Source organism: Paracoccus sanguinis (assembly GCF_012689545.1).
Taxonomy (GTDB): domain Bacteria; phylum Pseudomonadota; class Alphaproteobacteria; order Rhodobacterales; family Rhodobacteraceae; genus Paracoccus; species Paracoccus panacisoli.
This window is the reverse complement of the sequence record NZ_CP051542.1, coordinates 511,204-622,161: the sequence shown is the minus strand read 5'-3', so window position 1 is coordinate 622,161 and position 110,958 is coordinate 511,204. Positions and strand designations below refer to the sequence as shown.

Annotated in this window: 111 protein-coding genes and 1 tRNA gene (2 of these 112 cut by a window edge); 69 read left to right on the top strand and 43 right to left on the bottom strand. The window is 70.9% G+C overall.

Features of this window, described 5'->3' with window-relative positions:
* From nuoI to HGN31_RS02910, 12 genes are all read left to right on the top strand, one after another.
* Positions 1-351: the 3' portion of an NADH-quinone oxidoreductase subunit NuoI gene (nuoI, locus tag HGN31_RS02965; RefSeq protein ID WP_036699605.1), read on the top strand. Its footprint begins 141 nt before the window's first position; the window shows 351 of its 492 coding nt (coding positions 142-492); its start codon lies off the left edge, out of view; its stop codon occupies positions 349-351.
* A complete protein-coding gene (locus tag HGN31_RS02960) occupies positions 348-755 on the top strand; it encodes a carboxymuconolactone decarboxylase family protein (RefSeq protein ID WP_036707132.1) in 408 nt (135 codons plus the stop codon). Before nuoI ends, HGN31_RS02960 begins: the two co-directional genes overlap by 4 nt.
* Positions 752-1,354 carry an NADH-quinone oxidoreductase subunit J gene (locus HGN31_RS02955; protein ID WP_036707134.1) on the top strand — a complete coding sequence of 201 codons (603 nt, stop codon included), beginning with the start codon at positions 752-754 and terminating at the stop codon, positions 1,352-1,354. The genes HGN31_RS02960 and HGN31_RS02955 overlap by 4 nt, the downstream gene beginning before the upstream one ends.
* On the top strand, positions 1,354-1,893 hold the full coding sequence (locus HGN31_RS02950; RefSeq protein ID WP_168782285.1) for a hypothetical protein: 540 nt from the start codon (positions 1,354-1,356) through the stop codon (positions 1,891-1,893). Before HGN31_RS02955 ends, HGN31_RS02950 begins: the two co-directional genes overlap by 1 nt.
* Before the next feature lie 87 nt (positions 1,894-1,980).
* A complete protein-coding gene (gene nuoK, locus HGN31_RS02945) occupies positions 1,981-2,286 on the top strand; it encodes an NADH-quinone oxidoreductase subunit NuoK (protein WP_168782284.1) in 306 nt (101 codons plus the stop codon).
* Positions 2,287-2,291: 5 nt separating this feature from the next.
* Positions 2,292-4,613 carry an NADH-quinone oxidoreductase subunit L gene (nuoL, locus tag HGN31_RS02940; protein ID WP_168782283.1) on the top strand — a complete coding sequence of 774 codons (2,322 nt, stop codon included), beginning with the start codon at positions 2,292-2,294 and terminating at the stop codon, positions 4,611-4,613.
* 1 nt (position 4,614) lies between these two features.
* Positions 4,615-6,177, top strand: coding sequence for an NADH-quinone oxidoreductase subunit M (locus HGN31_RS02935; protein ID WP_168782282.1), 1,563 nt, complete (start codon positions 4,615-4,617; stop codon positions 6,175-6,177).
* A 10-nt stretch (positions 6,178-6,187) separates the two neighbouring features.
* Positions 6,188-7,687, top strand: coding sequence for an NADH-quinone oxidoreductase subunit NuoN (gene nuoN, locus HGN31_RS02930; protein WP_168782281.1), 1,500 nt, complete (start codon positions 6,188-6,190; stop codon positions 7,685-7,687).
* Complete coding sequence (locus HGN31_RS02925) at positions 7,680-8,483, top strand: biotin--[acetyl-CoA-carboxylase] ligase (protein WP_052174777.1); 804 nt, start codon at positions 7,680-7,682, stop codon at positions 8,481-8,483. Before nuoN ends, HGN31_RS02925 begins: the two co-directional genes overlap by 8 nt.
* The gene (locus HGN31_RS02920; protein WP_036699624.1) at positions 8,483-9,262 is read left to right on the top strand and encodes a type III pantothenate kinase; all 780 of its coding nucleotides are present in this window, start codon (positions 8,483-8,485) and stop codon (positions 9,260-9,262) included. The genes HGN31_RS02925 and HGN31_RS02920 overlap by 1 nt, the downstream gene beginning before the upstream one ends.
* On the top strand, positions 9,255-10,928 hold the full coding sequence (locus HGN31_RS02915; RefSeq protein WP_036707144.1) for a ribonuclease J: 1,674 nt from the start codon (positions 9,255-9,257) through the stop codon (positions 10,926-10,928). Before HGN31_RS02920 ends, HGN31_RS02915 begins: the two co-directional genes overlap by 8 nt.
* On the top strand, positions 10,928-11,746 hold the full coding sequence (locus HGN31_RS02910) for a hypothetical protein (protein WP_168782280.1): 819 nt from the start codon (positions 10,928-10,930) through the stop codon (positions 11,744-11,746). Before HGN31_RS02915 ends, HGN31_RS02910 begins: the two co-directional genes overlap by 1 nt.
* A 10-nt stretch (positions 11,747-11,756) precedes the next feature.
* Here HGN31_RS02910 and HGN31_RS02905 read toward each other — a convergent pair whose 3' ends face one another.
* Complete coding sequence (locus HGN31_RS02905; RefSeq protein ID WP_081972776.1) at positions 11,757-11,999, bottom strand: zinc-finger domain-containing protein; 243 nt, start codon at positions 11,997-11,999, stop codon at positions 11,757-11,759.
* A 129-nt stretch (positions 12,000-12,128) separates the two neighbouring features.
* Between HGN31_RS02905 and HGN31_RS02900 the strand changes: the two genes are divergently transcribed.
* The gene (locus HGN31_RS02900) at positions 12,129-13,079 is read left to right on the top strand and encodes an ABC transporter ATP-binding protein (protein ID WP_168782279.1); all 951 of its coding nucleotides are present in this window, start codon (positions 12,129-12,131) and stop codon (positions 13,077-13,079) included.
* Here the strand turns inward: HGN31_RS02900 and HGN31_RS02895 are convergent.
* Genes HGN31_RS02895 through HGN31_RS02885 form a run of 3 tightly spaced genes read right to left on the bottom strand, consistent with a single transcriptional unit; the run spans position 13,076 to position 16,071 of the window.
* Entirely contained in the window at positions 13,076-14,035 is a 960-nt protein-coding gene (locus HGN31_RS02895) for a magnesium transporter CorA family protein (protein ID WP_168782278.1), read from the bottom strand. The genes HGN31_RS02900 and HGN31_RS02895 overlap by 4 nt on opposite strands.
* Before the next feature lie 34 nt (positions 14,036-14,069).
* Complete coding sequence (locus HGN31_RS02890; protein ID WP_168782277.1) at positions 14,070-14,444, bottom strand: HIT domain-containing protein; 375 nt, start codon at positions 14,442-14,444, stop codon at positions 14,070-14,072.
* Between the two features lie 49 nt (positions 14,445-14,493).
* Positions 14,494-16,071, bottom strand: coding sequence for a DUF5928 domain-containing protein (locus HGN31_RS02885; protein WP_168782276.1), 1,578 nt, complete (start codon positions 16,069-16,071; stop codon positions 14,494-14,496).
* Between the two features lie 154 nt (positions 16,072-16,225).
* Between HGN31_RS02885 and HGN31_RS02880 the strand changes: the two genes are divergently transcribed.
* Positions 16,226-17,044, top strand: a complete 819-nt coding sequence (locus HGN31_RS02880; protein WP_036699638.1) for a sulfotransferase family protein — start codon at positions 16,226-16,228, stop codon at positions 17,042-17,044.
* Positions 17,045-17,179: 135 nt separating this feature from the next.
* Here HGN31_RS02880 and hemN read toward each other — a convergent pair whose 3' ends face one another.
* Positions 17,180-18,535, bottom strand: a complete 1,356-nt coding sequence (hemN, locus tag HGN31_RS02875; RefSeq protein WP_036699640.1) for an oxygen-independent coproporphyrinogen III oxidase — start codon at positions 18,533-18,535, stop codon at positions 17,180-17,182.
* Positions 18,536-18,589: 54 nt separating this feature from the next.
* On the opposite strand from hemN, the gene fnrL reads away from it, so the two are divergent.
* On the top strand, positions 18,590-19,336 hold the full coding sequence (fnrL, locus tag HGN31_RS02870) for a transcriptional regulator FnrL (RefSeq protein WP_052171611.1): 747 nt from the start codon (positions 18,590-18,592) through the stop codon (positions 19,334-19,336).
* Between the two features lie 74 nt (positions 19,337-19,410).
* Here the strand turns inward: fnrL and HGN31_RS02865 are convergent, their stop codons facing one another.
* Positions 19,411-20,250: a universal stress protein gene (locus tag HGN31_RS02865; RefSeq protein WP_168782274.1), complete on the bottom strand. Its 840-nt coding sequence runs from the start codon at positions 20,248-20,250 to the stop codon at positions 19,411-19,413.
* A 178-nt stretch (positions 20,251-20,428) separates the two neighbouring features.
* Here HGN31_RS02865 and ccoN point away from each other — a divergent pair, with 178 nt between their 5' ends.
* The 8 genes from ccoN (at position 20,429) to ccoS (ending at position 28,899) form a co-directional block, all read left to right on the top strand.
* Complete coding sequence (gene ccoN / locus HGN31_RS02860) at positions 20,429-22,045, top strand: cytochrome-c oxidase, cbb3-type subunit I (protein ID WP_168782273.1); 1,617 nt, start codon at positions 20,429-20,431, stop codon at positions 22,043-22,045.
* Positions 22,046-22,056: 11 nt separating this feature from the next.
* Positions 22,057-22,782, top strand: coding sequence for a cytochrome-c oxidase, cbb3-type subunit II (ccoO, locus tag HGN31_RS02855; RefSeq protein WP_036699648.1), 726 nt, complete (start codon positions 22,057-22,059; stop codon positions 22,780-22,782).
* 13 nt (positions 22,783-22,795) lie between these two features.
* Positions 22,796-22,993, top strand: a complete 198-nt coding sequence (locus tag HGN31_RS02850; protein ID WP_036699651.1) for a CcoQ/FixQ family Cbb3-type cytochrome c oxidase assembly chaperone — start codon at positions 22,796-22,798, stop codon at positions 22,991-22,993.
* 254 nt (positions 22,994-23,247) lie between these two features.
* Positions 23,248-24,105, top strand: coding sequence for a cytochrome-c oxidase, cbb3-type subunit III (gene ccoP, locus HGN31_RS02845; protein ID WP_036731054.1), 858 nt, complete (start codon positions 23,248-23,250; stop codon positions 24,103-24,105).
* Between the two features lie 441 nt (positions 24,106-24,546).
* Positions 24,547-26,007: a cytochrome c oxidase accessory protein CcoG gene (gene ccoG / locus HGN31_RS02840; RefSeq protein WP_168782271.1), complete on the top strand. Its 1,461-nt coding sequence runs from the start codon at positions 24,547-24,549 to the stop codon at positions 26,005-26,007.
* Positions 26,007-26,558: a FixH family protein gene (locus tag HGN31_RS02835; RefSeq protein ID WP_168782270.1), complete on the top strand. Its 552-nt coding sequence runs from the start codon at positions 26,007-26,009 to the stop codon at positions 26,556-26,558. The genes ccoG and HGN31_RS02835 overlap by 1 nt, the downstream gene beginning before the upstream one ends.
* The gene (locus tag HGN31_RS02830) at positions 26,558-28,741 is read left to right on the top strand and encodes a heavy metal translocating P-type ATPase (protein ID WP_168782269.1); all 2,184 of its coding nucleotides are present in this window, start codon (positions 26,558-26,560) and stop codon (positions 28,739-28,741) included. Before HGN31_RS02835 ends, HGN31_RS02830 begins: the two co-directional genes overlap by 1 nt.
* Positions 28,741-28,899, top strand: coding sequence for a cbb3-type cytochrome oxidase assembly protein CcoS (ccoS, locus tag HGN31_RS02825; RefSeq protein ID WP_036699659.1), 159 nt, complete (start codon positions 28,741-28,743; stop codon positions 28,897-28,899). Before HGN31_RS02830 ends, ccoS begins: the two co-directional genes overlap by 1 nt.
* An 826-nt stretch (positions 28,900-29,725) precedes the next feature.
* Here the strand turns inward: ccoS and HGN31_RS02820 are convergent.
* Complete coding sequence (locus HGN31_RS02820) at positions 29,726-31,429, bottom strand: D-alanyl-D-alanine carboxypeptidase family protein (protein ID WP_425325326.1); 1,704 nt, start codon at positions 31,427-31,429, stop codon at positions 29,726-29,728.
* A gap of 215 nt (positions 31,430-31,644) precedes the next feature.
* Between HGN31_RS02820 and clpS the strand changes: the two genes are divergently transcribed.
* Together clpS and HGN31_RS02810 are read left to right on the top strand one after the other, a co-directional pair.
* Entirely contained in the window at positions 31,645-31,992 is a 348-nt protein-coding gene (gene clpS, locus HGN31_RS02815) for an ATP-dependent Clp protease adapter ClpS (RefSeq protein ID WP_425325325.1), read from the top strand.
* A 1-nt stretch (position 31,993) separates the two neighbouring features.
* Positions 31,994-33,010 carry a class I SAM-dependent methyltransferase gene (locus HGN31_RS02810; protein WP_168782268.1) on the top strand — a complete coding sequence of 339 codons (1,017 nt, stop codon included), beginning with the start codon at positions 31,994-31,996 and terminating at the stop codon, positions 33,008-33,010.
* Positions 33,011-33,013: 3 nt separating this feature from the next.
* Here the strand turns inward: HGN31_RS02810 and HGN31_RS02805 are convergent, their stop codons facing one another.
* Entirely contained in the window at positions 33,014-33,436 is a 423-nt protein-coding gene (locus HGN31_RS02805; RefSeq protein WP_168782267.1) for a hypothetical protein, read from the bottom strand.
* A 116-nt stretch (positions 33,437-33,552) separates the two neighbouring features.
* On the opposite strand from HGN31_RS02805, the gene hemF reads away from it, so the two are divergent.
* On the top strand, positions 33,553-34,407 hold the full coding sequence (gene hemF / locus HGN31_RS02800) for an oxygen-dependent coproporphyrinogen oxidase (RefSeq protein WP_211096363.1): 855 nt from the start codon (positions 33,553-33,555) through the stop codon (positions 34,405-34,407).
* 14 nt (positions 34,408-34,421) lie between these two features.
* Here the strand turns inward: hemF and HGN31_RS02795 are convergent, their stop codons facing one another.
* The 3 genes from HGN31_RS02795 to HGN31_RS02785 form a co-directional block, all read right to left on the bottom strand.
* On the bottom strand, positions 34,422-35,288 hold the full coding sequence (locus tag HGN31_RS02795; RefSeq protein ID WP_168782265.1) for an EamA family transporter: 867 nt from the start codon (positions 35,286-35,288) through the stop codon (positions 34,422-34,424).
* 3 nt (positions 35,289-35,291) lie between these two features.
* Positions 35,292-36,356 (bottom strand): uroporphyrinogen decarboxylase, encoded by a 1,065-nt coding sequence (gene hemE, locus HGN31_RS02790; RefSeq protein ID WP_168782264.1) that lies wholly within the window; start codon positions 36,354-36,356, stop codon positions 35,292-35,294.
* Between the two features lie 159 nt (positions 36,357-36,515).
* Complete coding sequence (locus tag HGN31_RS02785) at positions 36,516-36,821, bottom strand: DUF6476 family protein (RefSeq protein WP_168782263.1); 306 nt, start codon at positions 36,819-36,821, stop codon at positions 36,516-36,518.
* On the opposite strand from HGN31_RS02785, the gene HGN31_RS02780 reads away from it, so the two are divergent.
* Both HGN31_RS02780 and rpoH read left to right on the top strand, forming a co-directional pair.
* On the top strand, positions 36,820-37,887 hold the full coding sequence (locus HGN31_RS02780; protein WP_168782262.1) for an RluA family pseudouridine synthase: 1,068 nt from the start codon (positions 36,820-36,822) through the stop codon (positions 37,885-37,887). The two genes, HGN31_RS02785 and HGN31_RS02780, sit on opposite strands and share 2 nt — an antisense overlap.
* Positions 37,888-37,993: 106 nt before the next feature.
* A complete protein-coding gene (gene rpoH / locus HGN31_RS02775; RefSeq protein ID WP_168782261.1) occupies positions 37,994-38,896 on the top strand; it encodes an RNA polymerase sigma factor RpoH in 903 nt (300 codons plus the stop codon).
* A gap of 823 nt (positions 38,897-39,719) precedes the next feature.
* Here rpoH and HGN31_RS02770 read toward each other — a convergent pair.
* Complete coding sequence (locus HGN31_RS02770; RefSeq protein WP_168782260.1) at positions 39,720-40,046, bottom strand: accessory factor UbiK family protein; 327 nt, start codon at positions 40,044-40,046, stop codon at positions 39,720-39,722.
* Positions 40,047-40,233: 187 nt separating this feature from the next.
* Between HGN31_RS02770 and lgt the strand changes: the two genes are divergently transcribed.
* The 3 genes from lgt to pgeF all read left to right on the top strand — a co-directional run bounded on the left by lgt (position 40,234) and on the right by pgeF (position 43,065).
* Positions 40,234-41,121 (top strand): prolipoprotein diacylglyceryl transferase, encoded by an 888-nt coding sequence (lgt, locus tag HGN31_RS02765; RefSeq protein WP_036731036.1) that lies wholly within the window; start codon positions 40,234-40,236, stop codon positions 41,119-41,121.
* Between the two features lie 8 nt (positions 41,122-41,129).
* Positions 41,130-42,212: a class I SAM-dependent methyltransferase gene (locus tag HGN31_RS02760; RefSeq protein ID WP_168783781.1), complete on the top strand. Its 1,083-nt coding sequence runs from the start codon at positions 41,130-41,132 to the stop codon at positions 42,210-42,212.
* Positions 42,213-42,306: 94 nt separating this feature from the next.
* Entirely contained in the window at positions 42,307-43,065 is a 759-nt protein-coding gene (pgeF, locus tag HGN31_RS02755) for a peptidoglycan editing factor PgeF (RefSeq protein ID WP_168782259.1), read from the top strand.
* A gap of 6 nt (positions 43,066-43,071) precedes the next feature.
* Here pgeF and HGN31_RS02750 read toward each other — a convergent pair whose 3' ends face one another.
* Positions 43,072-43,563, bottom strand: coding sequence for an Lrp/AsnC family transcriptional regulator (locus HGN31_RS02750; RefSeq protein WP_036703383.1), 492 nt, complete (start codon positions 43,561-43,563; stop codon positions 43,072-43,074).
* A 172-nt stretch (positions 43,564-43,735) separates the two neighbouring features.
* On the opposite strand from HGN31_RS02750, the gene trxB reads away from it, so the two are divergent.
* From trxB to HGN31_RS02730, 4 genes are all read left to right on the top strand, one after another.
* A complete protein-coding gene (gene trxB, locus HGN31_RS02745; protein WP_168782258.1) occupies positions 43,736-44,767 on the top strand; it encodes a thioredoxin-disulfide reductase in 1,032 nt (343 codons plus the stop codon).
* 168 nt (positions 44,768-44,935) lie between these two features.
* Positions 44,936-46,654, top strand: a complete 1,719-nt coding sequence (locus HGN31_RS02740; protein ID WP_036735178.1) for a bifunctional sulfate adenylyltransferase/adenylylsulfate kinase — start codon at positions 44,936-44,938, stop codon at positions 46,652-46,654.
* 136 nt (positions 46,655-46,790) lie between these two features.
* Positions 46,791-47,591: a hypothetical protein gene (locus HGN31_RS02735; RefSeq protein ID WP_168782257.1), complete on the top strand. Its 801-nt coding sequence runs from the start codon at positions 46,791-46,793 to the stop codon at positions 47,589-47,591.
* The gene (locus tag HGN31_RS02730; protein ID WP_168782256.1) at positions 47,588-48,544 is read left to right on the top strand and encodes a glycosyltransferase family 8 protein; all 957 of its coding nucleotides are present in this window, start codon (positions 47,588-47,590) and stop codon (positions 48,542-48,544) included. Before HGN31_RS02735 ends, HGN31_RS02730 begins: the two co-directional genes overlap by 4 nt.
* On the opposite strand, the gene HGN31_RS02725 is transcribed toward HGN31_RS02730, so the two are convergent.
* Together HGN31_RS02725 and HGN31_RS02720 are read right to left on the bottom strand one after the other, a co-directional pair.
* Positions 48,531-48,758 (bottom strand): DUF1150 family protein, encoded by a 228-nt coding sequence (locus tag HGN31_RS02725; RefSeq protein ID WP_036703387.1) that lies wholly within the window; start codon positions 48,756-48,758, stop codon positions 48,531-48,533. The genes HGN31_RS02730 and HGN31_RS02725 overlap by 14 nt on opposite strands.
* A gap of 15 nt (positions 48,759-48,773) precedes the next feature.
* Entirely contained in the window at positions 48,774-49,184 is a 411-nt protein-coding gene (locus HGN31_RS02720) for an Hsp20 family protein (RefSeq protein ID WP_036703389.1), read from the bottom strand.
* Positions 49,185-49,369: 185 nt separating this feature from the next.
* Here HGN31_RS02720 and HGN31_RS02715 point away from each other — a divergent pair, with 185 nt between their 5' ends.
* From HGN31_RS02715 to HGN31_RS02705, 3 genes are all read left to right on the top strand, one after another.
* The gene (locus HGN31_RS02715) at positions 49,370-49,588 is read left to right on the top strand and encodes a YdcH family protein (protein ID WP_036703390.1); all 219 of its coding nucleotides are present in this window, start codon (positions 49,370-49,372) and stop codon (positions 49,586-49,588) included.
* 93 nt (positions 49,589-49,681) lie between these two features.
* A complete protein-coding gene (gene purE / locus HGN31_RS02710; protein ID WP_036711395.1) occupies positions 49,682-50,167 on the top strand; it encodes a 5-(carboxyamino)imidazole ribonucleotide mutase in 486 nt (161 codons plus the stop codon).
* Positions 50,160-51,221: a 5-(carboxyamino)imidazole ribonucleotide synthase gene (locus HGN31_RS02705; protein WP_168782255.1), complete on the top strand. Its 1,062-nt coding sequence runs from the start codon at positions 50,160-50,162 to the stop codon at positions 51,219-51,221. The genes purE and HGN31_RS02705 overlap by 8 nt, the downstream gene beginning before the upstream one ends.
* Positions 51,222-51,277: 56 nt before the next feature.
* Here the strand turns inward: HGN31_RS02705 and HGN31_RS02700 are convergent, their stop codons facing one another.
* The 3 genes from HGN31_RS02700 to HGN31_RS02690 all read right to left on the bottom strand — a co-directional run bounded on the left by HGN31_RS02700 (position 51,278) and on the right by HGN31_RS02690 (position 55,475).
* Positions 51,278-52,483: a dipeptidase gene (locus HGN31_RS02700; RefSeq protein ID WP_244961111.1), complete on the bottom strand. Its 1,206-nt coding sequence runs from the start codon at positions 52,481-52,483 to the stop codon at positions 51,278-51,280.
* Between the two features lie 4 nt (positions 52,484-52,487).
* Positions 52,488-54,308, bottom strand: coding sequence for a M3 family oligoendopeptidase (locus HGN31_RS02695; protein WP_168782254.1), 1,821 nt, complete (start codon positions 54,306-54,308; stop codon positions 52,488-52,490).
* A 102-nt stretch (positions 54,309-54,410) separates the two neighbouring features.
* Entirely contained in the window at positions 54,411-55,475 is a 1,065-nt protein-coding gene (locus HGN31_RS02690; RefSeq protein WP_168782253.1) for an alkane 1-monooxygenase, read from the bottom strand.
* 336 nt (positions 55,476-55,811) lie between these two features.
* On the opposite strand from HGN31_RS02690, the gene HGN31_RS02685 reads away from it, so the two are divergent.
* Entirely contained in the window at positions 55,812-57,116 is a 1,305-nt protein-coding gene (locus HGN31_RS02685; RefSeq protein ID WP_168782252.1) for an O-acetylhomoserine aminocarboxypropyltransferase/cysteine synthase family protein, read from the top strand.
* 72 nt (positions 57,117-57,188) lie between these two features.
* Here the strand turns inward: HGN31_RS02685 and HGN31_RS02680 are convergent, their stop codons facing one another.
* Positions 57,189-57,992, bottom strand: coding sequence for an SIMPL domain-containing protein (locus tag HGN31_RS02680; RefSeq protein WP_168782251.1), 804 nt, complete (start codon positions 57,990-57,992; stop codon positions 57,189-57,191).
* 224 nt (positions 57,993-58,216) lie between these two features.
* Between HGN31_RS02680 and HGN31_RS02675 the strand changes: the two genes are divergently transcribed.
* Positions 58,217-61,717, top strand: coding sequence for a hypothetical protein (locus HGN31_RS02675; RefSeq protein WP_168781929.1), 3,501 nt, complete (start codon positions 58,217-58,219; stop codon positions 61,715-61,717).
* Between the two features lie 53 nt (positions 61,718-61,770).
* Positions 61,771-63,693, top strand: coding sequence for a cation:proton antiporter domain-containing protein (locus HGN31_RS02670; RefSeq protein WP_168782250.1), 1,923 nt, complete (start codon positions 61,771-61,773; stop codon positions 63,691-63,693).
* A gap of 19 nt (positions 63,694-63,712) precedes the next feature.
* Here HGN31_RS02670 and HGN31_RS02665 read toward each other — a convergent pair whose 3' ends face one another.
* Together HGN31_RS02665 and HGN31_RS02660 are read right to left on the bottom strand one after the other, a co-directional pair.
* On the bottom strand, positions 63,713-64,369 hold the full coding sequence (locus HGN31_RS02665; protein ID WP_168782249.1) for a lytic transglycosylase: 657 nt from the start codon (positions 64,367-64,369) through the stop codon (positions 63,713-63,715).
* 99 nt (positions 64,370-64,468) lie between these two features.
* On the bottom strand, positions 64,469-65,158 hold the full coding sequence (locus tag HGN31_RS02660; RefSeq protein ID WP_168782248.1) for a M48 family metallopeptidase: 690 nt from the start codon (positions 65,156-65,158) through the stop codon (positions 64,469-64,471).
* Positions 65,159-65,296: 138 nt separating this feature from the next.
* On the opposite strand from HGN31_RS02660, the gene HGN31_RS16635 reads away from it, so the two are divergent.
* The gene (locus HGN31_RS16635; RefSeq protein ID WP_168782247.1) at positions 65,297-67,051 is read left to right on the top strand and encodes a calcium-binding protein; all 1,755 of its coding nucleotides are present in this window, start codon (positions 65,297-65,299) and stop codon (positions 67,049-67,051) included.
* Between the two features lie 27 nt (positions 67,052-67,078).
* On the opposite strand, the gene HGN31_RS02650 is transcribed toward HGN31_RS16635, so the two are convergent.
* Positions 67,079-68,260, bottom strand: coding sequence for a vWA domain-containing protein (locus HGN31_RS02650; protein ID WP_168782246.1), 1,182 nt, complete (start codon positions 68,258-68,260; stop codon positions 67,079-67,081).
* Positions 68,261-68,265: 5 nt separating this feature from the next.
* Positions 68,266-68,436, bottom strand: a complete 171-nt coding sequence (locus HGN31_RS02645) for a hypothetical protein (protein ID WP_168782245.1) — start codon at positions 68,434-68,436, stop codon at positions 68,266-68,268.
* A 179-nt stretch (positions 68,437-68,615) separates the two neighbouring features.
* Here HGN31_RS02645 and HGN31_RS02640 point away from each other — a divergent pair, with 179 nt between their 5' ends.
* Positions 68,616-69,740, top strand: coding sequence for a Ppx/GppA phosphatase family protein (locus tag HGN31_RS02640; protein ID WP_036704552.1), 1,125 nt, complete (start codon positions 68,616-68,618; stop codon positions 69,738-69,740).
* Positions 69,741-69,754: 14 nt separating this feature from the next.
* Positions 69,755-70,570 (top strand): RlmE family RNA methyltransferase, encoded by an 816-nt coding sequence (locus HGN31_RS02635; RefSeq protein WP_168782244.1) that lies wholly within the window; start codon positions 69,755-69,757, stop codon positions 70,568-70,570.
* Between the two features lie 742 nt (positions 70,571-71,312).
* Here HGN31_RS02635 and HGN31_RS02630 read toward each other — a convergent pair.
* Both HGN31_RS02630 and miaA read right to left on the bottom strand, forming a co-directional pair.
* Positions 71,313-72,185 carry an AraC family transcriptional regulator gene (locus HGN31_RS02630; RefSeq protein ID WP_168782243.1) on the bottom strand — a complete coding sequence of 291 codons (873 nt, stop codon included), beginning with the start codon at positions 72,183-72,185 and terminating at the stop codon, positions 71,313-71,315.
* A 212-nt stretch (positions 72,186-72,397) separates the two neighbouring features.
* Positions 72,398-73,312, bottom strand: a complete 915-nt coding sequence (miaA, locus tag HGN31_RS02625; protein WP_168782242.1) for a tRNA (adenosine(37)-N6)-dimethylallyltransferase MiaA — start codon at positions 73,310-73,312, stop codon at positions 72,398-72,400.
* 150 nt (positions 73,313-73,462) lie between these two features.
* Between miaA and pyrH the strand changes: the two genes are divergently transcribed.
* The 14 genes from pyrH (at position 73,463) to lpxB (ending at position 87,471) form a co-directional block, all read left to right on the top strand.
* Positions 73,463-74,158 carry a UMP kinase gene (gene pyrH, locus HGN31_RS02620; RefSeq protein ID WP_052176541.1) on the top strand — a complete coding sequence of 232 codons (696 nt, stop codon included), beginning with the start codon at positions 73,463-73,465 and terminating at the stop codon, positions 74,156-74,158.
* A 63-nt stretch (positions 74,159-74,221) separates the two neighbouring features.
* Entirely contained in the window at positions 74,222-75,049 is an 828-nt protein-coding gene (locus tag HGN31_RS02615) for an ion transporter (RefSeq protein WP_052176538.1), read from the top strand.
* Between the two features lie 110 nt (positions 75,050-75,159).
* Positions 75,160-75,723 (top strand): ribosome recycling factor, encoded by a 564-nt coding sequence (frr, locus tag HGN31_RS02610; protein ID WP_036704072.1) that lies wholly within the window; start codon positions 75,160-75,162, stop codon positions 75,721-75,723.
* 4 nt (positions 75,724-75,727) lie between these two features.
* Positions 75,728-76,462, top strand: coding sequence for a polyprenyl diphosphate synthase (gene uppS / locus HGN31_RS02605; RefSeq protein WP_036704070.1), 735 nt, complete (start codon positions 75,728-75,730; stop codon positions 76,460-76,462).
* The gene (locus HGN31_RS16270) at positions 76,459-77,322 is read left to right on the top strand and encodes a phosphatidate cytidylyltransferase (protein WP_036735360.1); all 864 of its coding nucleotides are present in this window, start codon (positions 76,459-76,461) and stop codon (positions 77,320-77,322) included. Before uppS ends, HGN31_RS16270 begins: the two co-directional genes overlap by 4 nt.
* A gap of 3 nt (positions 77,323-77,325) precedes the next feature.
* A complete protein-coding gene (gene dxr, locus HGN31_RS16265) occupies positions 77,326-78,498 on the top strand; it encodes a 1-deoxy-D-xylulose-5-phosphate reductoisomerase (protein WP_036735359.1) in 1,173 nt (390 codons plus the stop codon).
* Positions 78,495-79,826 (top strand): RIP metalloprotease RseP, encoded by a 1,332-nt coding sequence (rseP, locus tag HGN31_RS02595; RefSeq protein ID WP_168782241.1) that lies wholly within the window; start codon positions 78,495-78,497, stop codon positions 79,824-79,826. The genes dxr and rseP overlap by 4 nt, the downstream gene beginning before the upstream one ends.
* Before the next feature lie 114 nt (positions 79,827-79,940).
* Complete coding sequence (gene bamA / locus HGN31_RS02590; RefSeq protein ID WP_168782240.1) at positions 79,941-82,334, top strand: outer membrane protein assembly factor BamA; 2,394 nt, start codon at positions 79,941-79,943, stop codon at positions 82,332-82,334.
* A gap of 352 nt (positions 82,335-82,686) precedes the next feature.
* The gene (locus HGN31_RS02585; RefSeq protein WP_168782239.1) at positions 82,687-83,355 is read left to right on the top strand and encodes an OmpH/Skp family outer membrane protein; all 669 of its coding nucleotides are present in this window, start codon (positions 82,687-82,689) and stop codon (positions 83,353-83,355) included.
* Positions 83,356-83,390: 35 nt separating this feature from the next.
* Positions 83,391-84,026 carry a nicotinate-nucleotide adenylyltransferase gene (locus HGN31_RS02580; RefSeq protein ID WP_168783779.1) on the top strand — a complete coding sequence of 212 codons (636 nt, stop codon included), beginning with the start codon at positions 83,391-83,393 and terminating at the stop codon, positions 84,024-84,026.
* A 133-nt stretch (positions 84,027-84,159) separates the two neighbouring features.
* Positions 84,160-84,651 carry a 3-hydroxyacyl-ACP dehydratase FabZ gene (fabZ, locus tag HGN31_RS02575; protein WP_036703280.1) on the top strand — a complete coding sequence of 164 codons (492 nt, stop codon included), beginning with the start codon at positions 84,160-84,162 and terminating at the stop codon, positions 84,649-84,651.
* The gene (gene lpxA / locus HGN31_RS02570; RefSeq protein WP_168782238.1) at positions 84,644-85,429 is read left to right on the top strand and encodes an acyl-ACP--UDP-N-acetylglucosamine O-acyltransferase; all 786 of its coding nucleotides are present in this window, start codon (positions 84,644-84,646) and stop codon (positions 85,427-85,429) included. The genes fabZ and lpxA overlap by 8 nt, the downstream gene beginning before the upstream one ends.
* Positions 85,430-85,442: 13 nt before the next feature.
* Positions 85,443-86,237 carry an LpxI family protein gene (locus HGN31_RS02565; RefSeq protein ID WP_168782237.1) on the top strand — a complete coding sequence of 265 codons (795 nt, stop codon included), beginning with the start codon at positions 85,443-85,445 and terminating at the stop codon, positions 86,235-86,237.
* A gap of 76 nt (positions 86,238-86,313) precedes the next feature.
* Entirely contained in the window at positions 86,314-87,471 is a 1,158-nt protein-coding gene (gene lpxB / locus HGN31_RS02560) for a lipid-A-disaccharide synthase (RefSeq protein ID WP_168782236.1), read from the top strand.
* A gap of 99 nt (positions 87,472-87,570) precedes the next feature.
* Here the strand turns inward: lpxB and HGN31_RS02555 are convergent, their stop codons facing one another.
* Entirely contained in the window at positions 87,571-87,918 is a 348-nt protein-coding gene (locus HGN31_RS02555; RefSeq protein WP_036734071.1) for a RidA family protein, read from the bottom strand.
* A gap of 2 nt (positions 87,919-87,920) precedes the next feature.
* The gene (locus tag HGN31_RS02550; RefSeq protein ID WP_036703271.1) at positions 87,921-88,676 is read right to left on the bottom strand and encodes a sulfite exporter TauE/SafE family protein; all 756 of its coding nucleotides are present in this window, start codon (positions 88,674-88,676) and stop codon (positions 87,921-87,923) included.
* 268 nt (positions 88,677-88,944) lie between these two features.
* Here HGN31_RS02550 and HGN31_RS02545 point away from each other — a divergent pair, with 268 nt between their 5' ends.
* From HGN31_RS02545 to HGN31_RS02535, 3 genes are all read left to right on the top strand, one after another.
* Positions 88,945-90,225: a cation:proton antiporter gene (locus HGN31_RS02545; RefSeq protein ID WP_168782235.1), complete on the top strand. Its 1,281-nt coding sequence runs from the start codon at positions 88,945-88,947 to the stop codon at positions 90,223-90,225.
* A gap of 47 nt (positions 90,226-90,272) precedes the next feature.
* A complete protein-coding gene (locus tag HGN31_RS02540) occupies positions 90,273-90,695 on the top strand; it encodes a DUF1489 family protein (RefSeq protein WP_168782234.1) in 423 nt (140 codons plus the stop codon).
* 64 nt (positions 90,696-90,759) lie between these two features.
* Positions 90,760-90,833, top strand: a tRNA-Gly gene (locus HGN31_RS02535).
* Positions 90,834-91,012: 179 nt separating this feature from the next.
* Here the strand turns inward: HGN31_RS02535 and HGN31_RS02530 are convergent.
* From HGN31_RS02530 to HGN31_RS02520, 3 genes are read right to left on the bottom strand one after another with little or no spacing between them, the layout of a single operon-like run.
* The gene (locus HGN31_RS02530; RefSeq protein ID WP_168782233.1) at positions 91,013-91,630 is read right to left on the bottom strand and encodes a class I SAM-dependent methyltransferase; all 618 of its coding nucleotides are present in this window, start codon (positions 91,628-91,630) and stop codon (positions 91,013-91,015) included.
* Complete coding sequence (locus HGN31_RS02525; protein WP_244961109.1) at positions 91,631-92,353, bottom strand: CDP-alcohol phosphatidyltransferase family protein; 723 nt, start codon at positions 92,351-92,353, stop codon at positions 91,631-91,633. It lies immediately after the preceding gene.
* A 32-nt stretch (positions 92,354-92,385) separates the two neighbouring features.
* Complete coding sequence (locus HGN31_RS02520; protein ID WP_168782231.1) at positions 92,386-93,078, bottom strand: phosphatidylserine decarboxylase; 693 nt, start codon at positions 93,076-93,078, stop codon at positions 92,386-92,388.
* Between the two features lie 283 nt (positions 93,079-93,361).
* On the opposite strand from HGN31_RS02520, the gene HGN31_RS02515 reads away from it, so the two are divergent.
* Positions 93,362-94,411 (top strand): AI-2E family transporter, encoded by a 1,050-nt coding sequence (locus tag HGN31_RS02515; RefSeq protein ID WP_168782230.1) that lies wholly within the window; start codon positions 93,362-93,364, stop codon positions 94,409-94,411.
* Between the two features lie 9 nt (positions 94,412-94,420).
* On the opposite strand, the gene HGN31_RS02510 is transcribed toward HGN31_RS02515, so the two are convergent.
* Positions 94,421-95,320, bottom strand: a complete 900-nt coding sequence (locus HGN31_RS02510; RefSeq protein ID WP_168782229.1) for an alpha/beta hydrolase — start codon at positions 95,318-95,320, stop codon at positions 94,421-94,423.
* Positions 95,321-95,442: 122 nt separating this feature from the next.
* Positions 95,443-96,135, bottom strand: coding sequence for a ZinT family metal-binding protein (locus tag HGN31_RS02505; RefSeq protein ID WP_168782228.1), 693 nt, complete (start codon positions 96,133-96,135; stop codon positions 95,443-95,445).
* Positions 96,136-96,277: 142 nt separating this feature from the next.
* Here HGN31_RS02505 and HGN31_RS02500 point away from each other — a divergent pair, with 142 nt between their 5' ends.
* From HGN31_RS02500 to HGN31_RS02490, 3 genes are all read left to right on the top strand, one after another.
* Positions 96,278-96,475, top strand: coding sequence for a DUF4169 family protein (locus tag HGN31_RS02500; protein WP_168782227.1), 198 nt, complete (start codon positions 96,278-96,280; stop codon positions 96,473-96,475).
* Positions 96,465-96,761, top strand: coding sequence for a ribbon-helix-helix domain-containing protein (locus HGN31_RS02495; RefSeq protein ID WP_074826372.1), 297 nt, complete (start codon positions 96,465-96,467; stop codon positions 96,759-96,761). The genes HGN31_RS02500 and HGN31_RS02495 overlap by 11 nt, the downstream gene beginning before the upstream one ends.
* Positions 96,762-96,888: 127 nt before the next feature.
* Positions 96,889-97,635: a YebC/PmpR family DNA-binding transcriptional regulator gene (locus tag HGN31_RS02490; protein WP_168782226.1), complete on the top strand. Its 747-nt coding sequence runs from the start codon at positions 96,889-96,891 to the stop codon at positions 97,633-97,635.
* A gap of 46 nt (positions 97,636-97,681) precedes the next feature.
* Here HGN31_RS02490 and HGN31_RS02485 read toward each other — a convergent pair whose 3' ends face one another.
* Positions 97,682-98,941 carry a SulP family inorganic anion transporter gene (locus HGN31_RS02485; protein ID WP_168782225.1) on the bottom strand — a complete coding sequence of 420 codons (1,260 nt, stop codon included), beginning with the start codon at positions 98,939-98,941 and terminating at the stop codon, positions 97,682-97,684.
* A gap of 49 nt (positions 98,942-98,990) precedes the next feature.
* On the opposite strand from HGN31_RS02485, the gene HGN31_RS02480 reads away from it, so the two are divergent.
* Complete coding sequence (locus HGN31_RS02480) at positions 98,991-99,611, top strand: LysE/ArgO family amino acid transporter (RefSeq protein WP_168782224.1); 621 nt, start codon at positions 98,991-98,993, stop codon at positions 99,609-99,611.
* A 6-nt stretch (positions 99,612-99,617) separates the two neighbouring features.
* Here HGN31_RS02480 and HGN31_RS02475 read toward each other — a convergent pair whose 3' ends face one another.
* The 3 genes from HGN31_RS02475 to choX form a co-directional block, all read right to left on the bottom strand.
* Positions 99,618-100,601, bottom strand: coding sequence for a quaternary amine ABC transporter ATP-binding protein (locus tag HGN31_RS02475; RefSeq protein WP_244961189.1), 984 nt, complete (start codon positions 100,599-100,601; stop codon positions 99,618-99,620).
* A gap of 152 nt (positions 100,602-100,753) precedes the next feature.
* Complete coding sequence (choW, locus tag HGN31_RS02470) at positions 100,754-101,608, bottom strand: choline ABC transporter permease subunit (RefSeq protein ID WP_036703254.1); 855 nt, start codon at positions 101,606-101,608, stop codon at positions 100,754-100,756.
* 3 nt (positions 101,609-101,611) lie between these two features.
* A complete protein-coding gene (gene choX / locus HGN31_RS02465; RefSeq protein ID WP_168782222.1) occupies positions 101,612-102,592 on the bottom strand; it encodes a choline ABC transporter substrate-binding protein in 981 nt (326 codons plus the stop codon).
* A gap of 113 nt (positions 102,593-102,705) precedes the next feature.
* On the opposite strand from choX, the gene betI reads away from it, so the two are divergent.
* Positions 102,706-103,275, top strand: a complete 570-nt coding sequence (gene betI / locus HGN31_RS02460; protein WP_168782221.1) for a transcriptional regulator BetI — start codon at positions 102,706-102,708, stop codon at positions 103,273-103,275.
* 244 nt (positions 103,276-103,519) lie between these two features.
* Here the strand turns inward: betI and HGN31_RS02455 are convergent, their stop codons facing one another.
* A complete protein-coding gene (locus HGN31_RS02455; RefSeq protein WP_168782220.1) occupies positions 103,520-104,548 on the bottom strand; it encodes a PD-(D/E)XK nuclease family protein in 1,029 nt (342 codons plus the stop codon).
* 511 nt (positions 104,549-105,059) lie between these two features.
* Here HGN31_RS02455 and HGN31_RS16260 point away from each other — a divergent pair.
* Entirely contained in the window at positions 105,060-105,260 is a 201-nt protein-coding gene (locus HGN31_RS16260; protein ID WP_211096324.1) for an ABC transporter C-terminal domain-containing protein, read from the top strand.
* Between the two features lie 103 nt (positions 105,261-105,363).
* Here HGN31_RS16260 and tnpC read toward each other — a convergent pair whose 3' ends face one another.
* The 3 genes from tnpC to tnpA are packed head-to-tail and all read right to left on the bottom strand — an operon-like array spanning position 105,364 to position 107,661.
* Complete coding sequence (gene tnpC / locus HGN31_RS02445) at positions 105,364-106,863, bottom strand: IS66 family transposase (RefSeq protein WP_168781947.1); 1,500 nt, start codon at positions 106,861-106,863, stop codon at positions 105,364-105,366.
* Positions 106,864-106,921: 58 nt separating this feature from the next.
* Entirely contained in the window at positions 106,922-107,269 is a 348-nt protein-coding gene (gene tnpB, locus HGN31_RS02440) for an IS66 family insertion sequence element accessory protein TnpB (protein WP_168782219.1), read from the bottom strand.
* Positions 107,266-107,661 carry an IS66-like element accessory protein TnpA gene (tnpA, locus tag HGN31_RS02435; protein WP_036712921.1) on the bottom strand — a complete coding sequence of 132 codons (396 nt, stop codon included), beginning with the start codon at positions 107,659-107,661 and terminating at the stop codon, positions 107,266-107,268. The genes tnpB and tnpA overlap by 4 nt, the downstream gene beginning before the upstream one ends.
* Positions 107,662-107,721: 60 nt before the next feature.
* On the opposite strand from tnpA, the gene HGN31_RS02430 reads away from it, so the two are divergent.
* Complete coding sequence (locus HGN31_RS02430) at positions 107,722-108,207, top strand: restriction endonuclease subunit S (RefSeq protein WP_168782218.1); 486 nt, start codon at positions 107,722-107,724, stop codon at positions 108,205-108,207.
* 181 nt (positions 108,208-108,388) lie between these two features.
* Here the strand turns inward: HGN31_RS02430 and HGN31_RS02425 are convergent.
* The 3 genes from HGN31_RS02425 to HGN31_RS02415 form a co-directional block, all read right to left on the bottom strand.
* Positions 108,389-109,578, bottom strand: a protein-coding gene (locus tag HGN31_RS02425; protein ID WP_168781936.1) for an IS3 family transposase whose coding sequence is annotated in 2 segments (ribosomal slippage) — positions 108,389-109,326 and positions 109,326-109,578 — 1,191 coding nt in all. Because the reading frame shifts where the segments join, the coding sequence is not laid out codon by codon here.
* A 218-nt stretch (positions 109,579-109,796) separates the two neighbouring features.
* Positions 109,797-110,294, bottom strand: a complete 498-nt coding sequence (locus tag HGN31_RS02420; RefSeq protein WP_168782217.1) for a hypothetical protein — start codon at positions 110,292-110,294, stop codon at positions 109,797-109,799.
* 80 nt (positions 110,295-110,374) lie between these two features.
* Positions 110,375-110,958: the 3' portion of a DUF6538 domain-containing protein gene (locus tag HGN31_RS02415; protein ID WP_168782216.1), read on the bottom strand. The gene runs 124 nt beyond the window's last position; 584 of the gene's 708 nt are visible here — the last part of the coding sequence; its start codon lies off the right edge, out of view; the stop codon is at positions 110,375-110,377.

Below are 110,958 nucleotides of genomic sequence, written 5' to 3'. Positions count from 1 at the left end.
TTCCGCGGCGAGCACGCGCTGCGCCGCTATCCGAACGGCGAAGAGCGCTGCATCGCCTGCAAGCTGTGCGAGGCGATCTGCCCGGCGCAGGCGATCACCATCGACGCCGAACCGCGCGAGGATGGCTCGCGCCGCACCACGCGCTACGACATCGACATGACCAAGTGCATCTACTGCGGCTTCTGCCAGGAGGCCTGCCCGGTCGATGCCATCGTCGAGGGGCCGAACTTCGAGTTCGCCACCGAAACCCGCGAGGAGCTGTTCTACGACAAGGCCCGCCTGCTCGCCAACGGCGAGCGGTGGGAGGCCGAGATCGCCCGCAACCTCCAGCTCGACGCGCCCTATCGATGAGCGACGGTTTCGCCAGGCTGTTCCAGCAGATGCTCCAGTCCGGGCAGGAGATGGCGCGCGCCTTCAACCCGGGGCTCGAGAATTTCGACACCCGCGCGTTCGAGAAGATGCTGCCCGTCATGCCCGCCGACATGATGGAGATGTGGTTCGGCCGCACCTTCAACCGCGAGGGGCTGGATGCCAAGACGCGGCTGCTCTTGACCATCGGGGCGCTGACGGTGCAGGGCGCTGTCGCCGAGCCGCAGCTGCGGCTGGCGGTGCGCCACGCGCTGAAGGCCGGGGCGACGCAGCGCGAGATCGCCGAGACGATCTGGCAGATGTCGATGTTCGGCGGGCTGCCCGCCATGCAGAAGGCGCTGGAACTGGCGCAGGCGGTATTCGCCGAGGAGGATGACGCAGCATGATGGTCTTTGCTTTCTACCTCTTCGCCATCTCCGTGCTGGTCGCCGGCTTCATGGTGGTGATCTCGCGCAACCCGGTGCACTCGGTGCTGTGGCTGATCCTGGCCTTCCTCTCGGCGGCGGGGCTGTTTGTCCTGCAAGGCGCCGAGTTCGTCGCCATGCTGCTGATCATCGTCTATGTCGGCGCGGTCGCGGTGCTGTTCCTGTTCGTCGTGATGATGCTCGACGTCGATTTCGCCGCGCTCAAGGGCGAGCTGGCGCGCTACCTGCCGCTCGGCCTCCTGATCGCGGTGGTGATGATGGCGCAGCTCGGCATCGCCTTCGGCGCGTGGGAGTCCGCCCCGGGCGCCGCGGCCGCCCGCAGCGTGCCGATCGTCGAGAACACGCTGAACACCCACGCTTTGGGCGGGGTGCTCTATGACCGCTACTTTCTCGCCTTCCAGCTCGCCGGTCTGATCCTGCTGGTGGCGATGATCGGGGCGATCCTGCTGACGCTGCGCCACCGCAAGGACATCAAGCGCCAGGACGTGCTGCAGCAGATGTGGCGCGACCCGAAGAAGGCGATGCGGATGACCAACCCGAAGCCGGGGCAGGGGCTGTGATGACGGCGCGTCCCGTTTTCCTGACAGCGGGTGTCACGGCATTTGCAGCCCTGACCGGATGCGGCGCGCCTGGGCCGGTTCCCGACGCCGGGAAGCTCAACGAACTCGCCAACGGCGCCTGCGGTCGGGTTGTGACCACCGCCGAGGGGGTTGTGACAGAGTTTCCTGCCGTCGACTTCGGCCCCGGTCTGGTCGGGATGCGGACCGAGACCGTCAGCCGCACGGGCGAGCGGCGGCAGCGGTTTGCGCTTTACGACGTTAAATCCAGTCGGCTGGTGCGCGTTGAAGCGCCGGCCGGCACCGCGCTTTTCGCCGCTGTCGAGCGCATCTCGGCTGATGAGCCTGTGCGCCAGTCGCTGTCGCGCTTTACTGCGGCGGCTCGGGCGCGTGGATTTGCGGTGACGGAAGGCCGGGCGGATTCGGCCGGCAATGCCCGTCTGGCGTGCGCATCGCGCGCCTTTTACGGCGACGGAAAGCCCGTATCGACGGCCCCGGTGCCCACCGGGGCGCCGGTGGACGGGCGGCTGTTGCTTCCGTAAAGCCGGGGCGACGACGACTCATCCCGCGCAACCGAAGGCGCGAACCAAGACGACAACCGGGCCACGAACCGGAGAGGGACGAAGCGAATGATCGGTTTGACACATTACCTTGTCGTGGGGGCGACCCTGTTCGTCACCGGCGTCTTCGGCATCTTCGTCAACCGCAAGAACGTCATCGTCATCCTGATGTCGATCGAGCTGATCCTGCTGGCCGTGAACATCAACTTCGTCGCCTTCTCGACCCATCTGGGCGATCTCGGCGGGCAGGTGTTCACCATGTTCGTGCTGACGGTCGCGGCGGCCGAGGCGGCGATCGGCCTGGCCATCCTCGTGGTGTTCTTCCGCAACCGCGGCACCATCGAGGTCGAAGACGTCAACGTGATGAAGGGCTGAGACAATTGGAAAAGTTCATCGTCTTCGGCCCGCTCGCAGCCTCGATCATCGCCGGCTTCGGCTGGCGCGTGATGTCGGAAAAGGGCGCGCAGGTCCTGACCACTGCGGTGCTCTTCGTTGCCTGCGCGCTGTCCTGGATCGTCTTCCTCGGCTTCGACGGCACGCCGCGCCACATCCCGGTCATGGACTGGATCGTCTCGGGTGACTTCCACGCCGAATGGGCGCTGCGGATCGACCGGCTGACGGCGATCATGCTGATCGTCGTGACGACGGTCTCGGCGCTCGTCCACCTCTATTCGATGGGCTACATGGCCCATGACGACAACTGGACCGAGGATGAGCCCTACAAGGCGCGCTTCTTCGCCTATCTGTCATTCTTCACCTTCGCCATGCTGATGCTGGTGACTGCCGACAACCTCCTGCAGATGTTCTTCGGGTGGGAAGGCGTGGGCGTCGCCTCGTATCTGCTGATCGGCTTCTACTACAAGAAACCCAGCGCCAACGCCGCGGCGATGAAGGCGTTCATCGTCAACCGCGTCGGCGACTTCGGCTTCCTGCTCGGCATCTTCGCCATCTACTGGCTGACCGGCACGATCCGCTTCGACGAGATCTTCGCCCAGGTCCCGCAGATCGCGCAGACGCAGGTGCCGTTCCTGTGGACCGAGTGGAACGCGGCCAACCTGATCGGGGTGTTGCTGTTCATCGGCGCGATGGGCAAGTCGGCGCAGCTTGGCCTGCACACCTGGCTGCCGGACGCGATGGAGGGCCCGACCCCGGTCTCGGCGCTGATCCACGCCGCGACCATGGTGACGGCGGGCGTGTTCCTCGTCTGCCGGATGTCGCCGCTCTATGAATTCGCGCCGGACGCCAAGAACTTCATCGTGCTGATCGGCGCGGCGACGGCGTTCTTTGCGGCGACCGTGGGCCTCGTGCAGAACGACATCAAGCGGGTGATCGCCTATTCGACCTGCTCGCAGCTCGGCTACATGTTCGTGGCGGCGGGCGTCGGCGTCTATTCGGTCGCCATGTTCCACCTGCTGACCCACGCCTTCTTCAAGGCGATGCTGTTCCTCGGTGCGGGCTCGGTGATCCAAGCGATGCACCATGAGCAGGACCTGCGGAACTACGGCGGGCTGCGCAAGAAGATCCCCTATACGTTCTGGGCGATGCTGATCGGCACGCTGGCGATCACCGGGGTCGGAATCCCGCTGACCACCATCGGCTTCGCCGGCTACCTGTCCAAGGACGCGGTGATCGAGAGCGCCTTTGCCTCGGGCCACTCCTATGCCTTCTGGCTGCTGGTCATCGCGGCGCTGTTCACCAGCTTCTATTCCTGGCGGCTGATGTTCCTGACCTTTTGGGGCGCGCCGCGTCCGCAGCAGGTATGGGACGCCGAGATCAAGGCCGAGGAGGAGGTGCAGCCGCAGGGCCTCGCAGCCGGTCACGGCCATGTGGCTCACGCCGCGCATGACGCGCATGGCGCCCACGACGCGCATGGCGCCCATGACGATCACGGCCACCACGGCGGCCTGCACGCCTATGAGCACGCGCATGAAAGCCCGCCGGTGATGCTGATCCCGCTGGCGGCGCTGGCGGTGGGCGCGATCTTCTCGGGGATGGTCTGGTACGCGCCGTTCTTCGGCAGTCACGAGCGGGTGGCCGAGTTTTTCCACATGGGCCATGGCGGGCACGAGATCGCCGCGGCCGATCACGCCGCCCCGGTCGCCACCGACCCGGCCGACCACGCGATGGCACCGGCCGAGACGGCCCACGCCGCCCCGGTCCACGCCGCCCCGGCCGAGGGCGCCGCGGCTGCCCCCGAGGGCGCGGCGGCCGACCAGCCCGCGGGCACGGTCAACACCGCCGTTCCGGCGCCGGTGGGCGGGGCGATCTACATGCACCCCGACAACCACGTCCTCGACGAGGCCCACCATTCGCCGGTTTGGGTCAAGGTGGCGCCGTTCTTCGCCATGCTGGCGGGCCTTGCGCTGGCGTGGATGATGTACATCCGCCACCCCGGCTCGGCGGCGCAGCTGGGCGCGATGCAGCGGCCGCTGTACCGCTTCCTGCTCAACAAGTGGTATTTCGACGAGATCTACGACTTCCTCTTCGTCCGGCCGGCGCGCTGGCTTGGCCGCGCGCTCTGGACGGGCGGGGACGGGCGGACCATCGACGGGGCGATCAACGGGCTCGCCATGGGGCTGATTCCGCGGCTGACCCGCTTTGCCGGCCGGGTGCAGTCCGGCTACCTGTTCCACTATGCCTTCGGCATGGTCCTGGGCCTCGTCGGCCTGCTGATCTGGGTGATGGCGCGGAGCGTGAACTGAGATGACGACCTATCCGCTGCTTTCCATCATCACCTTCCTGCCCATCGTCGCGGCGCTGATCATGGCCGTGTTCCTGCGCGGCAACGACGCGGCCGCGGCCAGCAACGCCCGCTGGCTGGCGCTGGTCGCCACCGTGGCGACCTTTGCGGTCAGCTGCCTCGTGCTCGCCGGTTTCGATCCGCAGAACACCGGCTTTCAGTTCGTCGAGGACCAGCCCTGGATCATGGGGCTGCGCTACAAGCTGGGCGTCGACGGCATCTCGATCCTGTTCGTCATGCTGACGACGTTCCTGATGCCGCTCGTCATCCTCTCGACGTGGGAGGTGACGGACCGCACCAAGGACTACATGATCGCCTTCCTCGTGCTCGAGGGGCTGATGATCGGCGTGTTCGTCGCGCTGGACCTGGTGCTGTTCTACCTGTTCTTCGAGGCCGGGCTGATCCCGATGTTCCTGATCATCGGGATCTGGGGCGGCAAGGACCGCATCTACGCGGCCTTCAAGTTCTTCCTCTATACCTTCCTCGGCTCGGTGCTGATGCTGGTGGCGATGGTGTCGATGTACAACATGGCCGGCACCACCGACATTCCGACGCTGATGGGCTTCGACTTCCCGTCGACGCCGATCCCGGTGTTCGGCACGACGCTGCTGGGCGGGACGCAGATGCTGCTGTTCCTCGCGTTCTTCGCCAGCTTCGCGGTCAAGATGCCGATGTGGCCGGTCCACACCTGGCTGCCCGACGCCCACGTGCAGGCGCCGACCGCGGCCTCGGTCCTGCTGGCGGCGGTGCTTCTGAAGATGGGCGGCTACGGCTTCCTGCGCTTCTCGCTGCCGATGTTCCCCGAGGCGTCCGCCATCGCCCAGCCCGCGGTGTTCTGGCTCTCGGCCATCGCCATCGTCTACACCAGCCTCGTGGCGCTGGCGCAGTCCGACATGAAGAAGCTGATCGCCTATTCGTCGGTCGCGCACATGGGCTATGTCACGCTCGGCACCTTCGCGGCCAACCAGGTGGGCGTCGAGGGCGCCATCTTCCAGATGCTGTCGCACGGCTTCGTCTCGGGCGCGCTGTTCCTGCTGGTCGGCGTGATCTACGACCGGATGCACACGCGTGAGATCGACGCCTACGGCGGACTCGTGAACCGGATGCCGATCTACGCGCTGATCTTCATGTTCTTCACCATGGCGAACGTGGGCCTGCCGGGCACCTCGGGCTTCGTGGGCGAGTTCCTGACCCTGCTCGGCGTGTTCCAGGTCAACACTTGGGTCGCGCTGGTCGCCACCACCGGGGTGATCCTGTCGGCGGCCTATGCGCTCTGGCTCTACCGCCGGGTGACGCTGGGCGCGCTGGTCAAGGAGAGCCTGCGCACGATCACCGACATGACCCCGCGCGAGCGCTGGATCTTCGTCCCGCTGATCGCCATGACGCTGCTGCTCGGGGTCTATCCGCGCGCCGTCACCGACATCACCGGCCCGGCCGTCGCCGCGCTCGTGCATGATTACCACGCCAGCCTGCCCGCAGCCCCCGCGACCACCGAGGTCGCCGCTGCGCCCGCGGCAAGCCACTGAGGGGGCCGCGATGACCGCAATCGACATGAACTTCTCGCTCATCCTGCCCGAGATCGCGCTGGCGCTCTTCGCCATGGCCGCGCTGATGCTGGGGGCGTTCTTCGGCAAGGACCGGCTGGCCGGGACGGTGCTGTGGCTCTCGGTCACGGCGCTGCTGCTGGCGGCGCTATTCGTGGGCTGGGGCGACCGCGTGGACGGCCAGTCCTTCTGGGGCATGTTCATCGACGACGCCTTCGCGCGCTTCGCCAAGGTCACGGCGCTCGCCGCCGCGGCCGCGGTGCTGGCGATGAGCGCGGGTTATCTCGACCGGCAGGGCCTGCTCAGGTTCGAGCTGCCGATCCTGATCGTGCTCGCCGTCGTCGGCATGATGGTCATGGTTTCGGCCGGCGACCTGCTGACCCTCTACATGGGGCTCGAGCTGCAGTCGCTGGCGCTCTATGTCGTGGCCGCCATGCGGCGCGACAGCGTGCGCTCGTCCGAGGCCGGGCTGAAGTATTTCGTCCTCGGCTCGCTCAGCTCGGGGATGCTGCTCTACGGGATCTCGCTGGTCTATGGCTTCGCCGGGACCACCAACCTCGCCGGGGTGATGCAGGCGGTCACCGCCGAGCAGCTGCCGATGGGGCTGCTGTTCGGGATGGTGTTCCTGCTCGTCGGGCTGGCCTTCAAGGTCTCGGCGGTGCCGTTCCACATGTGGACGCCTGACGTCTACGAGGGCTCGCCGACGCCGATCACCGCCTTCTTCGCCACCGCGCCCAAGGTCGCCGCGATGGCGCTGATCGCGCGGCTGATGTGGGGCGCGTTCGGGCAGGTGCCGGGCGACTGGGGGCAGATCATCGCGGTGCTGGCGCTGCTGTCTATGTTCCTCGGCTCGATCGCCGGCATCGGCCAGCGCGACATCAAGCGGCTGATGGCCTATTCCTCGATCGCGCACATGGGCTTTGCGCTCATCGGCCTGGCCGCCGGGACCGTCTACGGGGTGCAGGCGATGCTGATGTACATGGCGATCTATGTCGTGATGAACGTCGGCACCTTCGCCTTCATCCTGTCGATGGAGCGGGGGGGGCGTCCGGTCACCGCGCTGGACGACCTGAACCTGCTGGCGCGGACCGAGCCGCTGAGGGCGCTGGCGATGCTGGTGCTGCTCTTCAGCCTCGCCGGAGTGCCGCCGATGCTGGGCTTCTTTGCCAAGTTCGGGGTGCTCAAGGCGGCGGTGGACGCGGGCATGGGCTGGCTTGCCGTGCTGGGCGTGATCGCCTCGGTGATTGGGGCCTTCTACTACCTGCGCATGGCCTATTACCTCTACTTCGGCGCTGAGCGCGACGAGCCGGTGCAGATGCACGGCGGCGCGGCCACCTGGGTGGCGCTGGTCGGTGCGGCGGCGGCGATGGTGATCGGGGCCTTCACGATGTTCGGCGCCGACCGGGCCGCCGAGCGGGCGGCGGCGTCGCTGGTCGTGGCGCAGGCCGCGGTGGCGGAGCCTGTGGCGGTGGCCACCCGCCCCGTTGACTGACCCCGCACGGTCCGCGGCGGAGCCCTCCGCCGTCGCTGACGGCTGGCCCGAGGGCGTCGGCCGCCACATCCTGCCGCGCTGCGCCAGCACCAACGCCGAGGCGCTGCGCCTGGCCCCCGCACTCTCGGGCCCGGCCTGGGTGCTGACGCTGGACCAGTTCGCCGGGCGGGGACGACGCGGGCGGGTCTGGCAGATGCCCGCCGGCAACTTCGCCGCTACGCTGGTGCTGCGCCCGGCGGGCGGGCCGGCCGAGGCCTCGCTCTACAGCTTCGTCGCCGTGCTCGCTTTGCACGAGGCGCTGGCGCTGGTCTGCGGTCCCACGGCGCGGCTGGCGATCAAATGGCCGAACGACGTGCTGCTGAACGGCGGCAAGGTCGCGGGCATCCTGCTGGAAAGCGCGGGGCAGGGCGGGCAGGTCAGCGCGCTCGCCGTCGGGATCGGCGTCAACCTCGCCGCCGCCCCCCCGGCCGACACGCTCGAGCCCGAGGCCACCCCCGCCGTCTCGGTGTGCGAGGCGACCGGCCACGCCCTCGCCCCGACCGAGTTCCTCGACCTTCTCGCCCCGGCCTTCGCCCGCTGGCAGGCCCAGCTCACCACCTGGGGTTTCGCCCCGATCCGCACGGCCTGGCTCGCCCGGGCCGCGCGGCTGGGCCAGACCATCACCGCCCGCACCGGCAGCCACAGCCGCACCGGCACCTTCGAGGGGATCGACGCCACCGGCGCGCTGATCCTCATCACCGCGCAGGGCCGCGAGGTGATCCCCGCCGCCGACATCTATTTCCACGAGGCCCCCTGATGCTGCTCTGCATCGACACCGGCAACACCAACACCGTCTTCGCCATCTGGGACGGCGCGCGGTTCCTGAGCCAGTGGCGCATCGCCACCGACCACCGTCGCACCGCGGACGAGTATTTCGTCTGGCTGCGCTCGCTCATCTCGCTGCACGGGCTCGAGGTGACGATCGACCACTGCATCATTTCTTCGACCGTGCCGCGGGTGGTGTTCAACCTGCGGGTGCTCTGCAACCGATACTTCGACACCCGCCCGCTGGTGGTGGGCAAGCCCGACACGCTGCTGCCGGCGCCGCCGCGGGTGGACCCGGGGGCTGTGGTCGGCCCTGACCGGATCGTGAACACCTGGGCCGCGTTCGACCGCTACGGCCCCGATCTGACGGTGGTGGACTTCGGCACCGCCACGACCTTCGACGTGGTGGACACGGACGGGGCCTATGTGGGCGGGGTGATCGCGCCGGGCGTGAACCTGTCGCTCGAGGCGCTGCACATGGGCGCGGCCTCGCTGCCGCACGTCGATATCACCAAGCCCGCGCAGGTCATCGGCACGAATACGGTTGCCTGCATCCAGTCGGGTGTGTTCTGGGGCTATGTCGGACTCGTCCGCGAGATCTGCCAGCGCATCGCTGCCGAGCGCGGCCGGAAGATGAAGATCATCGCAACCGGAGGCTTGGCTGCGTTGTTCGACCAGACCCAGGACCTGTTCGACAGCTGGGACGACGATCTGACCATGCACGGGCTGCGGCTCATCCACGATTACAACAGGGAGGCGGGCAATGTCTGAGCGCCTGATCTATCTGCCGCTGGGCGGCGCGGGCGAAATCGGCATGAACGCCTATGTCTACGGCTACGGCCCGGCGGGGCGCGAGCGGCTGATCCTCGTCGACCTCGGCGTGACCTTCGGCGACATGGACAGCGCGCCGGGCATCGACCTCATCATGCCGGACCTGCGCTGGCTCGAGGACAACCGCGACCGGCTGGAGGGGGTGTTCATCACCCACGCGCACGAGGATCACGTGGGCGCGCTGGGGCTGCTCTACAGCCGCCTGCGGGTGCCGGTCTATGCGCGCAAGTTCACCGGCACGCTGGCCCGGATGAAGCTGGAAGAGGCCGGCCAGCCGACCGACCGGCTGCGCATCGTGGCCCCGCGCCCCGAGGTGGTCGAGGTCGGACCCTTCAAGGTCCAGTTCGTGCCGGTCAGCCACTCGATCCCGGAAAGCGCCGCGCTGATCATCGACACGCCCGCCGGGCGGGTGGCGCACACCGGCGACTTCAAGCTCGACGGGACGCCCGTGGTGGGCGAGGCGTTCGACCCGATCCTCTGGCACGACATCGCGCAGGAACAGCCGATCAAGGCGCTCGCCTGCGATTCCACCAATGTGTTCAGCCCCAACCCCGGCCGGTCCGAGGCACTGCTGGCGAACCCGCTGCTCGACTTCGTCATGGCGCAGAAGCAGATGGTGGTGGCCACGACCTTCGCCTCGAACGTCGCGCGGCTGAAGACGCTGGCCGAGGCCGGCGTCGCCTCGGGACGCAAGGTCTGCCTGCTGGGCCGGGCCATGCGCAAGATGGTGACGGCGGCGATCGAGACCGGGGTGCTCAAGGACTTCCCCAAGGTCATCGGCCCGGACGAGGCCGCCGACCTGCCGCGCAACAAGGTGATGCTGATCGTCACCGGCAGCCAGGGTGAGCGGCGCGCAGCCTCGATGCAGCTCTCGATGGGCAAGTATCTCGGCATCCAGCTCAAGGAAGGGGACAGCTTCCTGTTCTCGAGCCGCACGATCCCCGGCAACGAGCGCCCGGTGATCCGCATCATGAACAACCTCAGCCGGCTGGGGGTCGATGTCTATGACCCCGACGACGGGATGTATCACGTCTCGGGCCACGCCAACCGCCCCGACCTCGAGGCGATCCATGACCTATTGAAGCCGCAGATGCTGATCCCGATGCACGGCGAGCACATGCATCTGCGCGAGCACATGAACCTCGGCCGGGCCAAGGGCATGGCGTCCGAGATCGTCACCAACGGGATGATGATGGACCTGTCGGGCGACACGCTGCGGCAGGTGGATGATGTGCCGACGGGCCGCATCTACCTCGACGGGACGGTGCTGATCGGGGCGATGGACGGCGTCGTGCGCGACCGCATCCGCATGGCGCTGAACGGCCACGCGACGGTCTCGGTCATCATCGACGAGAACGACGAGCCGCTGCCCGATGCCTGGGTCGAGACGATGGGTTTGGCCGCGCAGGGCCGCGCGGGCGTGCCGCTTGCCCGCCATGTGGAGAGCGAGCTCGGCGAGTATCTCGAGCGGGTCGACCAGACCACCGCCACCGACGACAAGAAGCTGGACGAGGGGCTGCGCCGCATCGTCCGCCAGGCGACGATGGAGGAGATCGGCAAGAAGCCCGAGGTCAAGATCGTCATCTCGCGGCTGGCCGCCGAGTGATGCTGCTGGCGGCCGCCCTCGGCTGCGCGATCGTCTGCCTGGCCGCGGGACTGGCGACGGTGCCGGCGCGCGCGGGGGCGGGCGGTACTGCGCCGGGCGCGCTGGCGCTGGCGGGGGTGCAGGTCGTCGGCGGGGCGCTGCTTGGCTGGGCGATCGGCTGGCTGCTGGCGATGACCCCCGCCGAGACGGCGGCGCTCGCGCTGCTCGGCGCCTCGCCGGGGACGGTGGCGGTCAATCCGCTGGTGGCGCTGGCGGGCGGGCGGATCGTACTCGCGAACGGCGTCATGGCGCTGAGTGGCCTGGCCGCCGTCGCTGCGGTTGCGGTGGTGGCGGTGCTGTTCGGGGCGGCGGGGTCGGTGGTGCTGCCGCTGATGCTGGCCGCCGCTCTGCCGATGTGGCTGGGGCGGGCGCTGCGGCTTCGCGTCTCGCCCCGTGTTCAGCGGTTGGCGCCGATCGTGGCGGGGCTGGCGCTGGCGGCGATGGTGCTGGCCGGGCTGATCCTCGGCCGTGCCGGGGCGACGGTCTGGCCGCTGGCCGGGGCGGTGCTGCTGCTGGCCGGCGCGCTGACCGTACTGGGCCATGCCGTCGGCCGGGGCCTTGCCCCCGTCGCCGGTGGCGACGGCGTGCCGGTGACCGCGGCGCTGCTGCTGCCGATGCGGAACGTGGCCGTGCCGATGCGGAACGTGGCCGTGCCGATGCTTGCCGGCCTCGCCGGGGGCCTGAGCGCCGCGCCGCTGGCGGCGGCGCTCTATGGGGTGCTGATGTACGTCCCGGCGGTGGCGCTGGTCATGGCGCGTCAGGCGCGGGCCCGGCGCTAGGCGTCGCGTCTCAGTGGCCGGCCTGCGCGTGGGTGCGGTCGATCACGAAGCGCTTGTCGCAATAGGGGCAGTCCACCCAGCCGGTCGGCTCGGCGATCGACAGCCACACCCGCGGATGCCCCAGTCCCAGTGCCTCGTCACCCGAGCAGGCGACCTTCCACGCCGCCACCACCTCGGTCACGGGCGCCGGATGCAGCGGCTGGGCGGTGTCCTGATCGGTGGAGAGCGGGTTTTCGGTCTGGGGCGCGCGCATCGAGGCTCTCTTGTGCTGGCGGTGAAACGCCGGTTTAACGGCCCGGCCATTCTAGCCGCCCCATCCCCGGCCGCAACCCGTCGCGGTGCGCGGGGCAGGGGTGTCGCCCAGCCACAGGCGGACCGCCCGATGCCCGATCCCGACCCCTCTGCCGCCCCCGCGATCCGCCTGACCGGCCTGCGCAAGACCTATGCCGCGGTCGGCCGCGTCCCCGCGAAAGAGGCGCTGAAGGGCGTCGACCTGACCATCCCACGCGGCTCGATCTTCGGGCTTCTGGGGCCGAACGGGGCGGGGAAATCGACGCTGATCAACATCCTCGCCGGGGTGGTGAACAAATCCGCAGGGCAGGTCGAGATCTGGGGCTTCGACCAAGACGTGAACCCGCGCCAGTCGCGCGCCGCCATCGGGGTGATGCCGCAGGAACTCAACATCGACCCGTTCTTCACACCGCGCGCCAGCCTCGAGGTGCAGGCGGGGCTCTACGGTGTGCCGAAGGCCGACCGCTGGACCGACGAGATCCTCGCGCTGGTCGGGCTGACCGCGCAGGCCGAAAGCTACACCCGCCAGCTTTCCGGCGGGATGAAGCGGCGGCTGCTTCTGGCCAAGGCGCTGGTCCACCGCCCGCGCATCCTCGTCCTCGACGAGCCGACGGCGGGCGTGGACATCGCGCTGCGCGAGATGCTGTGGGAAAACGTCCGCCGCCTCAATGCGCAGGGGATGACGGTGATCCTGACCACGCATTACCTCGAAGAGGCGCAGGCGATGTGCGACGAAATCGCCATCATCGACCGCGGGCAGAAGATCATCCAGGACCGCACCGAGCGCCTGCTCGCCCGGGCCGAGACCAAGACGCTGGTGGTGGACCCCGGGCCGTGGGCCGGCGCCCTCCCGCCGCTGCCCGAGGGGGTCGCGGCCGAGCGCCGCGCCGACGGGCGGCTGGCGCTCAGCTACGCGCCCGAGCGGGTCCCGGCCGAGCGGATCGTCGATGCGCTGCGTGCGGGCGGGGTGCCGATGGCGGACCTCTCGACCGAGCAGCCGGACCTGCAGGACGTGTTCCTGTCGCTCACCGGCGGCCGCTAGAGCCAGCGCTTCCAGCGCGCGAGCAGATAGATCAGCAGCGCCGACAGCACCATCGCCGCCAGCGCCATCGGGTAGCCGTAGCGCCAGTGCAGCTCGGGCATCGCGTCGAAGTTCATCCCGTAGATCGAGGCGATCATCGTCGGCGGCAGGAACAGCGCCGCGACCACCGACAGCACCCGGACGGTGTTGTTCTGCTGCAGGTTGATGAGGCCCAGCGTCGCGTCCACCGTCATCCCCAGCCGGGTGCCGAGGAAATCGGCGTGCACCTCGAGCGCCTGGACGTCGCGGTTGATCGACTTCGCCAGCGCCCGCAGCCGGTCGGCGTCCGGGTGCGCCTCGGTCCAGCTCGTGTAGAAGCTCAGCACCCGCTCGACCGACAGAAGCCCGAGCCGCACCCGCGCCATCAGCTCGGACTGGCCGCCGATCCTGAGCAGGGCAGCGCGCAGCTCGGCGTCGCGGGCGTTGGCGTTGCTGTCGAAGACCAGTGCCCCGGTCTGGTCGAGCACCCGTCCCACCCCCTCGAGGATGTCGGCGAGGCGGGCGACGATCTCCTCCATCAGGCCAAGGAAGATGCGGTCGGGGCTGCCGACGCCCGAGGCGGAACGCTCGGCCCGGGTCGGGAAGGTGGTGAACGGCCGCGGCGCGTGGTGGCGGACGGTCACCAGCCGGTCGGGCGACAGGATGAAGGTCACCGGCATCGCCACGGGCTTGCCGTCCGGCAACTCGCCCGGCAGCACGGCGGTCATGTAGATCGCGTCCCCCTCGCGGTAGAGGCGGTTCGAGATCTCGATCTCCTCCATGTCCTCGAGGGTGGGCACGTCGATGCCGAGCGCCTTGACCTGCCGCACCTGAGCGTCGAGCGGGCGGTAGAGATCGACCCAGCGGGCGCGGGCGATCTGCTCGCCCGGGGGCAGGGGGGCGAGGCCGCCCAGATGCGGTGCGAAGGCGTGGAGCATGGGGCGACCTGCCGGGGACCGTGACGCTCAGCGCTCAGTCGCGCGACACCATCCGGCCCATCGGCCGGCCGCCGAGCAGGTGCAGGTGGAAATGCGGCACCTCCTGCACGCCATGCGCGCCGGCGTTGGTGATGGCGCGGAAGCCGTCGCCGCCGTTCGCGAGGCTCAGCCCCTCGGCCCGCGCCACCTCGGCCACCAGCCGGTTGAAGCCGACGATCTCGTCGTCCGAGGCGTTGGCGGCGAAGTCGTCGTAGCTGACGTAGCGGCCGCGCGGGATGACGAGGATGTGCACCGGCGCCTGCGGCCGGATGTCGCGGAAGGCGAGCGCGTGGGCGTTCTCGGCCACGGTGTCGTTCGGGATCTCGCCGCGCAGCATGCGGGCGAAGATGTTGCTGTCGTCATAGGTCATCGGGCGGTCCTTCCTGGGCGTCGTGTCGGGGCCCTCGGCGGGCATCGTCTCAGTCGTCGAACAGATGATCCGTGCGGGCCAGCGTCAAGGCAAGCTCGGGCTCGACGCCGAGGAACCGCGCGAGGGCCGCGGCATTGCGGTCCGGGTCATGGCGGGCCGCGATCACCTCGAACCCCTCGAGGTCGAGGTCGCGCAGCCGCTCGGTCTCGTGCTCGAGATCGCTGCGCACCGCCCCGATCAGGTGGCCGACGAACCCCGGCGGGCTGTTCGGCCCGGCCAGCCCCACGCGCGCGATGTGGCCGCGCACATAGTCGTCGTCAAAGTCCGAATCGATCAGCAGGACGCGGGTGTCGGCCTTGTCCTCGACGAAATCCTGGATCAGCCCCAGCGCCGACGGGTCAAGGCAGATGGCGAGCTTCTTCGCCTCGAACTGGTCGAAGAGCATCCGCACCAGGGCGCGGCGGTGGCGCTGGCGCTTGTCCACGGTCGTCTCGATCCCGCCCATGTCGGGCAGGGCGGCGTCGGTTTCGTTGAAGAGATAGTTGACGGCGGGGATCTCGGTGTGGGCGCGGATGGCGTCGGTCAGACGCTTGGCGACGTGCCATTTCTTGCAGACGATCAGCAGCAGCGTGCGGCCGCGGCCGAGGCTGCCCTCGGCCTCCCAGAAGCGCTGGCCCATGCGGCGTCCGACCCGGCCGCGCTGGGTGAGGAAGCGGTAGAGGCCGGCCGCCTCGTTCGAGATCGGGAAGTCGAGGTCAGGCGCCTGCCACAGCGCGCCCAGCCGCTCGCGCAGGTCGATGGCCTCGGGGCTGATCTTGCGGGCGAAGAGGAAGTCCTGCCCGAGCAGCAGGTCGTAGTGGTCGTTGTAGAAGGTGACCGGCATCCCGTAGTCGGTGAACATCAGGAAGGTGAGCGTCCGCGACCGGATCTCGCGCCGGGCGACCACGTGCGGCACCACGGTCTGGAAGAACGTCTCGTCCGGGATCCAGGTCGTGGCGAAGAACCGCATCACGTCGCGGCGTTCGTCGCAGAAGGCGAGCACCTTCTCGATCGTCTGCCGCCTGAGGCACCACCATTGCGAGCCGATCATCACCTGCAGGTCGGCGGGCACCGGCCGGGTCAGGCCAAGCCGGCGCTGCAGCTCGTAGCTGCCGTAGAACAGCCGCGCCTGCGTGCGCTCGTTGAAGAAATGCCGATAGATCAGCCGCTCTTCCTTGAAGCCGGTCTTGATCCAGTCGCTGGCGAAGAAGTCGAAACTCTCGATGTAGTCGAGGTCGTGGGCGTCGAGGTAGTCGTGGGCATAGGCCGCCGACTTGACCGGCATGCAGTCGCCCGAGAGCATGTAGAAATGCGTGGCGGCGGGGAACGCCGCGACCGCGGCGCGCACCGCCTCGAGCGTGGCTGCGACCAGCGACCACTCGCCCCAGCCGCATTTCAGCCGCCGTGCCGCGAAGGTCACGCCGGGGTTGTCGGCCAGCGCCGTGCGGATCAGGTCGAAATCCGCGGCGCTGGCGCGGGCGTCGAAATGGATCGAGACATAGTCGCCCGAGCCGGTCAGCCGCCGGGCCTGCGCAATGACCCCCTTGGGGTCCTTGTGGCAGAGCAGGATAAAGGCGATGCGGGCCATGGAACTCGACTCAAACCGACGCCGCGCCGCCCTTTCGGACCCGGCGCGGCGGCTCGGACAGGAAATTGCCAACGGGCGCGTTGCTTTGCGTCCATAACGATTTTATGGGCTTGGGCAACCCGGCCGAAAGCCGCGGCGGAAAGGAACATGCGTCATGGGTTTCCCCGGAACGTGGATGACCGAAAGCGAGAGCATCGCCTATCGCGTGGTGCCGAAATGCGCCTGCTCGACCATCGGGCAGATCATGTTCTACTCGGACCACGGCCGCTACTTCGACGGTGACATCCACGATTCCACCACCGGCCTGCACAAGTGGAACCAGGAGCACAGCCACGAGCCGATCGAGCGCGCGGTCACGGCGCGCAAGCCGGTCAGCTTCACCTGTGTCCGCAACCCCTATGCGCGGGTGCTGTCGTCGTTCTTCGACAAGATCGCCGGCATCCAGCGCAACGGCAAGCGCTACCGCGGCAACCTGATCCCGCAGCTCATGCAGCGCTACGGCGTCGACGTGGGCTCGCCCGAGAACGACTTCGCCTTCGACCAGATCGCCAGCTTCCGCCGCTTCCTGCTCTTCGCCCGCGACACCATCCGCTGGCGCCGCCCGATGGAGCCGGACATCCACTGGTCGGCCATGTCCGGCCATATCGCCACCTTCATCGTGAACGGCGGGCGTTACGACCAGATCTTCTTCACCGAGAAGTTCAACGAGGGGATGCAGCGGGTGCTCGACGCCGCCGAGACGCCGGTGAAGCTCGACGTGACCACGGTGCCGCGCTTCAACGAGAGCGAGGGGCACGGGCCGAAGCGGCTGCACAAGGTCAGCGACTACTTCGACGACCTGTCGCGGCACCTCGTGTGGGAGATCTACAAGAAGGACTTCCAGCTCTTCCGTTACGACTTCGACGACCCCGACAACAAGCTGCCGAAGGGCGAGGTCGATCTGGACGAAGTGCACGCCAAGCTCGGCCGCTGAGCGGGCACCTCCGGCGGAGGTATCTGGACCAGAACGAAGCCAGAGGGCGCGCGTCGACCGGCCCACCCCACCTCGGGCTGGACCCAAATATCCCGGGGTCCGGGGCAGCGCCCCGGTCCGGCACCGCCAATCCGCTCAGATCGCCGGGCTGTGGCCCTTGGCCTCCATCTCGTAGCCGTCGAGCATCCGGGCGATCATCCGGGTCAGCGGGCGCCCCTCGAAGGGGATCGACAGCCCGGCGGCATTCACCGTCACCATCTCGCCGAACTGCGCCTTGATCGGGGCGAACAGCGCCGCGAGGCGGGGGGCCGTGAAGCCGTGGTCGCGGATGAACTCGTCGGCGCGGATCTCGAAGTCGCACATCAGCGCCTCGATCATCCGGGCGCGCCAGATGTCCTCGGGGGTGAACGCGTGGCCGCGGGTGGTCGAGAAGCGTCCCTCGCGGATGGCCTTGACGTGGGCGCCGGTCGCGGGCGCATTCTGCGCGTAGCCCTGCGGGAAGCGCGAGATGGACGAGGCGCCCATCCCCACCAGCGCCGTCGCCTGGTCGTCGGTGTAGCCCTGGAAGTTCCGCCTGAGCAGCCCCGCCCGCTGCGCCACCGCCAGACCGTCGCCGGGGCGGGCGAAGTGGTCGATCCCGATCTCGTCATAGCCGTCGGCGACCAGCAGCCGCCGCGCGACCTCGAACAGCGCCAGCCGCGCCTGCGGGTCAGGCAGCGCCGCGTCCGGGATCATTACCTGCCGCTTGGCCATCCACGGGACGTGCGCGTAGCCGTAAAGTGCGATCCGGTCCGGCGACAGCGCCATCAGCTTCTGGATCGAATCCGCGATCCGCTGCGGGGTCTGGTGCGGCAGGCCGTAGAGGATGTCGGCGTTCAGGCTTTCGATGCCGCGGGCGCGGATCATGCGGACCGCCTCGGCGGTCACCTCGAAACTCTGGTCGCGGCCGATGGTGGCCTGGATCGCCGGGTCGAAGTCCTGGATGCCGATCGAGGCGCGGGTCAGCCCCGCCTCGGCCAGCGCGTCCATGCGCGCCTCGTCGATCTCGTTGGGGTCGATCTCGACCGAGAACTCGGCCCCCGGCGCCAGCGGGAAGGCGTCGAACACCGCGCCCGCCACGCGCCGCATCATGTCCGGCGGCATCAGCGTCGGCGTACCGCCGCCCCAGTGCAGCCGCGACAGCGTCACGCCGGGCGCGAGATGTGCCTTGAGCAGCGCCAGCTCCTGGATCAGCACGTCGGCATAGGCGCGCACCGGGGCGTCCGATTGCGTGCCCTGCGTCCGGCAGGCGCAGAACCAGCACAGCCGGCGGCAGAACGGGACGTGCATGTAAAGCGAGATCGCCGCGCCGGGCGGGATCGCCTCGACCCAGCGGGTGAAATCCCCGGCCCCGATCGTGGGCTTGAAATGCGGCGCGGTGGGATAGGACGTGTAGCGCGGCACTCGCGCGTCAAACAGTCCCAGCCGGGTGAGTTGCGATTCCTGTTCCATGCGCCTAGTCAGATACAAGCATCACACAGGCCAGCATTGACACAGGTCAAGTCCATATCACCCGCGGGCTGCCACCCGCTGCAGGTTCCCTGCGAGGATTGCCCGATCCGCTATCGGGCCGTCTGCGCGACCTGCGAGCCGTCGGAACTGACCGCGCTCGAGGGCAGCAAGTACTATCGCCGCTATGAGGCGGGGCAGGTGATCGGGCTGGCCGGTGAGCGGATGGACTTCGTGGCCTCGGTCGTCTCGGGCGTGGCCGGCCTCAGCCAGACGATGGAGGACGGGCGCACCCAGATGGTGGGCCTGCTGCTGCCGTCGGATTTCCTCGGCCGGCCCGGCCGCGACCGCTCGCCCTATGACGTCACGGCACTCTCCGAACTGCTGCTCTGCTGCTTCCGGCGCCGCCCGTTCGAGGGGCTGCTGCACTCGAGCCCGCGGGTGGCGGCGCGACTGCTCGACATGACGCTCGACGAACTCGACGCGGCGCGGGACTGGCTGCTCCTGCTGGGGCGCAAGTCGGCGCGCGAGAAGATCGCCTCGTTCCTCACCATCCTCGCCCGGCGCGAGGCAGTGCTGCGTCAGAGCCTGCCCACCGGCGGCACGGTGGTCGACCTGCCGCTCGGGCGCGAGGCGATGGCCGACTATCTCGGGCTGACGCTCGAGACGGTGAGCCGGCAGATCTCGGCCCTGCGGCGCGAGGGGGTCATCGCGCTCGAGGGCAGCCGCCGGGTGGTGATCCCCGATTTCCACCGCCTCGCGGCCGAAAGCGGCGACGATTCGGACGGCGGACTGCCCTGCTGACCCGCCCGCGTGAGCGCGGCGGGGCAGGGGGGCGAGCCGGTCCCCCGGCCCGCCTGTAACCGCCGACTGACCCCTCAGCGCGCCATCAGGATCGGCAGCGGCGCCCGCTCGAGCATGTGCCGGGTGGCCCCGCCGAGGATCGCCTCGCGCAGCCGCGAGTGGCTGTAGGCGCCCATCACCACGAGGTCGGCGCCGGTTTCGGCGGCGCGGCGGTTCAGCACCTCGCTGACCGTGGGCAGCGTCTTGGCCAGCACCGCGATGTCGGCTTTGACCCCGTGCCGGGTCAGCTTCTGGCAGAGCGCGCCGCCCGGGTCCGAGCCCTCGGGCGAGTGCGGCGAGGGGTCCACGACCGCGATCTCGACGGCTTCGGCCGCGCGCAGGATCGGCATGGCGCGGCGCACCGCGACCAGCGCCTCGTCGGACTGGTTCCAGGCGATCAGCACCCGCCGGCCCAGCCCCGCCACGTCGGTGAACCCATGCGGCAGCACCAGCACCGGGCAGCTGCCCTCGAAGAGCGCCGCCTCGAGCACCGCCTCGGCGTCGGGCGCCGCGCCCTCGCCATAGGGCTGGCTCAGCACCACGAGGTCCGAGAACCGCGCCCGCTGCGCGATCAGCGCCGAGACGCCGCCCATCTGCGCCACGGCGCTTTCGGTGGACCAGCGGATGTCCTCGGGGGCGAGCTGCGCCTTGACCTCGGTCTCGAGCGCCTCGGCCGAGGCCATGGCCCGGTCGATCGCCTCCTGGAACACATAGGCCGAGGCGCCGGCGTAATAGTAGCCGGTCTGGGTGTGATCGACGCCCAGGCAGAATACGTCGAGATGGGCGTCCTCGCGCCGCGCCAGCGTCACGGCGGCCTCGAGCTGTGCGGTCTGACCCTGGCGGGTGACGACGGTGAGAATGGTCTTGTAACCCATGCCTGTGCTCCTGAGGTCATCCGCAGCGACCATACGCCGCGGAACGCCCGCGATTTGTTGACCCAGATCAATGTTTGGTCAACCTATGGCCCATAGACACGGTGCCACGGCGGGAAAGACCGATCGCGAAGTTGCGCGATTCGGTCAAAACCGCACAGGGACAAGGGACAAGACGACAATGTGGGATGTCATCAAGCTGATCGTGCTTGGCGTCATCGCGGTGTTCGCCGCGATAGGCGCCAACTACGCGCATGATCTGGCCTATATGGTGAACGCGCTGACGGTGATGCTGGCTGCAGGCCTCACCTTCCTGTGGCAGCTGCGCAGCATGGACGATCCGCGCCGCGCGGCCAGCCGCGTGGGGATCGAATCCGAATATATGGATGGCGTGATCCGGGCCGGCGTGATCGCCACCGCCTTCTGGGGGGTCATCGGCTTCCTGGTCGGCGTGGTGATCGCCGCCCAGCAGGCGTGGCCGTCGCTGAACCTTTCGGATCTGGCCCACGGCTACCTGAACTTCGGCAAGCTCCGCCCGCTGCACACCAGCGCGGTGATCTTTGCCTTCGGTGGCAACGCGCTGATCTGCACGTCGTTCTACGTCGTCCAGCGGTCCTGCGCGACGCGGCTGTGGGGCGGAAACGCGGCCTGGTTCGTGTTCTGGGGCTACCAGCTGATGATCGTGCTCGCCGCGACCGGCTATATCCTCGGCGCCACCCAGTCCAAGGAATACGCCGAGCCCGAGTGGTACGTGGACTGGTGGCTGACCACCGTCTGGGTCGTCTACCTCGCCGTCTATCTCGGCACGATCATGAAGCGGCGCGAGCCGCACATCTACGTCGCCAACTGGTTCTATCTGTCCTTCATCGTGACCATTGCGATGCTGCACGTGGTCAATAACCTGTCGCTGCCGGTCTCGGTCTTCGGATCGAAGTCGGTGCAGCTCTTCTCGGGCGTGCAGGACGCGATGACGCAGTGGTGGTACGGCCACAACGCGGTGGGCTTCTTCCTGACCGCGGGCTTCCTCGGGATGATGTACTACTTCATTCCGAAGCAGGCCGAGCGTCCGGTCTACAGCTATAAGCTGTCGATCATCCACTTTTGGGCGCTGATCTTCATGTACATCTGGGCCGGTCCGCACCACCTGCATTACACCGCGCTGCCGCAGTGGGCCTCGACCCTCGGGATGGTGTTCTCGGTGATGCTGTGGATGCCCTCGTGGGGCGGCATGATCAACGGTCTGATGACCCTCTCGGGCGCCTGGGACAAGCTGCGCACCGACCCCATCATCCGCATGATGGTCGTGGCCGTGGGCTTCTACGGGATGGCGACCTTCGAAGGGCCGATGATGTCGATCAAGGCCGTGAACTCGCTGTCGCACTACACGGACTGGACCATCGGTCACGTCCACTCGGGTGCGCTCGGCTGGAACGGGATGATCACCTTCGGGGCGCTCTACTACCTGACCCCGCGGCTCTGGGGGCGTGAGCGGCTCTATTCCAACACGCTGGTCTCGTGGCACTTCTGGCTCGCGACCATCGGCCTGGTGCTCTACGCGTCCTCGATGTGGGTCTCGGGCATCATGGAGGGCCTGATGTGGCGCGAGGTCGACAGCCAGGGCTTCCTGGTCAACGCCTTCGCCGACACCGTGGTCGCCAAGTACCCGATGCTGGTGGTGCGGACGCTGGGCGGGGTGTTCTTCCTCAGCGGTGCGATCATCATGTGCTACAACCTGTGGGCCACCGTGGCCCGCCAGCCCCGCGTCGCGGACACCCGCGTCGCCGTGCCGGCCGAATGAGGATCTGACCGATGGCAATCCTTGACCACCACAAGATCCTCGAGAAGAACGCGACGCTGCTTCTGGTGTTCTCGTTCCTGATCGTCACCATCGGCGGGATCGTCCAGCTCACGCCGCTGTTCTACCTCGAGAACACAATCGAGAAGGTCGAGGGGGTGCGTCCCTACACCCCGCTCGAGCTGACCGGGCGCGACATCTACGTCCGCGAGGGCTGCTACGTCTGCCACAGCCAGATGATCCGCCCGATGCGCGACGAGGTCGAGCGCTACGGCCACTACAGCCTCGCGGCCGAGTCGATGTACGACCACCCCTTCCAGTGGGGCTCCAAGCGGACCGGGCCGGACCTGGCCCGGGTGGGCGGGCGCTATTCGGACGAATGGCACATCGACCACCTGACCCACCCGCAGGCGGTGGTGCCGGAATCGATCATGCCGTCCTACGGCTTCCTGCGGCAGCGGCTGATCGAGCCGACCCACATCGACGCCCGGATCACCGCCGACCGCCGCGTGGGCGTGCCCTACAGCGACGAGATGCTGGCCGAGGCGCGCGCCGACTGGCTGGCGCAGGCGGACCCGAACGCGGACGCCTCGGGGCTGCAGGCGCGCTACCCCGGCGCCCAGCAGCGGAACTTCGACCGCCAGGCGGGGGTGTCCGAGATGGACGCGCTGATCGCCTATCTGCAGGTGCTGGGCACGATGGTCGACTTCTCGACCTTCCAGCCCGAGCGGCATCGCTGACGGGGCGCACGGGATGGAGCGCTATTCCTTCCTGCGCCACCTCGCCGACAGCTGGGTCCTGCTGGTCCTGACCCTGATCTTCCTGGGGGTGATCCTGTTCGCCTTCAGGCCCGGGTCGCGCAAGGTCCAGCAGGACGCCGCCGAGAGCATCTTTCGAAACGAGACGAGACCCGCGACGGACCCCGAACCGGGCAGCAAGGAGGTCAAGTGATGGCCGATCCGACTGACGACACCCCCAAGCCGACCCCGCGCGACGAGCAGGTGGCCCGCAACGTCGGCGCCGATCCGTCCGACGCGCACGAGAGCCCGGCCAACCCCGACAACCGCATCTCGGTGGACCGCCGTGCGGCCGACGCCGAGAACGCCCAGCAGATCCTCGAGAACGCCCCCGAGACGATCGTGGGCGCAAAGCCCGGGGCGCGGCCGCAGGCCCGCAACACCCAGCGCCGCCGCGTCGGCAAGAACGTGGTCGAGGTCCAGTCCACAGGCCACAGCTGGGACGGGATCGAGGAATACGACAACCCGCTGCCGCGCTGGTGGCTGTGGACCTTCTACGCCACGATCATCTGGGCGGTGGGCTATGTGCTGGCCTATCCGGCGATCCCGCTGATCAACGGGTCCACCCAGGGCTTCATCGGCACCACCCCGCGCGACGAGGTGGCGGTGGACATCCAGCGCTTCGCCGACGCCAACGCGCCGATCCAGCAGAAGCTGGCGTCGGTCGATCTGGCCGAGATCCGCAACGACCCCGAGCTGGTGAACTACACCAACAATGCTGGTCGCGCTGTCTTCAGCACCTGGTGCGTCCAGTGCCACCAGGCCGGGGGCGCCGGGGCGAACGGCTATCCCTCGCTGGTGGACGACGACTGGCTGTGGGGCGGCACGATCGACGACATCCACACGACGATCCTGCACGGCATCCGCAGCCCGGACGACCCGGACACCCGCTACTCGGAAATGCCGCGCTTCGGTGTGGACGGGCTGCTCGACGCGACCCAGATCGACGACGTGACCAACTACGTCATGTCGATGAGCGGGCTGCCGCATGACGCCGCCAAGGCGACCGCGGGCCAGCCGGTCTTCGCCGAGAACTGCGTCGCCTGCCACGGCGAGGACGGCACCGGCGACCGGGCCCAGGGTGCGCCGAACCTCACCAACGCGGTATGGCTCTACAACAAGGGTGGCGCCCCGGACGAGGCGACCATCCGGCGGATCATCCACGACGGTCCGTTCGGCGTGATGCCGGCCTGGTCCAAGCGCCTGAGCGAGGCGGACATCCGGGCGGTTGCCGCCTATGTCCACGGCCTCGGCGGCGGCGAGTGATCCTTGGGGGGACCGGTCCCGCCGGTCCCCCTTCGCTTCCGGCGGCGCGTAGCCGCCGTCTTTTTCTTTGCACGAGGTTGCTTTCGCCGCCTTGAGATGGCGTGCCAACGTCACCCGGGGTCGGCCTTCACCGTTTTTCAGCCAAGGCCCTGATGTCACGGCGCCGTGGCCAGGGGCGCGTGACGCTGACCCTCCCGCCATCACCCACCCCGGAAACGCCGCGTTAACGCTTTCCCCACCACCGCCCGCATGGCAGACTTGCCCCGACCCGCGCCACCCACGCGCGGCCGCGCAAGCAGACCGGGCCTCCCATGTGCGACAAACCGTCCCTCTCAGACGCATCGCGGATGGCTTATATGAACGCCGGGCCTGCTCTGGCCCGTTCGCTGGCGGGTCCGTCCGCGCCACCCAGGATCGGCCCACGCCGGGCAGGAGAAGTCCATGTCGAGTGTCGAAAATGAACCCCCGCGGCTCTACGCCGCGCGCGAGCCGATCTTTCCGCGTCGCGTCCCGGGGACGTTCCGCAACCTGAAATGGGTGCTGATGGCACTCACCCTCGGCATCTACTACATCACGCCCTGGATCAGGTGGGACCGTGGCCCGGGCCTGCCCGACCAGGCGGTGCTCGTGGACCTCGCCAACCGCCGCTTCTTCTTCTTCTGGATCGAGATCTGGCCGCACGAGTTCTACTTCGTGGCGGGCCTCTTGATCATGGCCGGGCTCGGGCTCTTCCTCTTCACCTCGGCGCTGGGTCGGGTCTGGTGCGGCTACGCCTGCCCGCAGACCGTTTGGACCGACCTCTTCATCCTCGTCGAGCGCTGGGTCGAGGGTGACCGCAACGCCCGCATCCGGCTTTACAACCAGCCGTGGGACGCACGGAAGGCGCGGCTCAGGGTGACCAAATGGACGCTCTGGCTGCTGATCGGACTGCTGACCGGCGGGGCGTGGGTGTTCTACTTCGCCGACGCGCCGACGCTGCTGCGCGACCTCGTGACCGGCCACGCGCACCCGGTCGCCTACACCACCATCGCCATCATGACCGCCACCACCTTCTTCTTCGGGGGCTTCGCGCGCGAGCAGATCTGCATCTACGCCTGCCCGTGGCCGCGCATCCAGGGCGCGATGATGGACGAGGACACGCTGACCGTCGCCTACCGCGAGTGGCGGGGCGAGCCGCGCGGCAAGATCCGCAAGGACGAGCGCACCAAGTCCGACGTGCCGCCCGGCGAAAAGGGCGACTGCATCGATTGCTATGCCTGCGTGAACGTCTGCCCGATGGGCATCGACATCCGCGACGGCCAGCAGCTCGAGTGCATCACCTGCGCGCTCTGCATCGACGCCTGCGACGACATCATGGCCAGGATCGGGAAGCCGCGCGGGCTGATCGACTACATGGCGCTCAAGGACGAGCGCGCCGAGAAGACCGGGCACGAGGGCGCCTCGCTCTGGCGCCACGTGCTGCGACCGCGGACGCTGCTCTACTTCACGCTCTGGGGGGCGATCGGGGTGGGGCTGATCGTGGCGCTGTTCATGCGCTCGCCCTATGACCTCAACGTCTCGCCGGTGCGCAGCCCGCTCTTCGTCACAATGTCGGACGGCTCGATCCGCAACACCTACGAGATGCGGCTGCGCAACAAGCAGGGCGAGGTCAAGAACTTCGCCATCGGGGCGGGCGACGCCAACGGTGCGCCGATCCCGGGGCTTGCGGTGACGCTCGAGGGCGAGCCGGGGACCGTGACGGTCAACCAGGACGCCACCTTCGAGCAGCGCGTCTACCTGACCGCCGAGCCCGCCTCGGCGCTGGCGACGGGCGGACAGACGGCGGTGACCATGTGGATCGAGGACACCACCTCGCACCGCCGGGCCACCGTCGGCACCGTCTTCCACGGGACCGACCGCTGATGGGTGCCGTGCTCTCCACCGTCGGCCCCTACGGCCTCATCCTCGGGGTCGCGGCGATCTTCGGTCTGCCGTTCCTGCTGTTCTCGCTCAGCCGGAACTTCACCGGCCGGCACATGCTCGGCTTTGCCGTGGGCATGTTCGGGGTCATCATCGGCATCAACATCTGGCTCGCTACGCAGGCGGTCCAGACCTTCCCGGGGCTCGAGACGACGAACTCCTATGTCGCCTCGCAGCGCTTCGACCGCGAGCGGGCGGCGCAGGACAAGCTCGGCTGGACGGTGACGCCGGATTATGACGGGCACGAGCTGACGCTGGCCATCCGCGACCGCGAGGGCCACCCGGCGCGGGTGCGGACGCTCAGCGCGACGGTGGGCCGCCCCACCCATGTCCGTGAGGACCAGACCCCGGTATTCACCTACGACGGCGGCGTGTTCCGGGCGCCGCTGACGCTGGCGCCGGGGCTGTGGAACATCCATATCACCGCCGAAGCCGGGGACGGGACCGTGTTCCGGCAGCGGATCGACCATTATGCCGGCGCCGAGGTGAAGTGATGACGGATGCCGCCGCTCAAGGGTACGAGGCGCGGCTGAGCGCTTGCCCCGCCTGCGACGTGGCCCCGCTGGCGGGCCGGATCGGGCGACCCGACCCGGTGCGCGGCGACATCATGCTGTCGGTGCCCGCCGTCCATTGCGCGACCTGCATCACCGATGTCGAGCGGGTGCTGACGGCGCAGCCCGGCGTCCACGCCGCGCGGGTGAACCTGTCGCTGCGCCGGGTGGTGGTGGATGCGGAAGCGGGGGTGACGGCCGCCGACCTGATCCCGGCGCTCGACCGGATCGGCTATGAGGCCTTCGAGCTCGATCCCGCCGCCCTGACCGCGACCGCCGCCGACCGGCAGGGGCGCGACATCCTGATGCGGATCGGGGTGTCGGGCTTTGCCATGATGAACATCATGATCCTGTCCGTCGCCGTCTGGTCCGGGGCCGACGACGCGACGCGGGACATGTTCCACTTCATTTCCGGCGCCATCGCGCTGCCGACCGTGGCCTTTGCCGGGCAGCCGTTCTTCTCGAGCGCCTGGCGGGCGCTACGGGCCGGGCGGCTCGGGATGGACGTGCCGATCTCGCTGGCGCTGATCCTCGCCAGCGCGATTTCGGTCTTCGAGACGCTGCACTCTGGGCATCACGCCTATTTCGATGCGGCGGTGATGCTGTGCTTCTTCCTGCTCGTCGGACGTTATCTCGACTATCGCACGCGGGCCGTCGCGCGCTCGGCCGCCGAAGAGCTGACCGCGCTCGAGGTGCCGCGTGCGCTGCGGCTCGAGGATGGCACGCCGGTCGAGGTGCGGGTGGCCGACCTCGTGCCGGGCGACCTGATCCTCGTGCGCCCCGGGGCGCGGGTGGCGGCCGACGGGGTGGTGACCGAGGGCGCCTCCGAGATCGACCGCTCTCTGCTGACCGGCGAGTCGGCCCCCGTGGCCGCGCGGCCCGGGGCCGAGCTCTCGGCGGGCGAGGTCAACCTGACCGGGCCGCTCACCCTGCGCGTCACGGCGGCGGGGCGCGACAGTTCGCTCGCCCGGCTCACGGCGCTGGTCGCGGCGGCGGAGTCGGCGCGGGGGCGCTATACCTCGGTCGCCGACCGGGCGAGCCGCGCCTATGCGCCGGTCGTCCATCTCATGGCGCTGTCGAGCTTCCTCGGCTGGCTCTGGATCACCCGCGACGCGCGGGTGGCCTTGAACGTGGCGGCGGCGGTGCTGATCATCACCTGCCCCTGCGCGCTCGGGCTCGCGGTGCCGGCGGTGGTGACGGCGGCCTCGGGGCGACTGTTCCGGCGCGGGCTGCTGATCAAGGACGGTACCGCGCTCGAGCGGTTGGCCGAGGTCGATACGGTCGTCTTCGACAAGACCGGCACCCTCACGATGGGCACGCCGCGGGTCGTGGCGGCGGCGCTGCCGCCCGAGGCGCAGGCGGTGGCGGCGGCGCTCGCGGGCGGTTCGGCGCATCCGTTGTCGCGCGCGCTGGCCGGGGCGCTCGAGGTCGCGCCGGCGCGGCTGGACGAGTTGCGCGAACGGCCCGGCTACGGCGTCGAGGCGCGCTGGAACGGCGAAACGGTGCGGCTGGGCCGCGCCGACTGGGCCGGAACCGGCGAGGACGCGCAGGGCGCGGCAAGCTGGCTGCGGATCGGCGATCGGGTGTGGCGGATCGACTTCGCCGACAGCCTGCGGCCGGGCGCCGCGGCCACCATCGCTTCGCTGCGCAAGCAGGGGCTGCGGGTGATGATGCTCTCGGGCGATGCCGCCGGCGCGGCGGGCGCCATCGCGGCGGAGCTCGGGATCGACGACTGGCGCGCCGGGATGACGCCGCAGGACAAGGCGGCGGCGGTCGGGGCGCTCGCGGCCGAGGGGCACAAGGTGCTGATGGTCGGCGACGGGCTGAACGACACCGCCGCGCTGGCCGGGGCGCACGCGTCGATCTCGCCGGCGAGCGCGCTCGATGCGGCGCGGGTGGCCTCGGACATGGTGCTGATGGGCAGCGCGCTGGGGCCTGTGGCCGAGGCGGTGCACGTCGCCCGCTCGGCGGCGCTGCGGATCCGAGAGAACTTCGCCCTGTCGATCCTCTACAACATCGTCGCGGTGCCGGTGGCCGTTGCCGGGCTGGCGACCCCGCTGCTGGCGGCGCTGGCGATGTCGCTGAGCTCGATCAGCGTGACGCTGAATGCCTTGAGGGTGCGCTGATGGACGTGCTGATCTTCCTCATCCCCGCGTCGCTGGGCCTCGGCGCGCTCGGCCTCGCGGCGTTCCTGTGGTCCCTGCGGAACCGCCAGTATGAGGACCCCAAGGGCGACGCGGCGCGCATCCTGAGCAGCGAGTGGGACGACAAGCCGAAGCCGTGAGGGCAGGGGGACGGTGTGGGATGGCGGACGGTAGGGTGCGCCCTGCACCCGCTCGCCGTGCATAAGGCAGGTCGGCGAAGCCGCCGACGGCCTTGCTTGCTTTGATAGACACGGGTCAGGCGACCGGTAGTGTGCGGAGTAGGGGACGGGCAAAAGGTTGATGGTCCGGCGCCGTTTGGTTCATCCTGTCCCGTAATAAGCGCCCTAGCATTTTTAGGGCTGGGGTTGCGCGATGGCGTACCGAGACCTCTGCGGCTTTGCCTTTCTCTGACCGCGTCATCCCCGCATCCCTGCCGTTGTTGGGAAAGGTAACGCTCTGGTGGACGCGGTTCTTCGCGAGAACCGGTACGCCTTCCTGCCGGATCCTCGCGCGGCCCAATGGTCAGAACTCGCTGGTCAGGCGGTGAACCGATCCGAGCGCGGCCTGCGCTTTTCTGCCGGGTTGCCACCGGATTGCTACAATAAACTGGCAAGCGCGGTTCAGCCCGGCGCTCCCTCGGCTTGGCCAGCGCCATGAAGCAGGTTCCTTCGGCACGAACGTCACGTGCCGTCCGCCTCAAGTAAGCGACACCTACCGGACCCAACCCGTCACGGCTCACCGCCAGCCGCGACGTCGGCGCTCCTCTGCGCGTGATTCACAGGTCGTCCGGCCCAACCGATGCCATCTCCACGACTCAGCAGACCTAATTTCAGGTCACGCTCCAGCGGCCCGCATCCCGCAAGAGCGGGACTTTCCTTAACCCAGCCTCCCCGCGCCTCTCACACCAAAAAGCAAAAGGCCCGGACTACACGTCCGGGCCTCACGCTCGTCACCTTGGCGGGGCGGTCAGTTCCCCAGCACCCGGCACCGCTGCGAGCGGGCCGCGAGCTTGTCGCAGGCCAGCCGGGCGCTGTCGCGCGAGAGGCCGGTGAAGGTCGCCTCCCACCCTTTCGGGGTGTTGCCGACCCGCCGCGTGGCGCTGTCGAGCACCGCGCTCTCCTGCAGGGCCAGGCGCAGCAGAAGCTGCTCGGCCTCGGCCTTGGTCTTGAAGCGCCCGACATTGATCGCGAACTTGCCGCGACCTGTCGAGGGGCGCGAAACGATCTCGGTCGCCTCGGGCTCGGACCGGTCGCCCTCTTCCTCCTCCATCGCGGCGAGGATCACCGTGTCGGACTTGCGCACCGGCTTGGCCGACCGGGCAAGCTTCGTGTCCGCCGCAGGCGCGGGCGCCGCGTCGGCCGTGAAGGTCGAGCCGGGGGTGCGCGGCGCCTTGGCCTTGGCTGCCTTGCCGGTCGCCGCAGGGGCGGGGTCGGCCGAGGCGTCGGCGCCCTTGCGCGGTGCGCGGGTGGGACGGTCGGCCGAGACGCTGGCGACGCGGGGCGCTTCGGCCTCGGCCGCGGGTTTGGGGTCGGCGGGGGCAGGGGCCTCGGCCACCTTCACCGCCGCTGGGGCTTCGTCGGGGCGGCGCGAGGGGCGCGCGCCCGCCACACGACCGGCAGCGACGGCGCCCGCCACCGCTTCGGCCTGCGTGTCGGCGGCCGGCGCCGCGGCGACGCGGGCGGCAGCCTTGGGCTGCGCAGGCACCGCGACCGGGACGGCCGCCAGCGCCACCGTCGAGCCGCGCACCGGCCGGGCCGTTGCGACCGGCGGCTGCGCCTCGGGGGCGGCGCGCGCGACCTTCACCACGCGCTTCTTGTCGGCCAGATAGGCGGGCGCCTCGGGCCGGATCTCGCGCACCTGCGCCGGCGCCCTGCCGAAGCCCGCGTCGAGAAGCTGTGCCATCACCGCGTTGCGCTGCGCCGTGGACTGACCGCCCAGCACCGTGGCGATGATCCGCTTGGACCCGCGCTGCGCCGAGGCCGTCAGGTTGAACCCCGCCGCCCGCGTGTAGCCGGTCTTGATCCCGTCCGCGCCCGCATAGCTGTCGAGGAACCGCTTGTTCGTGCTCGCCACCGTGGCCACGCCCGCATCGGCGGTACGGCGCGAGAAGATCGAGTAATACTGCGGGAAATCATAGAACAGCCGCCGCCCGAGGATGCTGAGATCGCGGGCGCTCGAGTAATGCCCCTCTTGCGTCAGGCCGTTGGCGTTGCGGAAGTTCGAGTTCCGCATCCCCAGCGCGCGCGCCATCTGGGTCATCTGGGCGCCGAACTGCGCCTCGGACCCGGCCAGCCCCTCGCCGATCACCGTCGCCGCGTCGTTGGCGGATTTGACCGCCGCGGCGCGGATCAGGTAACGCAGCTCGATCTGCTGGCCCGGGCGCAAACCCAGCCGCGACGGCGGCTGGCTTGCGGCGTGGGTCGAGACGGTGAAGCGCGAATCGAGCCGCACCTGGCCCCGCTCGATGGCCGTGAAGGCCATGTAGAGCGTCATCATCTTGGTCAGCGAGGCCGGGTGCAGCCGCGCATCCGCATTCTGGGAATAGATTTCCTTGCCCGTTCGCCCGTCCATGACGAAGGCTGCAAAAGGTGCGGCGGACAGCGCCCCCGGCATCATCGCGCCGATCAGCACCAGCCACCCCGCAACGAGGGTCTTGTAAAGTCTGTTCACTGCCCCGGTCTCTCTGCTCGCGGACGCGTTCTTCTTGCACGCCCTTTGTTAATGATCCGACAATAGCACGGGGTCTCGGATGCGGAAACCGCGTATTTGTCCGATTTTTGCCGCGAGAACCCGACCGGCGGCCACCCGCCGGCGGCTGTGGACTTTTCATGCCCGCGCCGATCCCTATATTGCCCCCGGACCCCATCCCTGCAGGACGACGTGCCGTGCGAAGCTTCGCGACCCCCATCACCCTTGGCAAGCCGCCGACCCGGACCGATGGGGACGAGGATCTGGCGGTCAAGACGCGGCCCAAGACGCAGCGGCCGCCGATGTACAAGGTCCTGCTGCTGAACGACGATTTCACCCCGATGGAGTTCGTGGTCCACATCCTCGAGCGGCTCTTCGGCATGTCCCACGCCCAGGCGATCGAGATCATGCTGACCGTCCACCGCAAAGGGATCGCGGTCGTCGGCGTCTTCTCGCACGAGGTGGCCGAGACCAAGGTCGCGCAGGTGATGGAGCTGGCGCGCCGCCAGCAGCACCCGCTGCAATGCACGATGGAAAAGGAATAGCGTGGCAGGCTCGCGGATCGACCTGATCGACCCGCCCGCGGGACGGCTGCTCGTCGTCGGCGGGCGGCCGGGCGACGTGGCGGGGCTCGACCCCGCGCGGGTGACCATCGCGCAGGGGTTCCGCCCCGATCACGACGCGTTGGCCGCGGCCGGCTTTACGGTGGCGCCGGGCATCATCGGCCCGGCCGAGGCGGCCGTGGTGGTGATGCCGCGGGCGCGGGCCGAGGCGCGGGCGCGGGTTGCGGCAGCGGCCGCGGTGCTGCCGGCAGGCGCGCCGCTCTGGATCGACGGGCAGAAGACCGACGGGATCGACGCGATGCTGCGCGACCTCAGGGCGCTGGTCCCGGTCGAGGACGTGCAGTCCCGCGCGCATGGCAAGATCTTTCGCCTGACCGTCCCCGAGGGCGACTGGCTGCCGGCCGACTGGGCCGCGCGCGAGACGGTGGTGGACGGGTTCGTGACGCGGCCGGGCGTGTTCTCGGCCGATGGCCCCGACCCGGCCTCGGTCCTGCTTGCCGCGCATCTGCCCGAGCGGATGCCCTCGCGCGTCGTCGATCTCGGCGCCGGCTGGGGCTGGCTTGCGGCGCAGGTGCTGGCCCGCCCGGGGGTGCAGGTGGTGCATCTGGTCGAGGCCGACCACACGGCGCTCGACTGCGCGCGGCGGAACGTCAGTGATCCGCGGGCGCAATTCCACTGGGCCGACGCCACCCGCTTCCGCCTGCCCGAGCCGGTGAACGGGGTGGTGATGAACCCGCCGTTCCACGCCGGGCGGGCCTCCGACCCGCAACTCGGGGCGCAGTTCATCCGCGCCGCGGCCGGGCTGCTGACCGGCGCGGGGCGCCTGTGGATGGTCGCCAACCGGCACCTGCCGTATGAGCCGGTGCTGGCCGAGAGCTTCGCCGAGGTGGCCGAGATCGGCGGCGATTCCCGCTTCAAACTGCTGAGCGCGACCGGCGCCGGGCAGCGGCGGTCGGCGGGCGGTCGCCCCGCCGCGGGACGCCCCAAGGGCCGGCGCTGAGGCTCAGCGCGGCTCGGGGAAGGCCTCGCGGCAGGCGCGGACCGCGGCCTCGGCATGGCTGCGCAGCGCGGCCTGCCTCTGGCGCAGGTTCTCGGCCTTGCGACGTTCGGCCGCGGGGTCGATGGCCACGCGGTAGCGCTCGGTGTCCGCGACGTCGCGCAGGCAGGGGCGGGAGCGCCACTGCGGGTTGCCGTCGCGGTCGCGCACCACCACCGGGCAGTCGCGCCACTCGGTCCGGGTGATCTCGCGTTCCTGCCAGGCGTAGCCGCGGGCGAGGTTGCCCTCGACCTCGGCCAGCAGGTTCGAGACGACGCGATACTCGCGCGTGTTGCGGGCGACGCATTGCTCCTGCGGGGTGCCGCAGGCCGAGAGCATCAGCGATCCGGCCAGCACGGCCGTCAGGGACAGGGTCAGGTTGCGGGTCATCGGGCGCGCCTCTAAGCAGATGGGCAAGAGTAGCCCCAGCCCGCACCGGGCGGCAAATCACGAAAGGACCGGCGATGGACAGGGCATCCGAGAGGGTTGGCGGGCTGGCGTCCGAGATGACCGCCGAACGGGCCGAGGCCGCGCGCTGGTTCCACGAACTGCGCGACCGCATCGTGGCGGCGTTCGAGGTGCTCGAGGATCGCGCGGGCGGGACGGCGCCCGCGGGCCGGTTCGAGGTGACGCCGACGGCGCGGGCCGGCGATGGCGGCGGCGGGATCATGTCGGTGATGCGCGGCGGCCGGGTGTTCGAGAAAGTCGGCGTGAACTGGTCCGAGGTGCACGGCACGCTCGCCCCCCGCGCGCAGGCCGCGATGGCTGCCCGCGGGGTGCCGGGGATGGCCGAGGACCCACGGTTCTGGGCCTCGGGCATCAGCCTCGTCGCGCATATGCAGAACCCGCACGCCCCGGCCGTGCACATGAACACGCGGATGTTCTGGACCCCCGGCGCCTGGTGGTTCGGGGGCGGATCGGACCTCAACCCCTGCATCGAATACGCCGAGGACACGCGGCATTTCCACGACACGCTGCGCGCCGCCTGCCTGCCGCACGGCAGCGACTATTACGACCGCTTCAAGGCCTGGGCGGACGAGTATTTCTTCATCCCCCACCGCGGCCGGGCGCGGGGCGTGGGCGGGATCTTCTACGACGACCTGAACACCGCCGACTGGCAGGCGGACTTTGCCTTCACCCGTGCGGTGGGCGAGGCGTTCCTGCCCGCCTTCCTGCCCCTGGCCGAGCGGCGCATGGAAACGCCCTTCGACGCCGCGGACCGCGACGTGCAGTTGATCCACCGCGGGCTCTATGCCGAATACAACCTCGTCTATGACCGGGGGACGAAGTTCGGGCTCGAGACCGGGCACAACGCCGATGCGGTGCTGATGAGCCTGCCGCCGCTGGCGAAATGGGTCTGACGGGCCGCTGAACCTCAGGCGGCGCGCAGGAGCCACGCGACCCCGGTCACGACCAGCGCCATCCCGGCCAGCTCGCGTCGCCCCATCGCCTCGCGGCGGCGGCGCGAGACGGCGGCGGCAAACACGACCTCGACCAGCGCGAGGGTGCGGACGTCCGCGGCCGGGGCCAGCGCGAAGCCGATGAACCAGAACTGCGAGGCGAGCGCGCCGAGAAACCCGGCGCCGAGCGACTCGCGCCACGCCGACGCCATCCCCCGCAGGGCACGCCGGTCGCGGGCGGCAAGCCAGCCGCCGATCAGCAGCGTCTGGATCGCCAGGGCGAGGACCAGCACGACGCTCGCCCGCGCGACGCTCGGGCCCTCGCCGAGGGCGAGGATCGCCGCCCGGAACCCCAGCGCCGACAGCCCGAACAGCGCCCCGGCCGCCACCGCCAGCGCGACCGGGCGCCCGCCCGCCCGCTGCCAGCCGCCGCCCGAAAGCAGCAGCACCCCCAGCGTGGCGGTGGCGATGGCGCCGAGCCGCGCGGGCCCCAGCGGCTCGGCCAGCACCGCCGCGCCCATGAGTGCGAGGGTCAGCGGCTCGGTCTTGACCAGAGCCGTGGCCACGGCAAAGCCGCGCCGCTGCATGGCCGACAGCATCAGCGCGGTGGCGGCGATCTGGGCCAGCGCGCCGACGAGCGCCCAACCCGCGGCGGGCGCCGTCAGCGCCGGCAGCGGCACGGCCTGCGCCACGGCGAGAAGGAACAGCGCCGCGAAGGGCAGGCCGAAGAGGAACCGCACCCCGGTCGCGCCCAGCGTCCCGATGCGCGCGGTCAGCCCCGCCTGCGCCGCGTTGCGTCCGGTCTGGGCCAGCGCGGCGATCAGCGTGGCCGCGATCCACATGGGTCAAGCCCCGGCGCGCACCGTCTCGACCATCAGCGCGACGTTCTCGGGGTCGGCATCGGGGGTGATCCCGTGCCCGAGGTTGAAGATATGCGGCCCGCCCGCAAACGCCCGCACGATCCGCCGCGTCTCGTCGACCAGCGCCGGGCCGCCGGTGACCATGTGCCCGGGCGCGAGGTTCCCCTGCACGCAGCCGTCCACCTGCACGTTCGCCGCCGCCCACTCGGCCGCGACAGAGTTGTCGAGCGCCACGGCATCCGCCCCGGTCGCCCGGGCGAAGCCGACGTAGCGCGCGCCCGCCTCGCGCGGGAAGGCGATGATCGGCACGCCGGGGTGGCGCGCCTTCAGCGCGGCGATGATCCGGGTGATCGGCGCGCGGCAGAAATCGTCGAAATCCTGCCCCTCGAGGCTGCCGGCCCAGCTGTCGAACAGCTTCACGACCTCGGCCCCGGCCTCGATCTGGGCGGAGAGGTATTCGACCGTCGCCTCGGTCAGCCGGTCGATGATGGCCGCGAAGGTCGCCCGATCAGCGGCCTTGAGCGCGTGCGCCGCGCCCTGGTCCTTGGACCCGCGCCCGGCGATCATGTAGGTCGCGACCGTCCACGGCGCCCCGGCAAAGCCGATCAGCGTCGTCTCGGCGGGCAACTCGCGGCGCAGGATGCGGATCGTCTCATAGACCGGCGCGAGGGTCTCGTGGACCGCGCCCGCGGGTTTGAGTGCCGCGACCTCGGCCGGCGTGGTGGTGGTCGAGAGCCGCGGCCCCTCGCCGGTGACGAACCACAGGTCAGAGCCGAGCGCCTGCGGCACCAGCAGGATGTCGGCGAACAGGATCGCCGCGTCGAATCCGTAGCGGCGGATCGGCTGCAGCGTGACCTCGGCGGCGAGGTCGGGATTGTAGCAGAGCGACAGGAAGTCCCCGGCCTGCGCCCGCGTCGCGCGGTATTCGGGCAGGTAGCGCCCGGCCTGCCGCATCATCCAGATCGGCGGCGTGGGCAGGCGTTCCCCCGCCAGCGCGCGCAGGATGGTCTTGGTCGGGGCCGGGGCGGCGGGGGAAGGGGCGTCGGTCATGGTGCGCCCTTGTCGCAAGCCGCACGGCGCAGCGCAAGCGGCGCGGGGGCGCGCGGATTGCCGCGGGGGGTCGGGAGCCTTCGCGTCCGCACGGCGGCTTGTTTCTGGCCCGAACTCCCCTCGGCGCTGCCATTTAAGCGGCGCGCAGGGGCAGGGCGCCTACTCCACCGCCACCCGCTGCCGCAACTGCCCGGCGCGGTCATAGACCAGCACCTCGCCGGCCTCGGTCACCACCACCGTCCAGTCGCGGGCAAAGGTCACCGCTGCGGCCCGCGCCCCGGCGGGAAGCGCGACCCCCTCGGGCAGCACCGGCAGCGGCGGTTGCGACAGCCGCAGCCACAGGATCGCCACCAGCGACAGGATGCCGACGCCCATCGCCAGCGCGAGCCCCGTGACCACCCGGCGCAGCCAGGCCAGTTCGGGGACTTTCGCCGCCCCGGCCGTGCCCCTATCATCGCCTGCCATGCCCGATCTCACCTCTGAACCTGACGCCGCTCTCGTCATCACCCTCGCCGAGACCGGCGAGATACCCGACCGCGTTGATAAGGCGCTGGCCGCCGCCGCGCCAGCGTCGGCCGCGCTGTCGCGCTCGCGCCTCGCCCGCCTGATCGCCGAGGGCGCCGTCGCGGGGCCCGCCGGACCGGTCACCGACGGCAAGGCCCGCGCGCTGCCCGGCGACTACAGCATCCGCCTCGACCCGCCGCGCCCGATCGCGGCTGAGGCGCAGGCCATCGCGCTGAACATCGCGTATGAGGACGACGCGCTGATCGTCATCGACAAGCCCGCCGGCATGGTCGTCCACCCCGCGCCGGGGACGCCCGACGGCACGCTGGTCAACGCGCTGCTCGCCCATTGCGCAGGCAGCCTGTCGGGGATCGGCGGTGCGGCGCGGCCGGGGATCGTCCACCGGATCGACAAGGACACCTCGGGCCTGCTGGTTGTCGCCAAGACCGACCGCGCGCACCAGTCGCTCGCCCGCCAGTTCGAGGATCACTCGGCCGCCCGCCGCTATCTCGCCCTCGCCCACGGCGTCATCGACCCGGCCGACCCGCGGCTGCGCGGCCTTGCCGGCGTCAGCTTCGAGCCGGGCAACGTGCTCAGGATCGCCACACGCCTCGGCCGCCACCCCACCGACCGCCAGCGCCAGGCGGTGAGCCATGAGCGCGGCCGCCACGCCGTGACGCGGGCGGTGATGCGCGAGGCCTTCGGCACCCCGCCCGCGGCGATGCTGGTCGAATGCCGGCTCGAGACCGGCCGCACCCACCAGATCCGCGTGCATCTCGCCTATTGCGGCCTCGGGCTGATCGGCGACCCGGTCTATGGCGGCGCCCGGCGTGCCTCGACCCGGGCGCTAAGCGCGGCGGCGGCCGAGGTGGCGGCCTTCCCGCGCCAGGCGCTGCACGCCGCGCATCTGGGCTTTGCCCACCCCGACGACGGCCGCTGGCTCGCCTTCGACAGCCCGCTGCCGGCCGACATGGCAGCGCTGCTGGACGCGCTGCGCGGGGCCGGTGACGTCACGGCGGCGAAGTGAAACGCTCAGGAACCCGAGGCGCCCCACTGGCGTTTCCACTCGGTTAACCCGACACCCGCTAGATTGCCCGCGCCGATGCCCGATTCGGCCATATTGCAGGACACCGATGGCCAGCTACACCAACCTTCCGGCCCCCAGCCCCGAACAGGGGATGAACCGCTATCTTCAGGAAATCCGCAAGTTCCCGCTGCTGGAACCGGAAGAAGAGTACATGCTCGCCAAGGCTTGGGTGGATCACGAGGACAGCGCGGCCGCGCACAAGCTCGTGACCTCGCACCTGCGTCTCGCGGCCAAGATCGCCATGGGCTATCGCGGCTACGGCCTGCCGCAGGCCGAGGTAATTTCGGAAGCGAACGTGGGCCTGATGCAGGCGGTCAAGCGCTTCGACCCGGAGAAGGGCTTCCGTCTTGCGACCTACGCGATGTGGTGGATCCGCGCCTCGATCCAGGAATACATCCTGCGGTCGTGGAGCCTGGTGAAGATGGGCACCACCTCGGCGCAGAAGAAGCTGTTCTTCAACCTGCGCAAGGCCAAGGCCAAGCTGGGCGCGCTGGAAGAGGGCGACCTGCGGCCCGAGAACGTGGCCCGGATCGCCCACGACCTGAACGTGACCGAGCAGGAGGTGGTGGAAATGAACCGCCGCCTGTCGGGCGGCGACGCCTCGCTGAACGCCACGGTCGGCAGCGCCGACGGCGATTCGACGGCGCAGTGGCAGGACTGGCTCGAGGACGATACCGCCAACCAGGCCGAGGCCTATGCCGAGGCGGACGAGCTCGACACCCGCCGGTCTATGCTGACCGCGGCGATGGACGTGCTGAACGACCGCGAGCGCGACATCCTCACCGAGCGCCGCCTGCGCGACGACCCGGTGACGCTCGAGGACCTGTCGGGGCGCTACGGCGTCTCGCGTGAGCGCATCCGGCAGATCGAGGTCCGGGCGTTTGAGAAGCTGCAGGAGCGGATGCGCCGCCTGGCCGGCGAGCGCGGCATGGAGATGGGAGAGGAGTAAGGGGGCTAGGGGCGTGGCAGGTTGCGGCCCCGCTGGGCAGGAAGTCCTGCCGCCCTTCGCGGAGAAGGCGTGCCGCCCCGGATGGCCAACGGCTTTATGGTTGGTGCTCAATTATGGCTGGTGCTTAGTCGTGAGGCGATGGCAAGACCAGCCCTTTGACGGCCATATCCACACGACGCGGGCAGTGTTCTGCGAATTGGTGATGACGTGCGACTAGCGTGATGCACCTCGATGTGGAGCCATCGTGGTCCACTTCGTCAATGTGGCTAGCGGCTGTGAGCGTCCCCGACTGGGCCGATAAGCGCAGTTTCGCGTCAGGCTGACCTGCACTGCCGCTAGATATTCGCTATCCGCACAAACCGTGTCAGGCGCGCACAATTGTCTTAAACCGAGGGTAATTGGTAGACCGGCATAGCTCCCGACTGGCCACGCTCGATAGTTGTTGGTGTGAGGCTATGGAATTGGCCGAACTCCCAGCGGACCGCCTGCCGCGATTGCTCGCGTTCCGCTCGCGGCGGGCCAATTCGATTCTGGCGACGCGAGCTGCGCGGCCCCAGCTCCCAGCTCAGCTCCGACCGCAGTTGCGCGTCTTTCGTCTTCGCCTTCTAGGCAAACGCGAGGCCGTCGGCTTCAGAGTAGGATCGTCGCTCTCGACAGCCAAACCGCCCGTCTGCGTCCGCTAACGTCATTTGAGCGACACCGGCGCGGTTTCTTGCGCTCGCGATCCAACCCGCGCCGGCTGCTAATGCATCTCGAGGGCGCCGCGAGAGGCACTCCGCGAGCCCCCCAGCACGACATCGCCTCGCCTGCGGCACGGCCGGTCTCACCTACCCTGCGCGTCGCCAGCACCGCCCGCCGCGCCGGCGCTGCCCGCGACGCTGCTGCCAGCACCACCCGCAGCCTCACCCCGCAGCGTCTCGATCATTGCCCGCAGCTCGGCGTTCTCCGTCCGCGCCTTGATCGCCATCTCGCGCACCGCCTCGAACTCGTCGCGGGTGACGAGGTTGCGGTCGGCGAGCCAGCGGTCCACCCAGCCCTTCATCGCCGTCTCGGCCTCGTCGCGGGCGCCCTGCGCCACGCCCATCGCGTTGCTCATCAGCCGCGACATGTCGTCGAAAAGGCCGCCGCTGCCGGGTTTCTGGGTGGTCATGCGCGTCATCCTGTTGCCAAGGGGCGCGCCGGTCCGGGCGCCTCATCCGGGGGCAATATGGCGGGGGCGGGGCCTGCGTTCAATCCGCCGCGGTTGACACCCCGCGGCGGCGGGGCCAAGCAGCCCCGGTGGCGCGCGCCCCGACCGGCGCGCCCGTCCCCGCCCTGCGTCGCGCGCCCGAGGTCCCATGATCCCCTTTCCCGACATCTCGCCCGACATCTTCACCATCACCCTCGCGGGGCGCGAGTTCGCGCTGCGGTGGTACGCGATGGCCTATCTCGTCGGGCTGCTGCTCGGCTGGTGGATCATCGCCGCGCTGATGCGCCGCCCGGCGCTCTGGGGCGGCACCGCGCCGATGCGCGCGGGCCAGGTCGAGGAGCTGCTGACCTGGATCGTGGCCGGCGTGATCCTTGGCGGCCGGCTCGGGTTCGTGCTTTTCTATGAGCCCGCCTATTACCTCGCCAATCCGGCCGAGATCGTGAAGGTCTGGCAGGGGGGCATGTCCTTCCACGGCGGCTTCCTGGGCGTGGTGATCGCCGCCGCGCTGTTCGCGCGCCGGAACGGCATCCCGCCCCTGCGGCTCGCGGACGCGCTGGCGGTCGCGGCGCCGGCCGGGTTGCTGCTCGGCCGGATCGCCAACTTCATCAACGCCGAGCTCTGGGGCCGCCCGACCGACGCGCCCTGGGGGGTGATCTTCCCCGGCGCCGCCGCGCAGGACTGTCCTGGCGTCGTCGGCCCCTGCGCGCGCCACCCGAGCCAGCTGTACGAGGCCGGGCTCGAGGGGCTGCTGCTCGGGCTGATCCTCTTCCTCCTCGTCCGCCGCGGCGGCCTGCGCCGGCCGGGGCTGGCGCTCGGGGTGTTCCTGGCCGGCTACGGGCTGGCGCGCTTCGTGGTCGAGTTCTTCCGTCAGGCCGACGCGCAGTTCGTCACCCCCGACAACCCCTGGGGCCATGTCCTCGGCGGGCCGGTCTGGGGGCTGACGATGGGGCAGCTGCTCTCGCTGCCGATGCTGCTCATCGGGCTGGGCTTCATCCTCGCCGCCCGGCGCAGGCCGCCCGCGGGCCCCCGCCCGTGACCCCGCCCGTGACCCCGCTCGCGCGGCTGATCGCGCAGCGGATCGCGGTCGAGGGGCCGATGCGGCTCGACGACTACATGCGGCTCTGCCTGCTGCATCCGGCGCATGGGTATTACGCCACCCGCGACCCGTTCGGCGCGCAGGGCGACTTCACCACCGCGCCCGAGATCAGCCAGATGTTCGGTGAGCTGGTGGGCCTCGCGCTCGCGCAGGCGTGGCTGGACCAGGGCAGCCCCGCGCCCTTCACGCTGGCCGAGCTGGGGCCGGGGCGGGGGACGCTGATGGCCGACATCCTGCGCGCCACCGCCCGGGTGCCCGGCTTCCGCGCCGCGGCGCGGGTCGAGCTGGTCGAGGCCTCGGCGCATCTGCGCGGCGTCCAGCGCGCGCGTCTGGGCGAGGTCACCCACCGCGACCGCGCCGAGGGCCTTCCCGAGGCGCCGCTGTTCCTTGTCGCCAACGAGTTCTTCGACGCCCTGCCGATCCGCCAGTTCGAGCGCCACCCCGACGGCTGGCGCGAGCGGATGGTGAGCCTGCGCGACGGGGCGCTGGCGCTGGCGCTCGGTCCCCCCGGCGACGCCGCCCGCCCCGGCGCGCCGGGCGAGATCCGCGAGGTCTGCGCCGAGGCGATCCCGGTCGTGGCCGAGGTCGCGGGCCGCATCGCCCGCCACGGCGGCGCCGCGATCGTGATCGACTACGGCACCTGGGACGGGCAGGGCGACAGCCTGCAGGCGCTGCGCCGCCACGCGCCCGACGACATCCTCGCCCACCCCGGCGAGGCCGACCTGACGGCGCACGTCGATTTCGCCCCGCTGGCCGGGACGGCGCTGGCGGCGGGTGCGGCGGCCTCGTGCCCGGTGCCACAGGGGGAGTGGCTCCGGTCGCTGGGGCTGGCGCAGCGGGCGGCCCGGCTGACGGCGGCGGGCGATGCCGGGGCCGTCGCGGCGATGGAGCGCTTGACCGCGCCCGCCGCGATGGGACAGTTGTTCAAGGCCATGGCGATCTATCCGCGCCACAGCCCGCCGCCGCCGGGGTTCACCGCCCTTCCGGCCGCGGCCGACCCCGCGCCCGCCGGTCTGCCGGCAGGCCGCTGATCCGCGCCCGCCTCAGGGCGCGCCCCGCCACCAGAGCCGCCACCCGCACGCCGCGCCGACCCGACCCGAGACCCGAACCACCCGGACCCTGCCGATGAGCCTCGAGATAATCACCCATCCGACCCTCGCACCGCTCCGGCACGGGTTCTTCACCCGGCAGGGCGGGGCCTCGTCGGGGCTGTTCCGCGGGCTCAACTGCGGGCGCGGCTCAAGCGACCAGCAGGGGATCGTGGCGGTGAACCGCGCCCGCGTGGCCGAGGCGATGGGGGTCGCGCCGGACCGCCTCGCCACCGTCCACCAGACCCATTCGACCCGCGTCGCGCGGCTGGCCGAGGGCGACGACCCGGCGGCGCTGGCGGGGGTCGAGGCCGACGCGATCGTCACCGCCACCCCCGGCGTCGCCATCGCGGTGCTGACCGCCGACTGCCAGCCGGTGCTGCTGGCCGACCCCGAGGCGGGCGTCATCGGCGCCGCCCACGCCGGGTGGAAGGGGGCGCTCGATGGCATCCTCGAAGCGACGGTGGCGGCCATGCGCGATGCCGGGGCCACCCGCATCCGCGCCGTCATCGGCCCGACCATCAGCCTGCGCGCCTATGAGGTGGGCGAGGAGTTCATGGACCGGTTCCTCGCCGAGGCGCCCGAGTCCGGGCGGTTCTTCTCGGGCGGGCCGAGCGGGCGGCCGATGTTCAACCTGCCGGGCTTCGGCCTCGCCCGGCTGCGCGATCTGGGGGTCGATGCCGACTGGACCGGGCACTGCACCTATTCCGACCCCGAACGCTTCTTCAGCTACCGCCGCGCGACCCACGAGGGGGCGGCGGACTACGGGCGGCTGATCTCGGCGATCCGGCTCTGACGCCGCTCAGGCGCGGGCCAGCGGCATCGCGTCGAAGGGCACCCCCGGCTCGTCCTTGGCGCCGCGGATCACGAGGCTGGTCTTGACGCTCGCCACGTTGTCGGCGGCCGTCAGCTCCTGCGTCAGGAAGCGCTGGAACGTGGGCAGGTCAGGCGCCACGCATTTCAGGATGAAGTCGATCTCGCCGTTGAGCATGTGGCACTCGCGCACCAGCGACCAGCCGCGGGCGCGGTCCTCGAAGGCCGAGAGGTCGCGCTCGGACTGGCTGACGAGGCGCACCATGGCGAAGACCTGCACCTCGAAGCCGAGTTCGCGGGCGTCCACCTCGGCGTGGTAGCCGCGGATGTAGCCCTGCTCTTCCAACGTGCGGACCCGGCGCAGGCAGGGCGGGGCCGAGATTCCGACGCGGCGCGCCAGTTCGACATTCGTCATCCGTCCGTCGGCCTGCAATTCCGCAAGGATCTGGCGGTCGATGTCGTCTAGTCGGGCGCCAGCCATGAGGCCTCCGGTCGGGAAATCGCAGCTTGATTATCTTTCACGCCCCCGATCCGCAAGATTGTTTCGCGCCGGCAGCAATGCGGACGCGGCGGCGGGCTTGGTTGATCGCGGCGGGTGCAGGGCTTAGGTCAGGGCGCAACTGCCCCTGCCGCACGCCCGAAAGGCTCCGCCGATGTCCGATGCCGTCCCCCTGACCGATGCACCCGCCCCCGCCGTAGCCCCGATCGAGCCGCACCAGCGCCTCGTCATCATCGGCTCGGGGCCGGCGGGCTACACCGCGGCGGTCTATGCCGCCCGCGCGATGCTGACCCCGGTGCTGATCCAGGGGATGCAGCCCGGCGGGCAGCTGACCATCACCACCGAGGTCGAGAACTGGCCCGGCGACACGCAGGTGATGGGCCCCGACCTGATGGTGCGGATGGAAGCGCACGCCCGCGAGATGGGCGCGCGGATCGTGACCGACACGGTGACCGCGCTGGACCTGTCGCAGCGGCCCTTCCGACTGACCTGCGACAGCGGCCGGACGCTGACCGCCGACGCGGTGATCCTCGCCACCGGGGCGCAGGCGCGCTGGCTCGGGCTGCCGTCGGAAGAGAAGTTCAAGGGCTTCGGCGTCTCGGCCTGCGCGACCTGCGACGGGTTCTTCTACCGCGGCCGTCAGGTCATCGTCGTCGGCGGCGGCAACACCGCGGTCGAGGAGGCGCTGTTCCTGACCAACTTCGCCAGCAAGGTGATCCTCGTCCACCGCCGCGACAGTCTGCGGGCCGAGCGGATCATGCAGGACCGGCTGTTCAAGCACCCGAAGGTCGAGGTGATCTGGAACGCCGAGCTGGCCGAGGTGACCGGGACCGAGGCGCCGCTGGGCGTCACCGGCGCGGTACTGCGCTCGACGGTGGACGGAACGACCCGGACGGTGGCCGCGGACGGGGTGTTCGTGGCGATCGGCCACTCGCCCGCCTCCGAACTGGTCAAGGACCAGCTCACGCTGAAAGAGGGCGGCTATGTCGCGGTCGAGCCGGGCTCGACCCGCACCTCGATCCCCGGGGTTTTCGCCGCGGGCGACCTGACCGACGACATCTACCGGCAGGCCGTGACCAGCGCCGGGATGGGCTGCATGGCCGCGCTCGACGCCGAGCACTGGCTTGCCGCCGAGGGACTGGCCGAGGGCACCGCCGTCCCCGCGCAGGCGACCGAGGTCGCCTGAGCGCCGGCCGCCCCGCCTTTCGGCCCAGCCATGCCGGGGGCGCGGGGCGGATTTGCCGTGGCGGCTCGGTTGCGAAGCGCGCCCCCCGGGGCTAAGGGGGCGACGCACGCCCCCTCTTTGTTTGCCTCAGCCGGGCTTGCGTCGTTTTCGTTCAACCCGAGTGTGCAGATGATCCAGCAGCCGAACCTCGCGCCGATCCCGGAACTCTACGTCAACGCCGACTCGGCCCAGAAGCTCAAGGCCGACGCCGGGACGATGCCCTCGTGGGACCTGACCCCGCGCCAGCTCTGCGACGTCGAGCTGCTGATGAACGGCGGCTTCCACCCGCTGCGGGGCTTCCTCACCGAGGCCGACTATGACGGCGTGGTCGAGAACATGCGCCTGTCCACGGGCGACCTGTGGCCGATCCCGGTGACGCTGGACGTGAGCCAGGCCTTTGCCGACGGCATCGAGCCCGGCACCGACATCGCGCTGCGCGATCAGGAGGGCGTGATCCTCGCCATCATGTCGGTCACCGACAAATGGACCCCGAACAAGACCCGCGAGGCCGAAAAGGTCTTCGGCAACGGCACCGACGATCTGGCCCACCCGGCGATCAACTATCTGCACAACGTCGCGGGGCCGGTCTATCTGGGCGGGCCGATCACCGGCATCCAGGCGCCGACGCACTATGATTTCCGCGCCCGCCGCGACACCCCGAACGAGCTGCGCGCCTTCTTCCGCAAGATGGGCTGGCGCCGGATCGTCGCGTTCCAGACCCGCAACCCGCTGCACCGCGCGCATCAGGAACTGACCTTCCGCGCCGCCCGCGAGGCGCAGGCGAACCTGCTGATCCACCCGGTCGTGGGCATGACCAAGCCCGGCGACGTGGACCACTTCACCCGCGTCCGCTGCTACGAGGCGGTGCTGGACAAGTATCCGCAGGCGACCACCCACCTGTCGCTTCTGAACCTCGCCATGCGCATGGCCGGCCCGCGCGAGGCGGTGTGGCACGGCATCATCCGCCGCAACCACGGCCTGACCCACATGATCGTCGGCCGCGACCACGCGGGGCCGGGCAAGAACAGCCAGGGCCAGGACTTCTACGACCCCTATGCCGCGCAAGAGCTGTTCCGCGAGCATCAGGCCGACATCGGCATCGAGATGGTCGACTTCAAGCAGATGGTCTATGTGCAGGAGCGCGCGCAGTACGAGCCGCGCGACGAGGTGGAAGAGGGCGCGACGATCCTCGACATCTCGGGGACCGAGCTGCGCCGCCGCCTGCGCGAGGGGCTCGAGATCCCCGAGTGGTTCAGCTTCCCCGAGGTCGTGGCCCAGCTGCGCCGCACCTCGCCCGCGCGCGACAAGCAGGGCTTCACGGTGTTCTTCACCGGGCTGTCCGGCTCGGGCAAGTCCACCATCGCCAACGCGCTGATGGTCAAGCTGATGGAGATGGGCGGACGCCCCGTGACGCTGCTCGACGGCGACGTGGTCCGCAAGCACCTGTCGTCCGAGCTCGGGTTCTCGAAGGAGCACCGCGACATCAACATCAAGCGCATCGGCTATGTCGCGTCCGAGATCACCAAGAACGGCGGCATCGCGATCTGCGCGCCCATCGCGCCCTACACCGCGACCCGGCGCGCGGTGCGCGAGATGGTCGAGGCGGTCGGCGCCTTCGTCGAGGTCCATGTCGCGACCAGCCTCGAGGAATGCGAGCGCCGTGACCGCAAGGGGCTCTACAAGCTCGCCCGCGAGGGCAAGATCAAGGAGTTCACCGGGATCTCGGACCCCTACGAGGAGCCCGCGAACCCCGAGCTGCGCGTCCAGACCGAGGGCGTGGACGTGGATTACGCCGCCCAGCAGGTTCTCTTGAAGCTCGAGCAGATGGGGCTGATCGGCCTGTCCTGATCGCCGTCCCACCGCGAGACGTCAGCGCACCCCCCGGCCGGTCCGGGGGGTGTTTGCGTTTCCGGCGCCGGGGGCGGCGGTTGACAAGGCCGGCCCTGCGGTCCACCCCCGGCCGGATGATCGAAAAGGCGCGCCGATGACCGAGCCGGTCCTGATCCTGTGCATGAAATGGGGCACGCTCTACGGCGCGCGGGACGTGAACGCGCTCGCCCGCGGCGTGGCGCGGCACCTGGCGCGGCCGCACCGGTTCGTCTGCTTCACCGACGACGCGATCGGCCTCGACCCGGGGATCGAGGCGCGGCCGCTGCCGGCGCTCGACCTGCCGCCGGGGTCGGGGGACACGCGGTGGCGCAAGCTCGCGCTCTTCAACCCCGACCTGGGGCTGGAGGGAACGGCGCTGTTCCTCGACCTCGATCTGGTGATCGTCGGGCCGCTCGACCCGTTCTTCGAGGTGCCGGGCGAGGTGGTGATCCTGCGCGACGACGACCTGTTCCGCGCCAAGCCGCTGCGCCGCCTGAACCCGGCCCGCGACCGCTTCCTGCACATGGTCGGCAACACCTCGGTGTTCCGCTACCGGGTTGGGGCCCACCCGCAGGTGGTGCGCGCCTATCTCGACGATCCGGCCGCCGCGGCGGCGCGCTATGAGCACGAGCAGCAACTGGTCAGCGACGTGCTGGACCGGCAGGGGGCGCTGTCCTACTGGCCGCAGGGCTGGTGCGTCAGCTTCAAGAACGACTGCGTGGGGCGGGGGCTGACGAGCTGGTGCGGTGACCCCGAGGCGCCGCCCGGCGCGCGGATCGTGCTGTTCGCGGGCAGTCCCAAGATGGCCGACGTCCTCGCCGGCCGGGGCGGGCGCTGGTACCGCCGGATCGGCAACATCGACTGGCTGCTCGCCGCTTGGGAGGGCGACGGCCCCGAAGCCGGAGGCCGCGCGTGACCCTGCATCTCGTCACCGGGTCGGATGACAACTACGCGGCGGGGGTGCTGGTGCTCATCGCCTCGGCGGCGTTTCACACCCCCGACCTGCGGGTGACGGTGCTCGACAACGGCATCTCGGCCGCGAACCGCGCCCGCATCGAGGCGCTGGGTGCGCGGCTCGGGGTGCCGCTCGCGCGGATCGAGATCGGCGCCGAGGCCTTCGCCGACCTGCAGGTGCGGCGCGGGCACCTGACCCGCAGCACCTATCTGCGGCTGCTGATCCCGCAGCTGCTGCCCCACGCCGACCGGGTGGTCTACATGGACTGCGACATGGTGGTGACGGACGACCTGTCGCCGCTGGCCGCGCTGCCGCTGGGCGATGCGGTGGTGGCGGCGGTCCCGGACCCAAGCCCCGACGCGGCCGAGCTGGCCTCGACCGGGGTGGTGCGCGGGGCCTATGTCAACGCCGGGCTGCTGGTGATGAACCTGCCCATGTGGCGGGCCGAGGGGGTGGCCGAGCGCTGCCTCGCGCTGCTGTCGGACCCGGCGCGGCCGCTCATGTCCGAGGATCAGTCGGCGCTCAACATCGCCGCCGCAGGGCGCATCCTGCCGCTGCCCGCGCGCTACAACGTCTATGCCGACCCGGCCGCCTATCCCGGCGCCGCGGCCGTCCCGGCCGATCCGGCGGTGATCCACTACGTCGTCGGCCACAAGCCGTGGGCGGCGCGGGGGGTGATGATGGGCGAGGTCTGGCACCACCACGCCGGCCTGATCGCCGCGCAGATGCCGCCGCTGGGCGCGGCATCGTTCGGCAGTCGGCTTTCGGCGTTCAACCGCCAGCGGAAACTGTGGATGGGGTTGGCCGCCGGGCGGGGGAAATACCGGGCCCAGCGGCAGGTCCGCGCCGCCATGCGGCGGGTCGCGGCCCGCCACCTTGCGCAGGTCGCGGGCCGGCCGGTCAGTGGACGCTGACCGGGTTCAGCTCGTTCTGGCGGGCCAGCATGAAGGCCATGTGCCGGTCGCGGACCAGCGCGAGGCGCTCTCCGTCGATGCCGTGTACGGCGTAGAGCGCATCGAGGCCGGGCGCCTGCTCGCGCACCTCGTCGGGCAGGCTGTCCATCGCCACCCGGCGGACATAGACGACATTGCCGTCGGCCATCTGCGGAAAATCGTGTTTCATGTTCATCTTGGCGATCCCCTTCTAGGTGCGGCTGATCGGTATGGTGCGGACGACGCTCTGCGGCGTGATGCGGCGCAGATCGACGTGGAGGAGCCCGTTCTCGAGCGCGGCACCCTCGACCTCGATCCCCTCGGCCAGCACGAAGCTGCGCTGGAAGGCGCGGGCGGCGATGCCGCGGTGCAGGAACACCCGGTCCTCGGCCGCCTCGGATTGGCGGCCGCGGATAATGAGCTGGCGGTCCTCGATGGTCAGCGACAGGTCCGCCTCGGCAAACCCCGCCACGGCGAGCGTGATGCGGAACCCGTCCGCGCCCGACTGCTCGATGTTGTAGGGCGGGTAGGCGTCGGCGCCCTTGGCGGCGCGCTCGGCCAGCCGTTCGAGCTGGTCGAACCCCAACAGGTAGGGGTGCGTCCCCAGGGTCATCTTCGTCATCGGCGTCCTCGGTCCACAAGCGACTGCGTTGGCCCGGGCCCCTCAGGCGGCGACCCGGTCCCCCGAGATATGTGCGCGCCGCAGCGTTGGTGCAAGATGGGCGCAAGTTTCGCTTATCAAGACGGGGGCCGCGGCGGTATGGTCGCAGCCATCCGATTCCGCCGTCTTTTCAAGGGCCCGCACCGATGAACGCCGACCACGAGATGACCCACGAAGAGATCATCCGCACCCGGCTCGAGGTGATGCGCCGCCAGCACCGCGAACTGGACGAGCAGGTCTCGGGGATGAGCGCCGGCGGCGTCGTGTGCAGCCTGACGCTGGGGCGGCTGAAGAAGGAAAAGCTGGTCCTCAAGGACCAGATCGCGCGGCTCGAGGATGAGCTGACCCCCGACATCATCGCCTGACACCGCGTCCCCGCGGCGCGGCCGCTCGGGGCGCGTTGCGTCCGCCCGGCGCGCCCCTATGATGCGCGCCGACGCAAAATCTGGGGGTCGGGCATGGACAAGCCGGTCGGCATCATCATGGGCAGCCAGTCGGACTGGCCGACGATGCGCGAGGCGGCGGCGATCCTCGACGAACTCGGCGTGGGCTACGAGGCGCGGATCGTCAGCGCCCACCGCACCCCCGACCGGCTCTGGGACTATGGCCGCGCGGCGGCGGGGCGGGGGCTCAAGGTCATCATCGCGGGTGCCGGCGGGGCGGCGCATCTGCCCGGCATGATGGCGTCGAAGACGCGGGTGCCGGTGATCGGCGTGCCTGTGCAGACGCGGGCGCTGAACGGGGTCGACTCGCTCTATTCCATCGTCCAGATGCCCAAGGGCTATCCGGTCGCCACCATGGCGATCGGTTCGGCGGGGGCGGCCAATGCCGGGCTGATGGCCGCCGGTATCCTCGCGCTGTCGGACGCGGCGCTGGCCGAGCGGCTGGACGCCTGGCGGGCGGCGCTCTCGGCCTCGATCCCAGAGGAGCCGCGCGATGAATGACCCGCTCGCCCCCGGCGCCGTGATCGGCATCCTCGGCGGCGGCCAGCTGGGCCGGATGCTCTCGGTCGCGGCGAGCCGGCTCGGCTATCGCTGCCACATCTACGAGCCGGGCGCCGCACCCGCGGGCGACGTGGCCTTCCGCCTGACCACCGCCCCCTACGAGGACGAGGTGGCGCTGCGCGCCTTTGCCGCGTCCATCGATGTGGTGACCTATGAGTTCGAGAACGTCCCGGCCGCGGCGCTCGACCTGATCGAGAGCCTCGTGCCGATCCGCCCCAACCGCCGCGCGCTGGCGGTGAGCCAGGACCGGCTGACCGAGAAGGATTTCCTCTCCGGCCTGGGGCTGGCGGTTGCGCCCTATGCCGCCGTGGACAGCGCCGAGGATCTCGCCGCGGTGCTCGCCGGTCAGGACCGCGCCATCCTCAAGACCCGGCGCTTCGGCTATGACGGCAAGGGCCAGCTTCGGCTCACGTCCGGCGACGACCCCGCCGCGGCCTGGGCCGAGGTCAACGCACCCGCGGTGCTCGAGGGGTTCGTGGATTTCACCGCCGAGATCAGCGTGATCGTCGCGCGCGGCGCAGACGGGGCGGTGGCGGCCTATGACCCGGGCCTGAACGTCCACGAGGGCGGCATCCTTCGCACCACGACCGTGCCCGCGGGCGTGCCCGGCCGCCTGATCCCCGAGGCGGTGCTGATCGCCAGCCGCATCGTCACGGCGCTCGACTATGTCGGCGTGATGGGTGTCGAGCTGTTCGTGACCCCGCGCGGGCTGGTGGTCAACGAGATCGCCCCGCGGGTCCACAACTCGGGCCACTGGACGCAGGCCGGCTGCGCCGTGGACCAGTTCGAGCAGCACATCCGCGCCGTGGCGGGCCTGCCTTTGGGCGACGGCCAGCGCCATGCCGACGTTGTGATGGAGAACCTGATCGGCGACGACATGGACCGGGTGCCGGACCTGCTGAGGGCGCGCGACACGCAGCTCCACCTCTATGGCAAGGCCGAGGTGAAGCCGGGGCGGAAGATGGGGCACGCGAACCGCATCCTGCGCCGTTGAACGGGTAGGCCAGAAAGACACCGCGTCTTTCTGGCCCGAATCTCATCGCAGCTGTTCTAGCGCGGCAGCGTCTCGCGCAGGTAGCGGATCGTGTTGCCGCCCATGACCTTGGCGATCTGGTCCTCGGTCAGCCCCTGGTCGATCAGCGCCTGGGTCAGCGCCGGCAGGCCGGCGGCGTCGAACGGCACCCCCACCGAGCCGTCCCAGTCCGACCCCAGCCCGACCGCATCCTCACCCACCAGGTTGATGGCGGCGCGGATGGCGCGCGCGATCCCCGCGGGCGTGCCGTCGCAGGTCACGTCGGCCCAGAAGCCGATGCCGATGATCCCACCCTTCGCCGCGATCTGCCGGACGAGGTCGTCGGGCAGGTTGCGCGGCGTGTCGCAGGCGCTGCGGATGCCGGTGTGCGACAGGATCGGCCGGGCGCCGGGGATCGCCAGCACCTCGCGGACGATGGCGGGCGAGGCATGGGCGAGGTCGATCACCATATTGCGCGCCACCAGCCCCTCGACCACCTCGCGCCCGAAGGGCGTCAGCCCGGCCTGCGAGGTGCCGTGCAGCGACCCGCCGAGTTCGTTGTCGAAGAAATGGGTGATGCCGACGAGGCGGAAGCCGGCCGCCTCCATCACGCCGAGGTTGGCGATCTGCCCCTCGAGCGGATGCGCCCCCTCCATCCCGAGGATCGCGCCGATGACCCGCTTGCCCGCGGCGCGGTCGGCCAGCACCCCGTCGAGGTCGGCGCGCGAGCGGATCAGCCGCACCGCCTCGGGGTGGCGCTCGGCCAGCCGGCGCAGGCGGGCGGCCTGGTCGAGCGCGCGCTCCTTGAGGCTAAACCAGCTCTGCACCGGGCGAAGCTGGCCGATCACCAGCGGCGTGATGTTGTCGGGCGCCTCGGCGGTGTTGGTGGCGTAGTTCTGGCCGCGCGGCGACTTGGTGACGGTGGTAAAGACCTGCACCGCCACGTTGCCGCGGTCGAGCCGGGGCAGGTCCACATGGCCCTCGGGCCGCTCGCTCGCGAGGTCGCGGTCCCAGAGCAGCGGGTCGGCGTGCAGGTCGGCGATGGAAAGCCGCGCGTGCAGCGCCGCCGCCTCGTCCGAGACGTGCCACGGCTGCGCCGCCGTCACCGGGTTCAGCCGGTCCGCGACGATCCGCGGCCCGAAGACCGGCACTGCGGCTGCCGCGAGCGCCACCACCGCGGCGGCACCCAGCAGGACGCGGCGCAGGCGGCGGGGCTTCGCGCGGCCGAAGGGGTCGCGGGCCACCCGCTCAGCCCTCCATCGCCTCGAGCTCGTCGATGAAGCCCTCGATCATCGACAGCCCCTTGTCCCAGAACGCCGGGTCCGCAGCGTCGAGCCCGAAGGGCTGAAGCAGCGTCGAGTGATGCTGCGACCCGCCCGCCTTGAGCAGGTCGAAGTAGCGCGCCGGGAAGCCCTCGGGCGCGGCCTCGTAGGCGGCGTAGAGCGCGTTCACCAGCCCGTCCCCGAAGGCATAGGCATAGACGTAGAAGGGCGAGTGGATGAAATGCGGGATATAGGCCCAGAAGGTCTCGTACCCCTCCATGTAGTCAAAGGCGTCGCCGAGGCTTTCGTGCTGGACCGTCATCCAGATCGCGTTGATGTCGTCGGGGGTGAGCTCGCCCTCGGCGCGGGCCGCGTGCAGGCGCGACTCGAAGTCGTAGAAGGCGATCTGGCGCACGACGGTGTTGATCATGTCCTCGACCTTGCCGGCCAGCAGCGCCTTGCGCTGGGCGGGGTCGGTGGTCCTGGCCAAGAGCGCCCGGAAGGTCAGCATCTCGCCGAACACGCTCGCTGTCTCGGCCAGCGTCAGCGGGGTCGAGGCGAGCAGCTCGCCCTGCGCCGCGGCCAGCCGCTGGTGGACGCCGTGGCCCAGCTCATGCGCGAGCGTCATCACGTCGCGCGGCTTGCCGAGGTAGTTCAAGAGCACGAAGGGATGCGCGTCGGTGACGGTCGGGTGGGCAAAGGCGCCGGGCGCCTTGCCGGGCTTCACGGCGGCGTCGATCCAGCCGCGCTCGAAGAACGGCTCGGCCAGCTTCGCCAGTTCAGGGTCGAAGCCTGCATAGGCGTCCAGCACCGTGGTGCGCGCCTCGTCCCAGCCGATCAGCCGCGGGGTTTCCTGCGGCAGCGGCGCATTGCGGTCCCAGACCTGCAGCTTCTCCAGCCCCAGCCAGCGCGCCTTGAGCCGATAGTAGCGGTGCGAGAGCCGCGGATAGGCCGCCACCACCGCGTCGCGCAGCGCCTGCACGACCTCGGGCTCGACGTGGTTCGACAGGTGTCGCCCGTGCTGGGGCGTGGGCATCTTGCGCCACTTGTCCTCGATCGCCTTTTCCTTGGCGAGCGTGTTGTGGATGCGCGCGAACAGCTTGACGTTGTCGGTGAAGACCCGCGCCAGCGCCCGCGCCCCGGCCTCACGCCGGGTCCGGTCGTGGTCGGTCAGAAGGTTCAGCGTGGCCTCGAGCCCCAGCGTCTCGCCGTCCACGTCGAAGGTCAGCGCGGCGGTCGTCTCGTCAAAGAGCCGGTTCCAGGCGGCGGCGCCGACCACCGAGTTGTCGTGCAGGAATTTTTCCAGCTCGTCCGAGAGCTGGTGCGGCCGCATCGCCCGCATCCGGTCGAACACCGGCTTGTAGCGCGCCGGCCCGTCCGTGGCGGCAAAGACGGCCTCGTAGGTCGCATCCGGGATCCGGTTGAACTCGAGGCTGAAGAACACCAGCGGCGTGGTCATGTCGGTGATCTTCGCCTGCAGGTCGCCCATCGCCTTGGCCCGGCCCGCATCGGTGGTGTTCTGGTAGTAGCGCAGGCCCGCATAGGACATCAGCCGCCCGGCGATCAGGTCGATGGTCTGATAGCGCTCGATGCACTCCAGCATCTCGGCGGGCGACAGATCGGCCAGCCGCCCCTCGTAATCGGCCGCGAAGCTGGCGGTCGCCTCTTCCAGCCGGGCGAGGTCGGCCTTGATCTCGGGCGCGTCGGGGGCGGTGTAGAGGTCCGACAGATCCCACTCCGGCAGCGGCCCGAGGTCGAGTGCGGCGGCGCCGGGCTGTTCGGCATCGAAATGGCGGCTGCGGGTCATCTGCGGTCTCCTTGGCGTCATGCGGTTCCATCTGACCCTTCGCGGCGCGCGGTTCAAGGCGTGGCGGGGGGGATGGGCGGTGCGGCGCCGGTGCCCCTCGGGTCACGGCGCGGGCGGCAGCGCCTGCATCCGCGCCACGCGCCGGTCCATCACCCGCCGCCAGAGCGGGGGGACCAAGGCGATGGCCGCCATCACCGGCAGCGACCACGGCAGCAGCGGCCGCGGCTGCGCCGCCCGGTCCAACCGCAGCGCCGGCCAGGGGCGCGCGGGATGAGCATGGTGGTCCGAGTGCCGGGGCGCGTTGACCAGCATCAGCGAGGACAGCAGATGCGGCGCGTCCCAGCTGTGGCGCGCGTCCACCGGCTCGGGCCGCCCATCGGCGCGGCGCGCCCGGCGCAGACCGTAGTGCTGGACGTAATCCGACAGCATCAGCTGCATCTGCGCGTAAAGGCAGAGCCCGAGGTAGATCAGCGCCGCCAGCGGCCCGAGCGTCAGCGCCACCAGCGCCACGCAGGCAAGGCCGCCCCCGACCCACCACAGATACGGGTTCACCCGCCCCGGCTGCCGGACCGCGAGCGCCCGCTCGGCTACAAGGCCCGCGCGGAACGACCCCGCCCAGGCGCGCGGGAAGAAGCGCCAGAAGCTCTCGCCGGCGCGGGCCGAGTTGGGGTCGGCGTCGGTCGCCACATGGCGGTGGTGGACGAGGCGGTGGGCCGAGACGTGGTGGCCGAAGAGCAGGGTGACATAGACGAGCGCCCCGGCCCGGAACAGCAGCCGGCTGCCGCGGTGGATCAGCTCATGGGCGTTGGCGTTCGAGACCTGCCCCATGAACATCCCCGTCCCGAGAAACAGCGCGGCGTGCGCGGCGCCCGAGAGCGGCGGCCCGGCCCCCGCCAGCGCCCGCAGCGCCAGCGCGAGCAGGGCGAGATGGGCGGCGACGAGCCCGAGCGAGACGGCATCCGCACCCGGATGCGCGACGCCCTCGGGCGGGTCGGGCAGGGCGCGGGCGGCGAGCGTGTCGATCGACTGGCTGACGCCTGCCACCCACAGGAACCCGACCCAGACCCAGGCGCCGCCCCAGAGCGCCCCCGCCGCGAGCACCAGCGCCGGGAACAGCGCGGCGGCGCCATAGGCGATGACCGGGGCAGGGCGCGAGAGCGTCTTCATGGCGCGATCCTAGAGCGCGTGCCGCGCCGAGGGAACTGCTCCACACCCCGGCCTCCCCGGCCCGGCGATGTCCACCGTGCCAAGGTCAACCCTCCGCATCCCCTTCTTTCTTGCCAAAATATCCCCGCCGGAGGCAGCCGGCCGCGCCGCCGGGCAGGACGCCGGACCGGCGCGCGGCGGGAACGCCGGACCCCGCGCCCGCCCCCGCCGGCGCCCGAGGACAACGATTCCGCCGCACCCGTCCGCGGCGGGACGAAACGTCCTTGCCGGCGGCGCCGATTGCCTCGTACGGGCGGCCGACCTAGGGTCTGGCGAACACGCAAACGGGGGACGACCATGACCGACCAGACCGACCCGCGCCCGACCGACGCCAAGACGCAGGGTTTTGACACCATCGCCATCCATGCCGGCGCCGCGCCCGATCCGGCGACCGGCGCGCGGCAGGTGCCGATCTACCAGACCACCGCCTACCAGTTCCGGGACGCCGACCACGCCGCCGCGCTCTTCAACCTGCAGGAGGTGGGCTACATCTACTCGCGCCTGACCAACCCGACGGTCAGCGCGCTGCAGGCGCGGCTCGCCGCGCTCGAGGGCGGGGCAGGGGCGGTCGCCTGCTCGTCGGGGCACGCGGCGCAGATCATGGCGCTGTTCCCGCTGATGGAACCGGGGCGCAACCTCGTCGCGTCGAACCGGCTCTACGGCGGCACGATGACGCAGTTCAGCCAGACCATCCGCCGCTTCGGCTGGTCCTGCCGCTTCGTCGACCTCGACGACACCGACGCGGTGCGTGCGGCGATCGACGACGACACCCGCGCGATCTTCGTCGAATCGATCTCGAACCCCGGCGGCTACGTCACCGACATCCCGGCCATCGCCGCCATCGCCGATGACGCCGGCATCCCGCTGATCGTGGACAACACCCTCGCCTCGCCCTTCCTCTGCCGCCCGATCGAGATGGGGGCGACGCTGGTCGTCCACAGCCTGACCAAGTACCTGACCGGCAACGGCACGGTGACCGGCGGCGCGGTGATCGATTCCGGCAAGTTCGACTGGTCGGCCAGCGACAAGTTCCCCTCGCTCTCGGCGCCCGAGCCGGCCTATCACGGGCTGAAGTTCCACGAGACTTTCGGCGCCGCCGCCTTCACCTTCCACGGTATCGCCATCGGGCTGCGCGACCTCGGCATGACGCTGAACCCGCAGGCCGCGCATTACACGCTGATGGGGATCGAGACGCTGGGCCTGCGCATGGCGCGCCACGTCGAGAACGCGGTGACGGTCGCCGAGTGGCTGGCCGCCGACGACCGGGTCGAGGCGGTCAGCTACGCCGGCCTCCCCTCGAGCCCGTGGCACGAGCGCGTCGAACGGCTCTATCCCAAGGGGGCGGGCGCGCTCTTCACAATCCGCCTCAAGGGCGGCTATGAGGCGTGCGTGGCGATGATCGGGCGGCTCAAGCTGATCAGCCACGTCGCCAACCTCGGCGATGCGCGGACGCTGGCGATCCACTCGGCTTCGACCACCCACCGGCAGCTCACCGAAGAGCAGCAGGTCGCCGCGGGCGCCGGGCCCGACCTCGTGCGGCTGTCGATCGGGATCGAGGACCCCGCCGACATCATCGCCGATCTCGATCAGGCGCTGGGCTGAGCACATTTCAGGCGGCGGCGGGGCTGTCGCCTCGCCACCGCCCCCGGACGTCCAACGCCTGCGGCCGACGGGTCACTCGCCCTTCGGCACCAATGTCCAGACGCCCGTGACCTGCACGGTCAGCATCAGCCGGCCCGTCTCGACCTGAGTGGCGGCGCCGCCCGCGTCGCGGGCCATCGAGGCCATGGCCATCGGCATCGGCGGGCTCGCCGCCCCGCCCTCGGTAAGCGAAACGAGCGGCCCGAGAGCCATTCCGGCCGCCGCGGCCATCGTCTCGGCCCGCCGCTGCGCCTCGGCCACGGCCTTGCCGCGGGCCTCGTCCAGCGGGGCCGCGTCATCCTCGCGCGAGAAGGCGATCCCCTGCACGTCGGTCGCCCCGGCCGCCACCATCGCGTCGAGCAGCGGGCCGAGCTTCGCCAGGTCGCGCACCCGGGCGCTGACGATGTTCTGCGCCTGGTAGCCGGTGATGACCGGCGGCTTGCCCTGCTGCGAATAGTCCGCCATCGGCGACAGGTTCAGCCCCTGGGTCTGCAGATCCTCGGGCGCGATCCCCTGCGCCTTGAGCGCCGCGATCACGTCGCCCTGCCGCGTGGCGTTGTCGGCCAGCGCCTTCGCCGCCGTCTCGGCCTGGGTCGTCACGCCCAGCGCCACGGTGGCGAGGTCGGGCGCGATGCCGACCTGCCCCTCGCCGGTGACGGTGACGGTGGCGGGGGCGGGCGCGTGCATCGGCATGACGTGACCCTCGATCGGGGGCATGGGCATGGGGGGCGCGGGCGGGGTGGTCTGGGCCAAGAGCGGCGCGGCCATCAGGGCCAGCGCCAGCCCGCCACCAAGCGCCGGGCGCAGGCTGCGGGGGGAGAGGACGGAACGGGTCATGCAGTGTCCTTTCGAGACGTCATCGGTACCCCGGCGCAGACGCACGGCCGAGCCGCGCCCCGCGGGGGTTGCCGGCCGAACGCCGCGCGGGGCGCGCAGGCTCCGTCACGAAGCGGTGTTTTGCTTTGCTTGGGGGGATGGATGCGGTATCCATGGAACTGAGCAGCAACGGACCGGATCGCGCACGAACGACGAGCCGGCCACGAACAAGAAAAGACCGGCACATGAGCACGAGCCCCGCGCCCGAATACGCCTTGTCGTTCAGCAGCGACGCCGTTCACCTGATGGAAAGATCGGATGCCAGCGCCGCCCCCGCGGTGCGCTGGCACGAGCGCGCCTCGGCGCCGTTCGACGCGCCGGACTTCCGGTCCGAGATGGCGCGGCTGAGGCGGCTGGTGGCGAACGGCCCCGACGCGCGGGTGGCGCTGATCATCCCCGACGACCAGATCCTCTATACCTCGCTGCCGGTGGCGGCCGAGGATGACGTGGCGGCCGGCCTCGGCCGGGCGCTCGACGGGCTGACGCCCTATCCGGTCGCGGACCTCGCCTGGGACTGGCGCCCGGTGACCGGCGCCGCCGAGGGGCGCGACGTGCGGGTGGCCGCGGTGGCGCGCCAGACGCTGCGCGAGGCCGAGGATTTCGCCCGCCGGCACGGGTTCGCGGCCGACGGGTTCGTCGCCGATCCGGCCGAGGGCCTGTTCCCCGAGGCGCCCCGCTTCTCGGCCGAGGCCAAGGCGGCGCAGGACCACGACCTGCCCGGCGACGGCCCCGAGCGCGCGGGTGAGACGGCCGCTTCGGCAGAGGGCGGGAAAGAGGCCAACGCGTCCGAGGTGACTGTGCCGGCGACGTCGGATGAGGTCCCGGCAACGGTGACCGTTGTGGCAGGCTCCGCTGCGGCTGCTGCGGTTTCTGCCGCAGACGCGTCCGCCAGCGCCGGGGAACCGGGGGCCAACGACACCGCCGAAGTTGCGTCCAGCGCCCCGGCGGCCGTGGCGCCGAAGGCGGAAGAGCCCGAGACGACCGCACCCAAGACTGACGAGGGCGCCTCGGCGACGGTAAAGTCGCAGGCGGACGAGCCCGCGACGACGAAGCCCACCGACACCGCCCCCGAGGCCAGCCGCGCCGGGGATGGTCCTGCCGCCAAGCCCGACGCCGCCCCGGCCAAGGCCGAGACCGCGCCCACGGGCGACGGTCAGCCGGTCCGCGCGTCCACTCCCGCCGTCGCAGGCCCAACGCTGATCGCCACGGCGGGCGCCGCGCCGGTCGCCGGGTCGCGGGTCACCGACTTCCTGCCCGCCGACCTGCCGCCCTCGGCGGTCCCGGCGCCGGTCGAGGTGGTGGCCCCGCCCTCGGACCTGATCGACACCTCCGACGCGCCCTCGCCGGCGCGCGAGCCGGTGCCGCTGCCCGACCGGGCGCGCGCGGTGCTGGACCGCGCGGCCGAGGCCCGCGCCCGGCGCACCGCCGAGCCGGTCGAGGCGGTCGCCCGCCATCCCGGCGCACGTGGCGGCATCGGCGGCCTGCTGGTGATGCTCGGCGCGCTGCTGCTGGGCCTGATGATGATCTGGTCCTTCGCCACGCCCGGCCCGGGCGAGCGGCCTACGGCCACCGAGACCGCCGCCCCCGCCGCGGTGGCGGACGCGCCGCCCGCGGCCGTTCCGGCGCCCACCGCCAGCGCGCCCGCCCCGGCGACCCAGCCGGTCGCGCCGCCGCCCGCGGCCGTTCCGGCGGCCGCGGCCGTGCCGTCCACCGCCCAGCCGCCGATCCGCGTGCCGGAGCAGACCCTCGTGCTGCCGCCGCCGCAGATCGCGGGCCAGCCCCCCGCGCCCACCGCGGCGCCGGCCCCGTCGCAGGCTGCCCCGGCGGCTCAAACCGCGACCCCTGCGGCGCCCGCGCCCGCGGTTGAGGCCGCCAAGCCAGCGCCGGCTGCTGCCGCGCCTGCGGCCAGCGCCCCGGCGACCGCCGCCGCCCCGGCCGCCGAGGCCGCCCGCACTCCGACCGCCACGCAAACCGCACCCGCTCAAGCCGCGCCGGCGCAGGCCGCCTCCACCCGGACGGCGCCGGCTCAGGCCGCGCCCGCGCCAACGGCCCCGGCCAAGGCCGCCCCCGCGGCGACGCCGGCGCGCACCGCGCCGCGGCAGGCGGCCCCCGCCACAACCGCGCCGCGCGCCACGGCCCCGGCGCGGCCAACCGTGCGCCGGCCCCAGCCCGCGGCGGCGCCGAAGGCTGCCGAGGCCGACCCGCTGCCCGCCGTCGTGCCCGGCCGCCGCGCGCTGACCCGCTCGGAGCGTCCGGCCGAGCGGCCCTCGCGCCCCGCGGCGGGGCGCGCGACGACCACGACCGCGCCGGCGGCCTCGCGGCCCGCGGCCACCTCCTCGACCCCGGCCGCGGCGCCTGCCCGCGCCCCGGCGCGCCCGGCGGCGCCGCGCAGCGAGGCCGCGCCGGCCAGCGCGCCCGCCACCTCCTCGTCGGTGCCGCGCCCGCGGCCGCGTCCCGAGGAAGGCTCGGCCGACGAATCCGTCACCGCCGCCGAGATGACCGCGGCCGAGGCCCGGGCCGCCGACGCGTGGCTCGCCGACCTCTATCGCACCCATCCGACCCTGCCCCGGCTGGCCGGCGTGGCCCCGCGCGACGGGTCCGAGCCGCGCTATGCCGAGTCTCGCCCTTCGCGGCGGCCGGCCGGGTCGAGCTCGGCGGTCGATGCGGCGGTCAAGGCCGCCGTGGACGACGAGCTGCTGAAGAAGAAGAAAAAGGCCCCCGCGGCCAAGGCCGACGCCCCCGCGTCCCGGCCTGCGGCGCGCGCCAAGGCCGATGCCCCGGCCGCGGCCAAGCCCGCCGCCGACAAGGCGGCGCCCGCGAAGTCTTCGAAGACCGCCACCAAGTCTGCCCCGGCCGACGATGACCGCCCGGCCAGCCGTCCGTCGCGCAAGCAGGCCGCGGGCAAGGGCTCGGCCGCCGCGGTCGAAAGCGCCATTGCCGAAGCGGTCGGCAAGTCGGGGGCCACCCCCGGCGCGGTCGCGCTGAGCACGCCCAAGTCGCTGCTGCCGCCGCACAAGCCGGCCCGCAAGTCGGCGCCGTCGGCCGCCGATGCCGAGGCCGAGGCGGTCGCCGCTGCCGCCGCGGCCGCCCGCCCCGACACCCCGCCCGCCGCCGAGGCCCCGGCCGAGACGCGGACCGCGAGCCGTGCCCCCGCCGCGCCGGTGGTGATCCCGCCGGTCGTCCCCGAGGCGCCCGCCGCCGACGTGGCCGCCGCCCAGCGGATGCGCGACGAGCAGTTGCAGGCGCAGGCCGAGGCCCGGGCCCGCGCCAACGCGGCCTCGGACGCCCAGGCCGAGGCACAGGCCCGCGCCCAGGCCGAGGCCCGCGCCCGCGCCCAGGCCGCCGCCGAAGAGCGCGCCGCCATCGCCGCGCGCGGCGAATACCGCCCGCCCGAGAACGACGACGAGCCCGAGGTGGCGACCACCGCCGCCAAGGGCACCACCGCCGGGCAGGTGGCGCGCAACGCGACGGTGGGCGGCATGGAGCTTGGCCGGACCCAGGTGATCGGCGTGATCGGTGCCGGCCGCGCCAGCCGCGGGCTGATCCGGCTGCGCAACGGCAAGGTCGTGACCGTGCGCCTCGGCGACCGGATCGATGGCGGGGCGATCAACTCGATCGGCAACGGGCGGATCAGCTACGTCAAGGGCGGGCGCCAGTTCAACCTGCCCATCCTGAATGGACGCTGAGCCGGCTGCCGCCCTGACCCTCGCCCCCGCCCGCCGGCCCGGGGCGGGGTGAGATGGGGTCTTTCCTGCTGATATCGGCGGTCTACCTCGCCACCATGGTGGTGGCGGTGCCGCTCTCCGCACGGCTCGGTCTGGGGTCGGTGCTGGGCTACCTCGTGGCCGGCATCCTGATCGGCCCGGTGCTGGGGCTGGCCGGCAGTGCCGGCGACGTCGCCGACCTGCAGCATTTCGCCGAGTTCGGCGTGGTGATGATGCTGTTCCTGATCGGGCTCGAGCTCGAGCCGCGGCAGCTCTGGGGGATGCGCAAGCGCCTGCTGGGCCTCGGCGGGATGCAGATCGCGGGGACCACGGCGGCGCTGTTCGTCCTCGGGCTGGTGCTGAACCAGACGTGGCAGGTGGCGCTGACGCTGGGGCTGATCCTCGCGCTCAGCTCGACCGCGATCGTGCTGCAGACGCTGTCGGAAAAGAGCCTCATGCAGACCAGCGGCGGCCGCAACGCCTTCCTTGTGTTGCTGACCCAGGACATCGCGGTGATCCCGATCCTCGCGCTTCTGCCGTTGCTGGCGGCGGGGGCGGCGGCGCCCGACCACCACGCGCCGGGGGCCGAGTTCATGGCCGGGCTGCCCGGCTGGGCCGCGACGCTGGTGACGCTGGGGGCGGTCGGCACGGTGGTGCTGCTCGGGCAGTTCGCCATCGGCCCGCTCTTCCGCTTCGTGCAGAAGTCGCGCCTGCTCGAGATGAACACGGCGGTGGCCCTGCTGATCGTCGTGGGCATCGCGGCGCTGATGTCGATGGTCGGGCTCAGCCCCGCGCTCGGCACGTTCCTCGCCGGGGTGATGCTCGCCGGGTCCGAGTTCCGTCACGAGCTCGAGGCGCAGATCGCGCCCTTCAAGGGGCTGCTGCTCGGCCTGTTCTTCATCACCGTGGGCGCGGGGATGGATTTCTCGATGCTCGTGGCCCAGCCCGTGGTGGTGATCGGGGTGACGGCCCTCGTGATCGCCATCAAGGCGGGGGTGCTGTTTGCCGTCGCCCGCGCCGCGCGGATGTCGCGCCGCGACCGGACGCTCTTCACCCTGTCCCTGGCGCAGGCGGGCGAGTTCGGCTTCGTCCTTCTGTCCTACGCGACCTCGCTGGCGATCATCCGCACCCAGCTTGCGCAGGGGTTCCTGCTGGTCATCGCGCTGTCGATGCTGCTCACGCCACTGCTGTTCATCCTGCACGACCGGGTGGTGGCCTGGCTGGATGACGAGCGCGACGTGCTCGCCCCGCCCGACCGGATCGACGACCAGCAGCCGGTGATCATCGCCGGGGTGGGGCGCTTCGGGCAGGTGGTGAACCGGCTCGTGACCTCGTCGGGGTTCAAGACGGTGGTGCTCGACAACGACCTCGACACGATCCAGCTCATGCGGCGGTTCGGGGTCAAGGGGTACTTCGGCGACCCGACCCGCCCCGAGATCCTCGCCGCTGCGGGGCTCGAGCGCGCCCGCATCCTCGTCGCGGCCCTCGACGATCAGGAGGCGAACCTGCGCCTCGTCCGCCACGCGCGCGAGCGGCGGCCGGACCTCGTGATCATCGCCCGGGCGCGGGACCGGGTGAACGTCTACCAGCTCTACGCCGCGCGCGCCGACCATATCGTGCGCGAGATGTTCGACAGCTCGCTCAGGGCCGGGCGCTACGTCCTCGAGAACCTCGGGCTGTCGCAGTACGAGGCCAACGAGCTCGAGCGGATCTACTATCGCCACGACCGCGCCGGGCTGCGCGAGCTGGCCGAGGTCTGGAAGCCGGGCGTGCCGCTGGACCAGAACGCCGACTACATCCGCCGGTCCGAAGAGCTGCGCGCGACGCTCGAGAACGCGCTGATGGACCGCTTCGCGGATGGCCCCGCCGCCGCGCCGCTGGACGACGGAGAGCATGACGAGGCGCCCGAACACGGGCTCGGCCTCGGCACCGGCGGGCCGGGCGGGCGGCTATCGTGAGGGCAGCCGCCCGGCGGTCCTAGCGGCAGTAGCTCTGCTGGCGCGTCCACCCGGCGATGTCGGCGCGGCTCTGCGCCGAGCGCAGCGGCAGCCACTCGCGCGCCGCGCCGAGCCAGCGCGATCCGCTGCCTCCGGCGATGGCGTTGTCGCGGCCGACCTGCGCCGCCATGACCTTGACCGCGCAGCGCAGCACCACCTCGCCGCCCTCGGCCCCGCCGCCGCAGCCATGCGCGCGGCGCGACACGGACGAGAGCCCCATCAGCGACAGCGCCTTGCCGCCGCCGCGGGCCAGCACCCCGCCCGTGGCCCCGCCGGTCGCCTGCCGGGTCACCACGTTCGAGAGCAACCCGGCCCAGAAGGCGGCGCGGTTCTCGCGGCTCGCGGTGGCGTAGCCGGGGCAGTATTGCAGCACGTCCGAGGGCATCGACGACAGCAGCGCCACCCCCTCGGTCTCGAGCGCGTCGAGCGTGGCGACGGTCCATTCCGGGTTCTCGTCGCCCCAGCGCATCGCCGGCGGCTCTTTGCGCAGGTGCAGGGCGGTCGCGGCGCGGGCGGTCAGCGAGGGACGCTCGACCGGGGCGATGCTCGGGGCGGTGGTGGCGCTGCGGACGGCCTCGGACGTGCCGCAGGCGGTGAGGGTCAGGGCTGCGAGGCCGGAAAGGAGAAGGGCGCGCATCGGGGGTCCGTGGTCTGGTGGGGCCGGGGCTCCGGCGGGTTGCGTGTGGCCCTAGCACCGCGCCTTGCAGGGGCCAAGCGGGCGAGCGCTGACGCGCGATCAGGCCCGCGTGACCGCCCAGCGGCGCTCGAGCGCCTCGATGGCGGCGATGCGGCGCTCGGTGGCGGGATGCGAGGCGAGCCACGCCACCGGCGCCGCCCCGCCGCCGCTGAGCCGCCCGAGCCGGGCCAGCATCGATTTCTGCGGCCCGGTGCCGAAGCCCGCCTTGACCATCAGCGCGGCGGCGAAGGCGTCGGCCTGATATTCGTCCTCGCGCGAGAGCCGGGCGGCGAGCGCGCTCGCCACCAGCCCGGCCAGCATCGGCCCGACGATGGGAATGATCCGCCCGAAGCCGCCGGCGAGCACCGTCCGCAGCACGCTCTGCCCGGCGAAGTCCATCATCCGTCTGCGGGCGTGGCCGTGGGTGACGTGGCCCAGCTCATGGGCGATGACCGAGGCGAGCTCGGCCTCGGTCACCCGCCCCGCGTCGAGCTGGTCGAGGAACCCGCGGGTCAGGAACACCCGCCCGTCCGGCGCGGCGAGGCCGTTGACCGGCGAGATCTCGTAGACATGGGCGCGGATGCGCCCCAGCCCCATCGCCGCCCCCAGCCGGTCGAGCGCCTGGGCGAGCCGCGGGTCATCCAGCGGGGTAGAGTTGGCGCTGAGCTGCTGGCGCATCCGCCAGCTGGAATAGACCCACATGGCCAGCGCGTAGGCGACGATCAGCAGCAGGGGCATGAGCTTCAGCATGCCGCCGATGTGGGCGCCGCCGGACCTGCGGTCAACGGGGCGATGCTGTCGCACAAGTCTTACAAACCCGTGCCAGACTCCCGCGCAAGGTGCGGCCGGGCTGGTCCGGCCGGGAGGTATGGTCCCGGAGGGCTGGTCATGGCGGTTTACGCGACCCGAGTCAGCAGCAACACCGTCGCAGGGGCGCTCGAATCCGGGGGCGCGTCGGGGCCGCTTGTCCTGTCGGGATGGGGCGGGCTCGGCCGGGTTATCAGCGCCAGCGTCGCGCGCGAGATCGGCTTCGCGGCCAGTGCCAGCGTCCCGAACCTCTCCGGCGGCGTCACGCTCGCGACCATCGAATCGCGCCTTTCGGCCCGGTTCACCGCCGGAACCGCCGCCCCCTCCGGTGTCACGGGCACGATGGCGGCGGCCGACACCGGCGCCTATCCGATCGCGGGCGTGGGCATGACCGGCTTTCCGCTGTCCCACGCGGACGCCGCCTCGGCCCCCCTGACCCTGACGGCGCGGCAGATCGCCGGGGGGTTCTCGGCCTCGGTCGTCCTGACCGGCGACCATGTGGTGCGCAGCGGCAGCGTGGTGATCGACGACCCGCTGATCCCGATGGACACGGCCTATGCGCAGCTCACCGCGACCTATCAGGTGGCCGCGCGGGCCTATGGCAACGCCGCCGACCGGCTGGTCGCCACAGGCTTCGCGGACGTGGTCGAGATGCTCGGCGGGAACGACACCGTGTCGGGGCTGGGCGGCAACGACGTGCTCGTCGGCGGTGCGGGGGCTGACCGGCTTTATGGCGGGGACGGGCTCGACCGGCTGATCGGCGGCGACGACGCCGACGTGCTGGTGGGCGGGGCGGGCGACGACACGCTCTGGGGCGGTGCGGCCGACGACTATCTGAACGGCGAGGCCGGCTCGGACCAGATGATTGGCGATGCCGGCGATGACGGGCTCTACGGCTTCGGCGGCAACGACGTGATGACCGGGGACGCTGGGCGCGACACGCTGTCTGGGGGCGCGGGCAACGACCGGCTGCGCGGCGGGGACGACGGCGACGTGCTCGACGGCGGGTCCGGCGACGATCTTGCGGACGGCGGCACCGGGGCGGACGTGCTGCGGGGCGGGGACGGCAACGACACGCTGATCGGCGGCGCGGGAGCGGACACGCTGGGTGGCGGGGCGGGCGACGACAGCCTGTCGGGGGGCAGCGAGGGCAACGTGCTGAACGGCGCGGCCGGGGACGACACGCTGGCCGGCGGCGACGCGGCGGACCGGCTGTTCGGCGGCGCGGGCGCCGATTCCCTCACCGGCGCGGGTGGGGCCGACCTGATGCTGGGCGGCAGCGGCGACGACCGGATCGTGGGCGGCGACGGCAACGACTGGCTCTATGGCGAGCAGGGGTGCGACAACCTGTTCGGCGGCGACGGGGCCGACCGGCTGGCCTCGGGAGGGAACGCCGGCGGCTGGTCGCCGGAGTGGCTCGCGGGCGGCGCGGGCAACGACACGCTGATCGGCGGGGACGGCGGCTGCTGGTTTCTGGGCGAGGCCGGCACGGACGTGATGATCGGCGGCCTGATCGGCGCCTCGGCGGACCGGTTCGAGTTCCGGGCGGCGAGCGACAGCCGCGCCGGCGCGCTGCGCGACGTCATCCAGAACTTCGACCCGGACGAGGACCTGATCCTGCTCAAGGTGGACGCCGACGTGACCCGCCCCGGCGCGCAGAGCTTCGGCACCATCGCCGAGGGGCCGGCCGCGCACGCGGTCTGGTCCAGCGTGCAGGGCGGCAACACCCTGATCCTCGGTGACGTCGACGGCGACGCGGTCGCGGACATGGAGATCCTGCTCGCCGGCGTGGGCGCCATCCCCAACATCGAGCTGGTGGTGCTGACGTATTTCTGACCCGCAACGGCCGCGGGTGGGCGGCCGTCAGCCCAGAACCCGCATCGCCCGCGTCAGCCCGTCGAGCGTCAGCGGCATCATCCTCCCCGCGAACACCTGCTCGATCATCCCGATCGAGGGGGTGGCGCGCCAGTGCGCCTCGGGGATCGGGTTCAGCCAGACGTGGTCCGGCCAGGTCTCGGCGGCGCGGCGCAGCCACAGCTCGCCCGGCTCGGGGTTCCAGTGCTCGTTGGCCCCGCCCGGCGCCACGATCTCATAGGGCGACATCGACGCGTCGCCGACGAAGATCACCTTCCAGTCGCGCCCGAAGCGGTGCAGCAGGTCCCAGGTCGGCACCGTCTCGTTCCAGCGCCGGCGGTTGTCGCGCCAGACCGCCTCGTAGAGGCAGTTGTGGAAGTAGTAGTGCTCGAGGTGCTTGAACTCGGCGCGGGCGGCCGAGAAGAGCTCGTCCACCACCCGCACATGGTCGTCCATCGACCCGCCCACGTCGAGCAGAAGCAGCACCTTGACCGCGTTGTGCCGCTCGGGCCGGGTCTGGACGTCGATGTAGCCGTGGTCGGCCGTGGCCCGGATCGTGGCCGGCAGGTCCAGCTCGTCGGCCGCCCCGTGCCGCGCCCACTGCCGCAACCGCTTGAGCGCCACCTTGATGTTGCGCGTCCCCAGCTCGACCCGGTCGTCGAAGTCGCGGAACTCGCGCTTGTCCCAGACCTTGACGGCGCGGCGGTGGCGGCTTTCGGTCTGGCCGATCCGCACCCCTTCGGGGTTGTAGCCGTAAGCGCCGAAGGGCGAGGTGCCCGCCGTGCCGATCCACTTGTTGCCGCCCTGGTGGCGGCCCTTCTGCTCGGCCAGACGCTCGCGCAGCTTCTGCATCAGCGCCTCGAAGCTGCCCGCGCCCTCGATCGCGGCGCGCTCTTCGTCGGTCAGCAGCTTCTCGGCCAGCTTCTCGAGCCATTCGCGGGGCAGGGTGGCCTCGTTCACCAGCGCCTCGACCGGGATCGTCTCGAGCCCCGAGAAGCTCTCGGCGAAGGCGCGGTCGTAGCGGTCGATGTGGCGTTCGTCCTTGACGAGGATCGCGCGGCCGACGGTGTAGAAATCGTCCACCGACCAGCCCGCGACCCCGGCCTCCATCGCCGCCATGAGGTCGAGCCATTCGCGCAAGGAAACCGGCACCCCCTGACGGCGCAGCGCGTCGAGGAAAGGCAGGAACATCGCCCTCAGCCCCGCGCCGCGCGGTCGATCAGGATCGTGGCGAAGAGCGCGAGGATCGCCAGCGCGATGGCGTGGGCGGCGGCATATTGCAGCCGGTCCTTGCGGTTGCCCTGCGCCGCCCGGGCCCGCAGATCGCCGATCACGGCACCGATCAGGATGGCGGCAAGAACGATCATCGCAGGGGTCTTTCGGGCAGGCTGAGGGCTGGCCCCGGTCTAGGCCAAGGGCCCGGGGGTGGCAAGCGAGGGGGGGCGCCGTGAGAGGTGCGGCGCAACCGCCAATGCGCCGGCCGCCCTTGAACCCCGCACCCGGCAGCGTTACCTCTGGTCCCAACACGATATCGGAGGGCGTTGACATGACGCCCAGGCGTCCTGCGGGTGCGGACGCGTTCCCGGACCACGCGGTCGAGCCGTTCTCCACCCGCCAGCCCGACGAGGGCGCGCTCTATGCGGCCCTCGATCTGGGCACCAACAGTTGCCGGATGCTGATCGCCCGACCGACGGGCAGTCAGTTCCAGGTGATCGACAGCTTCTCGAAGCCGGTCCAGCTCGGGCTCGGCCTCGAGGCATCGGGGCGGCTGTCGCGGCAGTCGATGACCCGGACCGTCCATGCGCTGCAGGTGTGCCGGCGCAAGCTGGAAACCCATGACGTCAAGCGGATGCGGCTGGTCGCCACCGAGGCCTGCCGCCGGGCCCGCAACAGCCGCGATTTCCTGCGGATGATCAAGCGCGAGACCGGCCTTCCGGTCGAGATCATCGCGGCCGAGGAAGAGGCGCGGCTGGCCGTGATCTCCTGCGCGCCGCTGGTGAGCCTCAGGACCGAGCAGCTGCTGGTCGTGGACATCGGCGGCGGCTCGACCGAGCTGGTCTGGATCGACCTGAGCGACGTCGAGCCGGCCGAGCGGCCGCGCGCGATCATGCGGCTGGCCGACGGGTTCAACAATCCGGCCCCTGGTGCTGCCCGCGTGGTGGACTGGATCAGCGTGCCGCTGGGGGTCGCCACGCTGCGTGACCAGTTCGACGACGTCGAGGACGACCCGGCGCGCTTTGCGCTGATGAGCTGGCAGTTCGAGCAGATGCTCGAGAGCTTCACCCCCTACACCACGGGCGCGCGCGCCGACGACCAGTTCCAGATCATCGGCACCTCGGGCACCGTGACCACGGTCGCGGCAAGCCACCTCGGCCTCAGGCGCTATGACCGGACCAAGGTGGACGGGCTCAGCATGACCTCGGCCCAGATCGACCGGGTGATCCAGAACTACCTCGCGCTCGGGCCGGACGGCCGCCGCTCGGACCCGCGGATCGGGCGTGAGCGGCACGCGCTCATCATGTCGGGCGCGGCGATCCTGCAGACGCTGATGCGGGTCTGGCCGACGAACCGGCTGTCGGTCGCGGACCGCGGCCTGCGCGAGGGGTTGCTTTACGCCCAGATGGTGCGCGATGGGGTGCTCGCGCCCGAGGACGTCAAGGGCGTGGCGTAAGGCAGGGTGACGGAATGGCCGGGACGGGTGGCGGCAAGTCGGGTGGCGGAGCGGGCGGGGGCGCCAAGGGTCCGGGCAGCCGGGGGGGCAAGGCCACCTCGGGGCGGGGCCAGCGCGACCTGCGGGTGCGGGTCAAGACCGCCAAGGGCCGCAAGCTCAGCTCGACGCTGTGGCTCGAGCGGCAGCTGAACGACCCCTACGTGGCGCGGGCCAAGCGCGAGGGCTATCGCGGCCGCGCGGCGTTCAAGATCCTCGAACTCGATGACCGCTACGGGTTCCTGAAGCCCGGTGCGCGGGTCGTCGACCTCGGCTGCGCGCCCGGCGGCTGGTGCCAGGTCGCCGTGGCGCGGGTGAACGCGCTGGGCGAGCGATCCGGCAAGCCGCGCGGGACGGTGCTGGGCGTCGATCTGCAGGAGGTCGCGCCGATCGCCGGGGCCGACATCCACCAGCTCGACTTCCTGGCCGAGGGCGCCGATGCGCAGGTCAAGGCATGGCTCGGCGGGCGCGCGGACGTGGTGATGTCGGACATGGCCGCGGCATCCTCGGGGCACAAGGGCACCGACCACCTGCGGATCGTGGCGCTGGTCGAGGCCGCCGCCGAGTTCGCCTTTGACGTGCTCGAGCCGGGCGGGAGCTTCGTGGCCAAGGTGCTGGCGGGCGGCGCCGAGCAGGGGCTGCAGGCGGTGCTGAAGCGCAACTTCACCACCGTCGCCAACGTGAAGCCCCCGGCGAGCCGGTCGGATTCCTCCGAGAAGTTCGTTGTGGCGATGGGGTTCCGGGGGCGGCGTGACGAGGCGCTGGAGGGCGAGGGCGAGGTCGAGGACGGGTAGGGGCTGGAGACCGAGCAAAGTTTCTACGCCCAGCGAACGGTGTGCCTGCGTCAGGAAGCAGGCGTTGACTGATGTTGGATCGTGGCTTTCTTGTCGGGATGACGACCGCAACTAAGACGGCATAACCAAGTCTCAACCTGCACCGCTGCCTCAACCTCTCAGGGTTTAGCCGCAACTCTGCCTCAAACATCCGCGTTTCAGTCTCACCCGCTCCCTTAAGGACTCACGTCCACTCTAAGCCGCCCCGTCAAAGCCTCGGGTTTCAGCCTAAGCCGCTCACTTAAGGGTTCGTGTTTCAGGGTTACGCGCTGCCTTCAGCGCTCCCGTTCAGACTCGACCTCTCCGTCGGTGACGCGGGTTGCAGCTTTGACGGTGGCCTCAGAGACTCAGGTATAGGCTTATGCCGTTGCCCTGTAGAATGGATTTCAGCGTCACCCGCCATCGCACCGCTCAGCCCTTGGTCGGGGCTCACCCCCGCCCCAGAAATTCCTCCGCAGGCCGGCCCGTCGCGGCCATCACCGCCCGGTTCACATGCGGAACGGGTGAACCCCAGTTCGGCGGCGATGGCGCTCAGCGGGGTGGCGGCGTCCGAGAGCAGCCGGCGGGCTCGGTCGAGGCGCAGATCATGACGCCGTTTCCGCGTAGACTTAAACCTCAATAACCCGGGTTCGGTCTCTGCCGATGCGTGGAGACTTGATTTCAGCGCCACCCACCCCCGCACCTGCTCAACCCTTCAGCAGGCTCACCCCCGCCCGCGAAAATCCTCCGCGGGTCGGCCCGTCGCGGCCATGAACGCACGGTTGAGATGCGGCACCCCGGTGAACCCAAGCTCGGCGGCGATGGCGCTCAGCGGGGTGGCGGCGTCCGAGAGCAGACGCCGGGCACGGTCGAGGCGCAGGTCATAGAGCACCTCGAGCGCCGACCGGCCCCGCTGCCGACGACAGGCGGATTCGAGTGCCGAGGCCGTCGCGCCAAGCGCCTCGGCAAGGTCCGAGAGCGTTCGGCCGCGGCCCATCTCGCGCCCGGCCAACTCGATGAACGACTCGAAGAGCGCGCGGTCGCCGCTGCCGGGGCGCGCGGGGGCGGGCGCCTCGGGCGCGGTGGCGAGGCGTTGCAGCGCGGCCGAGATCAGCTCGACCCGGCAGGCGGCAGTGGCGGCGGCGATCGGGTCGGCGGCGCGCGACGCGAGGGCGGCGAGGTCGGCCGAGAACGCGTCGCTCGCCCCGGCGCCCACGACCATCCGGGGCGGCAGCGGCATTCCCAGCCGCTCGGCCAGCGGGCGCGGGATCAGCAGCACCTGCCCCGCCGCGTCGGGCAGGGGCAGCGTGCCGAAGGCGGTGCCGGCGGGGATGAAGATCACGCTGCCGGCCCCGTGATCGACGGCGCCGCTGGGCAGGATCACCCGCAGCGCGCCGCCGGTGACCCGGATCAGGCAGTGATCGCCCCGCACCCGGGCGCTGCGCGACATCCCCAGCCGCGGTCGGCCGCCCCAGTGGAACCCGTCGAGCGGCAGCATCCGCAGCCCGGCTTCGGGCAGGCGCGGGCGGCCGGCGTAGGGGCGCAGCGGCGCAGTTTCTCGCGTCAGGTTCGCCGGGGTGGGGGGACTCGGGCGCACGGCCTCGGCCGCTGGGCCGAGCGGCGCGGTCTGTGGCGCCTGCAGTTCAGCGCGAGGGATGGGACCAAGGGACATGGCGGGTTCACGAGATTCGGAAGGGACGTCCGGGCAGGCTCAGCGTCCCCATGAAAGCTTGAAAATTGCTTAACCGTTCCGCCTCTTCGGCAAAAATCCGCCGATGCGGCAGGAATGACACGCTTGTGAGGCGCGCCTCACACCGCGACCGGGGTCCAGTCCCGCATCCGGCCCCGGAACCACGCCCGCTGCCGCTTGGCGTATTGCCGGGTCGAGATGATCGCGGCGGTGCGGGCCTCGTCCAGCGAAGCCTGGCCGAGCAGACGGGCGCGCAACTCGGGCGCGCCGATTGCGCGGGTCCACTGCGCCCGCGCGTCCCACGCCTGCAACGCCGCCCGCACCTCGTCGAGCGCCCCTTCGGCCAGCATCGCGTCGAAGCGACGGGCGATGCGGGCGGCGAGCGCGTCACGCTCGGCGACCAGGACGAGGCGCTGCGCGGCCGCGGGGGCGATCACCGGGGGCGGGGTCTCGGCCTGCCATGCGGACAGGCCGCGGCCGGTGGCAGTCAGCACCTCCCACGCGCGCTGGACGCGGGCCGGGTTGCGGGTGTCGATCCGCGCGCGCGTCTCGGGGTCGAGCCCCGCCACCAGCGCCGCCAGCCCGTCCGGCGCGGCCATGCGCGCGTCGGCGTCGGCGCGCACCTCCGGCGGGACGGGGGGGATGACCGACAGCCCCTCGGTCAGGGCGGTGAGGTAGAGCCCGGTGCCGCCGGCGACGATCAGCCGCGCCCCGCCGTCGCGCAGCGCCGCCACCTCGGCCAGCCAGTCGCCGACCGAATAGGCCTGCCCGGGCGCGCGGTGGCCGTAAAGCGCGTGCGGCGCGCGGGCCAGGTCGGCCTCGGACGGGCGCGCCGTCAGCACCCGCCAGCAGGACCAGACCTGCAGCGCGTCCGCGTTGACCACCACGCCCCCCTGCCGCTCAGCGATGGCCAGCGCCAGCGCCGACTTGCCCGCCGCCGTCGGCCCGGCGATCAGCACCGGGCGGTCGGGATCGAGGCTGTCGACAAGGCGCGCAGCGTCCGGCGCGTCTGCGGTGGCGGCGAGGTTGAACATGGTCCCTCTTTGCGCCATTTTGCCGGCCGACGAAACCTAGGGGGCCCCGCGATGACCAACAGCTTCACCACCCCCGACACGGCGCCCCCCGGCGGGGCCGACCAGGGCGTTGCCGGCGCCGAGGCGCCCGCCAGCGGCCTGTCGCGCGTCATGCTCAAGATCTCGGGCGAGGCGCTGATGGGCGACCAGGGCTACGGCCTGCACCCGCCGACCGTCCAGCGTATCGCCGACGAGGTGAAGTCGGTCCACGACATGGGCGTCGAGATCTGCATGGTGATCGGCGGCGGCAATATCTTCCGCGGCCTGCAGGGCTCGGCCCAGGGGATGGAGCGGGCGACTGCCGACTACATGGGGATGCTCGCCACGGTGATGAACGCGCTGGCCATGCAGGCGGCGCTCGAGGCGCGCGGCATCCACACGCGGGTGATCTCGGCCATCCGCATGGACGAGGTGGCCGAGCCCTATATCCGCCGCCGCGCCGTCCGCCACCTCGAGAAGAAGCGGATCATCATCTTCGCCGCCGGCACCGGGAACCCGTATTTCACCACCGACACCGCCGCCACGCTGCGCGCCAACGAGATGAACTGCGAGGCGATCTTCAAGGGCACCAAGGTGGACGGGGTCTACGACAAGGACCCCAAGAAGCACGCCGACGCGGTGCGCTATGACAATGTCACCTATGACGAGGTGCTGCATAAGCACCTGAACGTCATGGACGCCTCGGCCATCGCGCTCGCCCGCGACAACAACCTGCCGATCGTGGTGTTCTCGCTCGACGAGCCGGGCGGGTTCCGGTCGATCCTCGCCGGGACGGGCACCTATACGCGGGTCGCCGACAAGAAGTAACAGCGCCGGGTCAGCCCGTCGCGCGGGAGGGGGAACCCTGCCGCGGCAGCCTTGCGGATCACCATGCCGAGCCGACGCCAACTTGCCGACTGGGTGGAAAGCCCGCGTGTCAGCCGCCTGATCACCGCGGTGATCCTGTTCAACGCGCTGATCCTCGGGCTCGAGACCTCGGGCAGCGTGATGGCGCGCTGGGGCGGGCTGATCCTCGCGCTCGACATGGCGTGCCTCGCGATCTTCGTGGTCGAGATCGGCATCAAGCTGATCGGCCGCGGACCGGCCTTCTTCCGCTCGGGCTGGAACATCTTCGATTTCCTGGTGGTCGGCGTCGCGCTGGTGCCGGCGGCGCAGGGGCTGTCGGTGCTGCGCGCGCTGCGGGTCCTGCGGCTCTTGCGCGTGGTGTCGGTCACCCCGCAGCTGCGCCGCGTGGTCGAGGGGTTCCTCGCCGCCGTCCCCGGCATGGCCAGCGTCTTCCTGCTGATGGGGATCATCTTCTACATCGGCGCGGTGATCGCCACCAAGCTGTTCGGCGGGGCCTTTCCCGAATGGTTCGGCACGCTCGGGGAATCCGCCTATTCGCTCTTCCAGGTGATGACGCTGGAAAGCTGGTCGATGGGGATCGTACGCCCGGTGATGGAGGTCTATCCCGCGGCCTGGGTCTTCTTCGTCCCGTTCATCCTGATGACCACCTTCGCGGTGATGAACCTCGTCGTCGGCCTCATCGTGAACTCGATGCAGGAGGCCCACCAGTCCGAGGAGAACGCCATCACCGAGGCCTACCGCGACGAGGTTCTGGCCCGGCTGCGCGCGATCGAGGCGCAACTCGACGCACGCGACGGGGGCGGGTCGGCCGCCCGCCCGCACGGCGACGATCCGGGCCGGGGCGAGGGGTAGGCGGCATGGTGCCGCCGGGGGCGCAGCGGTCGCGGTCTGGACTTTGAATCCCCGGCCTCTACGGTTACAAGGCCGAAACCAAACCCAAAAGAAGGCCGAGCAGAATCGCCATGTCCGACGAGCTGGAAATCGACACCGACGACCTCGAGCGGCGGATGAAGGGCGCCATGGACAGCCTGAGGCACGAGTTTTCCTCGCTCAGGACCGGCCGCGCCTCGGCCAGCATGATCGACCCGATCACCGTGGACGCCTATGGCTCGCCGACGCCGATCAACCAGGTGGGTACGGTGAACGTCCCCGAGCCGCGGATGGTCACGATCAACGTCTGGGACAAGGCGCTGGTCGGCAAGGTGGAGAAGGCGATCCGCGAAAGCGGTCTGGGCATCAACCCGCAGCTCAACGGCACCATCATCATGCTGCCGATCCCCGAGCTGAACGAAGAGCGCCGGAAAGAGTTGACCAAGGTCGCCGCGGGCTATGCCGAACACGCCCGCGTGGCGGTCCGCAACGTGCGCCGCGACGGGATGGACCAGATCAAGAAGGCCAAGTCGAAGGGCATGTCCGAGGACGACCAGAAGTTCTGGGAAACCTCGGTGCAGGAGCTGACGGACCGCATGATCGCCGAGGTGGATAAGGCGCTCGAATCGAAACAAGCCGAAATCATGCAGGTCTAGGCGGATGGCCGCGGTGCCCGCCGAGGCGCAGACCCTGACCCCCGGCGGCGCGGGCCGGCCCCGCCATGTCGCCATCATCATGGACGGCAACGGCCGCTGGGCGACCGAGCGCGGCTGGCCGCGGCTGGTCGGCCACCGGCGCGGGGCCGAGCGCGTCAAGCAGGTGGTCCGCGCCTGCCCGGACCTCGGCGTGGACTGGCTGACCGTCTATGCCTTCTCGACCGAGAACTGGAAGCGCTCGACCGAGGAAGTGCTGGGCCTGATGGGCATCTTCGCCCGCTACATCCGGCGCGAGGCGGACGCCATGTCGGCCGAGGGGGTGCGGATGCGCTTCATCGGCGGGCGCGAGCGGCTGGACGCCAAGCTGCAGGCGCTGATGGCCGGGATCGAGGCCCGCACCGCCGGCAACTCGCGCCTCAACCTGACCGTGGCGATCAACTACGGCGGCCGCGATGAGCTGGCCCGCGCCGCCACCCGGCTCGCCGCCCGCATCGCCGCGGGCGAGGCGACGGGGACCGAGCAAGACCTCGCCGCCTGTCTCGACACCGCCGGGCACCCGGACCCCGATCTGGTGATCCGCACCTCGGGCGAGACCCGGACCTCGAACTTCCTGCCCTTCCAGGCGGCCTATTCGGAATACGAGTTCACGCCGACCCTGTGGCCGGACTTCACCCCCGCGCATCTGGCCCAGATCCTCGACCGCACCAGCCAGCGCCAGCGCCGCTTCGGCGCCGCATGACGCGCCCGGCCCAGCCGGAGGTGCGCCCGGCGGGACGCTGGGTCGATCTGGCCCAGCGGGTCGGCTCGGCCATGGTCATCCTCGTGCTCGGCACCGGGCTGCTGCTGGCCCCGCGCCCGTGGTCGGACCTCGGGCTGGCGGCGCTCTTCGGCGCGCTGATGTGGGAACTCGCGCGGCTGGTCGTGCCGCCCACCGCCCCCGAGGGGGTCCAGCTTCCCGTTCCCCGGCCGGGCCCCGCGGCGTCCCGCAACGCCATCGCCGTCGGACTGACCGCCGGGCTGGCGATGGCGGCCGTGCTGCTGGTGGGCCCGTGGGCCATGCTGCTGCTGGCGGTGCCGCTCTTGCTCGCGCTGCGGATGGCCGATCCGGCGTTGCGCCTCAGCCTCATCGCGCAGGCGGTGCTGATGGCGCTGGCCACGGCGGGCCTCGCCTGGGTGCGCGCGACGCACGGGCAGGGGACGGCGTGGTGGATCGTGATCCTCGTCGTGCTGTCGGACGTGCTGGGCTATTTCGTCGGCCGCGCCGTGGGCGGCCCGAAGTTCTGGCCCCGCTACAGCCCGAAGAAGACGTGGAGCGGCACCGTCGCCGGCTGGCTCGGCGCGCTGGGCGCGGGTGCCGCTCTGATCGCCGCGGGCGAGACCCACGCCGGCGCGCTGGTCATCGGGCCGCTGCTGGTGCTGGGCGGGCAGCTGGGCGACATCGCGGAAAGCGCGCTGAAGCGCCGGGCGCGGGTCAAGGACAGCTCGCAGCTGATCCCCGGGCATGGCGGGCTCATGGATCGCTTCGACGCGATGGGCGGGGCGCTGGCCGCGGCGCTGGTGCTGGGGCTCGCGGGCCTCCTGCCGGTGGTGGGGAGCTGAGCGATGCGCAGCGTCTCGATCTTCGGGGCCACCGGCTCGATCGGCGAAAGCGCCTTTGACCTGCTGATGGGGTCGGGCGGGCCGGCGGCGTGGCGCACGGTGGCGCTGACCGGCGGGCGCAACGTCGCGCGGCTGGCCGAGATGGCCCGCGCGCTTAACGCAGAGCTGGCGGTGATCGCCGACGCCCGGTTGCTGCCCGACCTGCGCGCGGCGCTGGCGGGCACGGGGACCGAGGTCGCCGCGGGCGACGCCGCCGTGGCCGAGGCCGCCGACCGCCCGGCGGACTGGTCGCTGTCGGCCATCATCGGCGCGGCCGGCCTCGCGCCGTCGCTGGCGGTCGCCCGGCGGGGCGGGGTGCTGGCGCTCGCCAACAAGGAAAGCCTCGTCGCCGCGGGGCCGCTGCTGATGGAGACGGCCCGCGTCAACGGCGCCACCATCCTGCCGGTGGACAGCGAACATTCTGCGGTATTCCAGTGCCTTGCGGGTGGCAACCTCGACAGCGTCGAGATGGTCACGCTGACCGCCTCAGGCGGGGCGTTCCGCGACTGGCCGCTCGAGCGACTCGCGCAGGCGACGGTGGCCGAGGCGTCGGCCCATCCCAACTGGGCGATGGGCCAGCGGATCACCATCGACAGCGCCTCGATGTTCAACAAGGCGTTGGAAGTCATTGAGGCGCGTGAGTTCTTCGGCCTGCCCTCGGACCGCATCGCGGTGCTGGTCCACCCCGAGAGCATCGTCCACGCGCTCGTCGCCCATGTCGATGGCGGGGTGATCGCCCATCTCGGCGCGCCGGACATGCGCCACGCCATCGGCCACGCGCTGAACTGGCCGGCGCGGGCGCCGCTGCCGGTGGCGCGCCTCGACCTCGCGGCGCTGGGGCGGCTGACCTTCCGCGCGCCGTGCGAGACGCGCTGGCCGGCGCTCGCGCTGGCGCGGCAGGTGATCGCGTCGGGCGGGGCGGCGGGCGCGGTCCTCAATGCTGCCAAGGAGCAGGCGCTCGACGACTTCATCGCCGGGCGCATCCGCTTCACCGACATGGCGCCCGCGGTGGCGCACGCGCTCGACCGCGCCGCGGGGCAGGCGGGGTTCGCCCGCAGCCCCGACAGCCTTGAGGCGGTGCTGTCCTGGGACGCCGCCGCCCGCCGGGACGCTGCCGCGTGGGGCCGCGCCGCATGATCGCCGACCTCGTCGCCCAGACCGGCGGGCTCGCCTGGACCGTCGTCGCCTTCATCGTGGCGCTGTCGATCATCGTCGGCGTGCATGAGTATGGCCATTACATCGTCGGCCGCTGGTCGGGGATCCGGGCCGAGGTGTTCTCGCTCGGCTTCGGGCCCCGCGTCGCGGCGTGGCGCGACCGGCGCGGCACGGTCTGGCAGATCGCGGCGATCCCGCTGGGCGGCTACGTCCGCTTCCTCGGCGACGAGAACGCCGCGAGCGCCGGGCCGGGGCAGGCGGTCGATCCGGCGCTGGCACGGCAGACGCTGGGCGGCGCGCCGCTCTGGGCGCGGTTCGCCACCGTCGCGGCGGGGCCGGTCTTCAACTTCGTCCTGGCCGCGCTGGTCTTTGCCGGCGTCATCGCGTGGCAGGGGATCGCCACCGACCGCGTGGTGGTCGGCAGCCTCGCCCCCGCGCCGCCGGGGATCGTCAACGAACTGCGGCCCGGCGACGAGGTGCTCGCCGTCGGCGGCCAGCCCGTCGCCGACTGGGGCGCGCTCTTCCGCCTGACCGAGACGCTGCCCCCCGCCGCCGCGCAGGACTGGCGCGTGCGCCGCGAGGGGGCCGAGATCACCGTGCGCGCCCCCGATCCGGCCCCGCCCCGCATCTCAGGCGTGGCGCCGCGCAGCGCCGCCTCGGCCGCCGACCTGCGGCCGGGCGACGTGGTGATGGCGGTCGAGGGCCGCCCGATCAGCCGCTTCACCGAGCTGCGCCCCGCCGTCGAGGCCGCCGACGGCCGCCCGGTCACGCTCAGGGTCTGGCGCGAGGGGGCGGGCGAGACCGACTTCGTTCTTGTCCCCCGCCGGCAGGACCTGCCGACCGCCACCGGCTTCGAGAACCGCTGGCTCATCGGCGTGACCGGGGGCGAGGGCTACCTGCGCCCCGCCACCCGCACCCCCGGCCCGGTCGAGGCGCTGGGGATGGGCGCGAAGCAGACCTGGGACGTGATCTGGGGCTCGGTCACCGGCATCGCCGCGATGATCTCGGGCCAGATCGGGCGCTGCAACCTGTCGGGCGCGATTTCCATCGCCGAGGTGGCGGGCGATGCGGCGAGCGCCGGGGCGGGCAATTTCTTCTGGCTGATCGCGGTCCTCTCGGCCGGGATCGGGTTCCTGAACCTGCTGCCGATCCCGGTTCTCGACGGCGGCCACCTCGCCTTCTACACGTGGGAGGCGCTGGCCGGGCGCCCGCCCTCTGCCCGGGCGATGGACATCCTGACCCGGGTCGGGATGGCGCTGGTGCTGATGCTGATGCTCTTCGGGCTCTCGAACGACATCATGTGCCGATGAAACCGCCGCCGCGGCGGGGTTTCATTTTGACAGCTGCCACCCGAGAGGGTTAATCCTGCCCCCAAACGCGCACGGGCAAACCCGGTGCAGGCACGCAGACGCGAGGGGCGGGCGATGAGCGACAGAAACGAGGGGATCCGCCCGCGGGCGCAGGTCGCAGGGCTGGCGCTGGCCGCGGCCCTGAGCGCAGCGGCGGGGGTGGCGACACCCGCCGCGGCCGCCGTCTATACCCAGGTCAGGCTCGAAGGGGCGCAGGGGGTGGACGCCGAGACGGCGCTGTCGCTGGCCAACATCCGTCGCGGCGCCGATCTGTCGGCCGGCGACCTGAACGACGCGCAGCAGCGGCTGCAGGCGTCGGGGCTGTTCGAGACGGTCGAGATCGTCCCGCAGGGCTCGACTCTGGTGATCCGGGTCAGCGAATACCCGACGATCAACGTCATCAGCTTCGAGGGCAACCGCCGGATCAAGGACGAGAAGCTGGCCGAGCTGGTCCAGTCGCGCTCGCGTCGGGTGTTCTCGCCCAGCCAGGCCGAGCAGGACGCCCAGGCCATCGCCGCTGCCTATGCCGCCGAGGGGCGCTATGCCGCCCGCGTCGATCCGCGCGTCATCCGCCGCCCGAACAACCGCGTCGATCTGGTGTTCGAGGTGCGCGAGGGCGACCTGACCGAGATCGAGCGCATCGGCTTCACCGGCAACCGCGCCTTCACCGACCGGCGGCTGCGCAACGTGCTGTCGACCAAGCAGGCCGGCATCCTGCGGACCTTCATTCGCCGCGACGTGTTCGCGCCCGACCGGATGCAACTGGATGAGCGGCTGCTGACCGACTTCTACCGCTCGCGCGGCTATGCCGATTTCCGCGTCCAGGGCGTCGCCCCCGAGGTGACGCGCGAGCGTGACGCCTTCTACGTCACCTACAACATCTCGGAAGGCCCGCGGTACAGCTTCGGCCGCGTCGACGTGGTGAGCGAGGTGCCCGGCGTCGATGCCGCCCCCTACATCGCCCAGAACCGCGTCCGCCCCGGCCAGGTCTACAGCCCCCAGGCCATCGAGCAGACCATCCAGCGGATGGAGGCGATCGCCATCCAGCAGGGCCGCGACTTCCTGAGCTTCGAGCCGCGCATCACCCGCAACATGCGCAACCAGACGCTCGACCTCACCTTCGCGCTGGTCCGCGGCCCGCGCGTCTTCGTCGAGCGGATCGACATCGAGGGCAACACCACGACGCTGGACGAGGTGATCCGGCGGCAGTTCAACACCGTCGAGGGCGACCCCTTCAACCCGCGCGAGCTGCGCAACTCGGCCGAACGCATCCGCGCGCTCGGTTATTTCTCGGATGCGCAGGTCGAGACCCGCGAGGGGTCGAGCCCGCAGCAGGTCATCGTGGACGTCAACGTCGAAGAGCAGCCGACCGGCAGCCTCGGCTTCGGTGCGAGCTACGGGGCCTCGGCCGGGGTGGGCTTCAACGCCTCGCTGTCCGAGACGAACTTCCTCGGCCGCGGGCAGACCGTGGACCTGTCCTTCTCGACCGCGAGCGGCACCCAGAGCTTCGACTTCACCTTCGTCGAGCCGTTCTTCATGAGCCGCGACCTCAGGGCGCGGTTCTCGGCCTGGTACCGCACCTCGGACTACGACAACGCCAAGTTCAACACCCGAAGCGCCGGGTTCTCGACCGGGCTCGAGTTCCCGGTCAGCGAGAACGGCCGGGTCGAGCTGCGCTACCGTCTGAGCAAGGACAAGCTCTTCGACGTGAAGCCGATCGAGCTTGATCCCGAAAGCGGGGAATGGGGCGGCTCGTCGCCGATCCTCGTGGCCGAGCAGGGCGAGCGGGTGAGCTCGGCCCTGGGCTACAGCTACACCTATGACAGCCGAATCGGCGGGCTGAACCCGCTGACCGCCTACAAGCTGCGCTTCAGCCAGGACTTCGCGGGCGTCGGCGGCGACGTGCAGGGCGTGACCAGCGTGATCTCGGCCGGCGTCGAAAGCCGCGCCTGGCGCGAAGAGGTAACGCTGCGCGCCGAGGTCGAGGCGGGCGCCATCCACCGGCTCGACGACGAGCCGACGCGGATCACCGAGCGGTTCCGCGGCTCGGGCCGCATCCGCGGGTTCGAGCCGAACGGCTACGGGCCGCGCGACCTGAACGCCCCGAACGAAGACGCGCTGGGCGGCAACTACTACTGGGCCGCGCGCGCCGAGGCGCAGTTCCCGCTGGGCCTGCCCGAGGAATACGGCATCACCGGCGGTCTGTTCGCCGACGCAGGCTCGGTCTGGGGGCTCGACAACCTCGCGGGCTATGACCGCGACGCCAACGACCGCAACGGCAACGGCAACTTCACCGAGTTCGCCAATGGCACGGTGGACGACGGGATGAAGGTGCGGGCCGCGGTCGGCGTGTCGCTGTTCTGGACCACGCCGGTCGGCCCGCTGCGCTTCAACTTCTCGAAGGCGGTCAAGAAGGAAGACTATGACAAGGACCAGCCCTTCGACCTGTCGATCTCGACGAAGTTCTAGGCGCAGGTCCGTCGCTTCGGCCGCAGCGGCGTCGCTGCTGGCACTCGCCGTCGGGACGTGGCCGGCGGCGGCGCAGACCACCGTCCCGAACGTGCCGGCGGCCGGTGTCCCGCACCGGCTTGCGCAGGGCACGACCCCGCCCCGGCCCCGGCCGACTCTGCGTGGGGCCGAGCCGGCGCCCGCTGTTGCGCCTGAGACCGCGGCCCCGGAACCCGCGTCTCCGCCGGCCACACCCGGCGATGCCCTCGCCCTGACCGGCCCCGACCGCCCGCTCGGCCCCGAGACGCCCGCAGAACCGGGCGGCGCCCAGCCCCAACCCGCGCGCCCGTCCGGCCTGCCGGTGCCCGCGGCCGTGGCGCCAGCGCTCGGTCCCTCGGCGCGCACTGCGCTGGCGCAGGCGATCCTGACCGTGGATCAGGAGGCGATCTACCGCCGCTCGCGCTGGGGCCAGCGCGCCGAGGCCGAGATCGCCGAACAGTCGCGCAAGGTCGCCGCCGACAACGACACCGCCTTTGCCGCGCTGGTGGCCGACGAGGACGCGCTGACCCGCGCCCGCGCCACCCTCGACCCGGCCGAGTTCCGCCGCCGGGCCACCGCCTTCGACGAGCGCGTGACCGCCGTCCGGCAGGAACGCGACGACGCCCGGCTGGCGCTGGCCCGGCAGGCCGACCGCGACCGGGCGCTGTTCTTCCAGGCCGCCGGCCCCGTCCTGACCTCGGTGATGGAGCAGCGCGGCGCGCTGTTGGTGCTGGACCAGCGCACGGTGCTGATCTCGGCCGAGACGATCGACGTGACCGCCGCCACCATCGCCGCGCTCGACGCCGCGCTGGGCGACGGCAGCGACATCGTCGCCGCCGCCATCGCCGATGAGGAGGCCGCCGCTAACCGCCCGGCCCCCGCGGCCGACGCCGACACCGCTGCGCCCGCCGCCGCGACCGGTGCCGACACGCCCATCGCGCCCCCCACGCCAGCCGACGCCGCGCCCGCGACGCCCGCCCCCGCCCCGGACCGCGCGCCCTGAACCGGGCGCCGACCCCCGCGGCCCCGGCCGACGCCATCCCGCTGCCCCGCGCCATCGCCGGGCAGCGCATCGGCCTGCTCGGCGGCTCGTTCGACCCGCCCCACGCCGGGCACCTGCACATCACCGAAATGGCGCTGCGCCGCTTCCGCCTCGACCGCGTGTGGTGGCTGGTCTCGCCGGGCAACCCGCTCAAGGCCCACGGTCCCGCCCCGCTGGCCGAGCGGATTGCGGCGGCGCGCGCGCTCGCCGACGACCCGCGCATCGTCGTCACCGGGCTCGAGGCCCGGCTCGGCACGCGGCGCACGGCCGACACGCTCGCGGCGATGCAGGCGCTCTGGCCCGGGGTGCGCTTCGTCTGGCTGATGGGGTCCGACAACCTCGTGCAGTTCGCCCGCTGGGACCGCTGGCAGGGGATCGCCGCGCGGGTGCCGATCGGGGTCATTGCCCGCCCCGGCTCGCGCACCGCGGCGCGCACCAGCCGCGCCGCGACAATCCTCGCCCGCCACCGCCTGCCCGAGGCTCGTGCCGCGCTGCTGGCCGACGCAACCCCGCCGGCCTGGGTGCTGATCAACGTGCCGATGACCGCGCTGTCCTCAAGCGCCATCCGCGCCGCCCGCCGCGCCGCGACGCTGCGCCCCGATGCCGGCGCGCCGCTGGCCGGGCTGACCTGACGCCCCCCATTCTTCCCTGCGCAAATATCCCGGGGTCCGGGGCAGCGCCCCGGTCCGGCGCCGGTCGGCCGCGCCGAACCTTGCCAATCGGAAGCCCTTCTTGCTAGGCAAGCCCAACCCGACGGAGAACATGATGGCCGAGCGCAACCCCGCCCCGCACACCGCCGCCGACCTGGCCCTCATCAAGCGGATCATCCCGCACCGCTACCCGTTCCTGATGATCGACAAGGTCCGCGACATCGTCCCCTACGAGGGCGCGGTGGGGATCAAGTGCGTGACCTCGAACGAGCCGCATTTCCCTGGCCATTTCCCCGCCCAGCCGATCATGCCCGGCGTGCTGATCGTCGAGGCGATGGCCCAGACTGCGGCGGTCATGGTCGGCATCTCGATGAACATCATCGACGAGCCGCTGCTCACCTATTTCATGGGCATCGACGCGGCCAAGTTCCGCCGCATGGTCCAGCCCGGTGACGTGCTCGAGCTGCACGTCACCGTCAAGCGCCCCGGCGGCAAGATCTGGAAGTTCACCGGCGAGGCCCGCGTCGACGGCCAGCTCGTCGCCGAGGCGGCGTTCACGGCGATGATGGACCTCAAGTCCGGCGGCTCGGGCGGGGCGGATGGCTGAGACGCTCATCCACCCCTCGGCCATCGTCGAGCCAGGGGCAGCCCTGGGCGAGGGCGTCCGCATCGGCCCCTTCTGCCACGTCGGCCCCCGCGTGCGGCTGGGCGACGGGGTGGTGCTCAAGTCCCATGTCGTCGTCATGGGCGACACCGAGATCGGCGCCGGCTCGACCCTCTATCCCTTCGCCTGCATCGGCGAGGCGCCGCAGGACCTGAAATACGCGGGCGAGGACACGCGGCTGGTGATCGGCGCCCGCAACCGCATCCGCGAATACGTCACCATGAACCCCGGCACCGCCGGCGGCGGCGGGCTGACGCAGGTGGGCGACGACGGGCTGTTCATGGCCGGCAGCCACGTCGCCCATGATTGCCGGGTCGGCAACGGCGTGATCCTCGTCAACAACGTCGCCATCGCCGGGCATTGCCATCTGGGCGACGAGGTCATCGTCGGCGGGCTCTCGGGCGTGCACCAGTTCGTCCGCATCGGCCGCGGCGCGATGATCGGGGCGCTGACCATGGTCACCGCCGACGTGCTGCCCTTCGCGCTGGTCTCGGGGCCGCGCGGGCATCTCGACGGGCTGAACCTCGTCGGCCTCAAGCGTCGCGGCGCCAGCCGGGCCGAGATCGCCGCGCTGCGCGGGCTGCTCGCCGATCTCGGCGCCGGCGCCTTCCGCGAGACGGCGCGGGCGCGCGCGGGCGAGGCCACCACGGCGATGGAGCGCGAGATGCTCGACTTCATCCTCGGGCCGTCGGACCGCAGCTTCCTCACCCCGCACGGATGACAGGGCACGGCGGATGACCCGCACCGCGATCATCGCCGGGGCCGGGCGGCTGCCGGTGCTTCTGGCCGAGGCGGTCGAGGCGCCGCTGGTCTTTGCCCTCGAAGGCGTCACCCCGTCCCTTGCGGCCGAGCCGTTCCGGCTCGAACGGCTGGTCCCGCTGATGGACCGGCTGCTCGACGAGGGCGTGACGCAGGTGGCCTTTGCCGGGGCGGTACGCCGCCCGCGGCTCGACCCCGAGGCGTTCGATCCCCGCACCGCCACCCTCGTCCCCCGCATCGCCGCCGCGATGGGGCAGGGCGACGACGCGGCGCTGCGCGCACTCATTGCCATCTTCGAGGACTGGGGCCTGTCCGTGGTCGGCGCCGGGACGCTGCGCCCCGATCTTCTGCCGGGCGAGGGGGTGCTGGCCGGCGCCCCCACGGCGGGCGACCGCGCCGACGCGGACCGTGCGGCGGCGATCCTTGCCGCGACGGGGCCGCTCGACATCGGGCAGGGCTGCGTGGTGGCGGGCGGCCTCTGCCTCGCGCTCGAAACGCTGCCGGGCACTGCGGCGATGCTGGAGTTCGTGGCCGCGACGCGAGAGACGCCGCGCGGCGGAGTGCTGTACAAGGCGCCGAAGCCGGGACAGGACCGCCGCATCGACCTGCCCGCGATCGGCCCCGAAACGGTGGCCGAGGCTGCCGCCGCGCGATTGTCGGGGATCGTCTGGGCCGCGGGCGGCGTTCTGGTGCTGGACCGCGCCGAAACCGAGGCGGCGGCGAACGAGGCGGGGCTGTTCCTGTGGGCACGCGCGGAATCGGGGATGTGAGCCAGAAAGACGCCCGTTCGCGGCGCCGGAGGACGTCTGATTGGCCCGAGTACGCCTCCAACGTCGGGGGTCCGCGATGCGCGCGTTCCTGATCGCGGGCGAGCCCTCTGGCGATGCGCTCGGCGCGGCGCTGCTCAACGGGCTGCGCCAGCTCGACCCGGACCTCTCCATCGCCGGTGTCGGCGGGCCGCTGATGGCGGCCGAGGGGCTCACGAGCCTGTTCCCGATGTCCGAACTGAGCGTCATGGGCCTCGTCGAGGTTCTGCCGAAATACCGCGCCCTCAAGCGCCGCATCGCCGAGACGGCCGAGGCGGCGCTGGCGTTCCGGCCCGACGTGCTCATCACCATCGACAGCCCGGATTTCTGCCTGCGCGTGGCACGGCGGGTGCGCGACGCGGCGCCCGGCATCCGCACCGTGCACTACGTGGCCCCCTCGGTCTGGGCCTGGCGTCCGGGCCGCGCCGAGCGCATGGCCGAGGTCATCGACCATGTGCTCGCCATCCTGCCGTTCGAGCCGCCGCTGATGCACGAGGCGGGGATGAGCTGCGATTTTGTCGGCCACCCGGTGGTGTCCCAGCCCCGCGCGACTCCCGCGGAGGCCGCGGCCTTCCGCGCCGCCCACGACATCGCCCCGGAGGCGCCGCTGGTGCTGTGCCTGCCCGGCTCGCGCCGGGGCGAGGTGGCGCGGCTCGGGGGGCGCTTCGACGAGGCGCTGATGCGGCTGCGCGACCGGGTGCCCGAGATCCGGGTGGTCCTGCCGACCGTGCCGGGGGTGGCCGACATGGTCGGCACGATGGCCAAGCGCTGGCCCTCGGCCCCGGTGGTGGTCGAGGATGCGGCCGCGAAGCGCGCGGCCTTTGCCGCCGCCGACCTGGCGCTCGCGGCGTCGGGCACGGTCAGCCTCGAGCTCGCGGCCAACGCGGTGCCGATGGTGATCGGCTACGACATGGCACCGCTCAGCCGGATGCTGGTCGGCTGGCTGCTCAGGACCGACACGGTGACGCTGGTGAATCTGGTGAGCGAGACGCGCGCGGTCCCCGAGTTCCTCGGCCGGCGCTGCCAGCCGGGGCCGATGGCCGCGGCGCTCGTCGGGCTGCTCGACGACGAGGCGATGCGCGGCGAACAGCTGGCCGCGATGGAGCTGACGATGGAGCGGCTGGGCCGGGGTGGAGAGCCGCCCGGCCTGCGGGCGGCTCGATCCGTGATCGGCGCGCTGGAACCGCGCGCCGCCTGAGTTTTACGGGATGGTCCGTCGGGGCGCCGACGGGTCCGCCTACAGGGCCGTTGAATGGCCCCCGGGTGGCCCGCATACGGGCCGCGCTAGTTGCCTCGCTTACAGCGCGGCGACGACGATCACCTCGACCTTGTAGTCGGGGGTGGCGAGCTTCGCCTCGCCGGTGGCGCGGGCCGGGGTGTGGCCCTGCGGCACCCACGCGTCCCAGACGGCGTTCATCTCGGCAAAGTCGGCCATGTCGGCCAGCCAGATCTGCGCCGACAGGATGCGGGTCTTGTCGGTCCCCGCCTCGGCCAGCAGGCGGTCCACCTGCGCCAGCACCTCGCGGGTCTGGTCGGTCACGCTCTCGCCCGGCTTGCCGACCTGCCCGGCCAGATAGACCGTGCCGTTGTGGACGACCGCCATGCTCATGCGGTTGCCGGTCTCGATGCGCTTGATGTCCGCCATGGTCATGCTCCGTTGATGAGGCGCCAGAAGAATACCGCCGTCATGCCGAACCCGACGACCGCGATCAACCCGCGCAGCACCCGGACGGGAATGCGGCGGGCGACGGGGGCGCCCAGGAACCCGCCGAGGATGGTGCCCACCGACATGGCGAGGCATTCCCACCAGACGATCTGCCCGCCGGCGGCGAAGATGGCGAAGCTGATGATGGCGAGCGCGAAGGACAGCCAGCTTTTCAGCCCGTTCATCGCGTGCAGGTCGGTCATGCCCCAAAGAGAGAACAGCGCCAGCAGCACGATCCCCAGCCCGCCGTTGAAGTAGCCCCCGTAGATCGCCACCGGCAGCATGGTCCCGGCGCCGAAGGCGGTCACCCCGCCGCGATACTGGCTGGCGATCTCGCGGATGCGGGGGCCGCCGAGGAACACCAGCGTGGCGGCAAGCAGCAGGAACGGCACGATGGCGGCGAAGGCCGTGTTGGACGAGACCAGCAGCAGCCCGGACCCCACCGCCCCCCCGAGCATGGTCCAGAGCGTCAGCCGCGTGACGAGCGCCCGGTCGATGCGGGCGATGTCGCGGCGAAAGCCGAGGGCCGCGGCGAGGTAGCCGGGCAGCGCCGCGACCGTCGTGGTCGCGTTGGCGGCGACGACGGGCACGCCGGTGAAGACGAGCGCCGGAAAGGTGATGAACGTCCCCCCGCCCGCAACGGCGTTCAGCATCCCGCCGAAGAAGCCGGCGACGAGCAGCAACAGGAACGTGGACATGATGGGCGGGGGCCTCGGGTCAGGGACGGGGTCGGTCGGCGGTCTGCCGGGGCCGCGGCGCAGACCATGCGCGGGGGCGTCGCCTGAGGCAAGCCGCCCCCCGCGGGTTTCCGGCAGCCGGAAGCGGCGCGCGCCGGGGGCGGCGCGACGGCCGCGCGCGCCCTGACCCGACGACACCGACCCCGGCCCGCGCACGGCTGCGCGAGGCTGTTGACAGCCCCCCGCGCCCCCCGCACTGATCGGCGGTACCCGACGCAAGGCACGGCGCATGATCGACCTGATCTATCCGCTGTTCCTGACCCTGTTCGGGGCCGGTATCCTCACGGCCGCACTGGTGCCGCCGATCGTCGCCCACTACCGGCTGCCGCGGGTGGTGACGCTGCCCATCGCCTGCGTGCTCGGCGGGATCGCCACCGGCTTCTTCCTCGACCTGCCGACCATCGACGTGCTCGACGGCGGTTCGATCATCACCCACGTCACCGAACTCGTCGTGCTGCTGTCGCTGACCGGCTGCGGTCTCAAGATCGACCGGCCGCTGGGGCTGACGAGCTGGGGGACGACGTGGCGGCTGCTCGGGATCACCATGATCCTCTGCATCGGCGCGATGACCCTGCTGGGCTGGGGGCTCATGGGCCTGCCGCTCGCCGCGGCGCTGCTGCTGGGGGCAGCGCTGGCGCCGACCGATCCGGTGCTGGCGGCCTCGGTCCAGGTCGGCCCGCCGGGCGAGGGCGACGGCGACGAGGCGCGCTTTGCGCTGACCTCCGAGGCGGGGCTGAACGACGGGCTCGCGTTCCCCTTCGTGCATCTGGCGCTGGCGGCCGCAGCGGCGATGGCGGTCGAGGGGCAGGTGACCGGTGACAATGGCCGCTTCACCGCCGAGGTGCTGCGCGACTGGGTCCTGCACGACGTGCTGTGGCGACTGGCCGCCGGGCTGGCGGTGGGGGTCGTCATCGGGCGGGTGACCGGCTGGCTGGCGTTCCGAGTCGCGCCCGCGGGCAGCGTCGCGGATGCCTTTCTCGCGCTCGGGCTGATGCTCGTGTCCTACGGGCTGGCCGAGTCGGTCGAGGGCTACGGCTTCCTGTCGGTCTTCGTCGCCGCGCTGGCGTTCCGCCGGGTCGAGGCGCGGCACGAGATCCACAGCGACCTGCATCATTTCGTCGAGCAGACCGAGATCATGGGGCTGATCGTGGTGATGTTCGTGCTCGGCATGGCCGTGGGGCAGGGGCTGCTCGCGCCCCTCGGCTGGGCCGGCGGAGTCGTCGCGGCGCTGTTCCTGCTGGTCGTGCGCCCGGTCGCGGGCTGGGTGGCGCTGACCGGGGCGGGGCTCTCGCCCGCCTCGCGCGCCGCGGTCAGCCTGCTCGGCATCCGCGGGGTGGGGTCGATCTACTACATGGCCTACGGCCTCGGGCACGCGCCGTTCTCGATCGAGACGGGGCGCCTGCTCTGGGCGGTGATGACGCTCATCATCCTCGTGTCGATCGTCTTCCACGGCTTTGCCGCGCCGCACATGATGTCGCGGCTGAAGGACCCGACCGAGCGGGTGAACTGACCGGCCCGACCCTGTTCACCGCCGCGGGCGGGGCCTATATGGCAGGCATGACCGCCCCCCTCCACATGATGAAGCTGTGCGTCGGCGCCGCGAACCCCGAGGTGCTCGAGCGCTGGCAGCGCGACCGCTTCGGCGGGGGCGCCGCCGAGCACGTGACCCGGATGCAGCCCAAGCGCGCCGACGAGCTGCTGGCCGGCGGCTCGCTCTACTGGGTGTTCAAGGGGACGATGCTGGCCCGGCAGCGGCTGATCGGGATCGAGCCGCGCACCGGCGCCGACGGCATCGCCCGCTGCGCGCTGATCCTCGACCCGGCGCTGGTCCGTGTGGCCGCGGTGCCCCGCCGCGCCTTCCAGGGCTGGCGCTACCTCGAGGCCGCCGACGCGCCCCCCGACCTGCCGGCGAGCCGCGCCGAGGAAACGGCGCTGCCGCCCCGGCTGGCGCGCGAGCTGGCGGCGATGGGTCTGCTCTGACGCCGCGCGTGGCCGCGCGTCGCCGCTTGACCCGGCCGCCGCCCCGCGCTATCGCAGGCCGCACGCGGGTGTAGCTCAATGGTAGAGCAGAAGCTTCCCAAGCTTACGACGAGGGTTCGATTCCCTTCACCCGCTCCAGACATCCCACGCCGGGTGTCGAAAGACCCTCTCGAGATCACTGTGATGACTGTCGGGCGCGCCGCATCGGGGCGTTGATCGGCTGTTCGTTCCGACGGACGGACCACGGGCCTTCACCCGCGGCGGCATCTGCCCGCTCCCGTCCTCGGTCGCCTGCGGATCACACCGGCGACCCGCGCTCAGGCCGCCTTCAGCAGCCGCAGCAGGGTCATCATCCCCGCCGGCGGCAGGGTGCATTCCTCGACCAGCCTCAGGCTCGGCTCGCCCAGCACCCGGGCGCGGTCGAAGTCCGAGTGCCAGCCGAGCAGGTTGGCGAGCGGCGCGGCCAACCGCTCGGCTCGGGCCAGCAGGCCCGTGTCGCGGGCGAAATGGTTGACGATGACCACGCTGCCGCCGGGGCGCAGCACCCGGGCGATCTCGGACATCACCTTCTCCGGCTCGGGCACGACCGAGATCACGTGCATGGCCGCGACGTGGTCGAAACTCGCGTCGGGAAACTCCAGCGCGCGGGCGTCCATGCGGCGCAGCGCGGTGACGCGGTCCAGCCCTTCGGCCTCGACCTTGGCGCGGGCCTTCTCGAGCATCTCGGCGCTGTAATCGACGCCGGTCACGCTGACGTTTGGGCCGTAGAGCGGCAGTGCCAGCCCGGTGCCCACCCCGACCTCGAGGACCGACCCGCCGAGCTTGCTCAGCAGCGCCGTGGCCCGGCGGCGGCCGACGCCGGTGAGGGCGCCGAAGGTTCGGTCGTAGATCGGCGCCCAGCGGGCATAGGACTTCTCGACGGCGTGAAGATCCATTCAGCGCTCCTTTGCAGGGGACGATTGGCGATGACGGTTCCACGTCCACGCCAAGAGCAGCAGATAGGCAGTGTCCAGCAGGACCAGCGTCAGCCAGGTATAGGTCAGCAGCGCCGCGCCCAGAGCGAGCCCGCCGAGCAGGATCAGCCGCGCCTGATCCGGCCGCACCCGCACCGAGGGGATCGCGGGGGTCGGCAGCCGGCTGACCATCAGCGCGGCGACCGCGATCATCCACAACCCGCACACGGCCGCGTGCAGCCCCGCCCCGGGGATCAGCAGGGCCACGAAGATCGGCAGCAGCACCAGCATCGCCCCCGCCGGCGAGGGCACCCCGGTGAAGCTCTTCTTGGGCTTCGGTGCGGCCGCAGCCTCGCGGCTGCTGATGTTGAACCGGGCCAGCCGCAACGCGCAGGCCGAGGCATAGAGCAGCGCGGCGATCCATGCGAAGCCTCCGGCCCCGCCCTGCGCCCACAGATGCAAGACCAGCGCCGGCGTCACCCCGAAGTTCACGAAATCGCACAGCGAATCGAGCTCGGCCCCCATGGCGCTTTCGCTGCGCAGCGTCCGGGCGAGGCGCCCGTCCACCCCGTCCAGAACCGCGGCGAGCAGGATCAGCAGCACCGCGCGGTCGAATTGCCCCAGCACGGCAAAGCGGATCGCCGTCATCCCGGCACACAGCCCCGCGAGCGTCAGCGCATTGGGCAGAAGCTGCGTCAGGGACAATCGCGTCGGTCGTTCCCTGTGCCTGAGCATGGTCAGTCGATCGCGGCAGCACGCGCTGCCCCTGGCCGGCCCAACTCGGCGATCACGGTCTCACCCGCCACCATCGTCTGTCCCACCGCGACCAGGGGCGCGACGCCGGGCGGCAGGTAGACATCGAGCCGCGAGCCGAAGCGGATCAGCCCGAAGCGCTCGCCGGTCCTCAGGCTGTCGCCCTCGCGCGACCAGCACAGGATCCGCCGCGCCACCAGCCCCGCGATCTGGACCACGGCGAGTTGCCGCCCGTCCGCCAGTTCGAGGCAGAGCGCATTGCGCTCGTTCTGGTCGCTGGCCTTGTCGAGCGAGGCGTTGAAGAACTTCCCCGGCCGATAGGCGACCGCCGCCACCCGCCCCGCGACGGGGGCGCGGTTCACATGGCAGTTGAAGACGGACATGAAGACGCTGACGCGGGTCAGCGCCACCGGCGCCATCCCCAGCTCCGCCGGGGGCACCGCCGGCTCGATCAGCGAGACGACGCCATCGGCCGGGCTGACGACCAGCCCCTCGCCCTGGGGCACGGCGCGCGGCGGATCGCGGAAGAAGTAGTAGCACCAGATCGTCAGGCCGACCCCAAGCCAGCCGAGCGGCGCCCAGACGAGGAACAGCACCAGCGTGACGGCGGCGAAGATGCCGACGAACCGATAGCCCTCGGGATGCATCGGCTTGAGAAAGGTGCCCCACATGGTCATGCGTCGGCGTTCCCCTTCCCTCGTGCCTTCCGATCCCGGTCCGGGCGTCAATAACAGTGCGGGACTCGGGGGTCAAACCGAGGGGGCGGCCGTGGGTCCGTTAAAGACCCGGTCCGGGGCGTGTTCGCGGCATTTGCTCACCGGCTGGGCACCACCGATCCTCGCGCGCCTGCCCCGTGACGCCGCGGTGTCTTGGGCCGCGGCCGCTTGCCCGGCCCCGCGGGTTCCCCCATTCTGCCGCGCGACGGGGCAGCGGCCCTTTGCACATGAGGGGCGCTGCGCCATGACCGACCGCTTCACCGACCGCTTCACCGATTGGGATTTCGCCCGCCGCACCCTCATCGTGATCGCGCTCGGCGCCGCGGCGCTGCTGCTGTGGCGGCTGTCCTATGTCGCGGTGCTGATCTTTGCCGCGGTGCTGGTGGGCGTGCTGATCTCGGCCGCCGGGCGGCGCCTCGCCGGGTGGACGGGGCTGCGCTACACATGGGCGGTGGTGATCGCCGCGCTGGGCACCATAGGGCTGATGGGCCTCTTCATCTGGCTCGTCTGGGGCCAGCTCTACCAGCAGATCGCCGCCGTGCTGGGCGCGCTGCCCGATACCATCGACGCGGTGGCGGGGACGCTGGGGATGCCCATCGAGCTCGACCCGGGAAAGATGGTGGACCAGCTCGCGCCCGACCTGATCGACCCCGGCATGATGGGCAACGTGGCGCGCTACGGCATCAACGCCTTTTCGTCGGTCATCGAGCTCTTGCTGGTGATCGGCGCGGGGGTGTTCTTCGCGCTCGACCCGGCGCTCTACCGGCGCGGGACGCTGCTGCTGTTCCCGGCGGCCCAGCGGGCCGGTGTCGGCAAGGCGATGGACTCGATCGCCCAGGCGCTGAGCGGCTGGTTCGTCGGCCAGCTGATCGTGATGGTCGCGGTCGGGGCGATGTCCTTTGCCGCCTACTCGCTGATCGGCCTGCCCTCGGCCACGGCGCTCGCGGTCATCGCGGGGGTGCTGAACTTCGTCCCCATGCTCGGCCCGTTCCTCGCCGGGGCCATCGCGGTGCTGACCGCGGTGCCGGTCGGGCTCGAGACGATCCTCTGGACCCTCGCCGCCGCCATCGCCATCCAGGAGATCGAGAGCCTCGTCCTCGTCCCGCGCGTCCAGCAGTGGACGGTGCAGGTGCCCGCGGTGGTGGTGATCTTCTCGCTCGCGGTGTTCGGGACGCTGTTCGGGGTCATCGGCGTGCTGTTGGCCGTGCCGCTGGCGCTCACGGTGCTGGTCGCGGTGCAGGAGCTGTGGCTCAAGGACACGCTGGGCGAGCAGGTCGAGGTCGCGGGGGCCTGACGGGCTGCCTCAGCGCGGGTTGCCCGCATCGAGGAACCCGAACACCGCGCGGCGCGTCGCCTCGCGCGCCTCGGGCACCAGCCTGAGCGGGGACAGGGCCGAGCGTTCCGCCTGATCGAAGCCGTGGTCGATGCCCGGCAGCTCGATCACCCGGATGTCGGCGCCGCGGCGGCGCAGCGCCTCGGCCATCGCCTGGCAGTCGGGGGTGCTGATCACCCGGTCCTCGCTGCCCAGCACCATCAGGATCGGCGGTGCCGCCGACCAGTCGCCGGCCTCGGCGCCATTCAGCGCCCCGCAATAGGGATAGAGCAGCACCACCCGGTCGATCCGCCGCGCGAGGTCGGCGGGCGGGGCCGGCCACGCCGTCAGGCCGGGCGGGGCGTCGCCGGTCGCGAGCTGCGCCATGAGCTCCATCACCGTCCAGCCGCCGTGCGAGGCGCCGAGCAGCGTCACGCTCGCGGCCCGCGTCGCGGCCAGAGCCACGGCGACGTCGCCGGCCCGCTCCGCCCCCGGCAGGATTTGCCCGGCGCAGACCAGCCGCCACAGGTCGAACTCGCCCAGCCCGCGCGGGCCGTGACTGTCCACCACCAGCGCCGGGCGCCCGGCGCCGGCCAGCACCGCGCCCCAGTAACCCATGTTGTCGTGCGGCCCGTCGCAGCCGGACATCAGCAGGGCCGCGGCGCCTTCGACCGGGGGTGAGGGAGCGGCATCGGTGCCGACCATCCGCCAGAAGGGTTCGAGCAGCGCCCGGCGTTCGGCCGGCGTGTCGTCGGTGATGGCGATCCCGGCCTTGTTGCGCAGCGTGTTCGTGCTGGCCAGCACCACCAGCAGCACCAGCGCCGCCCCGAGCAGGGCGACGAGCCGGCGGGCCCGGCCCGGCCGTCGGCGGTCCTGCGAGGGTTCCTTCATGCGTCCCGTCCTGCGTCCCCGTGGTCACCGCCTCAATCTAGGCGCGCAGGGCCGCGGGCCAAGCCGCGACGCGGCGGCGCGGGGGGGCAGGGCGCCCGGCGGAAGGGGCGCCCTGCGTGGCGTCAGTGGGCGAGCATCGCCTCGACGATCTCGGCCGGGGTCATCGCGGCGGGGTAGTAGGTGGGCCAGTTGGTCAGCTCGGCCAGCACCGTGGCGCGGTCGTCGCCCCAGTAGAGGTGGAAGTGGTCCGCCGCCTCGGGCGCGATCCGGTGGTCGCTGAACTGGATGAACCCCGGCGCCGCCGCGTCGCCCCCGGTCTTGCGGAAGCTGTAGCGCACCCCGCGGTTGCCCTTGGCATAGGTCAGCGTCTCGTGCCCGTCGTCGGCATAGACGCCCGTCACGTCGCCGCCCTTGCGGTGAAAGGTCACGCGGTCGCCATCGATGGTCAGCCGGTCCACGTCGGTCCTGTAGCCGGTGTCGTAGTAGGCCTTGTACCCCTCTTTCGTCTTGTCGCCATGCGCCGCCTTGTCGGCCATCACCGGGTCGAGCGTCCCGTCCGCCAGCAGCGGATGCACCGACTGCCATTCACCCGCCCAGTCCGCGAGCGTCCGCGCCTTGATCTGGTCGTCGTCGAAGTGGCCGGCATAGATCTTGGCCGCAGCCGGGTCCTTGGCGTGGTCATGGGCGTGATCGTGGCTGTGCGCCGGCTTGCTTTCGGCAACCGCCGCGAGCGGGGACAGCGCGACGCCGCTGAGCGCCGCGACGAGCGCCAGGGCGCCGAGGCGCGCGTGCAGGCGAGGGGAGGGGTGGGGCATGGATCGGTCTCCAGTTGATGTAATAATATAACATTACGGAAACGGCCGCCCTCCCGCAACCCGCTTTCGTCCGGCGCGTGACCGGCGCCGCGAAACTGGCTATGCTGCGCGCGCGCCGGTCGGGCGCACATCGCGGGGACGCATGGCCGAGATCACCAACCTCAACCGCTATCGCAAGGCGCAGGCGCGGGCCGACGCCCGGCGCCAGGCCGACGCCAACGCCGCGCGCTTCGGCCGGTCCAAGGCCGAGCGCGAGGCCGAGGCCGCCCGGCTGGACCGCGCCAGCCGCACGCTCGACCAGCACCGGATCGCGCCCGAGGGGGATGCGGATGACCGCTGACCCGCTCGCCCTGCCGCCGATGACCGCGCCGCTCAAGCGCTCGGTCGCCATCGAGGGGCATCGCACCAGCGTCAGCCTCGAGGATGCGTTCTGGCGCGGGCTCGGCGCGGTGGCGGCGGCGCAGGGCACCACAAGGGCCGGGCTGATCGCGCTGATCGATGCGGGGCGCCCGCCCGAGGTGGGGCTCGCCACCGCCATCCGACTGTTCGTGCTCGACGCCGCGCAGCGCGCCGGCAGCCGGGCCGGGGCCGTGGCCCCGCTTGCGGGGCAGGGCGGCGGCGACTAGAACCCGCTGCACCCGGGGGGCTGGCCCGGCGGCGCCCGCCCAAGGCTGTGGCCGGGCCGTCGCAGCCCCGCCGCATCCCCCTTCCGGCGCCCCGCAGGGCGGCGCCGCCGCACAAAGGACGCACCCCATGGCAGGCCATTCCAAATGGGCCAACATCCAGCACCGCAAGGGCAAGCAGGACAAGCTGCGCGCCAAGCTCTTCTCGCGGCTCTCGAAGGAAATCACCGTCGCGGCGAAGATGGGCGACCCGGACCCCGACAAGAACCCGCGCCTGCGGCTGGCGGTGAAAGAGGCCAAGTCGAACTCGATGCCCAAGGACGTGATCGACCGTGCGATCAAGAAATCGCAGGGCGGTGACGCCGAGAACTACGAGGAAATCCGCTACGAGGGCTACGGCCCGAACGGCATCGCCATCATCGTCGAGGCGATGACCGACAACCGCAACCGCACCGCCTCGAACGTGCGGTCGTATTTCACCAAGAACGGCGGCGATCTGGGCCAGACCGGCTCGGTCAGCTTCATGTTCGACCGGGTGGGCGAGATCATGTATCCCGCGAGCGCCGGCGACGCCGACACGGTGATGATGGCGGCGCTCGAGGCCGGGGCCGAGGACGTCGAATCCGACGACGAGGGCCACTGGATCTACTGCGCCGACACCGACCTGAACGAGGTCGCGGCGGCGCTCGAGGCGAGCCTTGGCGAATCCGAGACCGCCAAGCTGATCTGGAAGCCGCAGGCCCCGACCGAGGTCGGCGATCTGGACCACGCGCAGAAGCTGATGAAGCTGATCGACACGCTCGAGGATGACGACGACGTGCAGACCGTCACCGCCAACTTCGACCTGACCGAGGCGGTCGCGGCGCAGCTCGACTGACCTTCGCGGCCGCGCCTGCCCGTCCGGGCGGGCGCGCCGCCACCGCTCAATGCGCGGGCGGCGTCCAGTCCGAGGGCACGTCGCGCCGCGCCAGCCGCAGCGCGAGGCCCGCCCCGACGCCGACGCCGATGGCGATGGTCAGGTCGGCCAGCACCGTCAGCCCCAGCGTCAGCAGCAACAGCCCCTGGTCGCCGCGCCGCAGCGCCAGCCGGTGCCGCCATTTGGCCGGCTCGGTCATGTTCCAGGCGGTGAGCAGCAAGAGCCCCGCCAGCGCCGGCATGGCGAGCGCCCCGGCCAGCGGTGCGGCGACCATCATCACGACGAGGATCACCAGCGCGTGCACCAGCCCCGCGACCGGGGTGCGGCCTCCGGCCTTGACGTTGGTGGCCGTGCGCGCGATCGCCCCGGTCGCGGGCAGGCCGCCCATCAGCGCCGAGCCGATGTTGGCCCAGCCCTGCGCCATCAGCTCGGCGTTCGGGCGGTGGCGGCCGCCGATCATCCGGTCCGCGACCAGCGCCGAGAGAAGCGACTCGATCCCGGCGAGGAACGCGATGATCAGCGCCGAGGGCAGCAGCTCGACCACCCGCGCATAGCTCATCTCGGGCAGCGCCGGCCTCGGCAGGTGGTCGGGCAGGGCGCCGAAGCGCGAGCCGATGCTGTCCACCCCGAGCCCCAGCGCGAGCGCCAGCGCCGAGGTCGCCCCGACCGCCACGATCAGCCCCGGAAACCGCGGAAAGGCGCGCCGCAGCAGCACGATCAGCGCCATGGTCCCGACCGTGACCCCCAGCGCCGCCGGGTCGATCTGCCCGCGCGCGGCCCAGATCGCGCCGAGCTTGGGCAGGAACTCGGCCGGGACATGGGCGAGGTGCAGCCCCAGCGCGTCGGGCAGCTGGCTTGCCGCGATGATGATGCCGATGCCGATGGTGAAGCCGTCGATCACCGGCTCGGGCACCAGCGCGATCAGCCGCCCGGCCCGCAGCGCCCCGGCTGCGACCAGCACCACGCCGGCCATCAGCGTGGCGAGGATCAGCCCGTCCTGCCCGTGCGCCGCGACGACGCCTGCCACCACGACGATGAAGGCCCCGGTCGGCCCGCCGATCTGCACCCGGCTGCCGCCGAGGGCCGAGATCAGGAACCCGCCGACGATGGCCGTGACCAGCCCCACCCCCGGCGGCACCCCCGAGGCGATGGCGATGGCGAGGCTCAGCGGGATCGCCACCATCGCCACGGTGACGCCCGCCACCGCATCGGCCAGGAAATCCGCGCCGCGATAGCCGGGCAGGGTGGACAGGATCTTGGGCTTCATGGGACATCCTTCCTCCGGGCCAGCTAAGGCGGCGGAAGGGACAGTTTCAATGGCATTTCAAGAGGCCGCGGCGGGGTCGTTTGCCGCAGGGCTGGGCACGGGGCTGTCCCTGATCGTGGCGATCGGGGCGCAGAACGCCTTTGTCCTCAAGCAGGGCCTGCTGCGCCGGCACGTGTTCGCGGTCTGCCTGTTCTGCGCGCTCTCGGACGCGGCGCTGATCGCGGCCGGGGTGGCCGGGGCGGGCGCGCTGGCGGCGCGGGCGCCGTGGTTCCTGTCGGCGATGCGTTGGGGCGGGGCCGCGTTCCTCATCTGGTACGGGCTGCGCTCGGCGCGGGCCGCGTGGCGGGGCGGCGAGGCGCTGGCGCCCGAGGGCTCCGTGCCGCCCTCGCTGGCGGCAACGCTCGCCACCATCGCGGCGCTGACCTGGCTCAACCCGCACGTCTGGCTCGACACGGTCGTGCTGCTCGGCGCGGTCAGCGCCCAGTCGCCCGACCGCATGGCGTTCGCGGCGGGGGCGATGACCGGGTCGGTGCTGTTCTTCTTCTCGCTCGGCTACGGGGCGCGGCTGCTTGCGCCGGTGTTCGCCCGGCCCGCGGCGTGGCGGGTGCTCGACGCCGCCGTGGCGCTGGTCATGTGGGCCATCGCCGCGACGCTGATCCTCGGCGGCTAGCCCCGCTCAGCCGCGCGGCGCCGACAGCCGCGCCAGCACGCCGGTGCAGGTCACCCGCCCGCCGCCCGTGACCGGCAGCCCCTCGGCCCCCGCGGGCAGCTTCGCCAGCGCCGCCATCACCTCGCGCACCGGCATGGTCTGGGGCAGCGGCACCCCCGGCGCCTCGCCCGGCTCGACCAGATCGGCGGCGGTCAGCACCACCAGCGGATCCATGTGGGCCACGAAATCGGCCACATAGTCGCTCGCCGGGGCATTGATGATCTGCCGCGCGGTGCCGGTCTGGACGATCCGGCCCCCCTCCATCAGCGTGATCCGGTTGCCGAGCTTGAACGCCTCGTCGAGGTCGTGGCTCACGAACAGGATCGTCCGCCGGGTCCGCGCCTGCAGCTCAAGAAGGTCGTCCTGCAACCGCGTGCGGATCAGCGGATCGAGGGCCGAGAAGGGCTCGTCCATCAGCAGGATCGGGGCGCTGGTGGCGAACGCGCGGGCGAGGCCCACGCGCTGCTGCATCCCGCCCGAGAGATCCCCCACCCGCCGCTCGGCCCAGTCGGCAAGCCCCACCGTCTCAAGCTCTTCGTCCACCCGCGCCCGGCGCTGGCGGCGCGACTGCCCGGCCAGCTCGAGCCCCAGCCCGACGTTCTCGCGCACCGTGCGCCACGGCAGCAGGCCGAACTGCTGGAACACCATCGCCACATGGCGCAGCCGCAGCTCACGCAGCGTCTCGCGGTCGGCGTGGGTCACGCTGACGAGCTCGCTCCCCATCCGCACCCGGCAGTCGCCGCGCACGACGGGGGTGAGCCCGTTGACCGCCCGCAGCAGCGTCGACTTGCCCGACCCCGAGAGGCCCATGAGGACGAGGATCTCGCCCTCGGCCACCTCAAGCGAGCAGTCGTGGACGCCCAGCACCTGGCCGGTCGCATCCCGGATCTCGTTCCGGTCGCGCCCGGCGTCGGCCAGCGGCAGGGCGCTGGCCGGGCGGTCGCCGAACATGATCGACAACTTGTCGAAGGCCACCGCCACCGGCGCGGCCGCAGGACGCGGGGCGGGGCCTGTGGGCCGCGCACCCGGCCGCAGCCCTTGGGCGCGGGCGGGCAGGGGGGTGGACGGGATGGCCGCCGCGGCGTCGAGCGTCTGTCTCTGCATCACGGGCGTTTCCTCCGCATGGCGAACATCCGGTCGAGGATGATCGCCACCACGACGATCACGAACCCGGATTCGAAACCCAGCGCCGTGTTGACGCTGTTCAGGGCCCGCACCACCGGCACCCCCAGCCCCGAGGCGCCGACCAGCGCCGCGATGACCACCATGGACAACGACAGCATGATCGTCTGGTTCAACCCGGCCATGATCTGCGGCAGGGCGCTCGGCAGCTCGACCTTCCACAGAAGCTGGCGGGGGGTGGCGCCGAAGGCGCGTGCCGCCTCGACCAGCGCGGGCGGGGTGGTCGAGACGCCGAGCCAGGTCAGCCGGATCGGGGCGGGCAGGACGAAGATGACCGTGGCGATCAGCCCCGGCACCATGCCGATGCCGAAGAACACGATCGCCGGGATCAGATAGACGAAGGTTGGCAGCGTCTGCATCAGGTCCAAGAGCGGCTGGACATAGCGGTAGAGTCGCGGCCGGTGCGCCAGCGCGATCCCCGCCGGCACGCCGACCGCCATGCACACCACGCAGGCCGACAGCACCAGCGTCAGCGACTGCATGGTGGCGTCCCAGTAGCCTTGGTTGAGGATGAAGAGGAACCCCACCGCGACCCACAGGCAGGTCCGCCAGCTGCGCCGCAGCCCCCAGGCGATGGCCACCGCGATGGCAGTGAAGACCAGCGGATGCGGCAGCTCGAGGATCGTCTGGATGCCGGCGATCAGCCGGTCGAGCGCCAGCGCCACCGCGTCGAAGAGGGGGCTCGCATGGGCCTTGAGCCAGTCGAACCCGAGCTTCGCCGACCGCCCGACCGGCAGCTTGTGGTCCGTCAGAAGGGCGGTCAGCGGCTCGAGCATCGATCAGTCCCCGAGCTTGTCCGACAGCGCCGCAACCGCGTCGCCGCCATCGGCGGTGGTGACCCCCGCGACCCACGCCTTGGCGGTGTCGGGATGGGCGCGCAGCCAGGTCTCGGCGGCTTTGGCGGGCTCGGCGGCGTCGTTCAGGATCGCGCCCATGATCTCGTTCTCCATCTCGAGCGTGAACTCGAGGTTCTGGAGGAACCGGCCCACGTTCGGGCATTCGGTGACGTAGCCCGCGCGGGTCGTGGTCCGCACCTCGGCGCCGCCGAGGTTCGGCCCGAAGATGTCGTCGCCGCCGGCGAGGTAGGTCAGCGCGAACTGGGTGTTCATCGGATGCGGCTCCCACCCGAGGAACACCACCGGCTCACCGGATGCATCGGCGCGGGCGACCTGCGCCAGCATCCCCTGTTCCGAGCTTTCCACGATCTCGAAGGTGCCGAGGCCGAACTTGTCCTGCGCCACCATGTCGAGCAGCAGGCGGTTGCCGTCGTTGCCCGGCTCGATGCCGTAGATCTTGCCGGCGAGCTGGTCCTTGTAGGCGGCGATCGCGGCGAAGTCGGTGATCCCCAGATCGGCGCCGGCCTTGTTGGTGGTGAGCGTATACTTCGCCCCGGTCAGGTTGGTGCGAACCGTGTCGACGGTCTTGCTGTCGGTGTAGGGCTTCAGATCCGCCTCCATCGACGGGTGCCAGTAGCCGAGGAACACGTCGAGATCGTCGGTGGAGAGGGCCGAGAAGGTGACGGGCACGGACAGCACCTTGACCTCGGGCTGATAGCCGAGCGCGCCCAGCACCGTCGTGGCCAGCGCGGTCGTCGCGGTGATGTCGGTCCAGCCCACGTCCGAGAAGCGCACGGCCTTGCAGGAGGCCGGCTCGGCGGCGGCGGCCGGCGCCGGGGCAGCCGGAGTCTGGGCGGCGAGGGGCTGCGCGGCAAGCGGCAGCGCCGCGGCGGCCAGCACGAGGAAGGTGGAACGGAGGGTCATCGCCTGTTGGTCCTTTTCGTCTTGGCCGGGCGGGCCGCGTTTTTATTGATTGACGAGTCAATCAAGGACGCGGTATCCCCTCGGCGCGGAGTGATTCTGCCGAGGGGCCAGTTATGCCCAAAATCGGGGCCGAGGCCAGCCGGAAGGCGGCGCTCGTCGATGCGGCCATTGCGGCAGTCGGCCGATCCGGCACCGGTGACGTGACGGTCGCCGCCATTGCCCGCGAAGCGGGGATGTCGCCCGCGCTCGCCCACCACTACTTCGGCTCGAAGACCCAGATGCTGACCGCAGCGATGCGTCACATCCTCGCGACCTACGGCGCCAAGGTCCGCGCCGCACTCGCCGAGGCCCCGCTGGACGCGCGGGCCGAGGCGATCGTCGCGGCGAGCCTGTCGGCCGATCACTTCGACCACGACACCATCGCCGCCTGGCTGAACTTCTACCCTCTCGCCGTGACCGAGCCCGAGGCCGCGCGGCTGCTGGCGATCTATCACCGCCGGCTGCGGACCAACCTGACCCACGCCCTGCGCCCCCGCGCGGGCGCCGACGCCCCGCGCCTGGCCGAGACGCTCGGGGCGCTGATCGACGGGGTGTATCTGCGCGCCGTGGTGGACGCCCGCGGCCCGAGCCCCGACGACGCGCACGCCATGGTGCGCCGCTGGCTCGACGATGCGCTGCGGTGACGGGCGAGCCCGGATGGGTGTTCGAGTTAGAGAGAAGCGGGGCCGGGGCTTCTTTCTGGCCCAAGTACCCTAACGTCCTCTCTACCTGAGCGAGCGCTTGAGATGCTGCTAATGCTGGATAGTTTTAGACCGGACTGATCAGCTCCCGCCGGATCATTGAGCGGTGGGTCGGCGGCGATCCAGTCACGGTCCGTCGCATCGAGATCTTCAGCCTATTTCCCCACTGGTCGTCTTTGCGCCACGGTCAAGGCTGGCTAAGCGAGGCGTTAACACGATCCTCCGCACGCCGGAGGTTTTGAAGGCTGGACGTGTAGTCGAGACGCCCGTCCGCGGTTCTCACCAGCCAATCGTCCCACGTCGCGACGGTCATCGAGGTGCCGGCCCGGAAACGACGGCGGTTGACAAGCCGGGGCATGCCCATCCGTTCACCGGCCGTGTTGAGTCTTGCCAGCCAGCTGTCCAAGATCTTTCGGTGGTCGACGGGGCGGTTCACCTCGATCTTGAAACACAGCGGCCCTTGCTCGATCTGCAGGTAGGGCGTGTGGTTTCCCCAAGGGCGGCGATGCCACCAGGCCCCCATGAAACCGCCGCTGGCATTGGCGACATAGCCCCAGTGGAGGCCTTCCACTTCCCTCTGGAGTTGCATGTAGAAGCCGCGCCAAGCGTCGCCGGTCCATTCAGTGACGGGCTTGTGCCGGAACGACTGCACCGCGTCCTCCCGGCGCTGCAGGTGCCGCAGGAAGTCGGCGTAGATGTCGCTGGCGGCTCCGTCGCGTTGGCCCGCCTCGAGAACTTCCAGAAGTTTGGCGCGAAGATAGGTCTTGTAGCCCAGCTTGCGCGCAGCGTCGTAGCTCGACTGGTCGCCCGTCTTGAGCAGGATAGGAAGAACCTTGCGCTCTGGGCATTTTGCCTTCGCAAACGACAGAGAGCGCTCCAATTGGTTGCTGTGCTCGGATGTATCTGTCTTGTCCTCGATCAGCACGAGGAGGTCGTCGTTGACGCGACAGGTCAGGTCGATCCGCCCTTCTTGGGCGCGCACCTCGACCCTGGGCGCCTCCAAAGGTCCGAGCCCATGCTCTGCCAGGAGCGAGTTGAGGAAGCGTAGGCCGGCGCGGTGCAGTGCCGGGTCCATCCCAGCGCATGCGTGATCGGCCCATTCGAGTAGCCAACCGAGCACCGCGTCTTGCGACAGCTCACCCGGCGCGAAGCGGAACAGGCTCGGTCGGATGTCGGTGGTGGGCGATGGCGCTGATGGAGATGCGTGCAGACTCATGATCTGTCCCTGATAGGGGAGTGTGTGGTGGGTTCGACGTCGCATCCGCGCATCCCAAAAAATAGATGGTTCTGGTTAAAAACCGACAAACGAGCAGATTGTGGGCGCTATGCAATAAAACGGACATCTTCAAGTTGCCTCCCGAAAAAAGTTGTCTGCCGAGAAAAAAGATTGGCTGGATTAGCGCCTCGAAAAGGGTTTGTCCTCCGGCGCTGTGTCATAGATGCTGCCTTGGGTTGTCCGTCCCCTCACCTAAGACAGCCGGAACCCTGATGATCGACGCCATCATATATTACTTTAGCCGCGCCAGCGAACCCGAGGCCTCCGAACTCGCCCTGCCCTCCTCATGCCGCACGTCCGTCCTTAACCTAGAGCCCGGCGATCTTCTCGCGCCGGGCGCCGGTATATGCGGCGATAAGCGGCAGCCAGTAGTGCGTCGCGCGTAATCACACTGCCCGGCACCCGTAGGCGCCCTTCAGAATTGCAGCCATGCCAGGTCGGAGGCGAGAAGATGGGGCGCACCTCGTCCGGCGAGAATGACAGCCGCTTGTCGCGGGCCTGGGCACCGTCGCGGTCGCGCAGCATGGTCAGGTCGATTGATGCGGCCCGGCATTTCTATGTCTACAAGCCACCGCGTGATCTGGACGAGATCGAAGGCGAGATCGAAACGCTGGAAGGCGAAATCGCAGAGTTGCTGGAAGGGCTTGCTTAATGGCCGCGATCACCTCAGCGGTGCAAGGCTTCGATCTGCCCGACACATGGCGTCGAAAGCGGATCAAGTATGTCGCGACATACGTAAGCGTCCGGCCTGACCGCTACCCGTTCCATCGCCATGGGAGCAGATCGTCGACCTTTGTGATCTTGTAGTCGGGGATGCGGGCCAGGGTATCAGCGAGCCAGGCGAGTGGATCGACGGCGTTGAGCTTGGCTGTCCCGATGAGGGTGTAGGCGATGGCGGCGGCCTTTCCGCCTGCTTCCGAGCCGACGAAGAGGTAGTTCTTGCGGCCGAGGGCAACGGCGCGCATGCCGCGTTCGGCGGCGTTGTTGTCGAGTTCGAGAATGCCGTGGTCGAGGTAGGGGCGCAGACGCTGCATGCGGGTCAGGGCGTAGCGGATGGCGGCGGCTAGCGGGGATTTGCCTGAGATCGTGGTGAGTTGCATCGCCAGCCACGCCTCCAGCTCGTCGAAGACGGGGGCGGCATGGGCCTGTCGCAGTTCGGCACGGCGATCAGGCGGAGCGCCACGGGCCTCCTTCTCCACGGCATAGAGCCGGGCGATCCGAGTTATGGCCTCTTGGGCTATCGGAGAGCCCTGGGATCGGTGGATGTCGACGAACTTGCGCCGGACATGGGCCATGCAGGCGACCTCGCGGATGGCGCCTGAGCGGTAGAGGTCTTCAAACCCGGCATAGCCGTCGGCGTGCATCCAGCCGCGATAGCGGGCGAGGTGATCCTTGGGGTGCTGGCCTTTGCGGTCGCCCGAGAAGCGATACCAGGCAGCGGGCGGCGCGGAGCCGCCCCAAGGGCGTTCGTCACGGGCATAAGTCCAGAGCCGGGCGGTGCGGGTCTTGCCGGTGCCCGGGGCGAGCATGCTGACCGGCGTGTCGTCGGCGAAGATCGCCTCGGCCGACAGGACATGGCGACCGATGGCGTCAGCGAGGGGTTCAAGCAAGGCAGTGGATTTGCCGACCCAGTCGGCCAGCGTCGAGCGATCCAGATCGAGCCCCTCACGATCGAAGATCTGGCTCTGGCGATAGAGCGGCAAGTGATCTGCATACTTGCTGACCAGCACATGGGCCAGCAGACCCGGCCCCGGGCGGCCACGCTCGATGGGGCGAGAGGGCAGCGGGGCCTGGACGAACCGTTCGCAGCAGGTGCAGGTCAGGCGCGGCCGGACGATCCGGTTCACGATAAACCGGCTGGGAACATACTCCAACTCCTCGGTGACATCCTCCCCGATCCGGCGCAGACGGCCTCCGCAATCGGCGCAAGCCTCGGCACCGGGGCCGAGTTCGACCTCCATCCGTGGGATATGATCCGGGATCGGGCGGCGCTTGGGTTTGTCCTTCTCCTCGATGTCCGGCAGTCGCATCCGGGCGGTCATCGCGGCAGCAGCGATCTCGCTGCTCTCCAGCGCCAGTTGAAGCTGTTCTGCCGTCTCCGACGATGCCCCGAACCGGTGGGCGCGGTGCCCTGCCAACTGGTGCCGCAGCTTCTCGATCAGGATCGCCTGGGCCTTCACCTCGGCCAAGAGCCGCGCGGTGAAGCTGCGCAGCTCCTCTGGGTCTTCCGGCAGGGCCAGGGTCTGATCGAGCATGCGGGAAGTTTATCCCACGGGATTCCTTGTGGGAATCATTGATTACAGGTCCTGTGGACTATCCCGCCGCCAGAGGCCGCCACGTCCGTTCCGGGGCCCGCCAGTCAATCCCCTCCAGCAGCATCGACAACTGCGCAGGCGTCAGTGCCACCTTCCCCTCCTTGGCCGAGGGCCAGACGAACCGGCCCTTCTCCAGCCGCTTCATGAACATGCAGGCCCCTTGGCCGTCCCACCAGATGACCTTGACCAGATCACCCCGGCGGCCCCGGAAGACAAAAAGATGCCCGCCGAATGGGTTCTGCTTCAGCACAGCCTCGGCCTGCGCCGCCAAGGCTGCAAAGCCCTTGCGCATGTCCGTCACCCCGGCGGCCAACCAGACCCGCGTGTTCGCCGGAACCGGGATCATACCGTGAGCCCCCGGATCAGCCGCGCGAGCGCCCCAGGATCGTAGTTGCCACTGATGCGCATCCGATGCCCGCCCGCGAGCTCGATCTCGATGCAACTGTCGGCGGCAGGTCCTGCCGGGGCAGACCTGGGCTCCGCGACAATCTCTACCGGCAGAAAGCGCGCCTGTTCTGGCAGGGGCGGAGCCGAGGCGGGGTCCGGCGCATAACGGGGATCGCGCAGCCACTTGAAGATCAGGTTCGCGTTTACCGCGTAGCGCCGGGCAACCTGGGCCACGGAAACACCCGGCGCAGCCGTCTGGAAGCAGATCGACCGCTTCTCCTCGTCCGTCCAGAGCCGCTTCGTCCGACGCGCCACGACATCACCATAGTGTCCACTATCGATGGTGGACACTATCCGCCCCTCTCACCCCGCGGCAGGGCGGCCAGGACGGACGCTTACCGACATACAACGATGAAGCGCTTTCTGACGATACAGACGAGTTCAAGCACATCGAAAAAATCGAGATTTCTGGCGTCTCGCTCGTGGGGGGGCGTCGAAAGCACTTCTGAGCTTCAGTTTCATGCCGCTCCTTCGCGAGCGCGGCGCGTGGTTCGAAGCGGCGATACGCTTGTTTCGACTGTTCAGACCTACCTCAAGGCCATCGCGACTGTGCCGCAGGCCCCGGACAACCTGATTGCGTCAACCGGGTTCTGTGTGATCCGCCCTTGTGAAGAGATTGACGCTGCGTTCCTCGGCTGGGTCATGAGATCGGAACCCCTCGTCGGGGAGATCGTCGCGCGGTCTGTCGGGGTGAGCTACCCGGCGACGAACGCCAGCGAAGTCGTGAAGCTGGAAGTTCCACTTCCCGACCTCGACACCCAGCGGCGGATTGCGGCGTATCTGGCTGACAAGACGGCGCGGATTGATGCGCTGATTGAAAAGAACGGGCGCTGCTAGACCGTCTGGCCTAGAAACGCCAAGCCCTCAGCACCCGCGCCGTCACCCGCGGCCTGAACGCCACCACCCCCGTGAAAGACAGCGGCATCGACTGGCTTGGCAAGGTCCTGATGCATTGGGAGTTGAAGTCGGTCAAGCAGGTCGCCAAGCTGCAAAGCGGGCATGACCTGCCACTGAACTTTCATCCAACGGCGACCTGAGCCCGGTTTTTGTTTACGCCTGTTGGCGCGGGTTGAGCAATCGCCCGGCGCGCGGAGCTTTCATCTCGCGCAGCGGGGCGGGCGATTGCGGGGTTCAGGTTCGCGGCAAACCCTACAGGGGTCTGGTAGCCCAAGGCCGAGTGGGGCCTTTCGGTGTTGTAATCCGTGACCCAGGCAGCGATCAGGTCACGGGCATGGGCGATGTTGCGGAACAGGGCCTCGTTCAGAAGCTCGTCCCGCATCCTGCCGTTGAAGCTTTCGACGAACCCGTTCTGCATCGGCTTGCCCGGCGCAATGTAATGCCATTCGACCTTGTGCTCGGCGCACCACTTCAGGATCGCGTTCGATGTCAGCTCTGTCCCGTTATCGCTGACAATCATTCCAGGCCTGCCGCGGCGTTCGATCAGCGCCGTCAGTTCCCGAGCCACGCGGCGGCCCGAAATCGAGGTGTCCGGGATCGCCGCCAGACATTCGCGGGTGACGTCGTCAACCACGTTCAGCACCCGGAAGCGCCGCCCGCAGGCGAACTGGTCATGGACGAAGTCCAGCGACCACCGTGCATTGGCTCGTGTCTCGATCAGGATCGGTGCCCTCGTTCCGAGGGCCTTGCGGCGCGCTTTGCGTTTACGCACGGTTAAGCCCTCTTCTCGGTAAAGCCGATAGATGCGGTTGATCCCGGATGGCTCTCCCTCGCGCCTGAGCAGCACGAACAGCCGCCGGTAGCCGAACCTGCGCCGCTCGTTGGCCAGATCCCGCAACCGCCCGCGCAGCGCCGTGTCCGGCGCTCGCTGGGACTGGTAGCGCACCATCGTCCGGTCCGCCCCGGCAATCTGGCACGCCCGCCGCTCCGACAGCCCGAGATGGGCCTTCAGGTGCGCGACAGCCTCGCGCTTCACGGCGGGCGTTACCACTTTTTTGACAGCAGTTCTTTCATCGCAGCCATGTCGAGCATCTGGTCAGCCAGCAAGCGCTTCAGCCTGGCGTTCTCGTCCTCGAGTGCCTTCAGCCGCTTCGCCTCCGACACCGTCATCCCGCCATACTTCGCCTTCCAAGCGTAAAATGTGCCTTCCGACATGCCGTGCTTGCGGCACAGATCTGCGCACTTCGCGCCGGCATCATGCTCCTGAAGGATACCGATAATCTGTTCCTCGGTCCGTCGTGCCTTCTTCATCTTCGTCCGTCCTCTCGTTGGGCCGGACTCTAGTCACAGATGGAGGAAAAAGCCCGTGGCAGGTCAGGCACACACCCGACAAGCAGCACGACGAATACTGGAATGGGGAAATCCCCTGGGTATCGCTGAACGATACGGCGGCAATCCGCAGCGGTGACTACATTGACGAAACCGCATTCAGTATCACCCCGGAGGGCATTGTAAATTCATCGGCACGACTACTGCCAGCCGCGGGCGTCCCGCGAGGCGACCTCGCGGAGGTTCGTGAGGTCGAGCCGATCGCTGACCTCGGTCTCCTGCAGCCGCGCGTGTTTGTGGATCTGGCCGAGGAAGCGGAGGTTGCGGTTCACGGTCGCCGGTGACAGACCCTGCGGCATTCCGGCACGGCGGGCGGTCGCGATGATCTGGCCGAGCGTCATCGTCCGCTCGGCGGCGCTTTTGCGATAGAGCGGCGGCAGCTGCGCCATGAGGTCGACGAAGCTGGCAAGGTGCGCCTGGGTGACCTCGCGCACATCGCGGATGCCGGTGGCCTCGATGAAGAGCTTGGCGGTCGCCTCGATTTGGTGGGCAGCGCGGTCGGTCACGCGGTCTCGCGTTTGCTTGCGACCAGCCATGCTGCGCGCGAGGGCGCGGAGATCGAAACCATGAGCGGGCAGGTCCTGGAGGAAAGGTCCCTTCAGGATCTTGCAGTCGGTTCCGTCGGGTTCGGCAGGCAAAGGATCGGAGGAGATCCCTTTCCGCGAAAAAGGACCCTTTAACGGATGCGGCCGGATCCTGGTCCGAGTCCAAACCGGAATCATGGTTGAGGCCACCAGCCGAGGTCCCGACCTGCCCCAACGGCAGAGAACAAGTCTTCGACCGCCGCGGCGGCTAGGTCGGACTCCTGGGTTGCGAGCTTGTCGGTAGCCATCAGCGCCGCGCTCCGCCCCCGCATCCGCAAGCGTCGCGCCTCCCGCAGCATTAGCTCACTCGGCGGCTCGCCCAGAAGCTCGGTCAGCCGCCGCGTCAATTTCGCCATGACGGCCGGCGCCTCCTCGACCTTGCGCTGAAGATCGAGGCAGCGGCCAACATGGTTGATCAGCGGTCCGTCGTAGCCCTCGGCTGCCAGCTGCCGTCGCGCCACGTCGGTCATTTGGGCACCCATGCCACCATCGGCCAACAACCGCAGCGCTAGCCCGTGGGCGATGTCTTCGCGGCGCTCGGTGGCCTCGTCATCCGTCGGCCGCCCCACCCGCGCAGCGCGATAGGCGCCGGCCCGCTCAAGTTCGTCGCGCACCACCCCGTCCAGCAGGGCCTTTGCCTCGGCGCGGGTGAACCGCCGTTCCATCATGTCTTGGAATAACGCGTCCGATCGCAGCGTGACAATGGTGGCGATCCGCC

Coding starts and splice junctions, on each gene's coding strand:
- HGN31_RS02750 (WP_036703383.1), bottom strand. CDS start 43,563: ATGGCTGGCGCCCGACTAGACGACATCGACCGCCAGATCCTTGCGGAA.
- lpxB (WP_168782236.1), top strand. CDS start 86,314: ATGCGCGCGTTCCTGATCGCGGGCGAGCCCTCTGGCGATGCGCTCGGC.
- ccoG (WP_168782271.1), top strand. CDS start 24,547: ATGTCGAGTGTCGAAAATGAACCCCCGCGGCTCTACGCCGCGCGCGAG.
- HGN31_RS02485 (WP_168782225.1), bottom strand. CDS start 98,941: ATGAAGCCCAAGATCCTGTCCACCCTGCCCGGCTATCGCGGCGCGGAT.
- HGN31_RS16270 (WP_036735360.1), top strand. CDS start 76,459: ATGACGCGCCCGGCCCAGCCGGAGGTGCGCCCGGCGGGACGCTGGGTC.
- HGN31_RS02540 (WP_168782234.1), top strand. CDS start 90,273: ATGACCGCCCCCCTCCACATGATGAAGCTGTGCGTCGGCGCCGCGAAC.
- HGN31_RS02865 (WP_168782274.1), bottom strand. CDS start 20,250: ATGGGTTACAAGACCATTCTCACCGTCGTCACCCGCCAGGGTCAGACC.
- HGN31_RS02770 (WP_168782260.1), bottom strand. CDS start 40,046: ATGACCACCCAGAAACCCGGCAGCGGCGGCCTTTTCGACGACATGTCG.
- HGN31_RS02665 (WP_168782249.1), bottom strand. CDS start 64,369: ATGCGCGCCCTTCTCCTTTCCGGCCTCGCAGCCCTGACCCTCACCGCC.
- HGN31_RS02545 (WP_168782235.1), top strand. CDS start 88,945: ATGATCGACCTGATCTATCCGCTGTTCCTGACCCTGTTCGGGGCCGGT.
- ccoN (WP_168782273.1), top strand. CDS start 20,429: ATGTGGGATGTCATCAAGCTGATCGTGCTTGGCGTCATCGCGGTGTTC.
- pyrH (WP_052176541.1), top strand. CDS start 73,463: ATGCTCAAGATCTCGGGCGAGGCGCTGATGGGCGACCAGGGCTACGGC.
- HGN31_RS02430 (WP_168782218.1), top strand. CDS start 107,722: ATGAAGCGCTTTCTGACGATACAGACGAGTTCAAGCACATCGAAAAAA.
- HGN31_RS02550 (WP_036703271.1), bottom strand. CDS start 88,676: ATGTCCACGTTCCTGTTGCTGCTCGTCGCCGGCTTCTTCGGCGGGATG.
- HGN31_RS02805 (WP_168782267.1), bottom strand. CDS start 33,436: ATGACCCGCAACCTGACCCTGTCCCTGACGGCCGTGCTGGCCGGATCG.
- HGN31_RS02690 (WP_168782253.1), bottom strand. CDS start 55,475: ATGAAGACGCTCTCGCGCCCTGCCCCGGTCATCGCCTATGGCGCCGCC.
- rseP (WP_168782241.1), top strand. CDS start 78,495: ATGATCGCCGACCTCGTCGCCCAGACCGGCGGGCTCGCCTGGACCGTC.
- HGN31_RS02920 (WP_036699624.1), top strand. CDS start 8,483: ATGCTGCTCTGCATCGACACCGGCAACACCAACACCGTCTTCGCCATC.
- HGN31_RS02785 (WP_168782263.1), bottom strand. CDS start 36,821: ATGGCAGGCGATGATAGGGGCACGGCCGGGGCGGCGAAAGTCCCCGAA.
- HGN31_RS02885 (WP_168782276.1), bottom strand. CDS start 16,071: ATGGCCCGCATCGCCTTTATCCTGCTCTGCCACAAGGACCCCAAGGGG.
- HGN31_RS02935 (WP_168782282.1), top strand. CDS start 4,615: ATGACGACCTATCCGCTGCTTTCCATCATCACCTTCCTGCCCATCGTC.
- HGN31_RS02645 (WP_168782245.1), bottom strand. CDS start 68,436: ATGATCGTTCTTGCCGCCATCCTGATCGGTGCCGTGATCGGCGATCTG.
- HGN31_RS02960 (WP_036707132.1), top strand. CDS start 348: ATGAGCGACGGTTTCGCCAGGCTGTTCCAGCAGATGCTCCAGTCCGGG.
- HGN31_RS02955 (WP_036707134.1), top strand. CDS start 752: ATGATGGTCTTTGCTTTCTACCTCTTCGCCATCTCCGTGCTGGTCGCC.
- hemE (WP_168782264.1), bottom strand. CDS start 36,356: ATGACCGACGCCCCTTCCCCCGCCGCCCCGGCCCCGACCAAGACCATC.
- HGN31_RS02900 (WP_168782279.1), top strand. CDS start 12,129: ATGCCCGATCCCGACCCCTCTGCCGCCCCCGCGATCCGCCTGACCGGC.
- HGN31_RS02660 (WP_168782248.1), bottom strand. CDS start 65,158: ATGCTGAAGCTCATGCCCCTGCTGCTGATCGTCGCCTACGCGCTGGCC.
- hemN (WP_036699640.1), bottom strand. CDS start 18,535: ATGGAACAGGAATCGCAACTCACCCGGCTGGGACTGTTTGACGCGCGA.
- HGN31_RS16260 (WP_211096324.1), top strand. CDS start 105,060: ATGGGGCGCACCTCGTCCGGCGAGAATGACAGCCGCTTGTCGCGGGCC.
- HGN31_RS02490 (WP_168782226.1), top strand. CDS start 96,889: ATGGCAGGCCATTCCAAATGGGCCAACATCCAGCACCGCAAGGGCAAG.
- HGN31_RS02835 (WP_168782270.1), top strand. CDS start 26,007: ATGGGTGCCGTGCTCTCCACCGTCGGCCCCTACGGCCTCATCCTCGGG.
- HGN31_RS02725 (WP_036703387.1), bottom strand. CDS start 48,758: ATGAACATGAAACACGATTTTCCGCAGATGGCCGACGGCAATGTCGTC.
- choX (WP_168782222.1), bottom strand. CDS start 102,592: ATGACCCTCCGTTCCACCTTCCTCGTGCTGGCCGCCGCGGCGCTGCCG.
- HGN31_RS02635 (WP_168782244.1), top strand. CDS start 69,755: ATGGCCGGGACGGGTGGCGGCAAGTCGGGTGGCGGAGCGGGCGGGGGC.
- HGN31_RS02890 (WP_168782277.1), bottom strand. CDS start 14,444: ATGACCTATGACGACAGCAACATCTTCGCCCGCATGCTGCGCGGCGAG.
- HGN31_RS02670 (WP_168782250.1), top strand. CDS start 61,771: ATGGGGTCTTTCCTGCTGATATCGGCGGTCTACCTCGCCACCATGGTG.
- nuoN (WP_168782281.1), top strand. CDS start 6,188: ATGACCGCAATCGACATGAACTTCTCGCTCATCCTGCCCGAGATCGCG.
- HGN31_RS02640 (WP_036704552.1), top strand. CDS start 68,616: ATGACGCCCAGGCGTCCTGCGGGTGCGGACGCGTTCCCGGACCACGCG.
- trxB (WP_168782258.1), top strand. CDS start 43,736: ATGTCCGATGCCGTCCCCCTGACCGATGCACCCGCCCCCGCCGTAGCC.
- HGN31_RS02830 (WP_168782269.1), top strand. CDS start 26,558: ATGACGGATGCCGCCGCTCAAGGGTACGAGGCGCGGCTGAGCGCTTGC.
- HGN31_RS02705 (WP_168782255.1), top strand. CDS start 50,160: ATGAATGACCCGCTCGCCCCCGGCGCCGTGATCGGCATCCTCGGCGGC.
- HGN31_RS02565 (WP_168782237.1), top strand. CDS start 85,443: ATGACCCGCACCGCGATCATCGCCGGGGCCGGGCGGCTGCCGGTGCTT.
- HGN31_RS02895 (WP_168782278.1), bottom strand. CDS start 14,035: ATGCTCCACGCCTTCGCACCGCATCTGGGCGGCCTCGCCCCCCTGCCC.
- HGN31_RS02480 (WP_168782224.1), top strand. CDS start 98,991: ATGGCATTTCAAGAGGCCGCGGCGGGGTCGTTTGCCGCAGGGCTGGGC.
- HGN31_RS02650 (WP_168782246.1), bottom strand. CDS start 68,260: ATGTTCCTGCCTTTCCTCGACGCGCTGCGCCGTCAGGGGGTGCCGGTT.
- nuoK (WP_168782284.1), top strand. CDS start 1,981: ATGATCGGTTTGACACATTACCTTGTCGTGGGGGCGACCCTGTTCGTC.
- HGN31_RS02555 (WP_036734071.1), bottom strand. CDS start 87,918: ATGGCGGACATCAAGCGCATCGAGACCGGCAACCGCATGAGCATGGCG.
- pgeF (WP_168782259.1), top strand. CDS start 42,307: ATGAGCCTCGAGATAATCACCCATCCGACCCTCGCACCGCTCCGGCAC.
- tnpB (WP_168782219.1), bottom strand. CDS start 107,269: ATGATCCCGGTTCCGGCGAACACGCGGGTCTGGTTGGCCGCCGGGGTG.
- HGN31_RS02695 (WP_168782254.1), bottom strand. CDS start 54,308: ATGACCCGCAGCCGCCATTTCGATGCCGAACAGCCCGGCGCCGCCGCA.
- HGN31_RS02680 (WP_168782251.1), bottom strand. CDS start 57,992: ATGACCCGTTCCGTCCTCTCCCCCCGCAGCCTGCGCCCGGCGCTTGGT.
- frr (WP_036704072.1), top strand. CDS start 75,160: ATGTCCGACGAGCTGGAAATCGACACCGACGACCTCGAGCGGCGGATG.
- purE (WP_036711395.1), top strand. CDS start 49,682: ATGGACAAGCCGGTCGGCATCATCATGGGCAGCCAGTCGGACTGGCCG.
- HGN31_RS16635 (WP_168782247.1), top strand. CDS start 65,297: ATGGCGGTTTACGCGACCCGAGTCAGCAGCAACACCGTCGCAGGGGCG.
- lpxA (WP_168782238.1), top strand. CDS start 84,644: ATGGCTGAGACGCTCATCCACCCCTCGGCCATCGTCGAGCCAGGGGCA.
- HGN31_RS02910 (WP_168782280.1), top strand. CDS start 10,928: ATGCTGCTGGCGGCCGCCCTCGGCTGCGCGATCGTCTGCCTGGCCGCG.
- bamA (WP_168782240.1), top strand. CDS start 79,941: ATGAGCGACAGAAACGAGGGGATCCGCCCGCGGGCGCAGGTCGCAGGG.
- HGN31_RS02475 (WP_244961189.1), bottom strand. CDS start 100,601: ATGTTCGGCGACCGCCCGGCCAGCGCCCTGCCGCTGGCCGACGCCGGG.
- HGN31_RS02495 (WP_074826372.1), top strand. CDS start 96,465: ATGACCGCTGACCCGCTCGCCCTGCCGCCGATGACCGCGCCGCTCAAG.
- betI (WP_168782221.1), top strand. CDS start 102,706: ATGCCCAAAATCGGGGCCGAGGCCAGCCGGAAGGCGGCGCTCGTCGAT.
- rpoH (WP_168782261.1), top strand. CDS start 37,994: ATGGCCAGCTACACCAACCTTCCGGCCCCCAGCCCCGAACAGGGGATG.
- HGN31_RS02915 (WP_036707144.1), top strand. CDS start 9,255: ATGTCTGAGCGCCTGATCTATCTGCCGCTGGGCGGCGCGGGCGAAATC.
- HGN31_RS02795 (WP_168782265.1), bottom strand. CDS start 35,288: ATGTGGATCGCGGCCACGCTGATCGCCGCGCTGGCCCAGACCGGACGC.
- lgt (WP_036731036.1), top strand. CDS start 40,234: ATGATCCCCTTTCCCGACATCTCGCCCGACATCTTCACCATCACCCTC.
- HGN31_RS02515 (WP_168782230.1), top strand. CDS start 93,362: ATGACCGACCGCTTCACCGACCGCTTCACCGATTGGGATTTCGCCCGC.
- HGN31_RS02505 (WP_168782228.1), bottom strand. CDS start 96,135: ATGCCCCACCCCTCCCCTCGCCTGCACGCGCGCCTCGGCGCCCTGGCG.
- miaA (WP_168782242.1), bottom strand. CDS start 73,312: ATGTTCAACCTCGCCGCCACCGCAGACGCGCCGGACGCTGCGCGCCTT.
- HGN31_RS02735 (WP_168782257.1), top strand. CDS start 46,791: ATGACCGAGCCGGTCCTGATCCTGTGCATGAAATGGGGCACGCTCTAC.
- HGN31_RS02500 (WP_168782227.1), top strand. CDS start 96,278: ATGGCCGAGATCACCAACCTCAACCGCTATCGCAAGGCGCAGGCGCGG.
- dxr (WP_036735359.1), top strand. CDS start 77,326: ATGCGCAGCGTCTCGATCTTCGGGGCCACCGGCTCGATCGGCGAAAGC.
- HGN31_RS02905 (WP_081972776.1), bottom strand. CDS start 11,999: ATGCGCGCGCCCCAGACCGAAAACCCGCTCTCCACCGATCAGGACACC.
- hemF (WP_211096363.1), top strand. CDS start 33,553: ATGACCGCCGAACGGGCCGAGGCCGCGCGCTGGTTCCACGAACTGCGC.
- HGN31_RS02530 (WP_168782233.1), bottom strand. CDS start 91,630: ATGGATCTTCACGCCGTCGAGAAGTCCTATGCCCGCTGGGCGCCGATC.
- HGN31_RS02685 (WP_168782252.1), top strand. CDS start 55,812: ATGACCGACCAGACCGACCCGCGCCCGACCGACGCCAAGACGCAGGGT.
- ccoS (WP_036699659.1), top strand. CDS start 28,741: ATGGACGTGCTGATCTTCCTCATCCCCGCGTCGCTGGGCCTCGGCGCG.
- HGN31_RS02780 (WP_168782262.1), top strand. CDS start 36,820: ATGCCCGATCTCACCTCTGAACCTGACGCCGCTCTCGTCATCACCCTC.
- fabZ (WP_036703280.1), top strand. CDS start 84,160: ATGGCCGAGCGCAACCCCGCCCCGCACACCGCCGCCGACCTGGCCCTC.
- HGN31_RS02510 (WP_168782229.1), bottom strand. CDS start 95,320: ATGAAGGAACCCTCGCAGGACCGCCGACGGCCGGGCCGGGCCCGCCGG.
- HGN31_RS02950 (WP_168782285.1), top strand. CDS start 1,354: ATGACGGCGCGTCCCGTTTTCCTGACAGCGGGTGTCACGGCATTTGCA.
- uppS (WP_036704070.1), top strand. CDS start 75,728: ATGGCCGCGGTGCCCGCCGAGGCGCAGACCCTGACCCCCGGCGGCGCG.
- HGN31_RS02720 (WP_036703389.1), bottom strand. CDS start 49,184: ATGACGAAGATGACCCTGGGGACGCACCCCTACCTGTTGGGGTTCGAC.
- HGN31_RS02715 (WP_036703390.1), top strand. CDS start 49,370: ATGAACGCCGACCACGAGATGACCCACGAAGAGATCATCCGCACCCGG.
- choW (WP_036703254.1), bottom strand. CDS start 101,608: ATGCTCGAGCCGCTGACCGCCCTTCTGACGGACCACAAGCTGCCGGTC.
- HGN31_RS02615 (WP_052176538.1), top strand. CDS start 74,222: ATGCCGAGCCGACGCCAACTTGCCGACTGGGTGGAAAGCCCGCGTGTC.
- HGN31_RS02675 (WP_168781929.1), top strand. CDS start 58,217: ATGAGCACGAGCCCCGCGCCCGAATACGCCTTGTCGTTCAGCAGCGAC.
- HGN31_RS02740 (WP_036735178.1), top strand. CDS start 44,936: ATGATCCAGCAGCCGAACCTCGCGCCGATCCCGGAACTCTACGTCAAC.
- HGN31_RS02455 (WP_168782220.1), bottom strand. CDS start 104,548: ATGAGTCTGCACGCATCTCCATCAGCGCCATCGCCCACCACCGACATC.
- tnpC (WP_168781947.1), bottom strand. CDS start 106,863: ATGCTCGATCAGACCCTGGCCCTGCCGGAAGACCCAGAGGAGCTGCGC.
- ccoO (WP_036699648.1), top strand. CDS start 22,057: ATGGCAATCCTTGACCACCACAAGATCCTCGAGAAGAACGCGACGCTG.
- HGN31_RS02520 (WP_168782231.1), bottom strand. CDS start 93,078: ATGACCATGTGGGGCACCTTTCTCAAGCCGATGCATCCCGAGGGCTAT.
- HGN31_RS02880 (WP_036699638.1), top strand. CDS start 16,226: ATGGGTTTCCCCGGAACGTGGATGACCGAAAGCGAGAGCATCGCCTAT.
- HGN31_RS02850 (WP_036699651.1), top strand. CDS start 22,796: ATGGAGCGCTATTCCTTCCTGCGCCACCTCGCCGACAGCTGGGTCCTG.